The sequence below is a fragment of the Streptomyces sp. NPDC006309 genome (genome assembly GCF_040613095.1).
Classification (GTDB): Bacteria; Actinomycetota; Actinomycetes; order Streptomycetales; family Streptomycetaceae; genus Streptomyces.
Window position 1 is genome coordinate 1 of record NZ_JBEXRO010000019.1, and the last position, 115,343, is coordinate 115,343.

The following is a 115,343-nucleotide window of genomic DNA, read 5'->3' on the forward strand; positions in this document are numbered from 1 at the left end:
GTCCTGACCATACGTGGCCAGCAACGCCTGCGCCTCGATCGGATCACCCAGCGTCGTCCCCGTCCCGTGCGCCTCCACCACATCCACATCCGCGGTGGTGAGGCGGGCGTTCTCCAGTGCTTCGCGGATGACGCGTTCCTGGGAGGGACCGTTGGGGGCGGTGAGGCCGTTGGAGGCGCCGTCCTGGTTGACGGCCGTGCCGCGGACGACGGCGAGGACCTCGTGGCCGTTGCGGCGGGCGTCGGAGAGCCGTTCCACGACCAGGACGCCGACGCCCTCGCCCCACACCGTGCCGCCCGCCGCGTCGGCGAAGGCACGGGTGCGGGCGTCGGGGGCGAGCGCGCCCTGCCGGCTGAACTCGATGAACGTCTCCGGGGTGGCCATGACGGCGACGCCGCCGACCAGGGCCAGGCTGGACTCGCCCTGCCGCAGCGACTGGGCGGCCAGGTGCAGCGCCACCAGGGACGAGGAGCAGGCGGTGTCGACGGAGAGCGAGGGGCCCTCCAGGCCCAGGGTGTAGGCGACGCGGCCGGAGATGATGCTGCCGGAGCCGAAGCTGCCGAAGTAGTCGTGGTACTGCACGCCGGCGAACACGCCGGTGCGGCTGCCCTTGAGGCTGTGCGGGTCGATGCCGGCGCTCTCCAGCGCCTCCCAGGACGTCTCCAGCAGCAGCCGCTGCTGCGGGTCCATGACGAGGGCTTCCTTGGGGCTGATGCCGAAGAAACCGGCGTCGAAGTCGCCCGCGCCGTGCAGGAATCCGCCCTCGCCGACGTAGGAGGTGTCGGGCCGCTGCCGGGTGGGGTCGACGATGCGGTCCACGTCCCAGCCGCGGTCGGCGGGGAACGCGGTGATGGCGTCGGTGCCGTCGGCGACCAGCCGCCACAGGTCGTCCGGGGTGCGGATGTCGCCCGGGTAGCGGCAGGCCAGGCCGACGATCGCCAGCGACTCGTCCGCGCGGACCCGACCGGTGCGCCGGCCGCCGCGGGTCCCGGCCCGGGCGCCGGCGACCAGGGTGCCGAGGTGCGCGGCGAGTGCTTCGGGTGACGGGTGGTCGAAGACGAGGGTGGCGCTCAGCCGCCGGTCCAGCTCGGCGGAGAGCGAGTTGCGCAGCTCGATCGCGGCGAGCGAGTCGAAGCCGAGGTCCTTGAAGGCCCGGTCGGACTCCACGCTGTCCGGGTCGGGGTGCCCGAGGACGACGGCGACATGGGCGCGGACGGTGCGCAGCAGCGCCTCGGCGCGCTCCTCCTCGCCGAGGGCGGCCATGCGCTCGGCGAAGCCGGCGCCGGCTGCCTCGGCGGCGGCCTCCCGGCGCACCGGGCGGCCGGCCAGCGCGCGCAGCACGGGTGCGAGGCCGGTGCCCTGCGCGCGCAGCGCGGGCAGGTCGAGCCGCACCGGCGCCAGGGCGGGGCGGCCGGCGCGCAGCGAACGGTCGAACAGGGCGGTGCCCTCCTCGGCCGACAGGGCGGTCATGCCGCCGCGGGCCATCCGGGCGCGGTCGGTCTCGTCGAGCGAGCCGGTCATGCCGCCCGTCGGCGCCCACGGGCCCCAGGCCAGCGACAGGGCGGGGGCGCCCTGGGCGTGGCGGTGCGCGGCCAGGGCGTCCAGGAGGGCGTTGGCGGCGGCGTAGTTGCCCTGGCCGGGGGCACCGACGGTACCGGCGACGGAGGAGAACAGCACGAACGCCGAGAGGCCGTCGGTCAGTTCGTGGAGGTGGAGCGCGCCGAGGGCCTTCGGCGCGAGGACCGTGTCGATCCGTTCGGGGGTGAGCGAGGAGACCACGCCGTCGTCCAGGACGCCGGCGGCGTGCACGACCGCGGTGAGCGGGCGGCCGGCCGGGATGCCGGCCAGGACGGCGGCGAGGCTCTCCCGGTCGGCGACGTCGCAGGCGTGGGCGGTCGCGGTGGCGCCGAGGCCGGCGAGTTCGGCGATCAGGTCGTCGGCGGTGCCGGAGCGGCTGAGCAGCGCGAGGTGGCGCGCGCCGTACGCGGTGACCAGATGGCGGGCGAGGACCCGGCCGAGGCCGCCGGTGGCGCCGGTCAGCAGGACGGTCCCCTCGGGATCGAGCGTCAGCTCCGCGGGGTCGGCGGGGAGTTCGGCGCGCACCAGCCGGGCGGCGTGGGCGGTGCCCGCGCGCACCGCGACCTGGGGTTCGCCGCAGGCGAGGACGCCGGGCAGTACGGCGCCGGCGTCCGTACCAGGTTCGAGGTCGAGCAGCACGAACCGGTCCGGGTTCTCCGACTGCGCGGACCGCACCAGGCCCCATACGGCGGCGCCGGCCAGGTCGGGCACGTCCCCGCCGGCGACGCTGACCGCCCCGCGGGTGACGACGGCCAGCGGGCGGGGGTCGTCGTCCTGGAGGGCGGCGAGCGCGGTGCGCAGTGCCTCGCGTACGGCGTCCGGGGTGGTCCCGGGCGTACTGCGCAGCACCCGGTGGCCGGTGTCAGGGGCGTCGGTCTCCAGGGGCAGCGGCTGCCAGTCGAGGGTGAACAGGGCGTCGGCGGTGGTGTCGCGGGCGGCGCGCAGGTGGGTGAGCGGGCGGGAGGCGAGGGAGGTGACCGTGGCGACGGGGGCGCCGTCGGCGTCGGCCAGGTCGATGGAGAAGGCGTGGTTGCCGGCGGGCACCAGCCGGGCCCGCAGCACGGAGGCGCCGACGGCGTGCAGGGTGACGCCCGCGAACAGGAACGGCAGCCGGGCGGTGTCGTCGGCGGAGCCGTCGCCGAGCAGGGCGAGGGAGTGCAGGGCGGCGTCGAACGCGGCCGGGTGCAGGCCGAAGCGGGGCGCGTCGGCGGCGGGCCGCTCCGGCAGCCGTACCTCGGCGAACAGTTCCTCACCGCGCCGCCAGGCGGCCGTCAGGGCCTGGAACACGGGCCCGTAGGCGAGGCCGGCGGCGGCGTGCCGCTCGTACAGGCCGCCGGTGTCGAGGGGTTCGGCGTCCTCGGGGGGCCAGACGTCCAGGCGGGTGCCCGGCGTGCCGGTGCCGGCGGTGAGGAGGCCGGAGGCGTGCGAGGTCCACGGTTCGTCGGCGGTCAGGCTCTCGGCGCGGGCGTACACGTGCACGGTACGGGCGCCGGACGCGTCGGGCGCGCCGACGGCGACCTGGACCCGCACGCCGTCGTCCGGGGGCAGCACCAGCGGTGTCTCGAGGGCGAGTTCCTCCAGGTGTCCGCAGCCGACCTGGTCGCCGGCGCGGATCGCGAGCTCGACCATGGCGGTGCCGGGGACGACGATCCGGCCGCCGACGACGTGGTCGGCGAGCCAGGGGTGGGTGCGCACCGACAGCCGGCCGGTGAGGACGGCGCCGTCGGTGTCGGCGAGCACGGTGGCCGCGCCGAGCAGCGGGTGGTCGGCGGGGTCCAGTCCGGCGGAGCCGACGTCGCCCACGGTCGCGGCCGTCTCTGGCCAGAACCGTTCGCGCTGGAAGGCGGTGGTGGGCAGGTCGACGGTGCGGGCGCCGGTGAACAACGCGGTCCAGTCCACGGCGGCGCCGCCCGCGTACAGCTGGGCGAGCGCGGTGAGCAGGGTCTCGGTCTCGTCGCGCTCGCGGCGGGTGGCGGCGGCCAGCACGGCGCCGGTGTCCGTGCCGTCGGCGGTCAGGCACTCGCGGGCCATGGCGGTCAGTACCGCGTCCGGGCCGAGTTCGAGGTAGCGGGTGACGCCCTGGCCGGCGAGGGTGCGTATCCCGTCCTGGAAGCGCACCGCCTCGCGCACGTGCCGCACCCAGTAGTCGGGGGTGGCCATCTCCTGGCCGGCGAGGGCACCGGTGACGTTGGAGACCACCGGGACGGTGGCCCGGTGGAAGGTCAGGGACCGGACGACCGACTGGAACTCGGCCAGCATCGGTTCCATCAGCGGTGAGTGGAAGGCGTGCGACACCGTCAGCCGCCGGCTCTTGGCGAATCGGGCGGCCACCGCCTCGGCCTCGGCGGCGTCGCCGGAGATGACGACGGAGCCGGGGCCGTTGACGGCGGCGATGCCGACCCGCTCGGTGAGCAGCGGGCGTACCTCGTCCTCGGTGGCGCGCACGGCGATCATGGCGCCGCCCGCGGGCAGCGCCTGCATGAGCCGGCCGCGCGCGGCCACCAGCGTGGTCGCGTCCGTCAGGTCCAGCACGCCCGCCACATGCGCGGCGGCGATCTCGCCGATGGAGTGCCCGGCCAGGTAGTCGGGCGTGACGCCCCAGGACTCCACCAGCCGGTACAGCGCGACCTCGAAGGCGAACAGGGCGCTCTGGGTGCGGGCGGTGCGGTTGAGCGGCTCGGGGTCGTCGCCGAGGACGAGGCCGCGCAGCCCGGGGTCGCCGGTCAGCGCGCAGATCTCGTCGAAGGCGCGGGCGAAGACCGGGAAGTGCGCGTGCAGTTCCCGGCCCATGCCGGCGCGCTGCGCGCCCTGCCCGGTGAACAGGAAGGCGGTCTGCCCCTTTTGGACCCGGCCCGAGGCGGCGCCCCGGCCGCCCTCGGCGACGCCGGCCAGGGTCGTGCGCAGCGCGTCGCGGCCGGCGCCGAGGACCACGGCCCGGTAGGGGTGGGCGGTGCGGGTGGCGGCCAGGGAGTGCGCCACGTCCACCGGGTCCAGCTCGCCGACGGCGGCGACCAGACGGGCGGCCTGCTCGCGCAGGGCGCGCTCGGTCCGGCCGGAGACCACCCAGGGCACCAGCGGGGGCGCCGTACGCGGCTCGGACTCCGCCGGTTCCTCGGCGGGGGCCTCCTCCAGGACGGTGTGCGCGTTGGTGCCGCTGGCGCCGAAGGAGGAGACGGCGGCCCGCCGCGGACGGCCGGGGTCGCTCCAGGGCCGGTTCTCGGTCAGCAGCCGGACCCGGCCCTGCCCCCAGTCGACCTTGCCGGACGGCTCCTCGGCGTGCAGCGTGCGCGGCAGGACGCGGTGCCGCATCGCCATGACCGCCTTGATGATGCCGGCGACGCCGGCCGCGGCCTGGGTGTGCCCGATGTTGGACTTCACCGACCCGAGCCACAGCGGGGCGTCCGCGGGCCGGTCCTGGCCGTAGGTGGCGAGCAGCGCCTGGGCCTCGATCGGGTCGCCGAGCGTGGTGCCGGTGCCGTGCGCCTCCAGCAGGTCCACGTCGGCGGGGCCGAGTCGCGCGGAGGCCAGCGCGGCTCGGATGACGCGCTGCTGGGACGGCCCGTTGGGGGCGGTCAGGCCGTTGGAGGCGCCGTCCTGGTTGACGGCGGAGCCGCGGACGACGGCCAGCACCTCGTGGCCATTGCGGCGGGCGTCGCTGAGCCGTTCCAGCACCAGCATGCCGGCGCCCTCGCTCCAGCCGGTGCCGTCCGCGGCGTCCGCGAAGGACTTGCAGCGGCCGTCCGGGGCGAGGCCGCGCTGCCGGCTGAAGGCGATGAAGTTGCCCGGCGTGGACATCACGGTCGCGCCGCCCGCCAGCGCGAGACCGCACTCCTTGTTGCGCAGTGCCTGTACGGCCAGGTGGACCGCGACGAGCGCCGAGGAGCAGGCGGTGTCGATGGTGACGGCCGGTCCCTCCAGCCCGAGGGTGTAGGAGATGCGGCCGGAGATCACGGCGGCCAGCACGCCGGTGCCGAGCGCGGCCTCGCTGTCCTCGGGTGTTCTGGCCAGCAGGTCCTTGTAGTCCTGGCCGTTGGTGCCGGCGAACACCCCGATCCGGGCGCCGTGCGCCGAGTCGGGGGCGATCCGGGCCCGTTCCAGGGCCTCCCACGACACCTCGAGCAGCAGCCGCTGCTGGGGGTCCATCGCGACCGCCTCGCGGGGGCTGATGCCGAAGAAGTCCGGCTCGAACCCGGCCGCGTCGGTGAGGAAGCCACCGCGGGTGACGTAGCTCTTGCCGGTGGCGTCCGGGTCGGGGTCGTAGAGCGCGTCGATGTCCCAGCCCCGGTCGTCGGGGAAGTCACCGATGGCGTCGGTGCCGTCGTGGACGAGCCGCCAGAACTCCTCCGGGGTGGTCACGCCGCCGGGGAAGCGGCAGCCCATCCCGACGATGGCGATGGGTTCCCGGTCCTGGGTCTCCACCTCGCGCAGCCGCTGGCGGGTCTGGGCCAGGTCGGCGGAGACCCGCTTGAGGTAGGAGAGCAGCTTTTCGTCGTTGGTCATCGGGTGTCGCCACTCCTGTGCGAAGACGGGGACTGCGGTGGGGCCGGGGCGTCGTGGGAGGGACGCCTCACGCCTGGGTCGTGTCGTCGGACTCCCGCCGTTCGCCCGGAGGGCGGGCTCTGCGGCGTCAGGTGCGTGCTCTCGGCGTGCCGGGTCCTGACTCTCGTACTGGACGTACTCGGGTCGGGGCCCGGTGCGGCGAGAGGGCGTGCATGGCGTCGTGGAGCAGGCGGGAGTTCGACGACACGGCCTAGCGGAGCTCGTTGTCGATGAAGGCGAAGACGTCGTCGGCGGAGGCCTCCTCCAGCCGTCCGGCGACGGCGGCGGCGTCCTGGCCGAGCATCTTGTCGAGGTCGCCCAGCAGCGACCGGAGGCGGGTGGTGATCCCTCCCTGTTCGATGTCCTCGGCGGTGAGGTCGCCGAGCCGGGCCGCGACCCGGTCGAGTTCGGCGAGGACCGAGTCCACGGAGGTGTCGGCGCCCGCGAGTTCGCTGCCCAGGTGCTTGGCGAGGGCGGCGGGGGTGGCGTAGTCGAAGATGAGTGTGGCCGGCAGCGGCACCCCGGCGGCGCCGCTGATCCGGTTGCGCAGGTCGACGGAGGTGAGGGAGTCGAAGCCGAGGTCGCGGAAGGCGGTGGTCGGCTCGACCGCGTCGGCGCCGCCGTAGCCGAGGACCGCGGCGGCCTGACCGCACACCAGTTCCTGGAGGGCGCGGTCCCGTTCGCCGCCGGTGAGGCCGGCCAGCTTCTCGGCGAACCCGTCGGCCGCGCCCGCCTCGGCGGGGCCACCGGTGCCGGTCCGTGCCTCGGGCAGCGTGGACAGCAGGGGGCTGGGCCGGGTGGCGGTGAAGGCGGGCGCGAACACCGACCAGTCGACGTCGGCGACGGTGACCGTGGTGTCGCCGCCGTCCAGGGCTCGGCGCAGCGCGGTCAGCGCGCGGTCGGGGTCGAGGAGGGACATGCCCATCGCGCGGGCGGCCGAACGGACGGTGCCGTGGGCGGCCATGCCGTCGCCGCCCCACGGCCCCCAGGCCACCGAGGTGGCCGGCAGTCCGGCCGCGCGCCGGTGTTCGGCGAGGGCGTCGAGGTAGGCGTTGGCGGCGGCGTAGTTGGCCTGTCCCGCACCGCCGACGGTGGCGGTCAGGGAGGAGAACAGCACGAACGCCGACAGGTCCCGGTCCGCGGTCAGTTCGTGCAGGTGGCGGGCGGCGTCGGCCTTGGGTGCGAGGACACCGGCGAACCGTTCGGGGGTGAGGGCGTCCAGGACGCCGTCGTCGAGGACGCCGGCCAGGTGCAGCACGGCGGTGAGGGGGTGTTCGTCCGGTACGGAGTCCAGCAGCGCGGCCAGCGCCCGGCGGTCGGCGACGTCGCAGGCGGCGAGGGTCACCCGGGTGCCGGCGTCGGTGAGTTCGCGGACGAGGCCGGCGGCGCCCGGCGCGTCCGGGCCCCGCCGGGAGGTCAGCAGCAGGTGGTCGGCGCCCTCGGCGGCGAGCCAGCGGGCGACGGCCGTGCCGACGGCGCCGGTGGCCCCGGTGACCAGCACCGTGCCGGACGGCTTCCAGGGGGTGCCGGCGCGGGCCGGGGCGTGCTCCAGGCGCCGGCCGTAGGCGCCGGACTCGCGCAGCACGACCTGGTCCTCGCCGCTCGCGTCGCCGAGCAGGGCGGCCAGCCGGGCGAGGGTCTGCGGGCCGGGCGCGGCGGGCAGGTCGACCAGCCCGCCCCAGCGCTCGGGGTGCTCCAGGGCGGCGACCCGGCCGAGGCCCCACACCCGGGCCTGGGCGAACCCGGTGACGGCGGCGGCCGTGCCGTGGGCGACGGCGTCGCAGGTGACGCACCACAGCGGGGCCGTGATCCCGGCGTCCCCGAGGGCCTGGAGGAGGGTGGCGGTGGCGGCCGGTCCGGTGGCGGGCGCCAGCAGGGACAGGACACCGTCGAGGCCGTCCCGGCCGGCGAGCAGTCCGGCGAGTTCCACGCGGTCGGCCGGGTCCGGCACCGTGAGGATGTCCACGGCGAGGCCCCGGTCGGTGAGCCCGGTCAGGACGGCGGTCGTCCAGGGATCGCCGGTGGCGGGGACGACGGCCAGCCAGTGGCCGCCGCGCGCCGGGGTGGCGGCGGGCGCGAGCGGTTCCCAGGTGACGCGGTACCGCCGGCCGTCGGCGGCGGCGTTGGCCTGCCGCTGCTCGTGCCAGGCGGCCAGGGCCGGTACGACGGCTGCGACGGACGTCTCGTCGGTGACGCCGAGGGTGGCGGCGACGGCGGTCACGTCCTGGTCCCGGACCAGTTCCCAGAACGGGTCGGCGGCGTCGCCGCCCGCGCGTGCCGCCGCGGAGCGCTCGGCCTGGAGGATGGGGGCGTCCTCCCAGTGCCGGTCGCGGCGGAACGGGTAGGTGGGCAGGCCGACCTTGCGGCCGCCGGCGAACACGACCGGCCAGTCGGGGCCGGTGCCGGTCAGGTGCAGGCGGCAGACGGCGTCGAGGAGGGCGGCGTCCTCGACGCGGTCGCGGCGCTGGGTGCCGATGACGTCGGGCACCGTGTCCTGGGCCAGGTTGGTGAGCACCGCGTCCGGGCCGATCTCCAGCAGGCGGGTGGCGCCCTCGGCGGCCAGGGTGGTGACCGCGTCGTGGAAGCGGACGGCCTCGCGGACGTGGCGGACCCAGTAGTCGGGCGAGGTCAGGTCGCCGGCCGTGCGGCCGGTGACGTCGGAGACGACCGGCAGGGCGGGCTCGTGGAAGGTGAGGCCGGCCAGCACCTCGCGGAACGCGTCGAGCATGGGGTCCATGCGGTGGGAGTGGAAGGCGTGCGACACCTTCAGCCGGGTGGACTTCTCCACCCGCGCGGCGACGGCGAGCACGGCCTCCTCGTCGCCGGATATCACCACGGCTCGCGGGCCGTTGACGGCCGCGATGTCGACGCCGTCGGTGAGCAGCGGGATGACCTCGGCCTCGCCGGCGAGCAGGGACACCATCGCGCCGCCCGCGGGCAGGTCCTGCATGAGCCGGCCGCGGGCGGCGACCAGGGCGACGGCGTCCTTCAGGTCCAGGACGCCGGCGACGTGCGCGGCGACGACCTCGCCGATCGAGTGCCCGGCGAGCAGGTCAGGGGTGATCCCCCAGTGCTCCAGCAGCCGGTACAGGGCGGTCTCGAAGGTGAACAGGGCGGCCTGCGTGTACATGGTCTGGTCGAGGCGGGCGGCGGGGCCGGTGTCCTCGAACATGATCTCGCGCAGCGGCCGGTCCAGGTGGGTGTCGAACGCGGCGCAGATCTCGTCGAAGGCGGCGGCGAACACCGGGAACGAGGCGTGCAGGGTGCGGCCCATGCCCGGCCGCTGGGAGCCCTGCCCGGAGAACAGCACGCCGAGGCGGCCGGGCTCGGGGGGCACCACGGCGGGCCGGCTGCCGTCGGCGACCGTGCGCAGCCCGGCCAGCAGTTCGTCCCGGTCGCGGCCGGTGACGGCGGCCCGGTGGGTGAACACGGTGCGGGTGGTGGCCAGCGAGTACCCGACGTCGTACGGGTCGAGGTCGCCGGCCACCGCGAGCAGCCGCTCCGCTTGCCGCTGGACGGCGTCGGCGCCCTTGCCGGACAGCACCCAGGGGACGACGGGCAGCGCGGCCCGCTCCGGGGCGGGCTGCGCCGTCCCGGCGGGCGGTGCCTCCTCCAGGATGGTGTGGGCGTTGGTACCGGAGATGCCGAAGGAGGACACGCCGGCGCGGCGCGGGCGTCCGTCGGGGGTGTCCCAGGGGCGGGCCTCGGTGAGCAGCCGGACGTCGCCGGCGTTCCAGTCGACGGCGGTGGAGGGCTTCTCGGCGTGCAGGGTGCGGGGCAGGATGCCGTGGCGCATGGCCATGACCATCTTGATGACGGCGCCGACGCCGGCCGCGGCCTGCGGGTGGCCCATGTTGGACTTGATGGAGCCGAGCCACACCGGCCGGTTCTCCGGCCGGTCCTGCCCGTAGGCGGCGATGACGGCCTGGGCCTCGATGGGGTCACCGAGGGTGGTGCCGGTGCCGTGCGCCTCGACCGCGTCGATGTGGTGCGGGGCGAGCCGGGCGTCGGCGAGGGCCTGCCGGATGACCCGGATCTGGGCCGGGCCGCTCGGCGCGGTCAGGCCGTTGGAGGCGCCGTCCTGGTTGACGGCCGAGCCGCGGACGACGGCGAGCACCTCGTGCCCGTTGCGCAGGGCATCGGACAGCCGTTCCACCAGCAGCATGCCGGCGCCCTCGGCCCAGGCGGCGCCCGCCGCGTCGTCGGAGAAGGAGTGGCAGCGGCCGTCGGGGGACAGCGCGCGGCGCTCGCTGAACTCGATGAACATCTCGGGGCTGGCCATGACGGCGGCGCCGCCCGCCAGCGCCAGCGAGCACTCCCCCCTGCGCAGCGACTGGATCGCCGAGTGCAGCGCCACCAGGGAGGAGGAGCAGGCGGTGTCCATGGTGACCGCGGGGCCCTCCAGGCCGAGGGTGTAGGCGATGCGGCCGGAGACGATGCTGCCGGAGATGGTGCCGCCGATGTAGTCGTGGTGCATCAGCCCGACGAAGACGCCGGTCGGGGTGCCCTTCACCGTGGTGGGGTCGATACCGGCCCGTTCGAAGGCCTCCCAGGTGACCTCCAGCAGCAGCCGCTGCTGCGGGTCGGTGCCGGGCGCGTCCTTGGGGCTGATACCGAAGAAGGCGGGGTCGCACTCGGCGGCGTCGTGCAGGAACCCGCCGTGGCGGACGTAGGACTTGCCGGGGGCGCCGGGCTCGGGGTCGTAGATCGCCTCGACGTCCCAGCCGCGGTCGGTGGGGAACTCGGTGACGACGTCGGTGCCCTCGTCGATGATCCGCCACAGGTCCTCGGGGGTGCGCACCCCGCCCGGGTAGCGGCAGCCCATGCCGATGATGGCGACGGGCTCGCGGTCCTGCTCCTCCAGCTCGCGTACGCGGCGGCGGCTGCGCTCCAGCTCGGTCGTGGCCCGCTTGAGGTAGTCGCGGAGCTTGCCGGCCGTGGCCGAGTCTTCCATCACAGGGCTCCCAGTTCGTTGTCGATCCTGGCGAAGAGTTCGTCGTCGCTGGCTTCGCCGAGGTCCTGCGGCGCCACGGGCTCGGTGTGCCGTCCGTGGGTGTCCTGCCAGCTGCGCAGCAGCGCTTCCAGGCGTGCGGTGACGCGGGCGTGGCTGCCGCCTTCGTCGGACAGGGTGAGCAGTGCGGCTTCGAGGCGGTCCAGCTCGGCCAGCGCGGTCCGGGCCCGGTCGGCCGGTCCGGGCACGAGCGCGGTCCTGAGGTGGGTGGCGAGGGTGGTGGGGGTGGGCTGGTCGAAGACGAGGGTGGCGGGCAGGGTGAGGCCGGTGGCGCCGGCCAGGAGGTTGCGCAGTTCGACGGCGGCCAGCGAGTCGAAGCCCATCTCCTGGAAGGCGCGTTGCGGGTCGACCGACTCGGGCGAGGGGTGCCCGAGGACGGCGGCGACGTGAGTGCGGACCAGCTCCAGCAGGGCGCGGTCCCGTTCCGGATCGGCCAGCGGTGCCAGCCGGTCGCGCCAGGAGCCGGCAGGGGTGCTCGGGGCCGGTCCGGCACCCCGCCGGGCGGGCCGCACCAGGCCGCGCAGCAGCGCCGGTACGCCGTCCGGCCGGGCGCGCACCGCGGCGGCGTCCAGGCGTACGGGCACCAGGACGGCGTCCTCGCCACCGAGGCCGGCGTCGAAGGCGCGCAGTCCCTGCGCGGGGGTCAGGGGCGGCAGGCCGAGCCGGCGCAGCCGTTCCAGGTCGGCGGCGTCGATGCCGGCGCTCATGCCGCCGGCGCCGGACCACAGGCCGTAGGCGAGGGAGACGCCGGGCAGCCCGAGCGAGCGGCGATGGGCGGCGAGGCCGTCGAGGAAGGTGTTGGCGGCGGCGTAGTTGGCCTGGCCCCCGCCGACCAGCAGACCGGCGGTGGAGGACAGCAGGACGAACGCCGACAGGTCCTTGTCGCGGGTCAGTTCGTGCAGGTGCCAGGCGGCGTCCACCTTGGGCCGCAGCACCCGGTCGACCCGGTCCGCGCCGAGTGTGGCCAGCACGCCGTTGTCGACGACGCCGGCCGCGTGCACCACGGCCCGTACGTCGTGCGCGGCGAACAGCGCCGCCAGCTCGGCGCGGTCGGCGGCGTCGCACCGGGCGATGATCACCTCGGCGCCCGACTCGTTCAGCTCTTCGCCCAGTTCGGCGGCTCCGGGGGCGTCCACGCCGCGCCGGCCGGCCAGCAGCAGGCGCCGTACGCCGTGCTCGGTGACCAGGTGACGGGCGATCAGGGCGCCGAGGCCGCCGGTGCCGCCGGTGATCAGGACGGTGCCGTCCGGGTCCCAGGCGAGCGGGCCGCCGGGCTTGGCGCGGGCCAGCCGGGGCAGCCGTACCTCCCCGTCCCGCACCGCGACCTCCGGTTCGCCGGCGGCGAGCGCGGCGGCGAGGGCGGGTCCCGGGGCGGCGCTGCCGTCGCTGTCGACCAGCAGGAACCGGCCGGGGTTCTCGGCCTGGGCGGCGCGGACCAGCCCGTACAGGGCGGCGTGGCCGAGGTCGCCGGCGCGCAGCAGGACCGCGAGCCGGCGGTCGGCGTGTTCCTCGTCGGCCGGCCAGGCGCGCAGCGCGTCCAGCGTGGCGTGCACCCGCTCGCGCACCAGGGCGGGCAGGTCGGGTACGGCGTCCGGGGTGGCCGGTACGGCCAGCACCACCAGGCCGGGCAGCGGGCCGGCGGCGGTGAGGGCGGCCAGGCCGGGGTGGTGGGGCGCGTCGAGGCCGGTGTGCGCGACACCGGTGTCGTCGGTCCCGGTGTCGTCGGTCCCGGTGTCTGCCTGGCCGGTGCCTGCGAGGCCGCATACGGCCAGGGCGGGCGTGCGGGCGGTCGCCGGGACGGGTGCCGGGACGAGGTCGACCCGGTACAGCGGGTCGTCGCCGTCCCCGGCGAGCTGCTCGGCGGAGACGGGGCGGGCCACGAGGCTGCGGACGGTCGCGACGGGCGCGCCGGTGGCGTCGGCCAGGGTGAGGGCGACGGCCTCGGGGCCGGACGGCGACAGGTGCAGGCGCAGGGTGTCGGTGCCCGCCGCGTGCAGGGTGACACCGCCCCAGGCGAACGGCAGCACCGCCCGGCCGCCGGGCAGATCCAGCAGGTTGACGTGCAGGGCGGCGTCCAGCAGCGCCGGGTGCACGCCGTACGCGGCGGCGGTGGCGCGGGCGCTGTCGGGCAGGGCCGCCTCGGCGAACAGCTCGTCCCCGCGGCGCCACATGGCGCGCAGGCCCTGGAAGAGGGCGCCGTAGCCGTAACCGGTGCGGGCCAGTCGGGGGTAGAGGCCGTCCAGGTCGACGGGTTCGGCGTCCCGGGGCGGCCAGTCGGTCAGGCCCACCGGGCTCGCCCCGTCACCGGCCGGGTCGGTACCGTCACCGGCCGGGCTCGCCCCGTCGCCGGCCCTGGAGGTGAGGACGCCGGCGGCGTTGCGGGTCCACGGGGCGTCGGGGGTGTCGGCGCGGCGGGACCAGACGGCCAGCTCCCGGCGTCCGTCCCGTTCCCCGCCGACGGCGGCCTGGACGGCCAGCGCCCCCTGCTCGGGCAGGACCAGCGGGGCGTCCAGGGTGAGTTCGCCGACGGTGTCGCAGCCGGTGCGCTCCGCGGCCTGGAGTGCCATCTCCACGAAGGCGGTTCCGGGCAGCAGCACGGTCCCGTGCACGGCGTGGTCGGCGAGCCACGGGTGGGAGGCGAGGGAGAGCCGGCCGGTGAGGACCGCTCCCCCGGTGTCGGGCAGGTCGGTCGCGGCGGTCAGCAGCGGATGGCCGGTGGCGCTCTGTCCCAGGCCGTCGGCGTCTCCGCTGCCGCCGGCGCCGGCCTCCAGCCAGAGGCGTTCCCGCTGGAAGGCGTAGGTGGGCAGGTGGGTGTGCCGGGCGTGGTGCGGGGCGAAGAACGCCGCCCAGTCCACGGCGGTGCCGGCCGCGTGCAGCCGGGCCACGGCCGTGACCAGGTCGCGTTCCTCGTCGCCGGCGCGGCGCAGCCCGGCGACGGTCACGCTGTCCTCGGGCACGCAGTCCACGGCCAGCGCGGTCAGGGCCGCGTCCGGGCCGACTTCCAGGAACGCCCGGACGCCCAGCTCGTGCAGGGCGGTCATGGCGGGCGCGAAGCGGACGGGCCGGCGGACGTGGTCCACCCAGTGCCCGGGGGTGGCCAGCCGCGCGGGGTCGGCGAGCGCGCCGGTGAGCGTGGACACGATCGGGATGCGCGGCTCGGCGAAGGAGCACCGGGCGGCGGCCTCGGCGAAGTCGGCGAGCATCGGTTCCATCAGCGGCGAGTGGAAGGCGTGCGAGACCTTCAGCCGCTTGCCCTGGCCGAAGCGGGCGGCGAGGGCGGCGACGGCGTCCTCGGCACCGGAGATCACCACGGAGCGCGGGCCGTTGACGGCGGCGAGGCCGACCCGCTCGTCCAAGTGGGGGGCGACCTCGTCCTCCGTGGCGCGCAGCGCGGCCATGGCGCCGCCCGCGGGCAGGGCCGCCATCAGGGTGCCGCGCGCGAGGACGAGGTGGACGGCGTCCGGCAGGGACAGCACCCCGGCGACGTGGGCGGCGGCGATCTCACCGACGGAGTGTCCGGCCAGGTAGTCGGGGGTCACGCCCCAGGACTCCAGGAGCCGGTACAGGGCCACTTCGATGGCGAAGAGGGCGACCTGCGCGTAGTCGGTACGGGTGAGCAGATCGGCGTCGCCGTCGATGACGTCGGCGAGCGGCCGCTCCAGGCTCCGGTCGGCCAGGGCGCACACCGCGTCGAAGGCCTCCGCGTACACCGGGAAGGCGCGGTGCAGGTCCCGGCCCATGCCGATCCGCTGGGCTCCCTGACCGGTGAACAAAAAGGCGGTCCTGCCGCCGGCCGGGGTGAGCGGAGCAGCGGCGGCGAGCCCGGCGAGCAGGTCGCCGGTGTCCCGGCCGACCGCGACGGCGCGGTGCTCGAAGCGGGCGCGGGTGGTGGCGAGCGACAGCCCGAGGTCGGCCGGGCGGACGCCGGGGTGCGCGTCGAGGTGGTCGCGCAACCGCGCGATCTGCGCGGCGAGGGCCGGGCGGGTACGGCCGGAGACGACCCACGGCACGTAACCGCCTGCCCGGCCCGGCGAGTTCTGGCCGCCCCCGTCCCGTACGGGCGAGTTCTCCGCGCCCTCTTCCCCGCCGGCCGGCTTCTCGGGGTTCTCGGCGTTCCCGGGGGCCTCGGCCGGCTCCGGGTCGGCGGGCGCCTGTTCCAGGACGACATGCGCGTTGGTGCCGCTGATGCCGAAGGAGGAGACGGCGGCGCGGCGGGGCCGGCCGGTGACGGGCCACGGGCGGCGTTCCAGGGCCAGTTCGACGGCTCCCGCGCTCCAGTCCACCTGGTCGGTGGGCGTGTCGACGTGGAGGGTGGGCGGAACCTCACCGTGCCGCATGGCCAGCACCATCTTGATGACGCCCGCGACACCCGCGGCGGCCTGGGTGTGCCCGAGGTTGGACTTGACCGAGCCGAGCAGCAGTGGCTCGGCGCGGTCCTGGCCGTAGGTGGCGAGCAGGGCCTGCGCCTCGATCGGGTCGCCGAGCGAGGTGCCGGTGCCGTGTGCCTCGACCACGTCGACATCGGCGGGGGTGAGCCCGGCACCGGCCAGCGCCTGCCGGACGACCCGCTGCTGGGACGGGCCGTTGGGCGCGGTCAGCCGGCTGCTGGCGCCGTCGGAGTTGACGGCGCTGCCCCGGACGACGGCGAGCACCGGGTGGCCGTTGCGCCGGGCGTCGGCGAGCCGTTCCAGCAGCAGCATGCCGGCGCCCTCGCCCCAGCCGGTGCCGTCGGCCGCGGCGGCGAACGCCTTGCACCGGCCGTCCGGTGCGAGCCCGCGCTGCCGGCTGAAGTCGATGAACGTCTCCGGTGTGGACATCACGGTGACACCGCCGGCCAGGGCGAGCGAGCACTCGCCCGCCTGGAGCGCCCGCACGGCCCAGTGCAGGGCGACCAGGGAGGACGAGCAGGCGGTGTCGACGGTGACCACCGGGCCTTCGAGCCCGAAGGTGTAGGCGACGCGTCCGGAGGCGATGCTGGCGGCGCTCCCGTTGGCGAGGTAGCCGTCGAGGTCGTCGGGTACGGAGGTGAGGCGGGTGGCGTAGTCGTTGTACATCACGCCGGCGAACACGCCGGTGCGGCTGCCGCGCAGGGAGGCCGGCACGATGCCGGCCCGCTCGAAGGCCTCGTGCGAGGTCTCCAGCAGCAGCCGCTGCTGCGGGTCCATGGCGAGGGCCTCGCGGGGGCTGATGCCGAAGAAGTCGTAGTCGAAGTCGGCGGCGTCGTGCAGGAATCCGCCGGTACGGGCGTAGGTCCTGCCGGGCCGCGCCGGGTCCGGGTCGTACAGGGCGTCCACGTCCCAGCCGCGGTCGGCGGGGAAGTCCGTCACCGCGTCGGTCCCCGTCACGACGAGATCCCACAGGTCCTCGGGGGTGGTGACACCGCCCGGATAGCGGCAGCCGATGCCGACGACGGCGACCGGGCCGTGTGCGCGTCGCTCGTTCTCGCGCAGCCGCCGCCGCGCCTCCCGCAGGTCCGCGGTCGTCCGCCTGAGGTAGTCGAGCAGTTGCTCTTCGTTGTTCACCAGCGCGCCATCCGATCGAGATCGAAGTGAGGGCCTGGGCCGTGCGGATCGCCTCCGGACGGTTTCCGGTCCGCTTCCCCTCCGCTGTCGGAGGCTAGGCAGCCGGCAATGACCCAAGACACCCCTACGGCCCCCAGGGGCCCCCACGGCGGTTAAGGGGTCCCTCTCACAGGGCATCGCGCGCGACAATCTTCGTACGGCGTTCCGCGCGACGGTCACCGCATGGCATTCAGCGCGGCAGTCCTCGTACGGCGTCCCTGGCGGAGGCCAGGATCCCGGGGCGCCGGACCGTCCCCGCGGGCACAGGGGGGACGGTCCGCGCCGGCGCCGTCAGCGCGGGGCGGCGAGCGCGACGGCGGTGGTCGCGCGGACGAGCCCGGCGGTATGCCGGGCGGTGTGCGAACTGGACGGGGCCCGGGAGTTCGGGGCTCGGCGACATCCCCGAAGGCGGTGGCTGGCGCGACTTCCTGACCGCGGCCGGAATCGGAAGGGCCCGTATCGGCGGCAGGCCCTTCCCGTCGGCACCGGGTCAGACGCGGTCGGCCGCGATGAGGAGGTACTGGAACGAACCGTCCTTGTACGAGTTGATGAACGCGTCCTCGATTCCCGTCACCAGCGATGAGGTGGCCCGCAGTTCCCAGTAGGGCAGGGTGTCGGGGGTCAGGTCGATGACGGCCTGCGGCACGAGGCGGTTGTCGGCCATGGCGCGGAGGTACTCCCGGCGCGAGTGGATGTTGCACTCGAAGTGCGCGTTGATCTGCGAGACCCATTTCGACGGCTGGCCGTACCGCGGGTTCCAGCAGCCGGTGATGGTCACATAGCGACCGCCGGTCTCCAGGACGCGGGAGTGTTCGGCGAACAGGTCGTGAAGGTCGACGTACATGCTCGACTCGTTGTTCCACGATGCCGCCGCCGAACCGGTCCTGAACGGCGTGGCGAGCATGTTGCAGACGCGGGCGCGGACATGGTCCTGCATGCCGAGTTCGCGGGCCCTGCCGTTGGCGAAGTCGGCCTGCTTGGCCGACAGCGTGACTCCTTCGACGCTGCACCCGAATCGCTGGTGGGCCATCACCATCGAGCCGCCGCGGCCGCACCCGGCGTCCAGCAGGGTGTCCTGCGGCCTGATGTCGCCGAGGTGGCTCAGCAGGAACTCGGCCTGCGCCGACTCCAGTCGGTGGAGTTCGGCGATCAGCCTCTTCTCGCTCGCGGCGTCCCCGGCGCCGCCGAGTGCGGCGGAGTCGACTTCACCGATGCCGTAGTGGTGGTGGTACAGGCCGTCGACATCACCGAGGCGCAGGTTCACGGGCCTCGCCTCGCCGTCCCAGTAACGGGCGATGTCTCCCTGGTAGGGCGTCGCCGGGCCGGGGATGCGCAGGGGGGCGGAGGCGGGGGCGGATGCGGCGGTGCCGGTGAGTTCGGCGTTGGTCACGGATGAGTCCATTCTCTTACCAGAAGTCGGGCAGGCTGTAGCGATAGGTGTTGGACCGGTGCCAGTGGTGGTTGCCGTCGACCCAGGCGGCCACCCCGCGGAGAAAGCGCAGCACGCTCGGGACGGGGCAGTCGGCAGCCAGGCGGGCGGCCGCGGTCTCGAAGTCATGCATCAGTTCGTTGTGGATCTCGACCGACTTCAGGTAGGCGTCGCGGTCGGAGAGCCCCTCACGCTCGGAGAGCACGACGGGCAGGTTCAGGTGCCGGCCCGGCGCGTCGAGTTCCTTGGTGTACGAGTACAGGTCGTTCACGATGGTCGTCGCGTTGCCCGCCAGGGCGATGACCTGCTGCATGGCCGGCCGGGCGTGCAGGTCCGCCGGGAGTTCGTAGCCGCCGACGGTGTCCGTGATGGTGGGGCAGGGGCGGAAGTTGTTGAACTGGCGCATCGCCAGGTACTCCCACACCTGGGGGACGTGGTCCGTCTGGGCCCAGGCCGCTTCGGCGAGGTATCCCAGGTGCAGCCGGGACATGTCGTGCCGTAGCCGGTCCGCCTGGGAGGGGCTCGCCGCTCGGACGAAGTACTCCATGGCGGAGCGGTAGGCGCGCCGGGGCGCGTCCGCGTGGAGCGACGCCGCCCACTGCGGCTGGTACTCCGCCGTGGTGTGCAGGGCGTCGAGCGCGGTGTGGGCCAGCAGCAGCCGCTCGCCGAGGCCGACGGGCGATCCGCCGTGGTCCTCGCAGTAGTAGTCGTCCACCGCGTTCTCGGCCACCATGAGGCGGGTGGCGAGCATCAGGTGGTCGACGCCGGGTGCGTCCGGATGGCATCCGACCATGTAGCGGCCGACGGAGAAGCCGTCGAACTCCTCCTCCCAGTCCTCCGGATACAGGGTGACCTCGTCGACGGCCCAGGACTTGATCCTTCGGCTGACCTCTTCGACCCGCACCGGGTCCGGCTCGGCGATCGGATGGTGATAGAGGCCCGGGATCGCCTTCCCCTCCGCCGTGGGTGCCGACGGCGCCGGGGACTCCTCCCGCAGACAGATGCGCAGGCCCGCGGTGCCCAGACCGGTGGGACCTGCCAGGAGCCGTTGCACCGCGGTGACCGGCGCCGGCGTCATCGCCGACGGCGCGCCGAGGGCGGCCGGGGCCGGCTCGAAGGTCGCAGGGGGCGGGGGCGGGGAAGGCGCGCGGGGAGGGCAGCCGATGGCGGCTCTGACGTCGCGGGCGCGGGCCGCGGCGTCGGCGAGTACCTGAGCGCCGAAGCGGGATGCGGACTCCGGCAGGCTCGACTGCGGGGGAGGCAGCTCGGGCGCGGGCATTCATGGCTCCTTGATGGGGTGGTGCGGCTGTCCGGGGGCTTCCGGGCGTGCGCGACGGGCACGCGCAGTCGGGGGCGTCGCACTGTGCCGTGCGGACCGGGCGCTACCGGGGCCGGCGGGCGATCTGCACGTTCTCCAGCACGCCGACCGCGTCCGGCACGAGGATGGCAGCGGAGTAATAGGTACTGACGAGGTAGGAGGCGACGGCCTGCTCGTTGATGCCCATGAAGCGGACCGACAGACCTGGTTCGTACTCGTCCGGCAGGCCGGTGTGGTGCAGGCCGACGACGCCCTGGTTGTCCTCGCCGGTGCGCATGATGAGGATCGAGCTCGTGTTCTCCCGGGTGATGGGGATCTTGTTGCACGGGAGGATCGGGACTCCGCGCCAGGCCGGGACCCGCTGGCCGCCCAGGTCCACGTGGTCCGGATAGAGCCCGCGCGAGCTGAACTCACGGCCGATCGCCGCGATCGTGCGGGGATGGGCGAGGTAGAACCTGGAGCCGCGGCGGCGACAGAGCAGTGTGTCCATGTCGTCGGGGGTCGGCGGGCCGGAGTGCGGCTGGATCCGCTGCTTGAAGTCGGCGTTGTGGAGCAGGCCGAACTCCCGGTTGTTGATCAGCTCATGTTCTTGCCGCTCCCGCAAGGCCTCGATGGTGAGACGCAGTTGTTCCTCGGTCTGGTCCATCGGCCCGTTGTAGAGGTCGGAAACCCTCGTATGGATCCGCAGGACGGTCTGGGCGACCGAGAGTTCGTACTCGCGCGGATTCAGTTCGTAGTCGACGAAGGCGCCAGGCAGCTCCTGTTCACCGACGTGACCCGCCGACACCGCGATCTCTGCCTCGCCGCGATGGTTCTGCCGCTTGCGGGAACGGGAGGTGAACTCCTCGACGTGGTCCCGAAGACCGGGCGCCCCGGACAGTACGGCCGCGAAGTCGGCGCGCGACAGGGTGAGCAGTGTGCCCGAGGTCTCGGCGGTGGCGGTCTGTTCCCACCGGGCGTCCTCGTCCAGCAGGGCGTGCTCCCCGAACCGGTCGCCGTCGGCGAGTACGTCCAGGGTGAGTTCGTCGCCGTAACCGCCGACAACGGTCTGGCCGATGCGGCCGTGGGCGATCAGGTGGAGCCGGTCCGCCCGTGCGCCGCCCTCGACCAGCGTCTCGCCGCTCCGGAAGTCACGCTGGACGCACCGGGATGCGATCGCCGTCAGCACCTCGATGTCGTCGAAGCCGCGCAGGAGGGCCAGTTCGCCCAGCTCCCGGGGGATCACGCGAACGTCGGCTCCGTCCTGGACGAACTCCACCCTCCCGTCCCCGACCGTGTAGGTCAGGCGGCGGTTCACCCGGTAGACACCGCCGTCGGTCTCCACCCAGGGGAGCATGCGCAGCAGCCAGCGAGAGGTGATCTCCTGCATCTGCGGGACGGACTTGGCCGTGGTGGTGAGGTTGCGGGCGGCCGCTGTTCCCAAGCTGGACTGCCGGGGCAGCTCCAGCCGCGCTTGCGAGCTCGAGTCGACAGTCATCGGGCAGGCTCTCTTTGTTCGGGGGCGGTGACGCGCGGATGAGGCAGACACCGGGCGACAGGAAGAAAAAGACGCGTACAGAACGAGAAGCCGTCCAGCTCCGGCAGGAACACTAATGGCCCCTTTGCCCCCCGGAACAAGGAAATCCGCCGATATTAACTCGATACGCTGATCGCGGCCGAGTGATGTTTGCCCTGCCCTCGATGGGTTTCGGCCACGATCGGCGACACCTTCCGGCAGCCGGCGCCACGGTCCCGTCCATCCAGCCCGCGTGAGCGGTGAATCGGGCTCTACGGCCCGGACGACGACGCGTCCGGCATCGCTCAGCGGACCGATCAGACGTGCCGGATCGGGCCCCCGGCGTTTTGGGTGATGGTCACGCATGAACGGTGGTGCGGCGATCCGGGTTCGCTGTCCGCCCGAACCGGGCAGCGGAGGCGGTCCATATGGGCACCAGCGCTCTGGGACAAACTGCGTACAGGGCCATGAGCTGGGGCTTTGCATAATCGCTTCAGACATCACCGGGCACTTTCAGGCCCGCTGCGGGCCGGTTCGTACGAAAAGGCGATTGGTATAAATGTGCGGCAAGACCGGGCACGCCGTGCCCGGACCGGGTAGGGAAGGCCAGGTGCGTGCGGTGAACGCCGAAGAGCGTCAGAGCCGGATTCTCGCCCTCGCTCGTCACCAGGGGCGTGTCGAGGTCACCACCACGGCCGTCGACCTGGCCGTCGCGCCGGAGACCATCCGCCGCGACCTCAGGGTCCTGGAACGCAGGGGCCTGCTCCGCCGCAACTACGGCGGTGCCTACCCCGTCGAGGGCGCGGGCTTCGAGACGGGCCTCCCCGAACGAGAGACCCTGCACGTCAAGGACAAGCGCCGGATCGCCGCGGAGGCGGTAAAACTCCTCGGTGACGCGGAGACCGTGTTCGTGGACGAGGGCTACACCCCCCAGCTCCTCGCCGCGCTCCTCCCCGGTGACCGCCCCCTGACCGTGGTCACCGCGTCCCTGTCCACCGCAGCCGCGATCGTGGATTCTCCGCAGGTCACCGTCCTGCTCCTCGGCGGCCGAGTCCGGGCGCGGACCCTGGCCACGGTGGGCTCGTGGACCTGCGCCATGCTCGAGCGATTCGTGATCGACCTCGCCTTCCTGGGGTCGAACGGGATCTCCCGGGAGCTCGGCCTGACCACCCCCGATCCGGTGGTGGCCGACGTCAAGGCCAAGGCGCTGGCCGTGTCGCGCCGGCGTGTGTTCATGGGGCACCACAGCAAGTTCGGCGCGAGCAGCTTCTGCCGCTTCGCCGAGGTGGGTGACTTCGAGGCCGTCGTCACCGACACCGGACTGTCCAGCGCCGAGGCGCACCGCTACTCACTGATGGGACCCCGCGTCCACCGGGTCTGACCCGCTCAGCCCCCTTCCTACCGCCACGGACGGCTCCACCTGAGCCGCGCCGACGGCACCTCCCTGGCGGCGCAGCCGACAACCGTCTGCCCGATCCCACATTCTCCGTGCCCTTCGCCGTCCCCACCCGTCATTCCATGAAAGGGAAGATCATGGCTTCGAGACCGACTGTTCCGCGGAGTGCCGTGCCCCTGGGCGCGCTGGCCGTGTGCGGGACGCTGCTCACAGCGTGCGCGGGCGCCGGCGGCGCAGGGGGTGGCTCCGGCTCCCACTCCATCAACGTGCTGATGGTGAACAACCCGCAGATGGCCGACCTGCAGAAGCTCACGGCGGCCAACTTCACCAAGAGGACCGGCATCAAGGTCAACTTCACGGTGCTGCCGGAGAACGACGTCCGCGACAAGATCACCCAGGACTTCTCCAGCCAGGCCGGCCAGTACGACGTGGCCACGATCAGCAACTACGAGACGCCGATCTACGCCAAGAACGGCTGGCTCGCCCCGCTGACCTCGTACGCGAAGAAGGACACCGCCTTCGACCAGAGCGACGTCCTGCCGACCCTGCGGGAGTCGCTGACGGTGTCCGGCCAGGTCTACGCCGAACCGTTCTACGGCGAGTCGTCCTTCCTGATGTACCGCAAGGACGTCTTCAAGGAGAAGGGACTGACCATGCCGGCCCGCCCCACCTGGCGGCAGGTGGCCGCCCTGGCCGCCAAGGCCGACGGCGCCAGGCCCGGGATGAAGGGCATCTGCCTGCGCGGCCTCCCGGGATGGGGTGAGGTGATGGCTCCCCTGACCACGGTGGTCAACACCATGGGCGGCACCTGGTTCGACAAGGACTGGAAGGCCCGGGTCGACAGCCCCGCCTTCACCAGGGCGACCAAGTTCTATGTCGACCTCGTGCGAGCCCACGGCGAGACGGGCGCGCCGCAGTCCGGCTTCGCCGAGTGCCTCAACAACGTGGAGCAGGGCAAGGTCGCCATGTGGTACGACGCGACCTCCGCGGCCGGGTCGCTCGAAGCCGGCGGATCACCGGTGGCCGGGAAGATGGGCTACGCGCCCGCGCCGGTCGACCGGACCAGGAGTTCGGGCTGGCTCTACACCTGGGCCTGGGGCCTCCAGAAGGCGAGCAAGCACCAGGACGACGGGTGGAAGTTCATCTCCTGGGCGTCCAGCAAGGAGTACGAGGACCTGGTGGGCAAGAAGCTCGGCTGGTCCCGGGTCCCGGCGGGCAAGCGGAACTCCACCTACACCGACCCGCGGTACGTCGCCGCGGCGTCGGCCTTCGCCGAGGCCACCGCGAACGCGCTGAAGTCCGCCGACCCGGACAACCCCGGCGTGCAGCCCCGGCCCGCCCCCGGCATCCAGTTCGTCGGCATCCCCGAGTTCACCGACCTGGGCACGCAGGTCTCCCAGCAGATCAGCTCCGCCATCGCCGGCAGGACCGGTGTCGAGCAGGCGCTGAAGTCCAGCCAGACGCTCGCCGAGAAGGTCGCCGCCAAGTACGCGGACAAGTGATCCCTCCCCGATCCCCCGACGTTCCCGGCCTCCCGGTCCCGCCCCCGCGGGACCGGGGACGGAAGCACAGCGGAGACACACCGATGACCCTCACCCATTCGCTCACCAGGCGTACCCGAGCGCCGCGGATCGCGGAACAGGCGGCGCCCCCACGGCGGTCTCGCGGGGCATGGGCCCGGCGGGCCCCGCTGCTCCCGGCCCTGGTCTTCATGATCGTGGTCACCCAGCTGCCGTTCGTGGGCACCGTGGTGATCTCGTTCATGCGCTGGAACGCACTCGACCCCGACAACCGCGCCTTCGCGGGCCTGCACAACTACAAGGACGCGGTCACCGACCCGCAGCTGCGCTCCTCCCTGCTGACGACCGTCACGCTGACGGCCACCGTGGTCCTGGTCAGCCTGGTACTCGGCCTGGGGCTGGCCCTGCTCCTCGACCGTCGGTTCCGCGGCCGCGGCATCGTCCGCACCATGCTGATCACCCCGTTCCTCGTCGTGCCCGTGGCCTCCGCCCTGCTGTGGAAGCACGCGCTGTACAACGCCACCTACGGGCTGATCAACGGATCGCTGACCTGGCTGTGGGACCTGTTCGGCAGCGACAGCGCGCCGCAGCCCGACTGGCTGTCCTCGCTGCCGCTGATGTCCGTGGAGGCGTCGCTGATCTGGCAGTGGACGCCCTTCATGATGCTGATCCTGCTGGCCGGACTACAGAGCCGCCCCATGGACGCCGTCGAGGCGGCCCGCGTGGACGGTGCGACCACCTGGCAGGTCTTCCGCTACCTCACGTTCCCGCACCTGCGCCGCTATCTGGAGCTGGCCTCCCTGCTCGGCAGCATCTACGTGGTGCAGAACTTCGACGCCGTCTTCACGCTCACCGGCGGCGGCCTGGGCACCGCCAACCTGCCCTACACCGTCTACGAGACCTTCTACCAGGCGCACGACTACGGGCAGGCCTCCGCGGAAGGCGTCATCGTCGTCCTCTGCTCCCTCCTCGTGGGCAGCTTCGCGCTCAGGACGGTCTCGTCCCTGCTCCGAGAGGAGATCCGCTGATGGCCGCGACCCTCACCACCGGCCCCACGGGCAGCCCCGGCGGCGGGGCCCGACGCCGGCGCGGCGCACTGGGCCTGCTGGCGTGGCTCTCGGGAGTCGTGTTCTTCCTTCCGGTCGCCTGGATGGTGCTCACCTCGCTGCACGGCGAGTCCGACGCCGCGACCAACCCACCGAGCCTGGGGGCCCCGCTGACCCTCCGGGGCTACCGAGAGTTCTTCGGCGCGAGTACCGGTGTCTCCCCCTGGCCGCCGCTGATCAACTCCTTGTCCGCGAGCGTCCTGTCGACGCTCCTGGTGCTGGTGCTGTCCATCCCGGCCGCCTACGCGCTGTCCATCAAGCCGGTGCGTAAGTGGACGGACGCGATGTTCTTCTTCCTGTCCACCAAGATGCTGCCCGCGGTGGCCGGACTGCTGCCGGTGTATCTGATCGCCAAGGACAGCGGTCTGCTCGACAACGTCGCGCTGCTGGTCGTCCTCTACGCCTCGATGAATCTTCCGATCGCGGTATGGATGATGCGTTCGTTCCTCGCCGAGGTGCCCGTCGAGATCCTGGAGGCGGCCGCCATCGACGGTGCGGGACTGCCCACCGTCCTTGCCCGGATCGTCGCGCCGGTCGTCGCCCCCGGCATCGCCGCCACCTCGTTGATCTGCTTCATCTTCAGCTGGAACGAACTGCTGTTCGCACGTGTGCTCACCGGTGTCGTCGCCGGCACCGCACCCGTGTTCCTCACCGGCTTCGTCACCAGCCAGGGCCTTTTCCTGGCCAAGGTGTGCGCCGCCGCCGTCTGCGTCTCCCTGCCGGTCCTCATCGCCGGATTCGCCGCCCAGGACAAGCTTGTCCAGGGCCTGTCCCTCGGAGCAGTCAAGTGAAAGCCGCCGTCATCAGCTCGCCCGGCCAGGTCGGCGTCGAGACCGTCGACGATCCCGCCCCCGGCCCCGGGCAGGTGGTGATCGAGGTGTCGGCCTGCGGCCTGTGCGGCACCGATCTCCACATCCTGCAAGGCGAGTTCGCACCCGCCCTGCCCATCGTTCCCGGGCACGAGTTCGCCGGCGAGGTCGTCGCCCTGGGCTCCGGCGTACGCGGCCTGGCCGTCGGCGACCGGGTCGCCGTCGATCCCTCTCTGTACTGCCACGAGTGCCACTACTGCCGTATAGGGCGCGGCAACATGTGCGAGCAGTGGAACGCCATCGGTGTCACCGTCCCCGGCGGCGCGGCACAGTACACGGCCGCCCCCGCCGCCAACTGCGTGAAGCTCCCCGAGCACGTCCGCACCGAGGACGCCGCCCTCATCGAGCCGCTGTCCTGCGCGGTACGCGGCTACGACATCCTGCGCTCCACACTCGCCAGCAATGTGCTGATCTACGGCTCGGGCACTATGGGCCTGATGATGCTGGAACTCGCCAAGCGCACCGGGGCGGCCACCGTCGACATGGTCGACATCAACGACGACCGGCTCGCCACCGCCCGCACGCTCGGCTGCAGCAACGCGGTGACCACCGCCGACGCCCTCGAGCGCCCGCGCGGCTGGGACGTGGTCATCGACGCCACCGGCAACGCCCACGCCATCCAGGACGCCCTCGGCCGGGTCGGCAAGGGGGGCACGTACCTCCAGTTCGGCGTCGCCGACTACGCGACGCGGGCCACCATCGCCCCGTACCGGATCTACAACGAGGAGATCACCATCACCGGCTCGATGGCGGTCCTGCACAGCTACGAGCGCGCCGCCGAACTGTTCGCCGCGGGGGTGCTCGACCCGGAGATCTTCATCAGCGACCGGCTGCCGCTGGTGGACTACGCCGAAGCCCTGCGGCGGTTCCAGGCGGGGAAGGGCCGGAAGATCCAGGTACTGCCGTGACCAGGGGTACCGGACGCGGGCACGGCCGGGCCCGCACAGAGCCGGCGCCCGACGTCCCGGCCGGCGCAGGGGACTCGACGGCCCCCGCACTCCCGGCGATCGTCATCGGCGAGGCACTGGTGGACATCATCGCCGGCCCCGACGGTTCCCGCCGGAACCACCCCGGTGGCAGCCCCGCCAACGTGGCGCTGGGCCTCGGCAGACTCGGCCACCCGGTCCGGCTCGCCACCCGCGTCGGCCACGACCACTTCGGCAGCCTGGTCCGGAAGCATCTGGAGGGCAGCCGGGTCGAGCTGTCACCGGGATCCGTGGTCGACGCCGCCACCTCCACGGCGACCGCCGTACTCGATGCCGCGGGCGCCGCGAGCTACACCTTCGACATCACCTGGGCACTGTCGGCGGCCGTCGAGGAAGCGCTGCGCGACGGACCGCCGGCGCACGTCCACACCGGATCCATCGCTACCGCCCTGAATCGCGGAGCCGACCAGGTCTTCAGGGCGCTGCACGCCCTACGGGCCTCTGCCACCCTCTCCTACGACCCCAACCTGAGGCCCGCGCTGCTCCGCTCCGCGGAGCGGGAGCGTGAACGGGTGGAACAGCTCGTCGCCCTCAGCGACGTGGTGAAGGCGAGCGAAGAAGACCTGGCCTGGCTCCACCCGGGCGAGAGCCCCGACAGGACGGCGGCGCGCTGGGCACGAAGCGGCCCGGCGCTGGTCGTCCTCACCCTGGGCGCGAACGGCGCCCGGGCCTGGTGGCGGCACGGCTGCCAGGACATCGTGCCGGTGCCCGTCCGGGTGAGGGACACCGTGGGGGCGGGCGACGCGTTCATGGCAGGGCTGGCCGGCCGACTGCTGGACGCCGGGCTGCTGGGGGGCGGCCCGGGAGCCGAGGCAGCGACGGCCCGCACGGCACTGCGCGCGGCGACGGACACCGATCGCCTGCCCGCGGTCCTCGGCGAGGCGCTGGCGGTGGCCGCCCGGGTAGCCGCGCTCACCTGCGGGCGTGAAGGAGCAGACCCGCCCACAGCGGCAGAACTGCTGGTGTGAAGGGTGTAGACGTCGGCTGTCTCATTCCGGGGACACGCCATGTCGTCTCAGATTCTGTCCCCGGAAGCGACGCGAAGTCAGGGAAGTCGGCGACGTACGAGCGACGGCTGGCGGAAGACCGGGACGTCTGGTCGACGGCGTACCCGGGTGGGTATGCCGTCGACCAGGCGGCGTCGGTTCAGAGCCGCGCGTGCGGGTACTGTTCGGCGCGGTGCTGGAAGGCCAGGACCGCGGGGTTCTGGACGACGCCGCCGCGAATCTCGATCGCTCGGCTGATCGTGCGGTCACCGTCCCAGCCGGCCGGCCCTTCGAGGACCGGCCGCAGGAACGGCATCAGCGCCTCGCTGTTCTCCCAGGTGGCTGCATCCCACAGGTAGGAGGGGCTGTGGTCCACGGCGTAGTAGTGGACGTGGTCGCCGACGGTGAACATCGGGGCGTCGAAGGTGGTGGGCCGAGCCCAGGCGAAGCCCATGCCCTCGTCGCAGGAGACGTCGATGACGAGGGTGCCGGGCGCGAGCTTCGGCAGGTCCTCCTCTATGAGGAACATCAGCGGCGCCGCGGTGTCCTGGAGCACGCAGTTGACGATGATGTCGTGCCCGGCGAGGAACTCGGCCAGCGGCTCCGGACCGTCCTCGGTGAGCGCGATGCTGCGCCGCGGGTCGAGGGTGTCGTCGGCCACGTCGTGGTCGAAGTGCACGATCCGTGCCGAGTGGATCGGTGAGCTGACGGCGGCGATGCCGCGGGCGGTCAGCACGTCCACGTCGTGAACGCCCAGCGCGCTGAGCGCGGTCACCGCGCCGCGAGCGGTGGCGCCGAAGCCGATCACCACCGCACGCCGCCGGCGCCCGTAGTCACCGGTCGTTCCGGTCAGCTGCATGGCGTGCAGCACCGACGAGTAGCCGGCCAGCTCGTTGTTCTTGTGGAAAACGTGCAGGCTGAACGTGCCCTCCCGGGTCCAGTGGTTCATCGCCTCGAAGGCGATCACCGTGAGCCTGCGGTCGATGGCGGCCTGCGTGACCTTCTCGTCCTGCACGCAGTGCGGCCACCCCCACAGCACCTGCCCGTCCCGCAGCTCCGCCAGATCCTCGTGCAACGGTTTGGCCAGCAGGATGACGTCACACTCCGCGATCAACTCCTCGCGTGAGCGAAAACCGGCGACCCACGGTGCAAGCTGACGGTCCGGAACGCCGAAGTGCTCGCCGTAGCCGGTCTGCAGATAGATGCTGCGCCGGAGGTCGACATCGACGCGTTCGAAGTGCGCTGGGTGGATGGGCAGACGGTGCTCGTTCTCTTTGCGGGTCTGCGACATGATTCCGAGCTTGAGCTGCTGCAAAGTACCCCTCTGATCACTACATTTCTAACACACCCGCGGGGTGCCGAGCCTCGGTTGGCAGTACTGTCCGGGCCGGGCGCCCTGATGGGCACCCCACTCAGGCGCCTTCAGCTGACAAGCGGGGGAACACCGGTCCGGGCTGCCGTCCGCCTCACCCTCGCCGCCCGGCGGCCGGACGCTGTCACGGAAAGGGCGCGGTGCGGGCTTCGGCCGGCGAGGGCCCTGCATCTTCTGGAGGGCGGCTCTGCGGGGCGTGCCGTGACAGTACAGCCCACTGTTGACCACGTTCTCCCCGGAAGGACCTGAGAGGTTGCCGTGCCACGCCGACGCGCCACCGGGCGGCGGAGACAACACCTGCCGGCCGCACCCTTCCCTCCACGGTCGAGCCTTCCGCGAGACAGTCCGATGAGCCTTATTGCGGTCAACGGCCAGCCGGCACATGTCCTGTTCGTGCACTTCGGGATCGTGCCGCTCAACACACTGCCACTCGTCGTCTGTGCGATCCGGGCCCGCGCCGCGCGGCGGCTGGGCGTCGTGCTGCCGGTGCCGGCCCTCGTCACGCCGGCGACCGTCCCCGTCAGGACGAATGCGGGAGAGCGGCTCGAAGCGCACGTCGACAGCGGCGCACTGGTGCGCCGGCACGGCACGCTGAGCTCGGTGACGGCCTGCTGCCGTGGGCCATTGGCCTCTTCGTGCTGTCCGCGGCGGTCTGGTGGGTGGCCCGTCGCACGGTCACCGGCCAGGAGGGTGCCGCTCCCAAGCCGACTCGCTGGACCTCGGCGCCGGTCCGGATCGGTCCATGTCCCGTTGCTCGTGGCTGAGGTTCCGCACCGCCTGAGCCTCGGCTGACCGCTGTCACATTCCGGTGCCGCACGCCGGATTCCCGGCTGCCCGTCGTCCCGCCGATGGTTGACGGCTCGTTCAACTCCTTGGGAGGAAATCCCGATCCGACGCCTCCCTTGCCTTCACCTCTTGACGCGTCTGGTGCAGACCTTTAAGTTCACCGATCACCGAGCCTCCACGAATGCGCTCGTCGTTCACGTATGCGAACATCCCCCACCATCAGCCACTTCTGAAGGGCTGTGATCCCCTTGATGGTCAGACGTTCCCTCGCGCGCTCCACCGCGCTGCGCGTCACCCTCTCGACCGCAGCACTGACCCTCTCCGCCAGTGCGATCAGCGTGTCGCCCGCGGCGGCGGCCACCGGCACCATCACCGGTCTCGGGGGCAAGTGCCTCGACGTGGCCGGTGCGAGTTCCACCAACGGCGCGGCCGTACAGCTCTACGACTGCAACGGCACCGCCGCCCAGCAGTGGACTGTCGGCTCCGACGGGACCATCCGGGCCCTGGGCAAGTGCCTTGACGTCACCGGCAACTCCACCGCCAACGGCGCCAGGCTCCAACTGTGGGACTGCGGCGGTGGCGCGAACCAGAAGTGGACGGTCAGCCCGGCCCGCGACATCGTCAATCCGCAGGCCGACAAGTGTCTCGACGTCACGGGCAACACCTCTGCCAACGGCACCGCCATACAGATATGGAGCTGCACCGGCGCGGCCAACCAGAAGTGGACCGCACCCGCCGCCGACGGGGGCACGACTCCGCCGCCCTCCACCTCCGCGCCGATGGCCGTCGCCCCGTACATCTACAACGGCTGGGGCAGCCCGCCCAGCCCCACCACCGTCATGAACGCCACCGGCGTCAAGTGGTTCACCCTGGCCTTCGTCCTCAGCAACGGCTACTGCAACCCCCAGTGGGACGGCGGCCGCCCGTTGACCGGCGGCGTCGACCAGCAGACCGTCAACACCGTGCGGGCGAACGGCGGCGACGTCATCCCGTCCTTCGGCGGGTACAGCGGCAACAAGCTGGAGAGCTCCTGCTCCAGCGCCGGAGAGCTGGCAGCCGCGTACCAGAAGGTCGTCAACGCCTATGGGCTCAAGGCCATCGACATCGACCTGGAGGCCGACGCCTACAGCAACTCCACGGTCCAGCAGCGCACCGTGGACGCCCTCAAGACCGTCAAGGCCAACAACCCGGGCATCAAGGTGTACGTCACCATCGGCACCGGACAGAGCGGTCCCGACACGAGTCTGATCAACAGGGCCGCCGCGTCCGGACTGACCGTGGACAGCTGGACCATCATGCCGTTCGACTTCGGCGGCGCCGGCCAGAACATGGGCACGCTCACGCAGCGGGCCGCGGAGGGCCTGAAGACGGCGCTCAAGAACGCCTACAAGTACACCGACGACCAGGCGTACCGGGACATGGGCATCTCGTCCATGAACGGCATCACGGACGTCAACGAGACCGTCACCACGGCCGACTTCCAGACCATCCTGGCCTACGCACAGCAGCACCACCTGGCGCGGCTGACGTTCTGGTCGGTCAACCGTGACCGTCCCTGCTCCGGCACCTACCCGAACAACGACACCTGCTCGGGCGTGGCCCAGAACGCCTGGCAGTTCACCAGCATCTTCGCCAAGTACACCGGCTGACGGACGCCCTCCTCCCCCTTCCTCCCCCCATCTACCCAGGAGAAATCCGTGCTCAGACGGAAGCGACTGTCCGGCCGCCACCGGATACCGAAGGCTCTGACCGCGGTCGCGCTGGTGGCGACCACGGTGACCGGCATCGAGTTCGCCTCGGAGAGCTCGGCCGGCGCGCAGACCTCCGCGGCGGACGCCCTGCCCACCGGCTACACCACCGTGGTCAACAAGGGCAGCGGCAAGTGTGTCGACGCCCGCTCGGCCGCGAGTGCCGACGGCACCGCCGTCCAGCAGTACTCGTGCAACGGCAGCACCGCCCAGAACTGGCAGCTGGTGGCCACCAGCGGCGGCTACTACCGGGTGAACAGCAACCTCGACGCCACCAAGGCCTGGGACGTCACCGGCGTTTCCACCGCCGACAACGCGACCGCCCAGCTGTGGACGTACTCCGGCGGCAACAACCAGCAGTGGCAGCCCGTCGCCGAGGCGGACGGCGCCTATCACTTCGTCAACCGCAACAGCGGGAAGTGCCTGGACGTCCCCAGCGCGTCCACCGCGGACAGTGTGCAGCTGGTGCAGTACACCTGCAACGGCAGTGCCGCGCAGTCCTTCATCCTGGGTGGCGGAGGCACGACGAACCCGCCGGGCACCCCGGACTTCGGTCCCAACGTGACGGTGTTCGACCCGTCGATGCCGTCGTCCAGCATCCAGTCCAAGCTGAACTCGGTCTTCTCCCAGCAGGAGACCAACCAGTTCGGCTCGGCCCGCCAGGCCCTGCTGTTCAAGCCCGGCACCTACAGCGCCAACGCCAACGTCGGCTTCTACACCCAGGTCGCCGGTCTCGGGTTCTCGCCCGACGACGTGACCATCAACGGTTCCGTGCACGCGGAGGCCGACTGGTTCCAGGGCAACGCCACCCAGAACTTCTGGCGCGACGCCGAGAACCTGTCGGTCAACCCCACCAACGGCAGCGACCGCTGGGCCGTCTCCCAGGCCGCCCCGTACCGGCGCATGCACGTGCGCGGCAACCTCGCGCTCGACGACGGCGGCTGGTCCAGCGGCGGCTTCATCTCCGACACCAAGGTCGACGGGCAGATCCAGTCCGGCTCCCAGCAACAGTTCCTCACCCGGAACTCGCAGATGGGCAGCTGGTCCGGCTCCAACTGGAACATGGTCTTCGTCGGCGACCAGGGCGCGCCCGCCCAGTCCTTCCCGACGTACACCAACGTGGCCAGCTCACCGACCATCCGCGAGAAGCCGTTCCTGTACGTCAACAGCGCCGGCGCCTACCAGGTGTTCGTTCCCGGGCTGCAGAGCAACGCCGTGGGCACCACGTGGAGCGGGAAGACCCCGGCGGGCAAGTCCCTGCCGATCGACCAGTTCTACATCGTCAAGCCTGGCGCCACCGCGGCCGACATGAACACCGCTCTTGCGGCCGGCAAGAACCTGCTGGTGACCCCCGGCGTCTACCACCTCAACCAGACGATCAACATCACTCGCCCCGACACGGTCGTGCTGGGCATGGGCCTGGCCACCTTCGTGCCGGACGGCGGGATCACGGCCCTCTCCACCGCTGACGTGGACGGCATCGAGATCGCGGGCCTGCTGATCGACGCGGGCACCACCAACTCCCAGACGCTGATGCAGATCGGTCCGGCCGGTTCGTCCGCCGCGCATGCGGCCAACCCGATCCAGCTGTCCGACGTCTTCATCCGGATCGGCGGCGCCACCGTCGGCAAGGCGACCGATTCGCTGGTGATCAACAGCGCCGGCACGATCATCGACCACAGCTGGATCTGGAGAGCCGACCACGGCAACGGGGGCACGGTCGGCTGGAGCACCAACACCGCGGACACCGGCCTGGTGGTCAACGGCAACAACGTGACCGCGTACGGCCTGTTCGTCGAGCACTACCAGAAGACCCAGGTCATCTGGAACGGCAACGGCGGCAGAACGTACTTCTTCCAGAACGAGATGCCCTACGACGCGCCGAACCAGTCCTCCTGGATGAACGGCAGCGGAAAGGGCTACCCCGCCTACAAGGTCGCCTCCTCCGTCACCTCCCACGAGGCATGGGGGCTGGGCAGCTACTGCTACTTCAGCGCCAACTCGAGCGTGGTCGCCGATCGCGCCTTCGAGGTGCCAAGTGTGTCAGGGGTCAAGTTCCACGACATGGTGACCGTATCGCTCGGCGGTGTCGGCACCATCAGCCATGTCATCAACAACACCGGAGGACCGTCCAACTCCAGCACCAACGTCGCCTACCTCACCAACTACCCGTAAACCGCGCAGAAAGGATCGATGAGCCGATGCACACCATCAGATCCGGTCCGGCGCGCGCCGCCCTGCGGGCCCTCGCCCTGCTGGCCATGCTGCTTGGTCCGGCCTCACCGCCGGCCGCCCAGGCGAGCTCCTCGGCGACGCCGTTCAAGGTACTGGCCCTCTACAGCGGCACCTACGACGCCGCGCACATCGACTTCGTCAAGGAGGCGAACGACTGGTTCCCCAAGCAGGCCGCGGCGAACGGCTTCACCTACACGGCCAGCAACAACTGGGACCTGCTCAGCAACGGCGGCGTGAACTCCTACCAAGTCGTCCTGTTCCTCGACGACTTGCCGCAGACGTCGGCCCAACGGACGGGCTTCGAGACGTACATGCGCCATGGCGGCGCCTGGTTCGGCTTCCATGTCGCCGCCTTCACGACCAATGCGGCGGGCTGGCCCTGGTACCACAACACGTTCCTCGGCTCCGGTGACTTCGCGACGAACACCTGGGGTCCGACGACGTCGGTCCTGAAGGTGGAGGACCGTACGCACCCGTCCACCAAGAACCTGCCGGCCACGTTCACCTCGTCGGTCAGCGAGTGGTACAGCTGGTCCAACGACCTTCGGCAGAACCCCGACATCAAGATCCTCGCCTCGATCGACCCCAGCAGCTTCCCCCTCGGCACGGATCCCAACCAGTCCTGGTACAGCGGCTATTACCCGATTCTGTGGACCAACACGCGGTACAAGATGCTGTACGCGAACTTCGGCCACAACGCGATGAACTACTCGACCGACACGCGTACGTCGTCGACGTTCGCCAGCACGACACAGAACCGGTTCCTGCTGGACGGCCTGAAGTGGCTGGGCGGGGCCGATACGACCACGCCGCCGGCGGACTCGATCTCCGTGACGGCCTGGTACTCACTGACAAATGCCGGCAACGGCACCTGTGTGGACGCCCGTTCGGCCGCCACGGCGAACGGGACCGCCATCCAGCAGTACGCCTGCAACGGCACTCAGGCACAGCAGTTCCAGTTCCGCTCGACCGACAGCGGCTACCGGCAGGCAGCCGTCCGCCCCGATCCACAGCAGGCCATCGACGTGACCGGCGTCTCGACGGCCGACAACGCGCCTCTTCAGTTGTGGAGTTACTCCGGCGGACAGAACCAGCAATGGCTGCCGGTGAAGGAGAGCACCGGGCGCTATCACTTCACGGCCCGGCACAGCGGCAAGTGCCTGACCGCGGCGAGCGCCTCGACGAACAGCGTTCAGCTCACGCAGCGCACCTGTGACGGCTCCCCCGCACAGAGCTTCACGCTGACCGCACAGCCCTGACCGACCCAGCACGAGGATGCCCCCGCCGCACACGGCGAATCCCAGGAGTCGTTGCAACACAGGTGATCGACTGGCTGTGGCCAGGAGCTTGGCGAGGCGCCCGGCCGGGGTTTCCCAGCCGGGCGCTTTGCGCGGGGGGCTACAGATCTCGGCGGCGACGAAGCCCAGGTGCTCGCGCCTGTGCCGGGACGGATCGGTGCCCTTCGCGAAGTACTGCCGCAGCGAACCGTTCACGTTCCCGTTCGAGCCGCGCCGGCACCGACCGCCCCGCCCCGGCCGGTGCCGAGGCAGCCCCATGCCCTGGCGTGGGCGATCTGGGGGCGCAGGATGCCCGCGGTCCGCCCGCGCTGGACGACCAGCGGGTGACCGCCGGGGTCGAGGACGGTGGTACGGGCTGTGTTTCGGGGGTGGTGGTAGGGGGATGGTGCTGGCCGCCTCGGTGTCGCTGACGCGGGTTGCCGCGTACAGGCCGAGCAGATTCGGTGCGGCCGGGGCGAGGAAGGCGGCGCGGTAGCCGGTCATGCCGGGCGCGGTGCGGGGAGGCCCGTGGTTATCGGGGCTATGCCCCGCTCGTCCAGCAGGTACAGGTTGAGGGTGAACAGGGCGCCCAGGCGACCTGGACGGACACGGTCTGTTCGAGGGCCGGACCGGTCCTGTCGCGACTACGGTGTCGTCGCTGCCGATAACACTGTCGGAGCGGATTCGGCTGTGACGTCTGCACCCGTGAACAGCGCCGTCGCGGCGGCGACGGCGCTCAGGTGACCGCGCGCCTTTCGATGTCCCACTTGGGACTCCTGCGACTTGACGGGCCTGCGGGGCCGGCGACAGCTTCCAGTGCAACGGCCCCGCGGTCAATCCCAGCGCGCGGGTTGGTCGTCACCAGCCGACAGCGACCAGCAGCCACTGCGGGCTGCCGTGGGAGATGAAGGACGACTGACCCGCGACGTCGTCGTAGGGGAAGCCGTAGGCGAGGTGGTTGATGGCGTTGTCATGCCAGAACTTGGCGTAGTAGTTCGCCGGTGCCGCCTTGTAGTACTGGGTCGGGTCGGCCTGCTGGGAGGCCGGCAGCGTGGCCACGTGGCGGTTGAGGGCCGCGCACATGTCGGGGTTGCTGGCCAGGGATGCGGCGCAGCCGAAGATGTCGGACGTGGCGGCGTTGACGCCGACGGACTGGGCGTAGGAGGTGAAGTAGTCGGCGTTGGCGCCGCCCGCGCGGAAGCTCGGGTCGCTGCCGGGTGCGATGATCCGGTACGGCGCCTGTGTCTGGGCCAGTACCTTGAACTGGTCCGGAACCGCGTTGGTGAAGCGCTGGAACGTGGTTGCCCGGTCCTCGGCGAAGGTCTCCCGGTTCTCGCCGACCTCGGCGTCGTAGCCGTCCTTGGCGTGCAGCCGCATGGCGAGTTTGAGTCCGAAGGCGTCGACGCGTGTGGTGTTGCCGTTGAAGACGTTGTTGCCGACCGTGAACTCGATGAAGTCGTAGTAGGGGCTGTTGGGTGAGCCCAGGTAGAAATACATGCGGCCTGCGGAGTTCGCCGGCATGTCGAGGTAGGGCTGTTCGGCGATGGAGTGCGTCTGGCCGTTGAAGCTCCAGTAGACCTGGCTGTCGGGGTACTTGCCGTTGGTCCGGTTGAGGATCTTCACCTCTACGGCGTTCAGCGCGGGCGGGATGTCGCTGGTGCTGCCCCAGAAGCCGTCCGGCGGAGTGGTGCCGCCGCCGGGGCCGTAGACCTGGAACTCATAGAGCGAATAGCCGTATTGGGTGGCCCGCGCGGTCCCGTAGAGGCGCACGTATCGGCCGCTGCCGGTGACGGTCAGGTCCTGGGTGCCGCCGGTGGCGTTGGTGGTGGAGTAGACCGTCGTCCAGTTGGCCCCGTCGGTGGAGGTCTGTATCTGGTAGGCCTTGGCGTAGGCGGCCTCCCAGGTGAGGGTGACACGGGTGATCTGCTGGACGGAGCCGAGGTCCACCCGGAGCCATTGGGGATCGGCGAAGGCCGAGGACCAGCGAGTGCCGGGATTGCCGTCGACGGCTGCGGTTGCGGGGAAGGACGCGTTCTCGGTGGAGGACGCGTTGGCGGGCCGCCCTTGGGACAGCAACTGGTCGTCGGCCCGTGCGGGCGAGGGCGTCAGGGCGACGAAGCAGGCGGTGAGCAGGGCGATGACCAGGACCAGAGCCGTGCGGGAGCGCGCCACATGCGCTGCCGGTCTGCGCGTGAGCGGACTGAAGGAAGTCTGCATGGGGGGTCTCCGGATGCCGAGTGGGCGTACGTGGGGGCTGGAGGAACAGCAGGCGTGAGAGCGCTCTCGGGGTTTGTACTCCCGCCTCTGCCCGGCGTCAACAACTGAACGCAAAACCAGGGGGAGTCCACAGGAACGGCAACGGCACACCTGCGTCTGTGACGACAAAGTCGGGCACAGCACTGTGTGATCTCCTCGGGACCCGCTCAATTGGCCGACCCCAGGCACCCTTGACCGTTCACCACTTGACGTGCCTGGTGCAGACCTTCTAGGGCGTGTACCGAAAGTGCTTGGTGAGGATGACGGAGGGCCCATCTGTGATCAAGAATGATTGGATGGTCATGCTTGAGACTCCCCGTTTGATCCTGCGTCGCTGGCGCGAGGAAGACGTTGCGCCCATGGCTGCCGTCAATGCCGACCCCGAGGTCATGCGGTGGATTCGTGACGGCGGCGTCCTTGACGAACAGCAGACTCGCGGCCGGGTCCAGGCGTGGGAGAGCGAGTGGGAGTCACAGGGCTTCGGTCTGTTCGCCGTGGAGATCCGGTCCACTGGCGAGCTGGCCGGGTTCACCGGCCTTTCGGTGCCCAACTACTTGCCGGAGGTTCTGCCGGCGGTTGAGGTCGGCTGGCGGCTGGGACGTTCCCACTGGGGGCAGGGCATGGCCACCGAGGCCGCTGCGGCCGCTGTGCGGTTCGGGTTCGAAGAGCGAGGGCTGGAGCGGATCGTCAGCATCGCTCAAGTGGGCAACGACGCATCCGAACGGATCATGACCAAACTGGGTATGCATCCGGTCCGTGAGACCGTCAGTCCCGCTGGCGGTCGGCGAGTACGCGTATTCGAGTTGTCGTCGGACCATTACGTCACAACCACTCGTTGATGGCCGCTACGAGGACGGTCGCCTCGTAGCGGACCGCGAGTTTGTCGAAGCGGGTAGCCACAGCTCGGTGCCTTTTGAGTCGGTTGATTCCACACTCGACCGCATGCCGAGCCTTGTAGTCCTCGGCGTCGAATTTGGGCGGCCTGCCACCGAGAGCGCCCAGCCTCTTGCGGTTACGCGCCTGGTCGGCCTTTTCCGGGATGGTGCAACGGATGCCGCGTCGGCGCAGGTAGGCGCGGTTCCTGCGGGAGGCGTACGCCTTGTCAGCCCTCACGCGATCGGGACGGACACGAGGCCGGCCCGGCCCGATACGGGGCACGCGGACCTTCTCCAGCACTGGTTCGAACTGCGGCGAGTCCCCGCGCTGTCCAGCGGTGATCACGACGGACATGGGCTTTTGTCCCTGCTCAACAGCCAGGTGCAGCTTGGTGGTGAACCCGCCGCGCGAACGTCCCAGTCCGTGATCAGAGGGCTCGGTGAATAGACCGCCGGGTGGCTCTTTCTGCAGGTCACCCCGTTTACGAGCCCCGGCCGCGTGCTGATGAGCGCGGCACACTGTGGAGTCAACGCTCAGATCCCACGTGATCGAACCCTTTGCATCAACCAGGGACTGCAGCCGCGTGAGGACCCGGTGCCAGGTGCCATCCCGCTGCCATCGACGGAACAGATCGTAGATCCGGCCCCAAGGCCCGTACTCAACAGGGACGTCCCTCCATGGGACACCGGTACGGACCCGGAATCGTATGCCATCTATGAGCTGCCGCCGGGACCAGATGGGCGGCCGTCCCTCCTTCCTCCCCTTCGGTAACAAGGGCTCCAGCACCGCCCACTGTTCGTCCGTGAGATCTCCTCGCGCCATAAACCGCGATCATGCATCCCTCAAGATCCACTTTCGATACACGGCCTAGTGCCGGCCGGCGGCTTCATGAACGCGCCCGGACTTCATGTCAGTCGAGCTGGGGTGTCGTCCCCGTGCCCTTGTCGAAAGGCTCGATCGTCATTCATGGCCGTCCGCTCCCGCACACGCTTCACCGCTTTTACGGTGCAGCCTCGTCACAGCCGCGCTTGCACTCTCGGCCTGTCTTCCGACAGCCTCCACATCACTGGCCGCCCCCTCCAGAAGGCAGGCGACCGGTGTCGGGTCACGCACTACGGGCCCCAGCCACCGGGCGCCCTCACCGTCGACGGAGAATGCTTCGACAACAGCGCGGCCACCGCTGCGAGTTCTCCCAGCCGCCAGCCTCAGCTGTAGTTCGGCACCCGTATCCAGGTCACCGATGTCGCCAACGGCAGGTCGCTGGTCGTACGCATCAATGACCGGGGCACCTTCGTCCAGACGCTCCTGGAACCCAAGTGCCTCGACCTGACCGACGGAGCCTGCGCCCGGCTCGGCGGAAGCCTTGATCCTGACGCCGGTCACGTCGGCATGCGAGCGAACTTCGCATGTCAACCCGCCATGTTCATACGGCTCTTTCCCGGACGCATGGCCTTCGGCCGGCTCGCGGCCGGTGGCGTCGTCGCAGCCGTGCTCGCCGTACTCTCCACCTCCGCGCCGCCCACGCCGCCGACGGCCGGATCACCGGACTCGCCGGGGAGTGCGTCGACGTGGCCGGGGCCAGGCAGCGCGAACGGCACCACCGTCCGGCTCCACGACTGCAACGGCACCGCTGCCCAGCAGTGGTCCAACCCCGGTGACGGAACGCCCCGGCGAGCGGCGGCGGCAACACCCCGTCAGAACTCGTCGTCTCCGAGGCCGAGTTCAACCAGATGTTCCCGGACCGGAACAGCTTCTGCACCTACAGCGGCCTCGTCCATGCCTGCCTACCCGGCCTTCACCAACACCGGAAGCGACATCGTGAAGAAGCAGGAGGCCGCCGCCTTCCTCGCCGACGTCAGCCATGAGACCGGCGGACTGGTGTATCACCCCTGGCCGGTGCGAACGACGCCTCCGTCGCCCGGAAGACCGGTCTGTGGTACTGGAACACCCGGTCCGGCCCCGGCCCCATGACTCCGCACAACGCCATGGTGAACCAGGCCGGCTTCGGGCAGACCATCCGCTCCATCAACATTCTCTGGATTGTGATGGCTAAGAACCCCGCCCGGTGCTGAGCCGAGTCGACGCCTACCAGCTGTTCGCGTCGATTCTCGGCGTCAGCCCCGGCAGCAGCCTGTACGGCTGATCAGACCCCGGTCACTTCGTGTTCTGCACAGGCGCGGCGCCTTGGACGTCTTCCGGTGCGGTCTCCGTGAACGACATCTCCGGCGGCGGCACGCGGAACATCCGGGTCAGGTAGGCCAGGTACAGCACGCCGAGGCTCAGCCAGACCAGGCCCAGGGTGAGCGCCCTGCCGTCGAGGTTGTACAGCAGGTAAAGGTCCACGACCGCGCCGATCGCGGGGGCGACGAGGTACGACAGCGGGCGGGGGGACTCGCCGGCGCGGCGACGCCGTACGTAGGTGGCGAGTACGGAGACGTTGACGAAGGTGAAGGCGGTGAACGCGCCGAAGTTGATGAAGGACGTCGAGGCGGCCACGTCCAGGCGCAGGGCGATCAGGCCGACCGCGCCGGTCAGCGCGATGTTGAGCGCGGGGGTGCGGTAGCGCTCGTAGAGGCGGGCGAACACCTTGCGCGGCAGGGCGCCGTCGCGGCCCATCGCGTACAGCAGGCGTGAGGTGCTCGCCTGGGCGGCGATGCCGGAGGCGAACTGCGCGACGACGAGCCCGGCCAGGAACACCGAGGAGAACAGGTCACCGCCGATGGTCTTGGCGATCTCGAAGGCGGCGGAACTGGGGTCGCCGAAGGCGCTGCCCGGATGGGCCAGCTGGGTGGTGTAGGCGACCAGGACGAAGATGCCGCCGCCGATCAGCGCGGTGAGCAGGATCGCGCGCGGCATGGTGCGCTTCGGGTCGACCGTCTCCTCCGTGAGCGTGGTGACCGCGTCGAAACCGAGGAAGGAGTACGCGGCGATGGCGGCACCCGCCGAGACCCCGGCGGCGGTCGTCGCGCCGTTGGCGAAGGGTGTGGTGCTCACCAGCGCACCGGCGCCGCCCGTCTGGAAGACGTGGCGCACCGAGAGGACGACGAAGATGCCGATGACCAGCACCTGGAAGACCATCAGCAGGTCGTTGACGCGCTCGGCGGTCTTGATGCCCCGGATGTTCAGCGCGGTGGTGACGGCGATGAAGCCGATGACCCATGTCCAGTGCGGCACACTCGGGAACTGGGCCTGCAGGTACGCCCCGCCGATCAGCCAGATGACCATCGGCAGGAAGAAGTAGTCGAGCAGGGTCGCCCAGCCGACGAGGAAGCCGAGCCGCCCGTCGATCGCCTTGCGGACGTAGGTGTAGGCGGAGCCGGCCACGGGGTACGCGGCGGCCATCTTTCCGTAGCTGTGGGCCGTGAACAGCATCGCGACCAGAGCGAGCAGGTACGCCGTCGGGACCGCCCCACCGGTACTGGCGGCGACCACGCCGAAGGTGCCCAGCACGATCAGCGGGGTCATGTAGGCGAGACCGAACAGCACGACGGCTCTGAGGGTGAGGGTGCGCGCGAGTGCGGGCGCGCCGGTGGTGCCATTGGCCATGATGGGGCTCCGGGGACGTACGAGCGGGGGACGGTGAAGGGCGGGAAGCCGGAGGTCAGACGCCCGGACGCCAGGTGCGCGGGTCGATGCGGCCGCCGTACAGCGGAAGCTCGATGGGGGCGTCGGTGTCCGTGAACTGGTCCCACATGCGGTTCACGCCTGCGGTGCCGTACGTCCGGACGCGGGTCACGTCGTCCAGGTCGATCACGTCGGTGAGGATGGTGCTGCCGTCGCCGGGCGCCTCGGCCCGGATCCTGCCCTCGGGGTCGACGACCAGGCTGTGCCCGCTGCCCAGGGGGCCGGCGGTGTTCACGCTGACCACGTGCACCTGGTTGACGATGGCGTTGGCGCGGGCCAGGACGACCTCCTGCGCGCGATCGGCGGTCGTGGTCATCACGGGGTTGACGATGACCTCGGCGCCCTGCCACGCCAGGTGGCGGGCGACCTCCGGGAACCAGGCGTCGTAGCAGATCGCGAAACCGATCCGCCCTGCCTCCGGGACGTCGAAGACCACGAACCGGTCGCCCGGGTCGTAGGGCTCGCTCGGCCGCCAGGGGAACACCTTGCGGTACCAGGCCGCCAGGCGCCCCTGGGGGGAGAAGGCCAGGGCGGTGTTGAACAGTTCCCCGGCCGGCCCGCGCTCGCACACCGAGCCGGGCAGCAGCCAGAGACCCAGATCTCCGGCGAGCTCGGCGAGCTCCTTGACGCGGGGGCCGTCCAGGGGCTCGGCGACCTCTCGCAGCTGCTCCTGCGCCTCGGCGCCGAGAGCGTCGACGCCGCATAGGTGCAGCTCGGGGAAGACCGCCATCCGGGTGTGCGGGAAGCGGGCCATGATGCTCTCCGCCTCAGACGCGAAACCAGCGAGCGGCATATGTGCGGGCCTCGGGGGGAGCTGGGCGAGAGCCAGGGGCAGGGGGCGGGACATGAACGCGAAACTAGTTCAAGATGAGCACTTAAACAAGAGTGCTCAAGATGAGCATTTTTCAGCGGTGATCGACGAAGCTGGTTAGGGTGACACCATGCCCGGCAGCGACCACGCCCCGACCACCGGCCTCACGGCCCCCGAACTCAGCGGCGTGCGCAGGCTGTCCGCACTGGAAGCGGTCCGGGCCCGGATCGCTCTGGCCGTCGATCTTGGCCTGCTGGCCCCCGGCGAGCGACTGCCGGGCACCCCGCAGATCGCCCAGGCCCTCGACGTCGGCGAGATCACCGCCCGTCGCGCCCTGGTCTCCCTGTGTGCCGACGGTGTTCTGGAGCGCCGCCGCGGGCGCGGCGGGGGCACCCTGGTCGCCGCGCACCCCACTCCCGGCACCGTCCTCACCACGGACGTGTACCGCACGGCCGGCGACGCCGTGCGCCGGCTGATCGACCACCGGCTCGCCCTGGAATGCGGCATCGCCCACCTGGCGGCGGTCCGGGCCTCCGACGAGGACCTGTCCGAGCTGCGGCAACTCGTCGAGGAGATGGACCGCGCGCCCAGCTGGGCCGAGTTCCACGGCTGCGACGAACGCTTCCACCTCCGGCTCGCCGAGGCGACCGGCAGCTCCTCGATCACCGGCCCCTACGGCGCGGTCCTGCGCGAGCTCTACCGCTACTACCTGCCCTATCCCATGGACGCGCTGCGCGCTTCCAACCGCGAGCACCGCGAACTCCTCGACGCCCTGCGTCGCCAGGACACCGCCGCGGCCGGGGAAGTCGCCCGGCACCATGTGGAAACGCTGCACCAGACCATGTTCGTAGGCCTGCTCAGCACGTCCGCCGAAACCGGAACCGCCAGCACTGGCAACTGAACTCCATGGGTCGATCGACTGCCCAGGCAAGGTCCGCTTGTACAGACCCGCGTGGTGAAGTCCGCACCCCCAAGGGGCGCCCCCCCGCGGAGAAGCCGCTGCCATACCCGAAGAACGGGTCCCCCCCGGCGGCTCTGCCGGCATTCACCACCCACGGTCAGGGGTCCGGGCATTCTGTGCCGGAGCCCCAGGCGACCGACGAGGAATCGGCCGTGCCACGTCGGGCGGCACGGCAGCGTTCGCCAACCGGGACTGCGCGAGAGGCTCTTCACCGGCGCCCGCTGACGTTCTCGCGCATCGGCCGGGCTGCGGACACCCTGGCCGACCTCGTGGTGATCACCCCATGCCTCCTGATCGCCGACGGCACGGCCACCGGCCCCCGGAGAAGCACACGCGGAACACCGGACAGTACGGAACCGGAGCGGTCGGCGCGGCTCGCTCGGCCACCGGTCCGAGGCACGACAAGCAACATCCGCGACGTCCCTTGATCTCGACGCAGAAAACCAAGAGGATCATTGCAACTCGCCACCCCACAAAAGGAGTTGGAGTGCGCACCACATCCTCATCACCGGCCCCGCAAACGGAGACCACTTCCCGCCGAACGAAGCGCCCCGGCAAGAGGATCCGCGACCTCGCGCTCACCAGCGCCCTCGCCGCCACGGCCCTGGTCATCGCTCTCCCGACCGACGCGAACGCCAACGTTCTCACCCTCCTGCCGCAGCACGCCGACGGCTTGGAGCAGACGTTCTCCCCCGCCTACGACTACGACGGCGACGGCTGCTACACCACCGCCGCGATCGGCGCGGACGGCGCCATCAATCCCGGGCTGCCCCTGGGCGGAGACGTGAACGGCCACTGCCACGATCCCGCTCAGCTGGCGAACGCCAACACGTACTCGCGCGAGAAGTGCAACAACGGCTGGTGCGCCGTCATGTACGCCAGCTACTTCGAGAAGGACCAGGCCACGCTGGGGCCGGCGGCCATCGGCCACACCCACGACTGGGAACACGTCATCGTGTGGATCTCCAACAACCAGGTCCGGTACGTCTCTGTGTCGCAGCACTCCTCATACCTGGTGAGTCCGAGCTCCTCGGTACGCTTCGACGGAACCCACCCGAAGATCGTGTACCACAAGGACGGCGTGTCGACCCACGACTTCCGCTTCGCGAACACCGACGACGAGCCAGCGGAGAACGCCACCGGCGGCTGGTTCTACCCGCGCCTCGTCGGCTGGGAGGGCTACCCGGCCGGCTACCGCGACAAGCTCCTGAACGCCGATTTCGGTGAGGCCACAATCAAGATCAAGGACGGCTCCTTCAATGACAACCTCGCCTACTCCAAGCCCTCCGGAATCCCGTTCGACCCCTACGCCTGAGACATCGATGCACTGCTGAGGGGACATCGGGGCGATTGCATCGGGGCGAGAGCCTGTCAACCAACTCTGCACCCACAGACATTGCGGTTACTGACGGGCTGCCAGCCGGCCGGCCGGCTGTTGAGGCGTACTGTGCCGGTGAGGCAGGTGTCTGTAGACCTCCCGGACAACGAAGCGTTTCGGACAGCGGAGGATTTCCTTCTTCGTCACGCCTTGGGCGCTGCGACGGGCAACGTACTCCTGCGTCCGGCGATCGTGTCGCATGCGGACGATGACGATCGCGTGCAGAGCCCGGTTCGCCTGGCGGTCACCTCCACGGTTGAGGCGGTGCCGGTTCGTGCGGCCGGAGGACGCTGGGATGGGGTGCGGCCGCACACGGGTGGGCGCGAAGGACGGCTCGGACCTCGGCCGCTCGGGGTTCTCGCCAGCGGTGATCAGAAGCTGTCCGGCGGTCCCGTGACCGACACCGGGCAGGGCAAGCAGCTGCGGTGCCGGCCCTCGTCACCAGGGGCTTCAGCTCAGCGTCCGTGTCGGCGATCTACTGGCTGAGTGCCCGGTAACGGCGGGCGAGGCGCCGCAGAGCTGTCCTGACGACGCAGGCGGGGTCCGCCAGATCGCCGACGGGTCGGGAGCGGGCCAGGTGGTCGATCAGCTCCACCGTAGGCAATCCCCGGAACTGCTCGCGCACTTCGCTGGGGCGGTGATGATCGGTGTGCGGATCTGGTTGATGGTCTGGGTGCGGGCCTCGATGGCCGAGCTGCGGGGCACCGCAGGGCGGCGCGGATGGCTTCAGCGATGCCGTTGCGGGACTTCGGTGTCCCCGGGGCGCGGCCCGAGAGCACGGCTGTTGCTGCGGCACAGGCGTCGACGGGGTCGGACTTGCGTGGCAGTACTCCCGAATCAGGGCTCCACGTGGAGGCGAAGGCTCGTCTCGTACTGATACCGCGTTCCATTTACCCGGCTGCCGGAGTCGATGAACTCGCGGTACACCGTCTTTGCCGTCGAACGGTACTTCAACCGCCTCAAGCAGTGGCGCGGCATCGCCACCCGCTACGACAAGACCGAGTCCTACCAAGCAGCCGTCCCCCTCGCATCGCTCCTGATGTGGGCGTGAGGTGACGACAACCCCTAGCGAGCCCTTGGACGGGAGCACCCTCCCAGCGCTGCTCGAACCAGCTGCGGGTTGAGCTGTGGCGCCGTGGGGCCCCGACAGCCGGCAGGCGGGCCGCCGCGGGTCGGGTGAGTAGCCTCTGCCGCACGGAGCCCGCGATGACCACGCGCCGCACCGACGGGGCTGGGGTACACCCATCCGCGAAGTCATCCGCGTCCAGGACGTCATCGATCATTGCTGCGGCACGGCCCTCTCCGTACTGGGCGTGCGTCGCGCGGGCCACGCAGGTACTGAGGCGATGACAGACGCGCTCCGCCGCACGAACTCTGGCTGCGTCCGGTGGGAGCCATACCGCCTGCCCGTGACCGAACAGACCCGTCGGCTGCCGCTGTTCGCCGACGCTTAAGGGCTCGGTCGCGCCGACCGTGAGGCCCTGCCCGGCACCGCAAGTTGAGCGACTGGAGCACCTCGTGGGGACACAGCGGGCCGCGGCCGGTGTCGCCGCCTTCCCCCAGCACATCGCCGACGGCCACGACGCGCTCTACCGGGCGGACCAGGCGCACATCGCCCGCCACGAAGAAGCATTCGTGGCGGCGCTGCTGCGCTGAGCCGAGGAGCTCAGGCGATGCGTACCGCGCGGGCCAGGAAGTGGTGCTGCGCGTCCTCGTAGCAGGTCAGGTGCCAGCCAGCTGTGTGCAGGGCGGGCCGCAAGTTGGTCTCGTCCAGCGGGTCGTCCGGGTCGAGGGGGCGGCCATGACGGGCGGCCCGTTCGGCGCGGCCGGAAGGGTGGAAGAGGACCAGGACACCGCCGGGGGCCGTCACCCGGGCCCACTCGCGCAACGCGGTGGCGGGTTCGGGGAGGTGGTTGATCAGTCCGGCGCTGAAAATACCGTCTACCGTTCCGGACCGCAGGGGCAAGCGGCAGGTGTCGGCCAGCAGCAGCCCGGCGTGGCCGGCCCGCCCGTGCCGGGCGGCGGCATCGAGCATCGCCGGAGTGAAGTCCACGCCGAGCACCACCCCGTCGTCCCCGACCTCCGTCCGTAGCGCGGGCAGCACCCGCCCGGTGCCGCAGCCCAGATCGAGAACCGTCTGCCCGGGGCGCAGTCCCATCCGGACGACAGCCGCCTCGTAGACAGCGCCGTCGGCGGCGAAGCGCTCCTCCCAGGTGGCTGCCATGGGCGTGAAGAAGGCACGGTTCGCGGTCTGTGTCGCCCGGCCGGCCACCAGTGCGGCGAAGCGCTCGAACACGTCCTCGCGGTGCGAGGCCAGCGCGGCCAGTTCCGCGGGTGCGGACTCGCGCAGGTGCGGCGCGCTGGCCGCCTCCTCGGGAAAGGCAGCGGCGAAGGCGTCGACGGCGGCCTTGTCCACCTCAAGGTGGAACTGCAGCCCCAGGCCGCACCGCCGGTCCGGAACGCCTGCATGCGGTAGCGGTCGCCGGAGGCGAGCAGCGTCGCCCCGGCCGGGAGGTCCACGGTGTCGCCGTGCCAGTGCAACACCCTGAGCAGTTCGGGAACGCCGGCGAACAAGGGGTCGATGCGCGCGGCCCACTGCATCCGTACCTCGCCCCAGCCGATCTGCGGCCCCGCCTCCCCCGGACGAGCCCGGCCACCGGCCGCCACCGCCAGCAGCTGCGCCCCCAGACACACCCCGAGCACGGGTACCTCGGCGGCCAGTGCGGCACGCAGCAACGCCAGCTCCGACGCACGGCCGGGAAAGTCCTCGTACGCCGCCATCGGGCCGCCCATCACCACCAGGGCCACCGCTCCGGCGAGCGTGTCCGGCACGGGGTCCCCCGCCCAGGTCCGGCACACCCGCAGCGCCAGCCCGGCGGCTTCCAGGGCCGCGGCGATGGCGTACGGCCCCTCGTGCGGTACGTGCTCGACGACCAGGACGTCCGCCTGCTGCGTCGGACTCACCGGGCTCCTCTCATCGGCGTCAGGTCCATGAGGTGTAGCCGCCGTCCACGCGGATGGCGTTGATGCCGCTGATGTGCCGGGCGCCGCAGCGATCCTGGGGAAGGACGAGCTGCGGGCCGGCCCGGTCGAGCGGGGTGTCGTCGATGCTGACCGCGAGCAGGACGGGAGCGCGTCCGAAGTCCGGGTCGATCTCCGCCCAGGACAGCAGCGCGTGGTGCCCGTCCGCTCCCGTCACCGCGATCAGGAAGCGCAGGCGGTCCTTGCGGCGGGCGGGATCGAAGGCCGGTCCGGCGGCCGACAGGACGTCGTGCAGCAGCGGCCCTTCGAAGCCGTGGTGCTGTACGCCGCTGGCGGCGCACTCGAAGCTGACCCGCACCCGATGCTGGGGCCAGCCGAGCAGGTCGGGCACCGACAGCCGGGCCGGGCGTGCGAGATCGCCGGTGAGGGCGAGTTCCGCCATCGGACTGGCGGCCGTACCGGCAGTTGCGAGGGACTGACTCACGGGCTACCACCTCCCGGATGACCGTACCCGGACCGGCATTCCATACAAACGCACATTCCAACCTCTCGGATCAAACATCCGGCTCATGCGATGAGAAAGACGACCTCCACCTTGCATTTGCGGCAATATCATCGGCGCATGCACACCTACCGGATCGGGGATGCTGCCGCCCTACTCGGTGTCAGCGCCGACACCGTGAGGCGCTTGGTCGACGGCGGGAAACTCACCGCCGAGCGCGACGAGATGGGCCGCCGGATCATCGCCGGGCCGGTCCTTGCGGCCTACGCCCGGCAGGTGCACCGAACGGAGCGGGAGAAGACCGGCTCCTCGGCCCGCAACCGCCTCTCCGGCATCGTCACCGACGTAATCCTCGGTGACGTGTGTCCGCGCAGGTGGAGATCCAGGCCGGACCGTTCCGGGTGGTGGCGCTGGTCAGCCGCGAGTCGGCTGAGGAACTGAAGCTGGAGCCCGGTGTTCCGGCGGTTGCCGTGATCAAGTCGACCAACGTGGTCGTCGAGAGACCGTAGACAAGTCTTCGCGAGTGTTCGCGAGGAACAAAGGGAGTGGACCCGTGATGACCCGTACCGCGCGCCGTACCCGCCGGACCCTGCAGGTGGCCGGTGCGGCAACCGCCGCGCTGCTGGCCCTGAGCGCCTGCTCCTCCTCGGACGACTCCTCGTCGCGCGTCCCCGGGCCACCCCGGAGGGAGTGGACGCCCGTCTCGTCGTCGACCGCGGCGCCTTCCGGCTCGACGTGGCCCTGACGGCCGCACCCGGCGACGTGGTCGCACTGCTCGGCCCGAACGGCGTCGGCAAGACCACCGCCCTGCGCGCACTCGCCGGACTCGTCCCGCTCACGGACGGTCATCTACGCCTGGACGGCGCGCCGCTGGAACGTACGGCACCCGAGTCCCGCCCGGTCGGCGTCGTCTTCCAGGACTACTTGCTCTTCCCCCACCTCACCGCCCTGGACAACGTGGCCTTCCGTACGGAAAGCCCGGTCACGCTCCTCGGTGTCGGCCGGGTGCTCGCTCTGACGGCCCAGCAGCACCTCGGCACGGGCGCAGGACGAGCGGGCCAACAGGTCGGCGACGCTCTGCTCGGCCGGGGCGAGCTCGACGGCACCCGCACCCGGACCTGCCGCCCTAGCAGGGGCCAGTAGAAGGTAAGCGCCGCAAGGGGCCGGTCGGCCAGCTGACGGCTTTTGGGACTGCCGGCGTGCACCGCGAACTGCCAGCCGTCGCAATCCACGTTTTTCAGGATCAGCACCCGGGCGTCCGGCCCCCGTCCTCACCGACCGTCGACAAGGTCATGGCATGCGGCTCAGGCACCCCCGCCGCGATCACCTCCCGCAGCCAGCCCAGGAACAGCTCGGCCGGATCGGCGGGGGCGATGGCCGGGTCGAAGTCGGCCAGCGGGCCGGCGAAGACCTCCAGGCTCCGCAGCCGCTCCCGCACACCCGCGGGCTGCTCGGCACCCTGGCGCTCCAGGTAGACCCACGCACGGTTTCCCGACCGCAGGATGACTTCGACCCGGGCGTATTCGTCGACCTCGTAGGCGTCGGCCATGGCCAGTTCGGCGTCGCTGATCGTGAAGACCTGGCCCTCGACGGCGTCTTCCGGGTCCGTGGCGGCGACGACCAACCGGTGCCGGTCGGTGCCGCTGGCCTCTATCACGGCGGGATCGGTGATCTGGATGGTCGTCATGCGGTGGCCGGGCAGCGCGTCGGCAGTGCCGTGGAGCAGGCGGCCGAACTGGGTGAGTTGGACCTCGGGCAGTTGCAGGGTGCCGTAGGAGAAGAGGTGGTGGACGGTCTGAGCGGGCCCGGTCGGATCAGCCATACGGCGAAGTCTCCTGCACTCGGCCAGCAGGCGGCGGACCTTGCCCTTCTGATGCGTGGACGGGTCGCCGAACCCACTTCCCGCCGCCGACGTGGCACGCCTGGCTCAGAGCGGTGGCAGGCGCCGGGCCGGAGGCCGGCCCGCGCCGGGGGTCAGGACTTGAGGAACCCGGCCTCGGTCAGGACCTTCCGGCCCTCGGCGGACTGCACCAGCGCGATGAACGCCTTGGCCGCCTCGGCGTTCTCGGAGTCCTTCAGCAGGGCGATCGGGTAGTTGATGGCGTCGGCCGACTCGGGGAAGTCCACACCCTCCACCTTGTCACCCGCGGCCTTCACGTCGGTCTTGTAGACGACTGCCGCGTCGGCCTCCTTCAGTTCCGCCTTCGGCAGCGCGGCCTTGACGTCCTCCTCGTAGGAGACCGGGGTGAGCTTCAGCTTGCTCCCGACCAGGGCCTCCTGGGCGGCGCCACCGCAGGGCACCGTCTTGTCGCACAGCACGACCTTCAGGCCGGAGTCCGTGAGGTCCTCGAGGAAGTCGATCTCGTCCGGGTTACCGGGCAGGGTGGCGATCTCCAGCTGGTTGCGGACGAAGGTGGCCAGGGTAGTGGCGTTGTCCTTCCCGTCCGTCACGATCTTCATGGCCCTGGGGCTGGCGGAGGAGAACACGTCGGCCGGGGCACCGCCGGTGATGCTCGCGGCCAGCGAGTCGCTGCCGCCGAAGCCGAAGGTGACCTTCGTCCCCGGGTGGGCCTTCTCGAACTCCTCGCCCAGCGTCGTGAAACTCTCCTTCAGCGAGGCCGCGGCGAAGACGGTCACGTCACCGGACAGCTTCGGCGAGGCCGATCTCGACGCGGAGGAGTCCGCGGACGCCGACGGACGAGCAGGCCCTCAGGGCCAGCAGCGCGGCGGCGCTCGCACCGGTCACCTGAAGCATCCGGCGGGTCCGGCGCACGGAACGGGTCATCACGAGGTCTCCTCGGGGGTGGCGCGGCGTCCAGGTGGATCGCTGCGAGACGGTAGAGAGTGATCATCAAGGTCATGTCACGCTAACCAGCCATGCGGAGTTGCGCCCTGTGGACGGGGCCCGCGTCACCCCCGTGAGGATGCCGGTTCCCTCGTCTCACAGGGTGCCGGCGTGGGGTGTGCGCGGGGTGTAACCCCGGGTGCTCCTGGCGTGTGACTCACCGGTAATTCGATCTTCCTACGGTGCTGATCCTGGGATGCCCGCCGCCTGGCTGGGCCGTCCCGGCTCGGGACGGTACACACGCGGCGGGGGTGGAGTTTCGGTGGTATCTGGCTCGAAGGACGGCAGCATCCGCACGGTCTGCTCGTACTGCGGGGTCGGCTGCGGCATCGTGCTCGACATCACGCGGGACCCAGCCGACGGCCGCCGCCGCGCGGCGAAGGCGTCCGGGGACAAGGCGCACCCCACCAACTTCGGCCGCCTGTGCACCAAGGGGGCCACCAGCGCGGACATGATGGCCGCGCCCGGACGGATATCGAAGGCGCTGGTGCGGGCCGAGCGCGGCGCCGAGCCGGCCGAGACCGACGTGGACGAGGCGATCTCGGCGGTCGCCGCCCGCCTGCGGGCGATCCTGGACGAGCACGGCCCGGACGCGCTCTCCTTCTACGTCTCCGGGCAGATGTCCCTGGAGGCGCAGTACCTGGCGAACAAGCTGGCCAAGGGCTTCGTCCGCACCAACCGGATCGAGTCCAACTCCCGGCTGTGCATGGCCAGCGCCGGCACCGGATATAAGCTGTCGCTGGGTGCGGACGGCCCGCCCGGCTCCTACCAGGACTTCGATCACGCGGACACGTTCTTCGTCATCGGCGCCAACATGGCCGACTGCCACCCGATCCTCTTCCTGCGGATGATGGACCGGATCAAGTCGGCCGGAGCCAAGCTGATCGTCGTCGACCCGCGCCGCAACGCCACCGCTGACAAGGCCGACCTCTTCCTGCAGATCAAGCCCGGCACCGACCTCGCCCTGCTCAACGGCCTGCTGCATCTGCTGGTCGCGAACGGTCACACCGACGAGGAGTTCATCGCCCAGTTCACCGAGGGCTGGGAGACGATGCCCGCCTTCCTCGCGGACTACCCGCCCGAGAAGGTCGCGGAGATCACCGGCATCCCGGAGGCCGACATCCGCCAGGCCGCGCAGTGGATCGGCGAGGCCGGCGAGTGGATGAGCTGCTGGACCATGGGCCTGAACCAGTCCACCCACGGCACCTGGAACACCAACGCCCTGGTCAACCTGCACCTCGCCACCGGCGCCATCTGCCGTCCGGGATCCGGCCCGTTCTCGCTGACCGGCCAGCCCAACGCCATGGGCGGCCGGGAGATGGGGTACATGGGGCCGGGGCTGCCCGGTCAGCGCTCCGTCCTGGTCGACGCCGAGCGCGCCTTCATCGAGAACCTGTGGAGCATCCCCGAAGGCTCATTGCGCACCGAGGTCGGGCGCGGCACGGTGGAGATGTTCGAGCAGATGGCCGCCGGTGACATCAAGGCGTGCTGGATCATCTGCACCAACCCGGTCGCCTCGGTCGCCAACCGCAAGACCGTTATCGCCGGCCTTGAGGCCGCCGAACTCGTCATCGTTCAGGATGTGTTCGCCGAGACCGAGTCCAACGCCTACGCCGACGTCGTGCTCCCTGCGACGCTGTGGGCGGAGTCCGACGGCATCATGATCAACTCGGAGCGGAACCTCACCCTTGTACAGGGCGTCGTCGACCCTCCCGGACAGGCGCTGCCCGACTGGCAGCTGATCGCCCGGGTGGCCTGCGAGATGGGCTTCGCCGAGGCGTTCACGTACGACTCGGCCGAGGAGGTGTTCGAGGAACTCAAGCAGGCGTGGAACCCCAAGACCGGCTGGGACCTGCGCGGCGTGAGCTACGAGTGGCTGCGCATCACGCCCGTCCAGTGGCCGGCGCCGGCCGCCGAGGGCTCGGACCGCAACCCGATCCGCTACCTCAACGACGGCGTCAGCCAGGCCCTCCTGGAGCGTGAGGACGGCTCCCGCCCCCGTCTGGCCTTTCCGACCGCGAGCGGACGCGCGCAGTTCTTCGGCCGCCCGCACCTGCCGGCCGCGGAACTGCCCGACGACGACTACCCGTTCATCCTCAACACCGGCCGCCTTCAGCACCAGTGGCACACCATGACCAAGACGGGCAAGGTGGCCAAGCTCAACAAGCTCGACCCCGGCCCGTTCGTGGAGGTCCACCCCGAGGACGCGGACAGACTCGGCGTCGTCGACGGCGATCACCTGGAGGTCGCCTCCCGGCGCGGGCGTGCCGTGCTGCCCGCCGTGGTCACCGACCGGGTCCGGCCGGGCGACTGCTTCGCGCCCTTCCACTGGAACGACCTGTTCGGCGAGTACCTGAGCATCAACGCCGTGACCAACGACGCCATCGACCCGATCTCCTTTCAGCCCGAGTTCAAGGTCTGCGCCGTCACCCTCGCCAAGACGGCCCCACCCGTCCCGGCCACCCGCCCGAGCACTCAGCCGGAGACCACACCCGTGCCCCCCGCCCGCGTGCCCGTAGCGACCGCCGCAGCCGCCCCGGCGGATTCGCCCGTCCACGCGCTCGCCGCGCTGTTCGGCATCACCGACCTCGCCCCCGCGCCGTTGGCCGAGCCGGAGCGCCGCTACCTCTCCGGCTATCTCTCCAGCCTCGCCGCCACCCCACCCGACGGGCGCGTCCCCGTCCTGCCGCCGAGCGCGCCCTTCACCCCGGACAGCGCCCTGTGGGTCGACGGTGTCCTCGCCGGCATGTTCTCCCGCACCGCCGCACCCGCCGCCACGGCACCCGCCCTCGTCCCTGCGCAGACCGGTGCCCCGGCAGCCGATGCGGCCGTACCGACCCGCCGCCTGGTCATCCTGTGGGCCTCCCAGACCGGCAACGCCGAGGAGTTCGCCGCCACCGCCGCCGCCCGCCTCACCGACTCCGGCCGTACCGCCGAGCTGCTGCCGATGGCCGAAGCCTCCCCGGCCCAGCTCACCCCGGACACCGACGTACTCCTCCTCAGCAGCACCTTCGGCGACGGCGACGCCCCAGACAACGGCGCCGGCTTCTGGCAGACCCTCTCCGCTGCAGATGCCGGGCGCCTGGAGGGCATCCGTTACGCGGTTCTCGCCTTCGGCGACTCCAACTACGACGACTTCTGCGGCCACGGCCGCCGCCTCGACGAACGTTTCGACGCCCTCGGGGCCACCCGGCTCGTCCCCCGCACCGACTGCGAGCCCGATTTCGAGGGACCCGCCGAACAGTGGCTCGGGCAGGTCGTCAGCGCCCTGGCCACGGCCGAAGACCGGCAGCCCGTGCCCACAGGAGCGGTCGAGCCGGCCACACCGGCACCCACCGCGCCCGCACCGGCCGCCGCACCATCCCCGCCACCGCCTGCCGCCCCGGCCGACTACACCAAGGCATCCCCCTTCGCCACCCTCCTCGTCGGCAACAGGCTGCTGAGCCTGCCCGGTTCCGAGAAGGAGGTCCGCCAGTTCGCCTTCGACACCCGCGACGGCGAACTCGCCTACGAGGCCGGTGACGCCCTCGGCGTCTGGCCGGCCAACGGGGCCCCGCTCGTCGCCGAATGGCTCGCCCTCACCGGACTCGACCCCGACGAACCCGTCGACCTCGGCGACGGCACACCCCTCCCCTTCGAGGAAGCCCTGCGCACCCGCCTGGACATCGCCCGCATCACCACCGACCTGCTCAAGTTCGTGACGGACCGCACCGGCAACCATGACCTGAAGCGTCTGCTGCGCACGGACAACAAGGACGCGCTCGCGCAGTGGAGCTGGGGCCGCCAGGCCGCCGACGTCCTCGCTGAATTCCCTGTCCGTGCCTCGGCCGCGGAGTGGGCGGCAGTCCTCAAGCGTCTCCAGCCCCGCCTGTACTCCATCTCCTCCAGCCCGCTCGCCCACCCCGGCGAGGTCCGCCTCACCGTCTCCGTCGTCCGCTACACCAACGACCTCGGCCGCGACCGCAACGGCGTGTGCTCCACCTACCTCGCCGACCACGCCGACGACGGCCCCGTCCAGGTCTTCGTACAGCGCTCACCCCACTTCCGCCCGCCCACCGACCCCGCCACCCCCATGATCATGGTCGGGCCCGGAACCGGCGTGGCCCCCTTCATCGGCTTCCTCGAAGACCGCCAGGCCCGCGGCCACACCGGCCCCAGCTGGCTCTTCTTCGGCGAACAGCGCGAAGCCACCGACTTCTACTACCGCGAGGACCTGGAGGCGTACCAGGCGTCCGGCCACCTCGACCGCCTCGACCTCGCCTTCTCCCGCGACCAGCGCAACAAGATCTACGTCCAGGACCGCATGCGCGAACACGGCCCCCGCCTGTGGCAGTGGCTCCAGGACGGCGCCCACTTCTACGTATGCGGCGACGCCTCCCGCATGGCCACGGACGTCGACCAAGCCCTCAAGGACATCGCGGCCACCCACGGGAGCATGGACAACGACGAAGCCGCCGCCTATGTCAGGCGCCTGTCCGCGGACAAGCGCTACGTCCGCGACGTCTACTGACAACACCGTACGCAGTGGGCGCAACGAGTCGCGGCGACCTGGCCCGTTCTGATGCTCGCGGTCTGCAACCCGGGCGGCGGCCAACCCGCGTACCTGAGCGGCATCCGTACGCTGCCACCGGTCTGTGCGCTGTCCCAGCAGGCGTTCAATGCGCTGGCCGACCGATGGCCCGACGAAACACGTGTTCTGTTGGCCTGGTGCCAATGGGAGTTCGGGCTGTAAGAGGTCCTGACGAAGGCGTTCGACGTGCCGGTGGGTGCGCCTGGCCACGCGGTCGGCAGCACCCCCCGCACCGCGTCCCGCGCCGACGCAACCGGCACTGCGGTCGGCGCCGCAGGGAGTGCCGCCGCACGCAAGCCCGACCACACCCTGTGTGAGTGCGGCGTACGGCGGTGAGCCTGCCTCGGCGAAAGCCGTACCGAGTTACTGCGGAGAATCGCCCCGCTGCCCGGCCGTGATCACCACTGACAGGGGCTTCCGGCCCTGCTCAACGGCGAGGGTGGATCTTGCTCGTCAGTCCGCCCCGGGACCGCCCGAGTCCATGGTCGGCCGGTTCGGCGAAGACTCCGCCGGGTGGCTCCTTCTGGAGACCCCCTTTTCGACGCCCCGGCGGCGTGCTGATGCGCCCTGCACACAGTGGAGTCGACGTTCACGTCCCAGGTGATCAGCCCCTTCGCATCCGCCTCGGCCTGCAACTGGGTGAGGATCCGGGCCCACGTCCCATCCCGCTGCCAACGCCGGAACAGGTCATAGACCCGGTCCCACGGCTCATAACGCTCCGGCACATCGCGCCACGGTGCCCCGGTACGGGTCCGCCACCGTATGCCGTCTGTCAGCTGCCGCCGCGTCCACACCTGCGGACGACCCGGCTTGATGCCCCGCGGCAGCAGCGGCTCAAGACGGGCCCCATTGCCCGTTCGTCGGATTCCCACGTCCCACGAAAAGTGATCACCAACTAACAAGATCCACTTTCGCGACAGACCCTAATGGATTCACCCCGATACCGAAGCGGTGGGCGGTCGAACGGACCTATGGCTGGCTCATGCTGCACCGCCGACCGGCCCGCGACTACGAAACCCTGCCCACCCGCTCCGAAGCCGTGATCCACATAGCCATGACAGACCTCATGGCCCGCCGCCTCGCCAGCGAGAACACCATCTCCTGGCGCGACCCGACGCCCCGGACCAAACACCGAATTCCGGGATGAGACAAAGGGAGAAAATGAGCTCTGACCCCGCGTGTTCCTCCTTCCCGAGCGTCTCCCACCGGGCCGGTGACGTTGACAGGCGACTTCCGGTTGGCGGAGGCCGACTGCCAGCGGTTCAGGGGATTTTCGGACATGCGCGGCTGCATTCGGCGAGGCGGGAGGGATGTCCCGGGCCGGACGGCCCTCTACGATGGCTGACGACGGTGGCGCCGAAGGAGATGGGGCAACGGGAGTGCGACGGCTGGGGGATCTGGAAGCGGAGATCATGGACCGCCTGTGGAGCTGGGGCCGGCCGGCGACCGTGCGTGAACTCGTCGACGATCTCAACAAGCAACGTCCACTGGCCTACACGACGGTCTTGACCGTGGCCGACATCCTCCACGGCAAAGGTCTGCTCCAGCGGGAGAAACTGGGCCGAGCCTGGCAGTACACGCCGACACGCAGTCGTGAGTCCTACACGGCGGCTCTCATGCAGGACGCCCTGGGCGTGAGTTCCGACCGCTCCAGCGCCCTGGCCCATTTCGTCGAACGGATCACCCAGGACGAACAGGAGGCACTCCGCCGGGCTCTGCGATCGCTCACCAGCGACCAGCCAGAGTGATCGGTTCCATCGTTCTGGGCGGGTATGCGGCGATCGTCGGGGGCGTCGTTCCGCACTCGCTCGCCCGGGCTCGGTGGCCGTTGCGCGCCCCCAGGACCGCGCTTGTGCTCTGGCAGGCGCTGATGGTGTCCTTCATCGTCTCGGTGGCACTGGCCTGGTGTCACGCGAACACCGCCAGCCAGCATCTGCACGGGCTCCTCGGCACGGCCGAGAGGTGGATCAGTGGTCCGCACATCGCGGACCCGTCCACGGAAGACGAGTCCGCCCGAGGCGCGGAAGGCATCGAGCTGTTGGTGCCGATCGGTCTCACCACGCTGTGGCCGGCCTCCTGGTTCGTCACGGTCTCTCTCTCCGCCCGTCGCCGCAGACGCCGCCACGCCCGCCTGCTGGACCTGGCCGGTCGGCCGGTGCCCGAGCTGGGCGTCATGGTCCTCGACCACGACACTCCAGCCGCGTACTGTCTGCCGGGGCGTCCGGGCCGTGTCGTCGTGACCAGCGCAGCCCTGCGATCACTGACGCCGGCCCAGTTGCAGGCCGTCCTGGCACACGAGCGTGCCCATCTGACCGGCCGTCACCATCTGGTCTCGGCGACCGGCGAGGCGTTCGCGCGCGCCTTCCGCGTTCTGCCTCTGGCCCGTACCGCGCGGGAACACATGGCGGATCTCCTGGAGATGGTGTGCGACGACCATGCGTTGCGCAGCGCGTCCGCCAGGACCCTCGCGGAAGCGATGTGCGAGGTCGCGGCGGGCGGCTCGCCGCAGTCCACGTTCGCGGCCGGCGGCACGGCTGTACTGGCCCGCCTTCGACGGCTGCTGCGGCCGAGTGCCCCGCTCAGTCGTGCGGCACGCTGGGCCATCGTGCTGCTCGGTGCGGGCGCCGCCGCGCTCCCCTACTTCATCACCTGCGGGCCCGTGCTCGGCTGACCGGTCTTGAGGGACGGCTGTCCGGGGCGGGCTCAGTCGCTCAGTCGAGGAGTACGGGATCGCCCCAGCCGATCCGGCCAGGGGTGATCACCTGGGCGTGGACTCCCGCGCAGGGGTGAAGGCCCATCCCCGTCAGCGGTTCCCGCCGGTTGTGCTGCGCGGGGACGCGCAGGGCGTGCGGATCGCGGGGCAGTGGACCGTGCGCGAGGGTGGGCACCGCGCAGCGCGGGGTGGGGACCGTGATCCGCAGCCGCAGCTCCGGGCCGACCGTCAGTTCCCGGCCGATCCAGGCGTTCTCGACGAACCCGCGCTCGTCGGTGTGGATCACGATGTTCGGCCGGTAACGCTGGAGTTCCACCGTCCCCCGCGGGCTCAGTTCGCCGATCCGGTCGAGGGTGCCGGTGGTGAGCAGGTGGAGGGGGGAATGGTCGAAGAAGGTCCCGGGTGGCAGCGCGATGGCGTGGACGTCGACTTCGGCATCCGCGCCCGCGTGCAGGACCTGGTCGGGCTGGGCGCGGTCGAGAGAGGCGCCCGGTGGCGGCTCGGCGGTCAGGGTGACCGGACGCCCGACGATCTCCGACAGGCCGTCGTGGTCGACGCGTGTGTTGTCCGGTGCGACGACCCGAATGCCGTCGTCCGTCGTCACCGCCGAGAGCGTCAGCAACCGCCGCCACAGGCGAGGGTTCTTCGCGCTGGCCACCTTGCCGGTCTCCGAGTCGAGCAGCGCGAGCGTCCGGTCACCGTCCATGCCACGTTCGGTGACGTCGACAGCGGGCAGCTCCTCTCCGAGCATCGATTTCACCGGGTACCGCCACAACGCCCGCACCGTCCCGACATGTTTCGCCATGCCCTCCGCCTCTCTGAGTGCCGCTGGTCATCGGTGATGTCGGCCGGTCATCGACGGAAGAGCAGCTCGATGAGTTCGTGGGCCTGCTCGGGGTTGAGGCGCGGGTCGCACAGGGTCTCGTAACGGCGGCTCAGTGACGCCTCGTTGCGGACCTTCGCGCCGAGGCACTCGGTGACGTCGGTCGCCGCCGTTTCCAGGTGCAGGCCTCCCGCGTGCAGTCCACGCCGCTCGAGTACGCGCAGGAAGGCGGTGGCCTCCTCAGCGATGGCACGCAGATGCCGGGTCTTGGTCCCACCGGGTGTCACCACGGTGTTGCCGTGCATGGGGTCGGTCGCCCACACGACCGGATGGCCCGCCCTGCGCACGGCGTCGACGATGTCCGGCATGTCCGGGGTGACCCGGGCCCGGCCGAACCGCAGGATGAGCGTCAACCGGCCGGGGCTGCGCTCCGGGTCGAGCAGCTCGCACAGCCTGACGACGTCCTGGGGACGCGCGGTCGGTCCGATCTTGCAGGCGACCGGGTTCTGGACGGTGGCCAGCATCTCCACATGCGCGCAGTCGGGTTGCCGGGTCCGTTCACCGATCCAGGGGAAGTGGGTCGAGGCGAGGTACTCGGCGCCGCCCGGGGCGGTGCGGACCAGTGGGCCCTCGTAGTCGATGATCAGAGCCTCGTGACTCGTCCACGGCCCCAGCACGGCTCGGTGGGTGCCTGCTGCCGCGCGCTGCCGCCGGAGCCGGCGGAGCTGACCGGCCACCCGGGTGGCGGCCTCGTGCGCGAGCAGCATCCGGCGGGGGTCGTGCCGTCTCGCCTCGGGGCTGGGTTCCTCGGAGTTGACCATATGGCCGCGGAACGCCGGGAGTTCGACGTCGGTGTGGCGCTCGGTGGGCGCCGAACGCGGCTTGGCGAACTGCCCCCCGATGCGACCGATCCGGACGGTCTCCTGGCCGGTCCGGGCGGTGAGAAGGTCGCCCAGCGAGTCCAGGGCGGAGAGCTTGCCGGCGACGTGCTCGGCCGTCTGCTCGGCAAGGCTCTCGGCGCAGTCACCGATCTGGAGGAGCCGGGCCTCACCGGAGGCGACCGCCGCCAGGCCGGCGCGCAGCTCGGTCACCTCGGAGTGCAGTGCCAGCGGGACGGCCCGGAGCAGGGAGCGGCGGGTTGCCGCGTAGGCGCTGTGGCCCCGCCAGGCGGGCTGTTGTCGGGCGGGCAGCAGGTCCCAGACCAACGGTTCGTCGTCTCTCGGGTCCTCTGCCGGGCAGGAAGACATGAACGGTTCTCTTTCCGATGGGCTTTCCAGTGGTCGGGGGGCCTGCCGCTCGGGTCAGCCCGCGGTCTCCGGGCCGGCGAGCATGGTCGAGACCCGCTCGGTCAGCTGCCGCTTGTCCACCTTGCCGACCGTGGTGAGCGGCAGCGCGTCGAGGCGTTCGAGGCGGTCGGGCAGCTTGTAGGTGGCGAGGCCGCGGGAGACGAGGAAGTCCACGGCGTCGGCATGGCTCAGGCCGCGCCCCGGCGCGACGACGACGAACGCGCAGATCCGCTCACCGAAGGCGGGATCCGGGAAGGGCACCACGGCGGCGTCGTGCACGGCCGGATGGGCCAGGAGTTCGTTCTCGAGCTCCTCGGCCGCCACCTTTTCCCCGCCCTTGTTGATGACCTCCTTGGTCCGGCCCACGGCGACCACGTATCCGTTCGGAAGCAGCCGCACCAGGTCACCGGTGCGGTAGTGACCGTCCGCGGTGAACGCCGTGAAGTTGTGGTCTCCGGCGAGGTAGTAGCCCCGCAGGGTGTACGGGCCGCGGGTCAGCAGTTGTCCCGTGGCCCCCACCGGCACCTCACGTCCGTCCTCGTCCACCACCTTGAGTTCGTCGGCCGGGGACAGGGGCCGGCCCTGGGTGGTCGCGATCAACTCATCGGGGTCGTCGAGCCGCGTGTAGTTGAGCAGGCCTTCGCCCATTCCGAAGACCTGCTGCAACTGGCAGCCCAGACTCCCGCGCACCCGGCGGGCGGCCTCGGCCGGCAGCTTGGACCCGCCGACCTGGAGCAACCTCAGCGTGGAGATGTCGTCGTCCAGCCACTCCACGGCTTGCATCCAGAGCATCGCCAGTGGAGGGACGAGGGCCGTCATCGTGACGCCTTCCTCCTCGATCAGCGCGAAGGCGTGATCCGGGCTCGCGTCGCGGGCGAGCACCACCCTGCCGCCGGCGTGCAGCGTGCCGAGCGCCCCCGGGCAGCCGAGTGCGAAGTTGTGCGCGACCGGCAGTGCCGCCAGGTACACGGTCCGGCGGTCCAGCTCGCAGACCTCCGAGCTGGCCCGGAGGTTGTAGGCGTAGTCGGTGTGCGTCCTCGGGATGAGCTTCGGTTGCCCCGTGGTACCGCCGGACAGCAGGAAGAACGCCACGTCCTCGGGGCCCGACGGCTCGGGGGCCGTGGGCCGCCCGGCCGTGTCCCCGGCGGCGGTCTCATGGCCGTCGGGGGTGTCCAGAGCGGCCAGGGGGACGAACTCGGCCGCGTCACCGGCCACCATGACGTGCTTCAGACCCGGAACGCGCTGTGTGACCTGACGTGCCAGATTCCGGTAGTCGAAGCCGAGGTCCTGATCGACGATGACGTAGGCCGTCGCTTCGGTGAGTGCGGTCAGTGCGCCGATCTCGTGCTCCCGGTGGGCGGGGAGCGCCAGCACCGGCAGCGCGCCGAGCCGGCAGAGCGCGAAGAACACGGGAAGGAACTCGAGCACGTTGGGCAGCTGGACGACGACCTTGTCGCCCGGGGCGATGCCCAGCCGTCGTAGCCCGCCGGTCAAGCGGTGGGCCCAGCTGTCCAGTTCCCGGTACGTCAACCGGTGATCGCCGGCCGTGACCGCCACTCTGTCCCCGTAGGCATCCGCCCAGACGGTGAGCAGTCCGCCGATCGTGACATCGCGCCAGTAGCCTTCCTCCCGGTACTTCTGTGCCAGTTCCTCCGGCCACGGCACGAAACCCGCAAGCATGTGATTCGGCTCCATCTCGTCGGTGATCTGTCAGTAGGGGGCTGGGCGCTACGGGCCGTCCACCGGGTCGGCGCCGATCACATGCGGAGCCACGCTGGACAGCTTCTCGCGGGTCTCCTCGAGTTCCCTCGCCGGCTGCGAGTCGGCGACGATGCCGGCGCCGGCGCGCAGCCAGGCACGACCGTCCTGCTCGTAGAGTGCGCGCAGGACCAGCGCGGCGTCCATGGAGCCGTCGCTGGAGGCGGTGAGGACGGCGCCGGAGTACAGTCCGCGGGGACCGGGTTCCAGCCGGGCGATGCGCTCGTAGGCGGCCTCCTTGGGCACTCCGGATGCGGTGATCGCGGGGAAGAGGGCTTCCAGGGCGTCCCAAGCGGACTTCTCCGGAGCGAGCTGCCCGACCACGCGCGATCCGAGGTGCTGGACGCTGCCTCGCGGCTTGACGGTCATGTAGTCGCTGACGACCACCGAGCCGGGGTCGCACACCGTACGCAGTTCCTCGTACCCCAGCTTCACGGAGATGGCGTGCTCGTATATCTCCTTGGCGTCCTCGACCAGTTCCCCGCGGAGCCGGGCATCCTGCTCGTCGCCGAGCCCGTGGGCGCGGGTGCCGGCCAGGGGCTGGGTGGAAACCGCCCCACCGGCGTCCACCTCCACGACTGTCTCCGGGCTGAATCCCATGGCACGCCAGCCTCCGAGGTCGAGCAGGAAGGAGCGGGCGGGGGTGTTCTTCCGGCGGCCGTTCAGATAGGTCGCCGGAATGTCGACGGGCCCTGTTATGGGAACCGGCCGCGACAGGATCACCTTCTGCAGCTCCCCGCGCCGGATGTCGTCGACGGCCACAGCGACGGACTTCTGGTACATCTCGGCCCCGTAGCTGTCGATCGGGGCCGGCGACGGAGTGCCGCCCGACTCGCGCTGCGGGGTGTCGAGGACGCTGCGGATCAGATCGCTCGACGAACGCTCGGTCGCGCGGATCACGACCCGGTCGGCCCGTATCCGTACCTCGGTCCGCGGCAGGATCAGGTGGAGCAGCGGGGTGCCGGGCGGCACGTCGATCCGGCGGTGGGCCAGATAGCTGAGTTCGAAGGCCACCCATCCGTAGGAGTTCCAGTCGTTGATCGGAAGCCGGCCGAGGGCCGCCGCCACCTGGGTGAGAGGGCGGTTCCCCACCGGCTCGACGGTCTCCTCACCGCCCCAGCGGACCCGGAGTTCGGCCGAGTCGAGGGTGATCTCGCCGAGGGCCCCGCCGGCGTAACACCACTCCTCGTCGCGTTCGTAGACGACGTGGCGGTCGAACAGCCCGGCGCGAGCGAGTGCTGTGGAGGCGACCAGCGGGTCGAACTGGCCGTGGATCGTCGTGTTCTGGTACTGGTTCATCGCTGGTTCCGTTTCCGGCGCTCGTGTGAGCGCACATCACGCGGCCGGCGCGATACCGGCATCTGCGGATCGTTCGGTGGGTGAGGGACGGTGCGCGGGCGGCTCTGGCGGCGGGACGGGAGCAACCGGGCGGTGACCAGCCCGGCCACGTCGGTCATGTGCTCGCTGAGGAAGAAGTGACCGCCGGGGAACACCTCCAGCGTGCAGGCACCGGTGGTGTGGTGCTTCCAGTCACTCGCCTCGTCGATGGTCGTCCTGGGGTCCCGGTCGCCGGTCAGGACGGTGACCGGGCAGCTCAACTCCTGCCCGGCCCGGTGCCGGTACGTCTCGATCGCCTGGTAGTCCCGGCGGATGGCCGGCAGGAGCAGCCGCATGATCCCGAGGTCGTCGAGAAGCTCCGGGTCGGTGCCGCCCAGCTCCCGCAGCTCCTCCACCAGCACCTGGTCCTCGCGCTGGTGCATGTTCTCCACGCGGCGGCGGCAGGGTGCCCTGCGCCCGGAGGTGAAGAGCACGGCGGGCGGCGAACCGACCTCGTGCTCGAGGCGCCTGGCCGTCTCATAGGCCAGGACCGCCCCCATGCTGTGGCCGAACAGCGCCAGTGGCCTGCTGTCCAGGAGCGGGACCAGGGCCTCGGCGATCCCGTCGGTCAGCTCCTCGATGTCCCCGAGGCCGGGCTCCGCCCTGCGGTCCTGGCGTCCCGGGTACTGCACGGCGAGCGTCTCCACCGTCGGGGAGAGTGCCCGGGACAGCGGGAAGTAGAAGCCGGCCGCGCCACCCGCGTGCGGAAAGCAGACCAGGCGGGCCGGGGCGTCCTGCGCACGGTGGAAACGCTTGAGCCACCGGGACCTCGACGCGACGGCCGCGCTCATCGTGCGCCCCCGGCGGACACCGTGGCGGGGTCCGTCCACTCGTTGCCGGCGGCGGCCAGCCAGTTCAGCAGCTCCTGGTAGGCCCGCAGCATGTCGTCCAGCAGTCCGGGGGGAAACAGCTCGTCGACGGCGTCCCAGGCGAGCCGTACCGAATCGTCCGTCCGGTACACCTGGTGGTCGAGCCAGACCTGGGGCGTCTGGGAGAGCATCCAGGTCAGTTCGCCCAACTCCGCGCGGAATGCGGGGCTGACGAGATCGGAGCCCAGGTTGCAGGCGAAGACCACCGGGGCGCCGACCCGCTTCCCGCCGTGGGCTCGCCGGAGATCCCGCAGGACGTTCAGCGTGGAGTACTGGGCGTGCGAGGCACTCTGCTGGACCTGGTGCTGCAGTTCCCGTGCCCGCTGCGCGAACGGGACGGGCTGCCGGAGGTCGACGTGCAACAGCACCAGGTTGGTGAAGTCGGCCACCATGCCGGGGACCGCCTCGTCCAGTGGCTGCCGGTCGAAGAGGGGCACGTTGAGCAGGAAGTTCCGGTCGGCGCTCCAGGCCCCGAGGACCTCCGCATAGGCGGTCGCGAGCACCATGGCCGGGGTGAGGCCGTGCTCGCGGCCCCGTGCGGTGATCCGCCCCCACTCCTTCGTCCCGAGGACGAAGCCGCGCCGGGAGAATCGCGGCCGGGTGATGTCCTCGGGTCGCGTCGCCAGCGGCAACTGCGGGCCGCTGGTGGGGAGTGCGGGGATGCGACCGCGCCAGTAGTCCCGGGCGACCGCCGCCGGGCTTCCGGCCACGCCGGGTTGTCCGCTCCAGGCCCGGTGGTCCTCCAGGTACTGCGCGAAGCCGTACCCGTCCGCCGGGATCAGCCCGCCCGGCACCCGGTACGCCGTCGCGAGATCGGTGAGCAGCACTTCGATGCTGGCCACGTCCGCCACCAGAAGGTCGATGTTGACGTGGATCCGGGCCCGGCCGGCGGCCAGGAGCGACAGCTGCACGTCGAACACCTCGCCGACGGCGACATCGAGACGGCGGTGCGACAGTCCCGCCCGGACCGCGTCGAGCCCCTGCCCGGCCGCCGCGGCATCGGACGCGGTGAAGTCGTGCACGGTGAGACCGGCCCAGGGGCTGCGTTCGAGGATCTGCTGCCGTCCGTCCGGGAGGAAGCGCGCGCGCAGCATCTCGTGCCGGTCGACGACCTCCCGGACGGCCGCTTCGAGCCGACCCGGATCGATGCCGTTGCCGTCGAACTCCAGATAGGCATGGCATCCGACCCCGCCGAGGGCCAGCTCGTCACCACGACCGATCCAGTACGCCCGCTGGACCGGTGTGAGTGCGAAGGGGGCGCCGGCATCGACCCGGTGGCGTACGACTTCGGCGCCGGCGGTCTTCGCCGCGAGACCTGTGGTCAAAAGCTCGTGCCAGCTTTGAACGGTGGGATTCTCGGCCATCTTCTGGAAGGTGACGTCCGCCCCCGCGCGGCGCCAGCCGCCCACCAGCTTCATGATTCTGATGGAGTCCATGCCGTGCCGGATGAGGTTGTCCGCGTCGGATATCGACTCGGCGCCCACTCCGAGCAGGCCGGCCACCGTGCTCCGGACGTCCTCTCTCGACAGGTCTGCGGCGCGGATTCCGGGGCGAGTTCTGGTCATGGGCGATCCCGTGGTGTGACGGCGGATGGAATGGTCGGTGTCGGACTGTTGTGATCCGCGGTGCGGCAGTGCCCGTATCGGCCCCCGTGCCAGATCAGTGGTGCGCCCGGGGACCGGGACAGGCCCAGGACTTCTCCGACGACGATCGTGTGATCGCCTGCCGGGACCGCCGAGTACACCTGGCAGGTCAGCCACCCCAGGACCTGGCGCAGCACCGGGGAGCCGTCGACGAGGTCGTGACCGGCCGCCGCGAATTTCTCCTCGGCCGGCCGGTCCGTGGCGAACCTTCCGGCGGCCCCGGTCTGGCCGTCCCGGAGCAGGTTGACGGCGAACCGGCCGTTGCCGCGGACCGCCCGCAGTGTCCTGGATCCGTTGCCGAGGCACGTCAACAGCAGAAGGGGTTCCAGCGACAGGGAGCAGACGCTGCTCACCGTCATGCCGGCACGGCCGGAGGGACCGTCGGTGGTGACGACGCAGACGCCCGTGGGCATGCTGCCGAGCAGATCGCGGAAGGCACGACGGCGATCCACACCGGTCATGGCAGGTGGCGCCGGCCGCTCACGCCTGCCCGCCGAAGGTGGTCGACGATCCGTTCAGGCCCGTCAGGATGCGCTGGAGGTTCTCGACCAGAGCACGCTCGGCGATCGGATCGATGATCGCGGCCAGGCTGGCCATGCCCAGGTCGAATTCGGCATCGAAACGGATGACGACGTGGTCCGTGCCCTGTTCGACCCGCCAGGTCCCGTTGAAGGACTCGAAGTCGCCCGTGGTCTGGGCGAAGGTGATGGAGTGCGTGGCACGGTCGATGATCTCGTGCTCGGTCCAGCGGAGGATGCCGTTGCGGAAGTTGACGGCCCACTGCGAGTCGATGACGCCGTCCTCCTGGTGGGTGACCTGCACCTCCCGGACCGCGTCGGTGAACTCGGGGTAGCGCTCGAAGTCGGACAGCCGGGCGAAGACGGCGTCGGCGTCGGCGTCGCGGACGACTGCCTCGAGGGTGACCTGTCGCGTCACAGGGTTCCTTCCAACGTGGTGGCGGCGTCGTCGAAGGCGGTGAGCAGCCAGTCGACGTCGCTCCGGGTGAGTACGGCGGGTGGGGTGAAGCGGATGACCTTGTGGGCGTTGAGGCTGTGGTTGACCAGGACGCCGCGGTCGTGCAGTTCCATGACGAAGGCGCCCGCCGTGTGCTCGTCCTTGCACTCCACGCCGATGAGCAGCCCCGCGCCGCGGATCTGCGCGACCAGCCCGGGACACCGGTCGGCGACGATCCGGGCCAGGCCGTCCAGCAGGGTGCGGCCGAGGGCTGCGGCACGGTCGACCATGCCTTCGGCTCGGATGGTCTCGACGGCGGAGCGGGCGGCGGCCATCGCGATGGGCGACGCCGCGAACGTCGACGTGTGCAGGAACGGGTCACGGCTGAACGGCTCATAGGCGGCATCGGTGGCCACCATGGCCGCGACGGGCACCACCCCGCCGCTCAGGCCCTTGCCGACCAGCAGTACGTCGGGGCTGACGGCCTCGCGGTCGGCGCCCCACCAGGTTCCCAGCCGGCCGAGCCCGGTCTGGATCTCGTCGAGGACCAGGAAGGCTCCGCGTTCCCGGCAGAGCCGCTGGGCCGCGGTGAGGTAGCCGTCCGGCGGGACGACCACACCCCCTTCGCCCTGGACGGGTTCGAGGAAGAGGCAGGTGTCCGCGTCGACGGTGCCGTCCAGTGCGGACACGTCGCCGTACGGGACGTGTGTGACATCCGGCAGCAGCGGACGGAACGGCTCCTGGTAGAACTCCTTGGCGGTGAGGGAGAGTGCCCCCATCGTCTTTCCGTGGAATCCTCCCTCGGCCGAGACCAGCCGCCGCTTGCCGTGCACCCGGGCCAGTTTGAGGGCCGCCTCGGTGGCCTCGGCTCCGGAGTTCACGAAGTGGACCCGGTCGAGTCCCGCCGGGGTGACCGCGGCCAGGGCGGCCGCCGCCAGTGCCGCCGTGGGTTCCAGCAACAGGCGTGTCGACATGGGATGGCTGCGGGCCTGCGCCACCACGGCCTCGACCACGATCGGGTGGGTGTGCCCGACGAGGAACACGCCGTAGCCGCCGCAATCGAGGAAGCGCCGCCCGTCGGCGCCGAAGACGTGCGCCGCGTGGGAGGAGAGTTCCAGGGCCCCGCCGGTGAGGTCGGAGAGACTGGCCCGGCCCTTGCTCAGGTGGCGGCGGTAGAGGTCCGGTATGGCAAGGTCGGGACACTCGGTGGGCGCTGTCATGCGGCCACCTCGCTGAGCTTCGTCAGGCCCTTCACCCGGGCGTAGTGGCGCATGGAGGCGGTGAAGGCGTCCTCGAGGTCCTCCGCGGTGAGCGGCTGCACACCGGGGACGTGGTCGTAGGCGCTGGTGAAGGGCTCGGCGGTGTGGAACAGGGCGGTCATGGCCAGCATGTCGTCGAACCGGCGCCGCTGGGCCTTCGGCAGCGCGTCGATGAACACCGGCCGGATCAGCCGGTCGATCATGTCGTGTGAGACGAACCGCGGCATGTCCAGCTCCAGGCGGGAACTCCTGCCCAGCTTCATGGCCAGCTCGACCATCCGCGCGGCGGTCGGTGCGGCCTCGCCGCCGGTGACCCAGTACTCGCCTCCGGTCGTCCCGGCCCGGACAAGGCCGACGATGACGGCGGCCACCAGGTCCTGCGGCACGAAGTCGATCCGGGTGTCGGGCTCCAGCGGCAGCATCGGGAGCGCGTTGCCCAGAAGTGCGCCGGCGATGGCGTGCAGTCCCTGGAACTGCGCGATCCGCCCGGTGACGGAGTCACCGATCACCACGGAGGGCCGGATGATGTTCGCGGCCACGCCGGATTTCGCGATCGCCTGTTCGGCGAGACGCTTGCTGCCCAGATAGACCTCCGGCCGGGCACTGCCGTACCCGCCGCGCGTCAGGTCCTGACGGGTCACGAAGGCGGTGCTGACATGCTGTAGGGGTGCCTCCGCACGCCGGGCGAACGCCAGGACGCTCTCGGTACCGCGGACGTTCAGGTCGTTGGTCCGGCTCGGGTCGACACTGAACCCGGTGACCGCGGCGCAGTGCACGACGACATCGACGCGGTCGGCCAGGTCGTGGTACGCCGCGCGGTCCAGGCCCAGGTTCGGGAGGGTCAGGTCACCGCGTACGGTGGTCAGTCGGAGACCGCCGACGGGCTTCTTGTGGGTGAGGCAGACCAGGGAACAGCCGGTGAGCCGCTCCAGCAGCGCCTGTCCGATGACGCCGCTCGCCCCGGTGAGGAGGACGGTGGGTCCGGATGTCACGGTGTTGGACATGGTGACTCTTCTCAGCCGACGCGCAGCGGTAGGCCGGCGAAGTGGTCGCACAGCTGGTCGGACATGTGGGTGCGGGACGGCGGATGGAACATCAGGCCGGCGCAGGCGGCGGACAGGTATGCCGCGTCGCTCGATCCGATGTAGGACATCCCGCCGAGCAGCTCCACCGCACGGCGATTGATCCGGCTGATGGCATCCTGCACGGCGTAGCGGACGCACAGGACCCGGGCGAGCATCTCCTCGCCGTCCTCCCAGGCCGCCTTGGCCCGGGCCACGCCCTCCAGCATGGCCATGGCGGCCTCGGTCTCGATGACGAGTGCCGCGCGCTCGACGGCGTCCGCCCTGCCCGCCGACAGCACGCCCTCGACCAGGGCGCTCGCCGCGCCGAGGTAGGAAGCGGTGACGAGCAGCTCGAACCAGATGAACCCGCTGGTCTGGAGCTTGTCGGGCCGCTGGTCCTCGCTGCTGTCCGTCATGACGACCAGGCGCTTGGGGACCTCCACGTCCTTGAGGACGACCTCGTCGCTCTCCGCGCCGGCCAGGACGAAGTTGTTCCAGAACGGCCTGACCTCGAGGCCGGGACTGTCCACCGGGATCACCGCGACGGCCATCCGTTCGCGCCCGTCCTCGTCGGTGACCGCCACCGAGGCGGTGAGCAGGTCCATCGAGCGGGAGAGCGAGCAGGGCTTCTTGGAGCCGGTCACGATCAGGTTGCCGCCGCGCCGCACGGCGCGCAGCGTGGGGGACAGGATCGCGGCTCCGCTGCGGCCCTCGGCGAAACCGGAGGCGAGCAGCAGCCGGCCGGCGGCGATGCCCTCCAGCAGCATCCATTCGAACCCGTCGCCGAGGCTCGCCTCGGCCAGGCTGGCGACGGAGAAGTGGTGCATGGTCGTGGCGACCCCGAGCGAGGGCGACCGGGCGCCGATCGCCCGCTGCGCCCGCACCGCCTCGACCGGGGTGGCGCCGTAGCCGCCCTGCTCGGTGGGGATCAGCAGGTTCGGGCCACCCGCCGCCTTGAACAGGGCCAGCGCGGGGTTGCCCGGCTTCTCCAGGTCCGCGAGGGGTGTCCGGGCGAGATCGGCGTCGAGACCCGGCATGAATCGCTCGAGTGTCGCCCGTTCGGTTTCCAGAAATTGCATGGTGGTTTCCCCGTTGGTCGGTGCATCAGCTCGATCGAGCATCGAGCGATGGGAATGAAGTGAGCGGACCGGCTAGCGCTGGACGCGCGGGTCCGCCAGCCAGGTCGCGACGCGCGCGGCGATCGCTGCGGGCCGGTCACCGGCGACGATCGAGTAGTGGTCCTCCGGCCAGACCTCCACGTCGAGGCGGGGACAGATGTCGCGCCAGGCCGGAATTGGATCGGCGCGGTCGGCCGCCCCGGCCACGAAGAGGAGCGTGGGGACCTCGGACTTGTCCGCCCGGTAGCCGCTGAGGGTTTCGAGGTTGTGGGCGTGGACACGCATCAGCAGCTCGTACTGCCCCGCACCGGTTCCGGCGGGCAGCCAGCCGTACGCGACCGACAGGTCCCTCGCGGTCCGCGTCAGCAGGTCGGACGGAGCGTCGAGTACGGCGGCCCGGGCCTGTGCCGGCAGTCGGCCTCCGGCGAGGTCGCCGAGGAACTCCAGGTGCCTGGCCGCCTCGGTCGCGGTCGTTCTGACCTCGGTGAGATCACTGTCGATCATGAAGACGTGGACCTCGTGCCCGCGCTCGGCCAGTTGCCGGCCGACCTCGTACGCGAGGACCCCGCCCATCGACCAGCCGCCCAGGAGATACGGCCCCTCGGGCGTCGCCTGCTGCAGTTCCTCGCGGTAGGAGGCGGCCATCGTCACCACATCGTGGTCCAGCGCCGAGGTCGAGCCCTGGGCGAGCGCTCGGCTCTGGAAGGCGTGGACGGGACCGGGCCAGTGCCGGGCCAGTGCCGTGCAGCTGCTCACCGAGCCGCCCACCGGGTGGAAGAGGAAGAGTTCCCGTCCGGCCGCCGTGGACGCGGTGGCCCGACCGGAGCCGGCCGTGCCGCTGGACAGCGTGACCCGGCAGCTCGCGACCCGGTCGTTTCCGGTGACGTGCCCGGCCAGCGCCCGTACCGTCGGCGCCTCGAAGACCTGGCCGAACTTCAGCTCGACGCCGAGTTCGGCGCGGATGCGGTTGATCAGCCGAAGCGCGAGCAGTGAGTTGCCTCCCAGCGCGAAGAAGTCGCTGTCCGGGTCGACCGTGGGCAGTTCGAGCAGTTCGGCCCAGAGCCTGCACAGCCGGTCCACCAACTCACCGTGCGTACCCTGCTCTCCTGTCGTGGTCTGCGCGGCGGCCGGTGCCTGCGCGGCGAGGGTGGCGAGGGCCCCGGCGGCATCCACCTTGCCGTTGGGCGTCAGCGGCAGCCGCTCCAGCACATGGATCTGTCCGGGTATCAGGTAGTGCGGCAACCGCGACCGCAGATGGACGAGGATCGTCGCGCCGTCGAGGCTCTCGCCCTCCCGGGGGACGACGAGGGACACCAGGCGCCGCTGGCCGCCCGGGGTGTCCTCGCCGCTGACGACGCACTCCCCCACCGCGGGATGCTCCCGGATCGCCGCTTCGACCTCACCGGGCTCGACCCGGAAGCCCTGGATCTTGAGCTGGCGGTCCTCGCGGCCCAGGAACTCGATGGTGCCGTCCGGCCGGTAGCAGCCGAGGTCACCCGTCGCGTACAGCCGTTCACCGGTGCCGGGGTGCCGTACGAACCGCTCGTCGGTGCGCCGGGCATCCTGCCAGTAGCCACGGCTGAGCCCGAGGCCGCCGATGTGGATGCGGCCGACCGCCCACGGCGGGCGGAGTTCCAGCCGGTGGTCGAGCACGCGCATGCTCTGGTTGCGCAGCGGAACGCCGTAGGGGATGCTCCGCCAGCCGGGATCGACCTGGCCGATCTCGTAGATGTTCGACCAGATGGACGCCTCGGTCGCGCCGCCCATCGCGATGACCCGGGTGTCGTGCCAGTGCGACCGCAGGCGGTCCGGCAGCTCCACCGGGATCCAGTCGCCGCTCATCAGGAAGGCCCGGACGGGGGGTGCGCCGGCCTCCGGCCGCTGTTCGACGACCTCGGTCAGCATCTGGGCCAGCGCCGGTACCGAGTTCCACACGGTGGCGCCGTGGCGGACGGCGGCCTCCGCCCAGGCCAACGGGTCGGGACGGTTCGTGGCCTCCGGGAGTATCAGGGCGGCGCCCGCGGCGAGCGTGCCGAACACGTCCCAGACGGAGAGGTCGAAGCTCAGCGACGAGATACCGAAGACGCGGTCTTCGGGGGTGAGCCCCAGGCGGTCGTTGATGTCCTCGACGGTGTTCACCGCGGCCTGATGTTCGATCATCACGCCTTTGGGCTGCCCGGTGGAACCGGAGGTGTGGATGATGTAGGCGAGGTCGCCCGGCTCGCCCGTCCGTGCGCAGGTCTGCCGCGGGGTGGGTGCCAGCTCGTCCACGCGCAGGAGGGGACGTGCGCCCAGACCGCCGACGCGGGACGCGTTCGGGGACTGGACCAGCGCGATCCGCGCGGAACACCCGTCGAGCAGGTGGGAGATCCGCTCGGCCGGCAGGTCGGCGTCGACGGGACAGTAGGCCGCGCCGGCACGCAGTACGCCGAGGACGGCGACGATCTGTTCCCACCCTTTGGTCATGACCACGGGCACGATGTCGCCACGGCCCACCCCCTGGGCCCCCAGCGCGCAGGCCACCGCCCGGGAACGGGCCTCCAGCTCGCCGTAGGTCAGTGACCGGTGATCGGTCAGGACGGCGGTGGCGGCCGGTCGCGCCGCCGCCCGGCGCAGGAAGCCGTCCTCCAGACGTTCCGCCGGAGGGGCCGACACGGGCCGGTTCAGCTCCGCGACCAGGGCTCGGTGCCGGGCGGGCACCGGGTCCGGCCGTGCTGCCGCGCCCGAGGGCTCGGCCAGCTGGTCCAGCATCCGCCCGTACGCCTCGAACATGAGGTCGGGAAGGCCGGGCGGGAAGGCCTCGTCCACGACGTCCCACACACAGTCGACGCCGCCGTCCGCACCGTCGTGGAGCTGGTTGTCCACCAGGACCTGGGGTGTGCGCAGATCGCTGGTCACCTCGCGGCAGACCGGCCGGTTTCGTCCGTCCGGTGGCGGAGCGTGCTCGGCCGTCCCGCCCGCCTTCAGCATGCTGGTGAAGACGTACGGCAGCGCGGCGCGGGAGGTCCAGCCCCGGCGCGCGGCCAGCTCGCGGGTGATCCGCACACCGGCGACATCGGCGTGCTGGAGGTCCTTCCAGATCTGGCGCTGCAGCTGCCGGGCCCGCTCCCAGAAGTCCCCCGGCTGCCGCAGGTCCACTTCCAGCGGGAGCGTGGCGCCGAACTGCCCCACCACCCCCGCCATGTGCGGGCGGGTGGTCGCCCAGTTCTGGTGGAGCAGGTTCAGGCTGAAGTGGGGCACTGCCGCCCATGCGCCGAGCACCTCGGCGAACAGGTGGCACAACGCCGTCGTCGGCAGCACGCGGTGCTGACGGAAGGCGGCGGACAGCCGCTGCCACTGAAGGCGGGTGAGGTGGTGGGTTCGCCGGGTGAACCGCACCGTGTCGATGGCCGCGGGCTGTACGGCCAGCGGGAGCTGGGGCGCCTCCGGCAGGTGCGGAAGGCGGTCCTCCCAGTAACGCCACTGGCTCCGGTACTCCGCGGTGCTCTCGTTCGCGAGCAATTCCAGCCGGCAGTCGCGGTACGTCAGTTTCGGAACGGGAAGCGCGGCGGCGGGATCGTGGTAGTAGGCCCGCCACTCGTCCATGACTTGGCGGATGCCCCGGCCGTCGAGCAGCAGCAGGCTCATCGCGAGGTGGACCCTGACCCGACGGGCCCTCAGGCGGTGCACAGCGACCTCGAACAGGGGCCAGCCGGTTGGGTCCACGCCCTCACGGCACATGCGATCCCTGGTGCGGCGGATCGCGGCCTGTCTGCGGTCCTCGTCGAGGCCGCTCAGATCCGTCACGGCCAGCTGAAGCGGCGGGGTCTGCTCATCGCTGAGGACGCGTTGGGCACCGGCGGCGTCGATCACGGTCCGCAGGTGCGCGTGCCGGCGCAGCAGCTGGTTGAGCGCCTGCTCGGCGCGGGCCAGGTCGACGTCGACCATGTCGAGTTCCACGTAGTAGCTCGGCAGGAAGCCGCCGAGCTCGACCAGGTGGGAGGCACCCACCAGGTACGCCTCCTGCAGCGGGGTCAGGGGGAACGGCTCGTGCCGGGTCACCGACCCTCCTCCGCCTGCCCGGTCAGCGCCTTGGCGAGTTCCGCGATGGTGGGAGCCTGGAACAGCATGTCGACGGCCTCGTCGCCGGCCTGCCTGATGCCGAGTTCGGCCCTGAGTCTGCCGATGATGCGCACCGCGTGCAGCGAGTCGCCGCCCAGGTCGAAGAAGTCGTCGTCGACGCCGAAGTCGTCGCGTCCCAGCGCGTCGCTCCAGATCTCGAACAGCCGCTGCTCCAGGGCTGTGTGCGGCGAGGTCCTGTTCTCCGGTGCGAGTTCGCGCCAGGGGGACGGCAGGGCCGAGCGGTCGACCTTGCCGTTCGCGCTCAGCGGCAGACGGTCCAGGACCACGTAGTGGTGGGGAACCATGTAGTCGGGCAGCAGGTCGCCCAGCACCTTGTTCAGCGCCGCGGTGTCGAGGGATTCCCGGCCGGCCGGTGCCCCGGCGATCAGGACGTGCTGGATCAGGGCGTTCACCGCGGGTGCACCCTCGGGGACGGAGGCGCATCGGGTGAAGCCCGCGGCCGCCAGCTGCGCCTGCCACTCGGGCACCGACAGCAGCGTGGCCTCACGCTGGTCCTGATAGTTCCCGAAGCCTTCGAGGAAGGCGAAGCTGATCATGTTCAGCGGCGAGTTGACCGTGCCCTCGATGAGGACCAACAGCCCCCCGGGGGCGAGCAGACCCCGGATGTTCTCCAGGGTCCTGCCGAGGTCCTTGGCGTCGTGGAGGACGTTCGCCGCGACGATGACATCGGCGGAGCCGGGCGCCAGGCCCTGCGGGGCCGGTTCGTCGTCGATGTCGAACAGGCCGTAGGTGACGAAGGGGTAGGCGTCCGCGTACCGCTCCCTGGCCGACGCGAAGAAGGCGGTCGAGATGTCGGTGAAGTGGTACCGGACGCGGTCGGCCGGCAGCGTGGGCAGGATACGGTCGCAGGTCGAGCCGGTGCCGGCCCCGGCCTCCAGGATCCTGACCTTGCGTCCGGCGGGGCGCCGTTCCACGTAGGCACGGACCACCGACGCGGCTGTTCCGTTCTGCACCCGGGCGGCCGGGTTGCCGGCGTACAGCGCCTCGGTCACGCGCCAGTCCCCGTCGGGGAGCAGCAGCTGGAGCGGACGTACCTTTCCCTCGAGCAGCGCGAGCTGGTTGCCGGCGCATTCCGTGAAGTAGTCGAGGAGTACGCGGTCGGTTCCGGTCACGGTGAACGCGGCCAGTTCGGTCCTGATCCGGGCATCCAGCTGGTCCGCGTCGACGGCGCGCTCGGCTCGGTACTCCCCGGGCTGCCCGGTGGGGCTGAGCAGTCCTTCTCCGGCGAGGACGGACATCCACTGACTGATCAGCCCGCGGTACTGCGGACGCACCCCGCTGTGGGCGATGATCTCGTCCGCGGTGGCCGTGTCGCCCCGGGCCGTGAAGACGCCGAGCCGGGCGAAGCTGAGGGCCATGACCGAGGGGGCCAGCGCCTCGAGCCGGTGCCAGAGATCGCGGAAGGTGGCGATGGCGGGGGCGAGTTCTACGGTGGCCCGCCGCAGCTCGGATGCGCCGGCTTCGAGAATCCCGGACCAGGTGGAGGCGTCGTCCGCAGCGGGTGCCGCCTCCTCCTGGCCGTCGGGCAGGAGGTAGGCGATGAGCTGCTTGCGGTCCGTCGCGGGGTTGGTGTCGACCGTGATGATCGCTTCGCCGACCCCCGGCCGGCGGCGCAGCACCGCGGCGATCTCGTCGAGTTCGATCCGGAAGCCGTTGAGCTTGACCTGGGTGTCCTTCCGGCCCAGGAACTCGATGTCGCCTCCGGGCAGGTAACGGCCGAGGTCCCCGGTCCGGTAGAGGTACTCGCCCGTGGTGGGGTGGACGATGAACCGCTCGGCTGTTCGGACCGGGTCCGCCCAGTAGCCCTTCGCGACGCCGGTGCCGCCGATGCAGATCTCTCCGGTCGCCCATACCGGGCACGGGTCCAGCTGGTGGTCGAGCACGTGGAGGGTCTGGTTCGCCAGCGGCTTGCCGTACGGGATACGGCTCCACTCCTGCGGTATTTCGCCGATGGGGTAGGTGACCGACCAGATGGACGCCTCGGTGGCGCCACCGAGGCTGATCACCTGGGCGCGCGGGTGCACCGCGCGGACCGCGTCCGGCAGGGGGACGGGGATCCAGTCGCCGCTGAGCAGGACGAGACGCAGGGTCGATTCGGCGACTTCGGCGGTGGGGGCGTCCAGCCACATGCCCATCAGCGCGGGCACGGAGTTCCAGACGGTGACGCCGTGCTCGGTGACCAGCGTGGACCAGTGGTCGGGGTCGTGGGCCCGGTCCGGTGCGGGCATGATCACGGCGGCACCGGCGGCCAGGGTGCCGAAGACGTCGTACACCGAGAGGTCGAAGCTCAGGGAGGAGAGCGCGAGCACCCGGTCGTCAGCGCCGACCCGGAAGCGTGCGTTGATGTCCTGGACGGTGTTGGCCGCGCCGCGGTGATCGATGACCACGCCCTTGGGCCGACCGGTGGATCCCGAGGTGAAGATCACGTACGCCAGGTCCTCGGGAGTGGGCCCGGTGGGCAGCGGTGCGGCGCTCGCGGCGCGCACCTCAGGGTCGTCGAGGGTGACCAGCCGGATGCCGCTCGGCCAGGTTGTCCCGTCGCGCAGCCGGGGTGTGGTCACCACCACCCGGACGCCGCCCTGTTCCAGGACCTGGGCCCGCCGCGCGGCGGGCCACTGCGGATCGACGGGCAGGTAGGCGGCCCCGGACAGGGTGACTCCGAGGACGGTGGGCACCTGGGCGCATCCCCTGTCGGCGATGACGCCGACGAGGGTGCCGGGCGCCGCGCCGAGCGTGACCAGGCGGCGCGCGAGGCGCCGGGCGTCGGCGACCACTTCGCCGTAGGTGAGCCGGCCGTCGTCGGCGATGACCGCGACGGCCTCAGGGCGCTCGGCGGCCCTGGTCTCGACGAGGCGGCAGAGGGTGGTGGCGGGCAGGTCGGCGCCGGTGTCGTTGGCGCTCCGCCGTTCCTCGGTCTGCCAGTCCGGCAGCCTGGTGAGGCGCGCCGTGGTGTCCCAGGCGCCGTCCTCGCTCGCCAGGCGGTCGAGCGTCGCGACGCAGACCGCGACCAGGTCGTCCGGCAGGCCGTCGGGGTACTGCGCCTCCCGGACCTCCCAGGTGAGGGCGAGTTCGCCCGCTTCCTCGATGATGCCGTGATGGAGACGACATCGCTCCGGCTCCGGCGCCGCGGGCTCCCGTCCGGCCTCCGACGCCCGGGTGAGCTGCTGCTGGAGTCGCTTCGCGCGGGCCGCGAAGGAGACCTCGGGGAGGGTGTCGAAGACGAGCGGAAGGGTCGCGGCCCGGCCGGGCAGCACCAGATCGAGCGTGAAGCCGGGCTGCTCGGACCACAGTCGCAGGACGTCCGCGTAAGCCGTCATCAGCACGACGGCCGGAGCGAGTCCCCTCAGCTCGGCTTCCTGGTGGATGGCCGCCCAGGTTTCCTTGCCGACCCGGCTGTGGCGGGTGGCGAAGGCGGCGTCCGGCGGCTCCTGTCCGCCGCTGGGCGCCGAGGGCAGCTCCGGGGCCGTCGGCAGGTTCGGCAATTGCAGTCCGAATCCGCTGGACGGCAGTTCTTCGAGCAGCTCAAAAATCATTTCTAAATCCCCCGTGCTGGCACTTACAGAATCACTGAGATCCAGCTCCCGGCAGCACCCGGAATACCGGGGGCTGCACTTTCGGAACCCTATGAGCAGCTCAGACCGGCGTCAAGTCATTTGGCTCGGAACGCAGCCGGACGACCACCTTCGCAGGTCACCGCATGGGTTTTACCACCTCGACCTCTTCGCCCCTTCCCGTCGTCGTGCGGGATGTTTCCGGATTGTGCTCTGTTTCGTCACTCAGGCCGAACCGGTCATGCAACCGGCGCAGCGGGGCGGGCGCCCACCAGTTCGCCCGCCCCGCAAGTCGCATGAAGGCGGGTACGAGCAGACCGCGGACCAGCGTCGCGTCGACGACGACGGCCAGGGCGAGGCCGACCCCGAGCAGCTTGAGCAGGGTGAGGCCGGAGGAGGCGAAGGTGACGAACACCGTCCCGATCAGCACCGCGCCCGCGGTCATCACCCGTCCGGTCTTTTCCAGTCCGAGCGCGACTGAGCGGGTGTTGTCGCCGCTGCGTAGATATTCCTCGCGAATCCTGGACAGCAGGAACACCTCATAGTCCATGGATAGGCCGAAAGCGATGCAGAACATCAGAACGGGCATTGTCGCATCGATCATGCCGGTGGTGTCGAATTCGCCGACCAGCCATTTCAGATGGCCGTCCTGAAAGACGTAGACCATGGCTCCGAACGTGGCCGTCAGACTCAGGAGGTTCAGCACGATCGCCTTCACCGGAATCAGCACGCTGCCGGTGAAGAGGAAGAGCAGGATGAACGTCGTCACCGCGATGATGAACAGCGCCAGCGGCAGCCGTCCGCCGGTGGCATGTGTGGTGTCGACCAATTGCGCGGCCTGCCCGCCGACCCGAACCGGAGCCGGTGTCCCGCGTTCGGCCCGGAGGGCCCCCACGAGCGCGCGGCCTTCGGGAGAGTACGGCTCGACCGGCGACACGACCGACAGCCAGCTCCCCACCCGGGCCGTGAATCGGTTCGAGGCAGAGGTGGGCGGAGCGACCGGTCGGCCGCCGGCGTAGGAACCGGTGAGGGTGTCCACCCGGCGGACGTGCGGCAGTTCGGAGAGTCCGGCTGCGTACGAGGGGAGTGTCTTCGCGGCCTCGGCACCGCTCACCCCGCGCACGAGGACCGGAATCGGGTTGCTCTCCCCCGCGTCGAAGTTCTCCCTGAGGTACCGGGCCGCCTGGTGGGCCGGTGACGAGGCGGGCAGGACCCGGTCGTCGGCCAGGCTGAACGAGGCCGACAGGAACGGGCTTCCGAGCAGCAGCAGGAGGGTGACGATCACGGTCATGACCGGGACCGGGCGCCGCATCACCCCCAGCGCCAGCCGCTGCCAGAACCCGCTCGGAGTGCGGCGCCGGAACCGTCCGAAGACGTCGAAGCCGTTCACCCGGTGCCCGAGCACCGCGAGGAAGGCCGGGAGGGCGACCACGGAGGTGAGGGCCGCCACCAGCACCACGGCGATACCGCCATAGGCGATCGAGCGGAAGAAGTACAGCGGGAAGACGAGGAGCGCGGAGAGCGAGAGTGCCACGGTGACACCCGAGAACAGCACGGTCCTGCCCGCCGTCAGGACCGTGGCCCGCACCGCCGCGCCCACGTCCGCACCGGCGGCCAGTTCGTCGCGGAACCTGCTGATGACGAACAGGCTGTAGTCGATGGCCAGGCCGAGCCCCAGTGCCGTCGTCACGTTGAGCGCGAAGACCGACACGGGGGTGAGTTCGGTGAGCACTTGCAGCACGGCGGTGGTGGAGACCACGGAGACGCCCCCGACCACCAGCGGTACGACGGCGGCGGCGAGGCTGCCGAAGATGAGCACCAGCAGCACCAGCGTGATCGGGGCGACGATCAGCTCGGCGCGCAGGAGGTCGTCGGCCGACACCTGCTCGACCTCGACATAGGCCTGCGCGATGCCGGTGAACCGCAGGTTCAGCCGGTCGTCGCCGATCTTCGGGACGATCCGCTTGGCCGTGGCCTGGTAGGTGCCCTCGTTCCCGCCGAGCCGGACCAGGATCAGGCCACTGCCTCCGTCCTTGGAGCGCAGTGACGCCGGCCGGCCCGAGGTCCAGTAGGAGTCCGCCGAGACCACACCGTCGAAGCTGCGCACGCGGGCGACCAGCCTGTTCGCGGCGTCCGTGACCCCGGGGTCGTCCAGGGCTCTGCCGCCCCGCCCGGAGACGATCACCACCAGGTTGGGCGCGCCGGTGTGGAAGTCCCGGGCCAGGGCGTCGTCCACCTGCATCGATTCCGACGACGGGCTCTGGAAGCCTCCGTTGACGAGGTGCTGTTGCACGCCGGCGCCGCAGAATGCTGCCAGAGCGGCGACGAGGACGGTCAGAGCGAGAATCAACCCTCTTCTGGCCACCGCCAGTTGGGCAATGAGATCCACGAAGCTCCTTCAGGATGACGCCTCACCGCGCTCGCGGTGAGGCACTGCTCACGCCGGGCTGGGAGCTGCCCAGGCGACGGAGAGTCCTCAGGGGCCTTGTTACGGATGATGTGTCAGGACGTCAGGTGAACGCAGTGCAACCTGACCCCCGTCAAGTCGAACACATTGTCAAACTTAACTACTATGCCACTTAGAGTCAAGGCACCTTCACCGAGTGCGCCAGACCTGCATGGGGCCCCGGCCGGACTCTCCGCGGAGGACAGTAACTCAAACATCGGTGTTCAAGTTAGGGATGGTTGCGCTACCTTAACTCGTACACCTTGTATGAATTCGGAGACCCACTCATGGCCCACGCCACCCACAGCACCGCCGAGACGCATCCCGAACCGACGGTTCACCCGCGGCGCTGGATGCTGCTCACGCTGCTCTGCCTGTCGCAGTTCATGCTGATCCTGGACGTGACGGTGATCAACGTCGCTCTTCCCAGCATCGGTGCCGATCTCCACCTCACCCGCGAGTCCCTGACCTGGGCGGTCACCGCCTACACGCTCTGCTTCGGCGGTCTGATGCTGCTGGGCGGCCGTCTGGCCGACGCCTTCGGCGCCCGTCGCCTGCTGCTGACCGGCCTGGTGCTCTTCACCGTCGCCTCACTCGCGACCGGCCTGGCGGAGAACGCCACCGTCCTCATCGGAGGACGGCTCGCGCAGGGCATCGGCGCGGCCCTGCTCTCCCCGGCGGCGCTCGCCACGATCAGCCGCACTTTCCACGGCCCCGAGCGGAACAAGGCGCTGGGCATCTGGGCCATGCTCGGCGGCATCGGTTTCGCGGTCGGCGCGATGCTCGGCGGCGTGCTCACCGCCGGCCCCGGCTGGAGCTGGGTCTTCTTCATCAACATCCCGGTCGGCCTGGGCGTCCTCCTCCTGCTCCCCCGGCTTCTGCCCGCGTCCGCACGGCACAGCAGCAGCAACAACGGCAGCCGGATCGACCTGCCGGGCGCCGTCCTGGTCACCACGGCGACCGGATCCCTGATCTACGGCCTGATCAAGGCGGGCGACGCGGGCTGGGATTCGGCCGACACACTGGTGCCCCTGTTCGGCTCCGCCGTCCTCTACGCCCTCTTCGCCGTCGTCGAGCGGAAGATCTCCGCCCCGCTGATGGACCTGCGCATCCTCGCCAAGCGCCCGGTCGCCGCCGGCTCGTTCCTGATGCTGGTCGCCACCGGTCTGCTGCTCGGCTTCATCTTCCTCGGATCCCTCTACCTCCAGCAGGTGCGCGGCCTCTCCGCCCTGTCCACCGGAGCCCTGCTGCTGCCCGTCGCCGTCGCCACGGCGGTCGGCGCCCACCTCGCGGCGCACCTCATCGCCCACGCGGGCGCGCGCCCGGTCGCCGCCGGCGGGCTGCTCGTGTCGGGCGGTGGGGGCCTGGTGCTCGCCCTGGTCGACGGCACCCCCGGTACGGTCGCCGGCCTGGCCGTCGGCGCGATCGGGATCATCCCCGTCTTCGTCGCCGCGACCACCACCGCGCTCGGATTCATCTCCCACGAAGAGGCCGGCATCGCCTCCGGAGTGGTCAACACATTCCACGAGGTCGGCGGAGCCGTGGGCGCGGCCACCGTCTCGACCGTCGCCGCCACCGGAATCGCCGCGCATTCCGCCACCGGCTTCCACGCCGCCTACGCCACCCTGGCCGTCGTGGCAGCGGTGGCGGCCCTCATCGCACTGGCCGTGATCCCCCGAGGCAAGGCCGAACTCCCCGAGGGCGTCCACGTCCACTGAGAGGAACCGCTCACGGTCCTTAGACTCCGTCCCATGGACTCCGGACACCACCACGGCACCGCGTCAGCCCGACGGGGCGGCTCCGGCCACCCCCGTCGGGCAGACGCCGAGCGCAACATCGCCGCGATCCTCGCCGCCGCCACCACGTGCTTCGGCAAGAATCCCAACGCGAGCATGACCGAGATCGCCGCGGCGGCCGGAGTCGGCCGGGTCACTCTGTACGGCCACTTCGCCTCGCGCGAGGCACTCCTCAGTGAACTGATGGAGCGCGCCCTGGCCGAGGTCGCCGCGGTCCTCGACGCCACCGACCTCGACCAGGGCCCGGCCGACGAGACACTCCGGGCGCTCATCCGATCCTCCTGGCAACTGCTCGACCGCAATCTGCGCATGCTGCACGCCGCCCGGCGTGCGCTGCCCGCGGAAGCGGTCCACGATCACCACGTCGGCATCCTGTCGGCGATGGAACGGTTCATCGCCCGTGGGCGGCAGGAGGGAGCATTCCGGGACGACCTGCCCTCCCACTGGCTGGTCGGCACCATCTACGCCCTGGTGCAGGCCGCCGGGGACCAGGTCGAAGCGGGCCGGTTCACCTCCGAGGAGGCCCTCGGCGCCCTCGAGGCGACCCTCGCCTCAGCCCTGCGCCGCCCGCCTGCCTGAGAGCACGCCGGACCCGCGCGGCACGGCAGGCAGCGGGGACGGCGCACCTCGCCGCATCCGCTGAGCCGGGCGGTCTGTCGTGCATGCGGTCCCCGGCCTCGACGGCGAGGCCGGGGACCGCGTCCACGTCCGTGACCGGCCAACCCCTTACCCCGTTGGGGTATGTGGGCACTTGGCAGCTCGACCGCTTCGCGGCACGCGTGGAATCCCACCAGGAGGACCAGCAGCACCACGGCGTGTCCCCCGCCGACCGGACCGCCGCACCGCTGGACGATCTGCTGCCGGTCACCGAGCTGACCTCGGGCCGGCTCGCCACCGCCACCGGTCACTACGACGCCTCCTTCCTCGTTCCCGGCCGCGAACTGGACGGAAGGGCCGGCTCCTACGTCCTGACACTGCTGCGCACCGAACACGGTGACGCGCTGCCCGTCGTCCGAGGCTGGCTCCCCGGCCGCGCCGGGGCCGCGGAGATCCCCGCCCCGCCCGCCGGCAAGGTCACCGTGACGGGAGCCCTCCAGCCCCGGAGAACCGAGGCACGCAGGGAGCCCACGAGGACGGCGGGCTGCCCGGCGGTCAGATCGGCATCATCAACGGCGCACCGCTGGTGAACCTCGTGCCGTACCGGGTCCGCGACGCCTGGATCACCCTTCCCGACCCCTCCGGCGCGCTGCGGCCCGTCCCACCGACCGCCCCACCGGGCACCGGCCCGGACCTCAAGGTCACTATCAGCACAAACTCTCATCGCACCCGTGCCCTCCTGAGCTACAGAGAGCCCTGGGCTTGCCAGCAGGTGCCGCCAGGAGACAGGGTCCCTTCCCCATCGGCGTGGTGATTCCACTCATCACGCCGATGGGGAAGGGGTCCGATTGTTTTCCGAGGAAGCCAGGAGAGCGGTGCTCAAGGACCGCTACCGCAGCGGCTTCTCCGGCACGGCTCCGTCGTCGAGCGGTCCGGTGGCAGCTCGTGCCCGATCAGGCACTATTCGCCCTCTCGTGACCTGACGCGCCGTCCGGATGCCGTGCCGGACGGCGCGTGACCGTCTCCCTGTCCCAGCGGCAGAGCGACTACACGTCCGAGAGATCCACGATGACGAGGGACGGCAGCCTCTGCGGATCATCCGCGGGGTGGGGCCGGGTCGGTGGCGACCTGGCGCCGGGCCCAAAGAGTCCTGCTCTCCGCGCAGGGTGTGCCGGTAGCGAAGAACGCCGGGGTGTCGTTAACCAGCGACGACCGATGAGCCGATCGGCCCCAAGATGTCCGAGTTCAACGGAGCGTAGTCAGCACCAAGTCAGCACGGGAGGGGTGAGCACGGGTGATGACGTGGGCTTTTAGTCAGCACCAAACCAGCACGGGCGTCAGCACCGCACCGTCAAATCATCCCGAACTGCGCGTCCCCGACAGCACTCGTTTCGACCACCTTAGAGCCCTTGAACCGCCCTTGTGTAAGCCGGCATGGTGGCCGGACGCATAGCAGCGCCCCGAACTATGGTGCCCCACCACATGTGCCCCTGACCTGCATCTTCCTACCGTGTGCCGACACCCACCCGTCCCCACCGCACACGAGGAAGTGGCGCACATGGCCTCCGGAACCACCGCTCCCCCACCCCCCGCCAGCCTCCCCCGCATCGTCGCCGCCAGCCTCATCGGGACCACCATCGAGTGGTACGACTTCTTCCTCTACGGGTCCGCCGCCGCGCTGGTGTTCAACAAGGTGTTCTTCCCGGACTCCGATCCACTGGTGGGGACGCTGCTGTCGTTCCTGACGTACGCCGTGGGGTTCGCGGCGCGTCCGCTGGGGGCGCTCGTGTTCGGGCACTACGGGGACCGGCTGGGGCGGAAGAAACTGCTGGTGCTCAGTCTGGTGCTGATGGGCGGGGCGACGTTCGCCATCGGGCTGCTGCCGACCCACGCGACCGTCGGCAGCGCCGCACCGGTGCTGCTCACCGTACTGCGGCTGGTGCAGGGGTTCGCGCTCGGTGGTGAGTGGGGCGGCGCCGTGCTGCTGGTGTCGGAGCACGGGGACGCGCGGCGGCGCGGTTTCTGGGCGTCCTGGCCGCAGACCGGTGCGCCGGCGGGGCAGCTGCTGGCCACCGGTGTGCTGTCCCTGCTGACCGCCGTGCTGTCCGACGACGCCTTCGGCGCCTGGGGCTGGCGCATCCCGTTCCTGCTCTCCGGCGTGCTCGTCGGCGTCGGTCTGTGGATTCGGCTGTCTGTCGACGAGTCCCCCGTGTTCAAGCAGGCGTTGGAGCGGGCGGAGGCCCGGAAGGACGGTGAGGCGGAGCAGCTGCCGCTCGTCTCCGTGCTGCGGCACCACTGGCGGGACGTGCTCGTGGCGATGGGCGCGCGGATGGCGGAGAACATCAGCTACTACGTCATCACCGCGTTCATCCTCGTGTACGCCACCATCTCGGCCGGCGTGTCGAAGCAGACCGCGCTCAACGCCGTACTCGTGGGCTCGGTCGTGCACTTCGCCGTCATCCCGGCCTGGGGCGCGCTGTCGGACCGGGTCGGACGGCGGCCCGTCTACCTGTTCGGCGCGGCCGGTGTCGGCCTGTGGGCGTTCCCGTTCTTCGCGCTCGTGGACACCGGCTCGTTCGGGTACCTGGTGCTGGCCGTGACCGTCGGACTGGTGCTGCACGGCGCCATGTACGCACCCCAGGCCGCGTTCTTCGCCGAGATGTTCTCCACCCGGATGCGCTACTCGGGCGCGTCCATCGGCGCCCAGTTCGCCTCGGTCGCCGCCGGTGCGCCGGCCCCCCTCATCGCGACCGCGCTGCTCTCCGACTACGACAGCTCCACTCCCATCGCCCTGTACGTGATCGCCGCCGCCGTGCTGACCCTGGTCGCGGTGGCCCTCTCCCGGGAGACGCGGCACCGGGACCTCACCGAGGCCGAGGGGGAGGGCAAGGGTGAGGGCGGGGAGCCCTCCAGGGCCGCTTCGACCGCGCAGGCACCTACCGTCTGACGGGCACGGGCGTTCCGGGACGGCTCCGGCCGGCTTCCGCGAGGAGGCCGGTCATGGCCGTCCCGGTGCGGCCAGCCGATGCAGTCTCAGGGCCAGTTGGATCTCCAGGGCGCGGGCGGGGGTCTGCCAGTCCGCGCCGAGCAGGCGGCCCACGCGCTCCAGCCGCTGCGCCACCGTGTTCACGTGGACGTGCAGCGCGTCCTTGGTGCGGGCCGGACTCATCCCGCCGGCGAAGTACGCCTCCAGGGTCCGCAGCAGTTCCGTGCCGCGCCGTCTGTCGTACGAGACCACCGGGCCGATCGTGCGGTCGACGAACCCGGCGATGTCCCGCTCCCCCGCGAGCAGCAGGCCGAGGAAGCCGAAGTCCTCGGCCGCCGCGCCGTCCCCGGCCCGGCCCAGCAGGCGCAGCGCGTCCAGGCAGCGGCGGCCCTCGGCGTAGGCGGCGGCCACGGTCTCGGGGTGCGCGGTGAGGGCGGTGACGGGTGCGGAGGCGCCGACGGTGACGGGCTGGTGGACGGCCGTGCCCAGCTGGCGGGCGGCACGGCCGGCCACCTCGGTGGCGGTGTCGCCGGTGCCGAGCGGCAGCAGCAGGACGGTGCCGCCGTCGCGGGCTGCCGCAAGTCCGTGCCGGGTGGCGGCGAGGTGGGACGCGGCGGACCACAGCCGGCGGCGGGCCGCGGCCTCCTCGTCGGCGTCGGCCGCCGGGCCGTCGAGGCGGGCGGCGAGGACGACGTGGGTGGCGTCGAGGTCGGCGTGGAGGCGGCCGGCGCGTTCACGCAGCAGGCGGGGGTCCCGGTCACGGGCGTCCAGCAGATCGTCGAGCAGCTCGCCGCGCACCCGCTGTTCGGCCTCGGCGGCGGAGCGGCGGGCGAGCAGGAGCAGCGAGGTGACCATCGCCGCCCGTTCCAGGGTGCGTTGGTCGACCGGGTCCAGTCCGGGGTGGCCGCGCAGGACCAGCGCGCCGAGGAGTTCGCCGCCGGCGGCCACCGCGGCGATCCAGTCGCTGCCGTGCCGTACGGCGTGGCCCTCGGCACGGGATGCCTCCAGGGCCGCGGCCGGTGCCGTCTGTGCCTCGGTGAACTCCACGGTGCCGTCGAGGACCTGGGAGACGGCCGCGGCCACGTCGTGGACCCCTCCGCCGCGCAGGACGAGTTCGGCGAGCCGGTCGTGCACGTCGGAGGCGCGTTCGATGACGGCGCTGCGGTCCCGGATGATCTCGTTGGCGCGCTCCAGCCCGGCCAGGGCCGAGCGGGTCTCGGTCAGCAGGTGGGTGGTGTCGATGGCCGCTGCCGCGAGCGCGGCGAAGGAGCCGAGCAGGGCGATCTGCTCGCGTTCGAAGACGCGGGCCCGCCGGTCCGCCGCGAACAGGACGCCGATCACGTGCGGGCCGAGCATCAGGGGTACGCCGAGGATGGCGACCAGACCCTCGTCGCGCACGCCGCCGTCGATGGCGAGGGTGTGCTGGAAGCGGCCGTCGTGGAAGTAGTCGTCGGTGACGTACGGCCTCGCGGTCTGGGCGACGAGTCCGCCGAGCCCTTCCCCCATGCCGAGGCGCAGTTGCTGGAAACGGGCGGAGACGGAACCCTCCGTGACCCGCATGTAGGTGTCGCCGCGTGCCGGGTCGTTGAGGCTGAGGTAGGCGACATCCGTGCCGAGCAGGGAGCGGGCGCGCTGCACGATCGCCTGGAGGACGGCGTCCAGGTCGCGGAGGCCGGCGAGGTCGTGAGCGGTCTCGAACAGCGCGGACAGTTCGGCCTCGCGGCGCCGGCGCCCCTCCAGTTCCGCGCGCACGCGCAGGGCGAGCAGTCTGGCCTCTTCGAGCGCGGCGATCCGGCAGGCCGGCTCGCCCTCGGCTCGGGCGAGCAGCACCGGCTGCTCGTAGGCCTCCGCGGAGGCGTCGCGGGCCAGCAGGTCGAGGTACGGGGCCTCGGCGCTGCCGCTGGGTGCCGACTGGAGGTGATCGCGGGACATGGTCACAGGATTCCGTATCGGCCGCCCGGCGCGGCAGCCCTGTGGACAACTGCCGGAGCCGGTGCCGCCGGGCCGGTCAGTGGGCGGTCCACCCGCCGTCCAGGACGAGGGAGGTGCCGGTGACGAAGGACGCCTGGGGGCTGCACAGGTAGGCCACCGCCTCGGCGACCTCCTCGGGTTCGATGAGCCGCTGTACCGCGCTGTCCTTCAGCAGGACCTCGGACAGGACACGCTCCTCGGGGATGCCGTGCGCCTGGGCCTGGTCAGCGATCTGCTTCTCGACCAGCGGGGTACGCACATAGGCCGGGTTCACACAGTTGGAGGTCACTCCATGGGCGGCGCCTTCCAGCGCGGCCGTCTTGGACAGGCCTTCGAGACCATGTTTGGCGGCCACATAGGCGGACTTGAAGGCCGAGGCACGCAGGCCGTGGACGGAGGACACATTGACGATCCGGCCCCAGCCCTGCGCGTACATGTGCGGGAGGGCGCCGCGGATCAGACGGAACGGTGCCTCCAGCATCACGGTCAGCACCGTGTGGAACACCTCGGGCGGGAAATCCTCGATAGGGCGCACGAGTTGCAGACCGGCGTTGTTGACCAGGACGTCGGTTCCGGCAGCGGCGCGTTCGGCGGCGTCCAGGTCGGTGAGGTCCACGACCCGCGGTACGACGGTCCCCGTGAGGCCGCCGGCCCGCTGCCCGCCGGTCCGCTGCCCGGCGGCCCGTTCCGCCTGCGCGGCCAGCTCGGCAAGGCCGGCGGCGTCCCGGTCCACGGCGCGTACCTCGGCCCCGGCGGCGGCGAGCCGCAGCGCGCAGGCGCGGCCGATGCCACTGGCGGCACCGGTGACCAGGGCGGTTCGGCCGCGGAGGTCGAGGGCGAGGGGCTGCGGGCTGGGTCCGGGGCCGGGCAGGGGGGTGGGCGAGGTCATGTGACGACCCTAAGCGGAACCCGACGGTCACCACATGTGGCGACGCCCCATACTTCAATCGACAGTCGTAGCGTCGAACCATGTGGGTGCGTCGGACATGGCCTGCTTGATCCGGAAGAGCCCGAACTCGTGGAGCGGGGGCAGCGCGTCCACGGCGAACCAGCCGACGTCCAGCGACTCGTCGTCGTTGACGCGGGCCTCCCCGCCCACCGCCCGGCAGCGGATGGTGATGTCCATGTACTGGCAGATGTCGCCGTTGGGGTAGGTGACCGGGTCCAGGGCCTGTACCAGCACGACCCGTTCGGCGACGCAGTGCACCGCCGTCTCCTCGAAGACCTCGCGCACGGCACAGACGGCGGGCTGCTCGCCCGGCTCCGGGATGCCGCCGATCACCGACCACTTGCGCGTGTCGGTGCGCCGGCCGAGCAGTACGCGGTCCTCGTCGTCGAAGACGATCGCGCTGACCCCGGGCAGCCAGAGCAGCTGCCGGCCGGCAGAGGCCCGGAGCGTGCGGATGAAATCAGGAGTTGCCATGATCCGACCCTAGCGGGACGGATCATGGCGGGCCGGTCCGCTGTCCTGTCCGGTGGCCGCTCGGCGAGTGCCCCGCGGCCGTACGCCGATCGGTACGGTTACGCGGCGCCGGCGCGCCGGGCGCGCAGACCGGACCCGACCGCCCAGCCGATCCCGCCCGCCGCGACCAGTACCAGCGCCATCTCCGGGAGGATGCCCAGCTTCGTCGCGGGGGTCGTCGAAGTGCGCAGCGGTACCTTCTGGACGAGGTAGGCGGGCACGAACATGCCGGTCCTCTGGGTGATCCGTCCGTCCGGCATGATGATCGCGCTCACCCCGCTGGTCACCGGCACCGTCACCGTGCGGCTGTGCTCGACGGCACGGATCCGGGACATGGCGAGTTGCTGGTAGGTCATCTCGCTGCGGTCGAAGGTGGCGTTGTTGCTCGGCACGGAGATCATCTGCGCGCCGTGCGTCACCGTGTCCCGTACGGCCCAGTCGAAGGCGGCCTCGTAGCAGGTGGCCAGGCCGACCTTGACGCCGTCGAAGTCGAACACGCCCGGCTTGCGGCCCGGGCTGATGTCCTGGCGGACCATGCTGGTCCAGTTCGGGTTGATCGCGCCGATGAGGGAGCGCAGCGGAAGGTACTCGCCGAAGGGCTGGATCTGCCGCTTGTCGTAGGTGTGCGTGGGGCCCTTGACCGGGTCCCACAGGATCTGCTCGTTGAGCAGCTTGCCGTCCCGCTCCACCACGCCGCCCACGGAGATGGGCACCCCGATGTCCTTGGCCGCCTGCTCGATGACGAGGGCGGCGTCGGGATACTCGAAGGGGTCGATGTCGGAGGAGTTCTCCGGCCACAGGACGAAGTCGGGCTTGGCGGCCCGGCCGGCCCTGACGTCGGCGGCGAGCTTGTGCGTCTCTCGCGCGTGGTAGTCGAGCACGGCCCGCCGCTGGGCGTTGAACTCCAGCCCGGAGCGCGGCACGTTGCCCTGGATGACCGCCACGGTGGCCGTGCCGTTCTCCGCGCCGTCGCTCACCAGCGCGCGAGCGGCGACAGCGCCGGCCACCGGTACGGCGACGCTCAGCAGCGCGGCGGTCGCGGCGGCGCGCCGCAGGACCCGCGTCCGGCGCTGCTCGGCGATCAGCCGCCCCGCCTCGTACAGGCCGAATCCGCACAGCACGACCCCGAAGCCGAGCACCGGACTGCCGCCCACCGCGGCGAGCGGCAGGAAGACGCCGTCCGCCTGACCGAACGCGATCTTGCCCCAGGGGAAACCGCGGAAGGGTACGCGCGCGCGTACCGCTTCGCCGGCGATCCACATGGCGGCGGCCCACACCGGCCAGACCGGCAGCCTGGAGACGGCGGCCACTCCCACGGCGACCAGCGCGACGAAGACCGCCTCCACGGCGGCCAGAGCCAGCCAGGGCACCGGGCCGACCTCCACACCGGTCCACACGAGCAGCGGCAGCAGGAAGCCCAGCCCGAAGAGGTAGCCGAGCCCGAGGGCGGCCTTCCAGCTCCGGCCGCGCAGCACCCAGCCGAGGCCGGCGAAGGCGGGGAGGGCCAGCCACCACAGGGTGCGCGGCGGGAAGCTGACGTAGAGCAGCACCCCGCAGAGCGCGGAGGCGGCGGCCGGGACCAGGCGCAGCAGCCGACTGCCGCGCGCGCCGGGGGCGGGCTGCGGCTGGAGCTGGTCCGGCTGGTCCACGGAAGTTGCGGTGACGGTCACCCGGGTGAGTGTACGGCGGTGGACGTCACGGCCGACAGCACGGTTCGGCGCCGGCGCACCGGCGGTTGTCGCTGGTGGGCGCGGTTCCCGCGCACCGGCGGGTCGCTGGGCGGCGCCCTTCCCCCGTGCACCGATGATCCGGGCCGGCCGTCCCTGCGACGGTGCCACCGGCCGGGGGCCGGTGGCCCCCACCCGGGGGGTGGGAAGGGCGCCGGGGTCGTCCGCGAATCGCCTTCAGTCGCCTGCGGTGGTGGCGTCCCTGGTGCCGGGCACAGTGTGGGCGGTCGCCGCGGATGCGTGCCCGACGACCTCGTCCGGGCGCTGGAGGTCCGGTTGACGCCGTACCGGGTACGGCTGTGGTGGGACGGGCTGCGTCCGGCGGGCCGGTACGGCGTCCTGGGCGCCGGTCCGGGCCGGCTCGACGCGTCGGCCCCGGCGACGCCGCCGCTGCCGACGCCGTTCTGAACGGCCCGCGAGCGAACCGCCCGGGCCGCCCCGCCCACCGCCGCTTCCTCCGCGTGCCGACCGTGCGCCCCTGTGAGTCCGGTCGCCGACCGTTCGCCCGTGCGAGTCCGGATGCCGACCGTTCCCCCGTGCGAGTCCGGGTGGCGACCGTTTCGCCCATGGGCCGGCCCGGTGGACCCGCCAGGGACGGGTCAGCGAGCCGGTCCCGGTGTGATCGTCCGCAGCCGGTCCCTGATGACCCGTACCGCCGATTCCGCGTTGTCCACGGTGATCGTGAACGTGTGGCCGTCCCACAGGCGCAGCACGATGCCCTCGCCGCGGCGCACGACCACCGCGGTGCCCATCTCGGGGCGCCAGCGGTAGCCCCAGCCGCCCCACTGGCGGGGGGTGACGAGGGCGGCGAAGTCGGCGCCGGCCACGGCGGAGAGCGGGATACGGCGGCGAGGCAGCCCCATGTGGCCGCAGCGCACTTCCAGACACTCCCTGTCGAGCCTGAGGTCGACGTGCACGAAGGCGAGCGTGCCGAAGATGACCAGCAGGCCGGCGGCGATGCAGCCCACGACGGACATCGCGAGCGCCGCGACGCCGGAGTTCCAGGCCGAGTCGACGGCCAGCTCGATGCCGAGCGCCAGGCAGGCGGCGCCGGCCAGCGCCAGCACCCACTGGACCCGGTTGGTGGCGCGCCCGGTCCAGACGTCGGGCTGGGGGCCCTCGTCGGCGTGGGGGTGGTCCCTCATGTTCACGAGGTTACTCAGGTTTCGCTGCGGTGGTACCCGCTCGCGGAGGGTGACCGCTCGGCGCGTCCCGCACCGGGCTCGGTGTGATGCGCACCGGCCCCGGCACGACCGCACAGGCCCCGGCACGTGCCGAAGACTGCTGCACGCGGCCCGAAGACTGCTGCACGCGGCCCGAAGGCTGCTTCACGCGCCACGCACCGCGCACCGCTCTCCGGCACCACACCCGCACCCCGCTGTCGCCGCGGGGCCTGTCACCTGTGGTCGGCGACCGAACCGACGGGCGGCAGCAGCTGCCCCTCGGCGTAGTGCAGCGCGGCCGCGGGCAGCCGGCCGCTGTCCCGGCCGCTCAGCAGGACGGTGAGGGTGCCGTCGGCGGGCGCCTCGGGCGCGGGCTGCTCGCCGAGTCGGCGCAGGGCCTGGGCGGCCACGGCGCCGGCGGAGCCGTGCAGGACGAGCGGGGCGGCGGCGGGCTGCTGGACGGAGGCGCGGATACGTTCCCCCACCAGTTCGTAATGGGTGCAGCCCAGGACGACGGTCGTTACATCGTCGGGTGTCAGCCGGGCCGCCGCGGCGACGGCTGCGTCGATGGCCGTCTCGTCCGCGTGTTCGACGGCCTCGGCGAGACCCCAGCAGGGCACCTCGGTCACCCGGACGCCGCCGGCGAACGCCTCGATGAGTCCGCGCTGGTAGGCGCTGCCCGTGGTGGCGGGGGTCGCCCAGATCGCGACGGGGCCGCCGCCGGCCGCGGCCGGCTTGATGGCCGGGACCGTGCCGATGACCGGTATGCCCGGCTCCAGACGGGCGCGCAGCGTGGGCAGGGCGTGCACGGTGGCGGTGTTGCAGCCGATGATGAGCGCGTCGGGCCGGTGGGCCGCGGCGGCCTCGGCGACGGCCAGTGCACGCCGGGTGAGGTCCTCGGGGGTGCGCGGTCCCCACGGCATGCCGTCGGGGTCCAGGGAGAGCACGAGATCCGCGTCGGGCCGCAGGCGCCGTACCGCGGCGGTGGCCGCCAGCAGGCCGATTCCGGAGTCCATGAGCGCGATCTTCACCCGGCCACGATAGACGATGCGCCCTTGTGGGCCTCTCCGGTGGGGCAGACTGCGGCCGTGAGCGCCTTTCTGTGGATCACCGTCGGGTCGTTGGCCGCCTGGTGCTGGCTGCTGCTGGGCCAGGGCTTCTTCTGGCGTACGGACGTCCGGCTGCCGCGGCGCCGGGAACCGGACGCGTGGCCGCCGGTCTGTGTGGTCGTACCGGCCCGCGACGAGGCCGAGGTGCTGCCCGCCGCCCTGCCGTCGCTGCTGGCGCAGGACTATCCGGGGCGGGCCGAGGTCTTCCTGGTGGACGACGGGAGCACGGACGGCACCGGGGACCTGGCCCGGGAGCTGTCCCGGCGGCACGGCGGGCTGCCGCTGACCGTCGGGTCGCCCGGTGAGCCGCCGGCGGGCTGGACGGGCAAGCTGTGGGCGGTGCGGTACGGCATCGGGCTGGCACGCGCGCGTGAGCCCGCGTATCTGCTGCTGACGGACGCGGACATCGCGCACGCCCCCGACAGCCTGCGTGAGCTGGTCGCGGCGGCCCGGACCGGCGGCTTCGACGTGGTGTCGCAGATGGCGCGGCTGCGGGTGGAGAGTACGTGGGAGCGGCTCGTGGTGCCGGCTTTCGTGTACTTCTTCGCCCAGCTGTACCCCTTCCGGTGGATCGGCCGGGAGGGGTCGCGTACGGCCGCGGCGGCGGGCGGCTGTGTCCTGCTGCGGGCGGGCATGGCGGAGGAGGCGCGTGTCCCGGACGCGATCCGGCAGGCCGTCATCGACGACGTCGCGCTCGCGCGCGCGGTGAAGCGCGCCGGGGGCCGTGTGTGGCTGGGGCTGGCCGACCGGGTGGACAGCGTGCGCCCGTATCCGCGGCTGCGCGACCTGTGGCGGATGGTCGCGCGCAGTGCCTACGCCCAGCTGCGGCACCATCCGCTGCTGCTTCTCGGTACGGTCGCCGGGCTGGCGCTTGTCTACCTGGTGCCGCCCACCGCGGTCGTCGCCGGCGTGGCGGGCGGCAGTACGGCGACGGCGGCCACGGGCGGGCTGGCGTGGGCGGTGATGGCGGGCACGTACGTGCCGATGCTGCGCTACTACCGGCAGCCGCTGTGGCTCGCTCCGCTGCTGCCGTTCACCGCGTTGCTGTACCTGCTGATGACGGTCGACTCCGCGGTGCGGCACTACCGCGGGCGCGGAGCCGCCTGGAAGGGCCGCACCTACGCCCGCCCGGACGCCGTGCCCGACGAGGGCTGAGCCGCCTCACTTGCGGCCCGGCGTCCAGTTCATGCCCCATCCGTAGGCCTGGTCCATGGTCCGCTGCGGGCTCACACCGCGCTCCGGCACGAGGTACCGCGCCTCGCGCTGGACGACGAGGTCACCACCGGTGTTGGTGATGAGGGCGAGCGCGCACACCGGGGACGGGACGGTGCACTCGTCCAGCGAGAAGTCGATGGGGGCGCCGTACTGCGGCTGGAGGGTGACGGTGGCGTGCAGGTCGGCGAAGGACCTGGCGCCTTCGTAGATGGTGACGAAGACGAGGACGCGCCGGAAGTCCCGCGTGTGGTCGAGGTTGATGGAGAGGTTCTCGCCGCTCGCCATGGCTCCGGTGCGGTCGTCGCCGTCCAGGTGGATGTACGGCGGCCGGTGGAGCGAGCCGAAGGCGTTGCCGAGGGCCTGGACGACTCCCTTGCGGCCGTCGGCGAGTTCGTACAGGGCACCCAGGTCGAGGTCGACGTTCGGACCGCCGCCCCATCGGCCGATACGGCCCGGGAACTGCTTGCGCACCTGCCAGTTGAGGTTCACGCGCATGGTTCCGGTGCTGCCGCCCTGCTTGGCGAGCGAGACGGAGGGAGCCGCCTTGGTGAGGGTGACCTTGGACAGGCGGACCGGCTGGGCGGCGGGCCCGGGGGGAACGGCGGGCGCGGGCGGCGGCGGCACGGCCGCAGGTGCCGGGGCCGGTGCCGGTGCCGGGGCGGGCGGCGGGGACGCGGGGGCCGGCTTCGGAGCCGGGGCCGTCGTCGGCGCCGCCTGCTGCGGCTCGTCCACGGTGATGCCGAAGTCCGTTGCCAGGCCCCCGAGTCCGCTGCTGTACCCCTGGCCCACGGCGCGGAACTTCCAGCCATCCTGGCGGCGGTAGAACTCGCCGAGCACGAAGGCCGTCTCCACGGTCGCGCCGGGGCTGTCGAAGCGGGCGACGACCTGGCCGGAGGCCGCGTCGGTGACCTCGATGTAGAGGCCGGGGACCTGCCCGAACGTCCCGCCGTCCGCGGAGGCGGCGAGGACGACGCGCTCGACGGCGGCCTCCACGCGCGCGAGGTCGGCGACAAGAGCGTCGGTGACGCGTCCGCCGGCCGTCCGCTTGCCCTCGTGGCGGACCGCCCCGGAGGGGTGCGCGGGCTGGTTGTAGAAGACGAAGTCCTCGTCGGAGCGGACCTTCCCGGCGGTGAGCAGCAGCGCCGAGGCATCCGCGTCCGGTGTCCCTGGCTCGGTGCGCCAGCCCAGTTCGACGCGCAGGGCCGCGGTCGGCACAGCTACGTTGGCGCCTTTCGGCATTGACATGTCCGCCCCCATAGGGTCTTCGCTCATGGTTTTCGCCCCGGCGGTCCGGGTCGTCCCTACCCGCACAACTTATTCCCGCGTACGGCGAACGCCCACGAACGGCACAGGAAGATCGCCGGTCAACCGCCGGTAACCCGGCAAGAACGCGGCCTTTACACGATCCAAACGTGGATCGGTGTCCCTTTTTGCCGAGTTCGCTCGGATTGGGGGTCCCACGCCGCTGCCGACACGGAAAACAACCCTCTTATCGGTCTCCCCAACCAGCACATCGTGGGCTTAACTTATGTGCCATGACCTCCCCCCGCTCCACTTATGGCGGCGGCTACTACTCCGCCTCCTTCCCGGACACCCCGATCTACGACTCGCTCGTGGCCGAGCGGGGCACCCCTCAGATCGCCCCGATCCGGGTCCCCGCCGCCTACGACACGGGCAACAGCCTGCCCGCCCTGCCGTCGGCGCTGCCCGCCCTCCCGGCGGCCCCGTCCCCGCAGTTCCCCTCCTACGGCTACCCGCAGACACAGCAGCCCGCACCGGTCCAGTACGCGCCCACGGCGTACATCCCGCAGCAGGCGAGCGCCCCGCGCGGCTATCCCGGCCCGCAGGCTCCGCAGCAGCAGCAGCGGCCGATGGCGGCGGGCAACGGCTACGAGGCCATGCGTCCGGCCGCGCCGCGCCCCGCACCGGCTCCCTACCAGGACCCGTACAACAACCAGCAGCAACAGCAGCAGTATCGCGGTTACTGACCGGCGCGCCCGGCTGTCGGTGTCGTTTGGCACGATGACGGCATGGGAAACGTCGAAGTGCAGTCGCTCCACATCCATCCGGTCAAGGCGTTCCGGGCGCTGGCGCCCGGGGAGGCCGTCGTGGAGCCGTGGGGTCTGGCCGGGGACCGGCGCTGGTCACTGATCGACGACGGGGGAAAGGTCGTCACGCAGCGCGAGCATCCGCGCCTCGCGCTGGCCGCCGCCGAGCCTCTGGCCGGCGGCGGCGTCCGTCTGTCCGCGCCCGGCCGGGAACCGCTGACGGTCGAGGTGCCGGACCCGGCCGTGACCGTGCCGGTGAACGTCTTCGGCACGAAGGTCGAGGTCGTCCCGGCCGCCGCCGACGCGCACGCCTGGTGCAGCGCCTATCTCCAGGCCGACGTCCGCCTGGTCCACCTGGACGATCCGGCCACCCGCCGCCCGATCGTCCCCGCGTACGCACTGCCCGGCGAGATGGTGAACCTCGCCGACGGCTTCCCCCTGCTGGTCACCACGACGGCCTCGCTGGACGCCCTGAACTCGCTCATAGCGCAGGGCGGACACGCCGACGAGGGGCCGCTGCCCATGACCCGCTTCCGGCCCAACATCGTCGTCACCGGCACCGAGGCCTGGGCCGAGGACGACTGGACGCGCGTCTCGATCGGTGAGGTCGGCTTCCGCGTCCCGAAGGCCTGCGCGCGCTGTGTGGTGACGACCAACGACCAGGACTCCGCCGTCCGCGGCCGGGAGCCGCTGCACACCCTGGCCCGGCACCGCAGGATCGGCGGGCAGCTGCTGTTCGGGGTGCACCTCGTGCCCCTCTCGCCCGGCACGATCAGGATCGGCGACCCGGTGCGCGTGCTGTCGTAGCCCGCGGGCCACCGCCACGCGGACGTCACCGGCAAACGGGCGGCCGCGGTCCGGAGGCCGGGAACCCGGGGCCGGTCGCCGGTCGTTGAGGGGGCGTGAGAAATCCTTGAGAGGCCGCGGACGTGAGGTACGGCGGCGGACGTGAGGCGGCGCGCTCCCGGCCGGGAGCGCGGGTGGGCGCGGGAACCGGGGTCATGACGGACCGGAAGGGGGTGGGCCATGCGGGCACTGAGCGGACTGTGGCGCTGGCGGCGCAATCCGCTGCGCCGGGCGACGGATATGGCCGAGGCGTGGGTGGCCCTCGTGGCACTGCTGCTGATCGCCGTGGCCGCCCCCCTGACCGGCTGTCTGGTCGGCGCCGCCGCCCAGGACTCGCTCCAGCGGTCCGTACGGCAGCAGCAGCACGGCCGTCACCTCGTCACCGCCACGGTGGTACGGGACCTGGGCGGGGCCCCGCCGGAGGCCGACCCCGACACCACCACCGGGCGCGACGTCCACAGCCGCGTCCTGGCGTACTGGCGCGCGCCGGACGGCAGCAGGCGGCGGGGCCAGGTCCTGGTGGACCTCGAGTCACCCGGCCGCGGGGACCGCTTCAGGATCTGGTCCGACCCGCACGGCCGAATAACGACCCGCCCGCTGGACCGCGCCACGGCGACGGCACACGCCGCGCTCGCCGGGTTCGGCGCGGCCCTGGTGACCGCGGCCCTCGTCGAGACCGGCCGGCGCCTGACCGTCTGGCGCATGATCCGCCGGCGGTACGCCCGCTGGGACCGGGCCTGGGAGCGGGCGGGTCCGGACTGGGGCAAGGCGGGCACGGGCAGCTGACGGCCTTGCGGCTCTGGTCAACCCGGCCCGCACGCACACGCTACGGTGGACCGGCCGAAGCAGTTTCGGCGACGACCCGCGGGTGCGTGAACCCCCGGGGCGCGCAGGTTCCCGGGAGCGCGAACACACTCCGGCCCGAGGGCGGGGTCACGGCCCGGGCGCCCACGGCAGCGCCCCGGCGGGCGGCGAGCATCAGTACGACGAGGTGGGGGCACGGCAACGCCATGGCACAGGGCACGGTCCAGGTGACGCACACCGGTACTTCGCGGTGGCGGCGCCGCACGGGTGAGTACGCGTCGCTCGCCGCCGCCCTGGACGCCGCCGCCGACGGCGACGTCCTCACCATCGCTCCCGGCACGTACCGGGAGAACCTCGTCGTCGAACGGGCGGTGACACTCCGTGGGCCCGAGGGGTCCTCCGGCTCGGTGCGGATCGCCCCCGCGGACGGGGTGCCGCTCACGGTGCGGGCCTCGGCCGTGGTGCAGGACCTGCACGTGGAGGGCCAGGACGCGGCCGCGCCCGCGGTACTGGTCGAGGAGGGCACGCCCGAGCTGATGGACGTGCGCATCGTCACCCGGTCCGCCGCCGGCATCGAGGTGCGCGGCGGTGCCCGCCCGACCGTGCGCCGCTGCACCGTCGACAACCCGGCCGGCATCGGCATCACCGTCCTCGACGGCGGCAGCGGCGTGTTCGAGGAGTGCGAGGTCGTCGCGGCCGGGCAGGCGGGCGTGGCGGTCCGCGGCGGCGCGCATCCGCGGCTGGAGCGCTGCCGGGTGCACCACGCCTCCGGGACCGGGCTGACCGTGACCGGCGAGAACTCCGCGCTGGAGGCGGTGGGTTGCGAGATCTACGAGGTGCGCGGTTCCGGGGTGCAGGTCACCGAGCGGGCCACCGCGCACCTGACCGACTGCGATGTGCACCGCACCACCGCCGACGGCATCACCCTGGACACGGACGCGGTGCTCACGCTGGCCGACTGCCGCATCCACGACATCCCGGAGAACGCGGTCGACCTGCGCTCCCGCTCGGTGCTCACCCTGACCCGGACGACGGTCCGTCAGTTCGGTCGCAACGGCCTGTCGGTGTGGGATCCGGGAACCCGGGTGGACGCCAACCAGTGCGAGATCTTCGACAGCACCGGTGACTATCCGGCGGTGTGGGTGAGCGACGGCGCCACCGCGGTGCTCGACTCCTGCCGGGTGCACGACGTGCCGGACGCGCTGTTCGTGCTGGACCGCGGTTCCCGCGTGGATGTCGTGGACAGCGACCTGTCCCAGGTACGCAACACGGCCGTCTCGGTGAGCGACGGGGCGACCGCGCAGCTGGACGACTGCCGGATCCGGGACGCCGCCACCGGTGCCTGGTTCCGCGACCACGGCAGCGGCGGCACGCTCGGCAACTGCACCCTGGACGGCACCCAGACGGGCGTGATCGTCACCAAGGGCGCGGACCCGACCATCGAGCGCTGCACGGTCGACTCCCCCTCGGAGGCCGGTTTCTACGTGTCCGCGGGCGGCCGGGGCAGCTTCCTGAACTGCCGGGTCAGCGGCAGCGGCGGGTACGGCTTCCATGTGCTCGACGGCTGCCGTACGACACTGCGCAGATGCCGCACGGAGCGATGCGCGCGCGGTGGGTACGAGTTCGCCGACGGCGGCCCGGACGCGGGATCCGGGACGGGACCGGTGGTGGAGGACTGCACCAGCGACGAGAGCGGCGGTCCCCGGCCGCCCGCGCCCCGTGAGGCGGCCGTGCAGACGGTGCCGCAGGGCGCCGGTCTGCTGGGCGCGATCCCCGGGCAGCAGACGGCGGAGCGGGAACCGCCCATCGCCGTCGCGGAAGCGCAGGCGCCGCGGCGCTCGTCGAAGGACGTGCTCGGGGAGCTCGACGCGCTGGTGGGCCTGGAGAGCGTCAAACGCGAGGTGCGTGCGCTGATCGACATGATCGAGGTGGGCCGGCGCCGGCAGCGGGCCGGGCTGAAGGCGGCCTCCGTCAAGCGGCACCTGGTCTTCACCGGTTCCCCCGGCACCGGCAAGACGACCGTCGCCCGACTGTACGGCGAGATCCTCGCCTCCCTCGGTGTGCTGGAGAAGGGCCATCTGGTCGAGGTGTCCCGGGTCGACCTGGTCGGGGAGCACATCGGTTCCACGGCGATCCGCACCCAGGAGGCGTTCCAGCGGGCGCGCGGCGGTGTGCTGTTCATCGACGAGGCGTACGCGCTGTCCCCCCAGGACGCCGGCCGGGATTTCGGCAAGGAGGCCATCGACACGCTGGTGAAGCTGATGGAGGACCAGCGGGACGCGGTGGTGGTGATCGTCGCGGGTTACACCGCGGAGATGGAGCGCTTCCTCTCGGTCAACCCGGGCGTCGCCTCCCGCTTCTCCCGCACCATCACGTTCGGCGACTACGGCGCCGAGGAGTTGCTGCGGATCGTGGAGCAGCAGGCCGACGAGCACGAGTACCGGCTGGCCCCGGGCGCGTCCGAGGCCCTGCTGAAGTACTTCACCGCGCTTCCGAAAGGGCCCGCGTTCGGCAACGGCCGTACGGCCCGGCAGACGTTCGAGGCGATGGTGGAGCGGCACGCGAGCCGCGTCGCCCAGGTCGCCGACCCGACCACCGACGATCTGACCCTGCTGTTCGGGGAGGACCTGCCGGACCTGCCCTGAGCGGCCCGGCCGTGTCTCCCTTCCGGGGATGCGTGTGTGGCGCCGACGGGGGCTAGCCGTGGCCTCGTCCGCCCGGTGCGGGGTCCGGGCGCTGTCCCGGCAGCTCCGGGCGCAGGCGGCTGAGGAGTTGGGCCCGTTCGCGGGTGAAGGCGGGGTCCGCCTGGTAGTCGGAGTGGCCCAGGATCGGGGCGGGGAGAGGGTGCTCGTCGGTGCGGCCGTAGGCGAGGGGGTCCCGTAAGGCCTTGTCGACCTCGGGGGTGGTGCCGTCGGAGACACGGACGGGGCCGCCGATGGGGTCGGTGGGGCGGTGGAGGTTGCGCCAGCAGGCGATGTCGTGGTGCAGGGACGCGAGCGCCGGCGGGCCGAAGTGGGCCGGGAACCAGCGGCCGTACAGGCGTTCCAGCGGGGAGCCGTAGGTGAGCAGGGCGACCCGCCCGCGTACCGACGGCGGCAGTTGCCAGGCCGCCGCGGCGGCGAGGACGCTGCCCTGGGAGTGGCCGGACAGGACGAGCCGGCCGCCGGTGTGCCGCGTCCAGGTCGCCATCCGCCAGGTCAGGTCCGGCACCGCGCGTTCGGCGTAGCAGGGGGGTGCGAAGGGGTGGGCGGCCCGCGGCCAGAAGGTGCCCACGTCCCAGAGGATGCCGATGGTGCGCCGGGCGGAGGCGTCCTTGTAGGCGCGCCGGCCCCAGGTCACGAAGAGCAGGAAGCCGAACCCCACCAGCCAGGAGCCCAGCGCCTGTGAGGTCTCGGCCACGGCCTGGACCAGGTGCTGGGTGCGGCGGGCGGCGCCGTCGGGCGTCTTCCCCGTGGCCAGGGCGCCGGCCAGGGCCGCGCTGCCCAGCAGCAGGGTGGCTGCGGTGACCACGGCGAGGACGAGGGGCGCCCGGTCGGTGAGCGTGGCCATGGCCCGGGCGTGTGCGACGGCGCGGGTGCGGGAGGGGTCCTCGGGTTCACCGGGGTGCTCGTGGCGGACCCGGTCGCGTTCGGCGCGGGCGAGCCGGGCGGTGTCCAGGGCGAGCCGGGCGGCGAGGAGCAGCAGGACGGCCAGGATCGGCGGGATGGCGGACGCCTGCCAGGTGAGCAGGACGGGCGGCCCGGCGAGCAGGGCACGGGTGCCGTCCAGCCAGTCGGCGACGCGCTGGGCGACCCCGCCGGAGATCACGCCGCCCAGCGCGCAGGCGAGCAGGGCGACGGCGGGGCCGCCGAGGCCGCGCATCCCGGCGCGCGGGTCGGGGCAGCGGCGGTACAGGTCCCGGGCCACGGCGCCGAGGGCGACGACGAGCAGGCCCTGGGCCGCCGTGAGGGCGCCGAAGGCCGGGTCCCCGGGCAGCCGTCCGGTGGACTGCCAGCCGGGCCGGGACCAGCCGGCGTAGAGCAGGGTGAGCAGCAGCAGACCGAGCGCGCCGAGCGGCAGGCGGCGCACGAGGTGCCGGTCGAGGCGCTGGTCGAGGCGGTTCTCGCTGCGGCCCCGGCGGCAGACCACGCCCACGGCCACGCCCGCGCAGACGAGCAGGGCCGTGATGAGCAGCCGGCCGAGGACGTCCAGGGCGGCGGGGCCGCCGGGGCGGTGGTCGAAGCGGACCGCGGGGGTGGCTACGGCGGCGGCCACCGTCAGCAGGCCGGCCGCGGTGTGAGCGGCCCGCAGCCGGGCCACCAGGCGGCGCCCGAACCAGAAGCCGGGCCGGGCCAGCGCGCTGCCGCCGGTGTCCGTCCGAGCGTCGGGGGACAGCGGGCGGTGGGACTCGTAGGCGCTCCAGGTGCGGTGCGAGAGGTACCAGAGCAGGCCGGTGAGCGCGGCCGGCAGCGTCGAGGCGAGGGCGAGCCGGCGGCCGGGCGCGCTCCACCAGCCACCGGCCCCGGCCGGTGCCCCGTCGGCCGCGGGGGCCAGGAAGCCCAGCCAGGAGTGGCGGCGGACGCAGTCGGGGACGCCCGCGCACTGCCAGGCCACCAGGTCCAGGGCGACCTCGCAGGCGGCGCCGACCAGGAGCGCCGTCAGGGTGAGGGCGGCCAGGCGCACGAGGAGGCCGTAGAGCCGGACGGTGCGCTGCCGGCCGGGTGCGGCGGGGCGCATCCAGTGGGCGAGGTTGACGACCATGAACGGCAGCAGCAACAGCCACAGGGCGCGGCTGCCGTCGCCGGAGGTCAGGTTGCACCAGACGTACGCTTCCCGGACCGGCCCGTTCGGGGAACCGCGCCCGGCGGCCCGCGCGCCCTGACCGGCGGGTTCCGTCCCCTGACCAGCGGCTTCCGTGTCCTGGCCGTTGGCTTCCGCGTCCTCGGCGCGCCGGAAGACGGCGGCCGTGTCGTCGCCGGTGACCCGGACCGTGCGCGGGTCGCCGAGCATCTTCTCGGGCGTGGCGCCGCCGACCCCGTGCACCAGCAGTTCCAGGTCCTGGCCCGGCTCGGCGGGCCGGTCCGCGTGCCGCCCCTCGGGGCGTTCCTGCGTACGTTCCACTGTTCTCGCACTTCCCCCGTGACACCCTGATGTCTGTGCCGTGCGCCGTCCAGGGTCTCCGGTGCGGCGGCCCCGTGTCCCACTCCTCACGGAATCTCCCCGATCCGGGTGACGACGGGCGGACGGCGCGCCCCCAGGGGGCGGATGCGGGGCCGGCAGGTGGTGGCGCGAGCGGTGCCGACCCGTGAAAGGATGGGACGCCCGCGTACTGCCGGACCGAGGGGATTTCCAGGTCGGGGCCGCTGTGCCGGGCGTGTCGGACGGGTGGCGGTGAAAGGAGCGGAGCGTACGTGAGCGAGAATCAGAACCTCCTCGCGGAGCAGCGCCGCGCCCTGATCCTGGACGAGGTCCGCCGCCGGGGCGGTGTGCGGGTCAACGAACTGACCCGCCAGCTGGGTGTGTCGGACATGACCGTGCGCCGCGACCTGGACACGCTCGCCCGGCAGGGGATGCTGGAGAAGGTGCACGGCGGTGCGGTGCCGGTCCTCGAGGCGAGCACTCACGAGCCGGGGTTCGAGGCGAAGTCGGGGCTGGAGCTGTCCGCCAAGGAGGACATCGCACGCGCCGCCGCCCGGCTGGTCGCGCCGGGTGCGGCGATCGCCCTGTCGGGCGGTACGACGACGTACGCGCTCGCCCAGCATCTGCTGGAGGTGCCCGACCTGACCGTGGTGACGAACTCGCTGCGGGTCGCGGACGTCTTCCACGCGGCTCAGCGGACCTCGGGGCAGCGGCAGGGGGCGGCGACGGTGGTGTTGACCGGCGGGGTGCGCACGCCGTCGGACTCGCTGGTGGGGCCGGTGGCCGACCAGGCGATCGCCACGCTCCACTTCGATGTGCTGTTCCTCGGCGTGCACGGCATATCGGCGGAGGCCGGCCTGTCCACGCCGAACCTCGCGGAGGCCGAGACCAACCGGCGGCTGGTGCACTCCGCGCGCCGGGTCGTGGTGGTCGCCGACCACACCAAGTGGGGCACGGTGGGCCTGAGTTCCTTCGCCACGCTGGAGCAGGTGGACACGCTGGTGACCGATGCGGGGCTGGCCGCGCAGGCGCGTGCGGAGATCGCCGAGCACCTGCGTGTGGTGGTGGCGGGCGAGCCCGGTCAGGACGACGCGGACTTCTGAGGAGCCGCCGGGGGCCCGGGGCGTGCCGTCCGGGACGCGGTGGCCTCCCCGGGCAGGTGCCCGGCGGGCCGGTGATCAGACGGTGCCGCGGGAGTGGTGCAGTTCGGCGACGACCGCTGCCATCAGTTCCGCGTCGAGCGCGGAGGTGTCGGCCAGGCGCGAGCCGGCGGACAGCGAGTTGAGCAGGGCCTTGGTGACGCGCAGTGCCGCCGGGGGGCGGCGGACGACGGGCCCGGCCCACGCGTGGACGGCCGCGTCGAGTTCCTGAGCGGACACGACCTTCTGGAGGACAGACAGGGACAGGGCTTCCGCCGCGGTGAAGGCCCGCCCGGTGAGGACGAGTTCGCGGACGCGTGCGGCGCCGACCTCGCTGATGAGGCGGGGCAGGAGGCCGCCCCACGCGGTGGGCAGCCCCAGGGCGAGTTCGGGCAGCCGGAAGGTCGCGTCCTCGGAGCCGACCCGCAGGTCACAGGCGAGCGCGAGGGCGAGGCCCGCTCCGACGGCCTTGCCCTGGACGCGGGCGATGGTGACGGCCGGGTTCCCGGTCAGGGCGTCGCAGACGCGCCGTGCCTTGGTCCCCGACAGACGGATGCCGCTGCCCGTGGGGTCGTGGGCGAGGTGCCGGTTGAACTCGCCGCGGTCCCCGCCCAGACAGAAGTCGTCGCCGCTGCCGGCGAGCACGAGCACCCGGACCGCCGGGTCCTGGTCCTGGAGGACGGCCAGGAGGTCGTCCAGCAGGGCGTCGGTGACGGTGTTGCCCTCCGCGGGGGTGTGCAGCTCGACGGTGAGGACGGCGCCCTCCCGGCGGGTCCGCAGGGTCTGCCGTACGGGGCCGGCCGGGGGAGCAGTGAAGGAAAGGGCGGTCATGTCGTCACTCTCAGGGAGGTCACGCGCCGGAAGACCATCCGGTTCGCGTAGGTCGGGCCTGCGGCCGGCCGCAGAGTGGGGAATCGTTCCAGCAGCTGGGTGAGCAGGACCCGGGCCTCCAGGCGGGCGAGGCCCGAGCCGAGGCAGTAGTGGGCTCCGCCGCCGAAGGCGAGGTGGCCGCCCCTGCGGCGGATGTCGAACACGTGCGGGTTCTCGTTGCGGCGCGGGTCGTGGTTGGCGGCGCCGAAGAGGACGTGGACGGTGGTGTCCCTGGCGACGGGGACTCCGGCGAGGACGGTGTCGGCGGCGGCGACGCGCGAGTTGAGGTGGATGGGCGGGTCGTAGCGCAACGACTCCTCGATCGCGTCGTCGACGTGTTCGGGGTGCCGGCGCAGCCGGTCGGCCCGTGCGGGGTCCTGGGTGAGGAACCACACCGCGTTGCTCAGCAGGGTCGCGGTGGTCTCCAGGGAGGCGATGGTGATGAACATCGTCAGGTCGTACAGCGTCTGGTCGGCGGTGGCGCGGTCGGCGGGGTACTGGGCGTCCCAGTAGCGTATCCAGCTGGTCAGGAGGTCGTCGCCGGGGTGGGCGCGCCGGTGGGCGAGGAGGGCGGTGAAGTAGGCCCGCATCTCCCGGGTGGCCTGCGCCGAGACCGCCAGTTCGCTCTTGGTGGGGAGGAGTTCCTGGGCGTGGACCTGCCGGTGGGTGAAGTCCAGGATGCGCGGGTGGTCCGCGGCCGGGATGCCGAGCCACTGTCCGACGGTGTGGATCGGGAGCCGGTCGCTCACCGTGGTGACGAAGTCGGCCTCGCCGTGGGCGCGCAGTTGTGCGTCGAGGCGGTCCAGGAGCCGGGTGACGTGGGCGGTGATCCGGGGCCGCAGGGCCTCCAGGGTGCCGCGGTCGAAGAGGTTGCCCAGGGCGCGCCGCTGGGCGGTGTGCTCGGGGGCGTTGAGCCGGGACAGCGTCCGCGTCATCTCCCGCGTCGACGGGTCCTGCCAGCGTGCCGTGTCCGCGTGGCGTTCCTGCCAGGCGAAGTCCGGTGCGAGCCAGTTCCTGCCGCGCAGGACCTGGCTACAGGCGTCGAAGCCGGTGACGAAGTACCCGCCCCAGGGAGCGGGCACCACATCACCCAGTGCGCGCAGCTCCTCCCAGACGGGCAGGGGATCGGCCTGTCCCTCGGCCGAACGCAGGCGCCGGAGGAGGGGGATGACGGCTCGGCGGTCCGTGGTGGTACCGCGTATGACGCCGACGGCGGTCACGCGAAGCTCCTTTGGTGGCTGGGCGCTACCGTTACCGCCGGAACCTACCCTTCCCCTCACCCCTGTCATGCGCCTCTGTGTGTTGCTCCCGTCACATGCCGCACATCAGACCCGGAAGGTGTCCAGGAAACTGCTCCAGAAGCCCTTCTTCCTGGGCGCCTCCGGGCGGACGGCGGTGGCCGTGACCGGGGGGACCGGCTGTTCGGCCGCGGCGGGGACGGTACGGCCCTGGAGGGCGGTGGCCGTCCGGGTGGCCGGGGTCGGGCTGAAGGCCACGGGCAGCGCGACCAGGGCCCGGTGGAACGGCCCCGGCCGCCACTGGAGGTCTTTCTCGTGGACGGCCAGGGTCAGGTCGGGCAGGGCGTTGAGGATCTTCTCGATCGCGGTGACGGCGATGACCTGCGCCGGGTCCTTGGCGGGGCACGCGTGCGGGCCGGCTCCCCACGCCAGGTGGGCGCCCTTGCTGTGCGAGCGGCGGGCGTCGGCCAGCGCTGGGTCGCTGTTGGCGGCGGCGAAGCTGATGACGACCGGTGTGTTGGCCTCGGCCACCACTCCCCCGAGGTCCACGTCCTGCACCGGGTAGTGGGTGGCGTAGTTGGCGATCGGCGTCTGGTTCCACAGCACGTGGTCGATCGCCTCCTCGATCAGCATGCCGGAGCCGCCCCCGCCCGCGCCGGGTGCCAGCAGCAGGAGCAGGGCGTTGCCGATCAGGTTGCGCTCGGGTTCGACGCCGGCGCCCATCAGCATGACCAGCTGGTCCTTGAGTTCCTCGTCGGTCAGGCCGGCGGGGTGCTGGATCAGCCAGGAGGTGACGTCGTCGCCGGCCCTGCGGCGCTTGAGGGCGATCAGCTCCATGAGGCAGGCGGTGAGTTCCTCGTTGGCGCGCAGGGCGTCCCGGCCGTCGAAGATCGCCGACATGGCGCTGGTGAGGGTGTCACCGATGTCCGGCGGGCAGCCGAAGAGCTGGTTGAACAGCAGCAGCGGCAGCAGTTTGGCGTAGTCGTTGAGGAGGTCGGCCCGGCCGCGCTCGCTGAACCGGTCGATGAGGTAGTCGGCGATGGGCTCGACGTCGCGGCGGACGCGGGTCATGTTGAGCCGGGCGAGGCTGTCGGTGACGGCCTTGCGCAGCCGCAGGTGCACGGCGCCGTCGGTGAAGAGGCAGTTGGGCCGGTACGCCATCATCGGCAGCACCGGGTGGTCCAGTCCGATGCGGCCTTCGTTCAGCGCCTTCCAGCGGCGGGCGTCCCGGGCGAAGAGCGTGGAGTTCTGCAGTACGCGCAGGGCCGTCTCGTGCCCGACGACCAGGGTGGCGTCGACGCCGGGTGCGAGTTCGACGGGCCCGGCCGGGCCGTGGGCGCGCACCCGGTCGTAGACCTGCTGGGGGTCGGCGGCGAACGCGGCGTCGTGCAGGGGGCATCTTGCGCCGGTGGGGGCGCTGACTGACTGACGGTCCATGAGGTTCCTTCTGCTGGCCCGCGGCCGATGGTCCGGGCGATGGGGCGTGTCAGGCGGCTCGGGTGAGCAGGTGACGCACGAGCGCGATGAGCGCGTGGGCGGAGGACTGCCGGTCGCGGGCGTCGCAGTAGACGACGGGCGTGTCCGGGAGCAGGTCGAGGGCCTCGCGCACCTCCGCCTCCGCGTACGCCGTGTCGGCACCGAAGCTGTTGACCGCGATGGCGTACTCGAGTCCGTACCGCTCGACGAGGTCGATGACGGGGAAGGTCTCCTCCAGCCGGGCGGGGTCGACCAGCAGCAGCGCGCCCAGCGCGCCACGGGCCATGTCCTCCCACAGCTGCATGAAACGCTGCTGTCCGGGCGTGCCGAACAGGTACAGCACGAGGTCGTCGCTGAGTGTCAGCCGGCCGAAGTCCAGGGCCACGGTGGTGGTGGACTTGCCGGTCACGCCCCTGAGGTCGTCCACGTGGAGCGACGCCTGCGTCATCTTCTCCTCGGTGCGCAGCGGGGTGATCTCCGACAGCGAGCCGATGAACGTCGTCTTGCCCACGGCGAAATGCCCGACTACCAGGATCTTGGCCGCGTTGGTCACCGCGCTGGAGACGTAGATGGATCCAGGGGCCGTCTCAGCCGATGAGGGATTGGAGTCCATTCAGAACCTTCTCGAGGGTCGCTCTGTCAACGTTCTGAGCCCGGGGCGGCTCGGCGCGGCGCAGGAGGTGGCCCTGCTCGAATAAGTCGGTCAGCAGCAGCCGGGCCACTCCCACCGGCAGTTCCAGGTGGCCGGCCACCTCGGCGACCGACAGGTAGCCGCCCGCGCACAGGTGCCAGATCGCCGTCACCTCGGGACCGGCCCCCGGCGGAGGCGTCCGCTCGGGGGCCAGGGTGACCAGGGTGTGCAGTGCCAGGTCGTCCGAATCCGGCAGGGTCCGGCCGCCGGTGATGACGTACGAGCGGACGAAGTCGCTGGTGACGGAGGCTTCCTCGGCGGGCTTCGTCATGAGCCGACACCGTTGTCGCCACGCGGCGCCACACTCATCGCCTTGCTCAGGGCGGCCACCGTCTTCTGCATGCGGAAGGAAACGGCTTCCATGTCGACGTCCGGTGCGGCCGAGACGGCGAGGTAGGAGCCCTGGCCCGCGGCGATGAGGAAGATCCAGCCGCCGTCGTACTCGAGCAGCGTCTGCTTCCAGATGCCGTGTCCCGCTCCGACGAAGCCCGCGACGGCACGGCTCAGCGACTGCATGGAACTCATCGCGGCGGCGTTCGTCTCCGCGTCGTCCCGTCCGATGTCGTCCGAGCGGTGCAGCAGCAGGCCGTCGCCCGAGACGAGGATCGCGTGGCGGGCTCCGCGCACCTCGAGCACGTCGTTCAGCACCCAGGACAGGTCGGTCTTCACTGGTCGTCAGATCCTTCCGTGGTGTTCGTGGTGCGCCCGAGGTGTGTGCCGCGTGCGAACGCCCCGAGCCGCGACGCCGTCACCTCGCCGGCCGGCTCGGACGCCGCCTCCTGGCCCGTGGTGTCGAGGGCGGGAACCATCGTGACGGGGCCCGAGCGCCGGCGGCGTTTGGGCAGGCCGCCCGTGGTCGTGCCCACCACGTGCGAGGGGCCCACGACCGGGACGGGTGCCAGTCGCTGGGGGGCCGCCTGCGGGGCCGCGCCGTCCTGGGTGCCGGCGGCCGGGGAAGGGGCGTCGGCCGCGAGGAGGCTTTCGGGGACACGAATCACTGCACGCACTCCGCCGTAGGGGGACACGGAACCGACGGAGACGGCGAAGCCGTAGCGGGCGGCGAGCATGCCGCACACGGCGAAGCCGAACCGCGGCGGATCGCCGAGACCGGTGATGTCGACGGGGCCGTCGACGCTGAGCAGTGCCGCAGCCCGGTCCTTGGTCTCCTGGTCCATGCCGAGTCCGGCGTCGTCCACGATGAAGCACACACCGGTGGGCACGGTCTGGATGTTGACCTCGACCGGGGTTCCGGGTGCGCTGTAGGTCGTCGCGTTGTCCAGCAGTTCGGCCAGGACGACGGCCACCGGCTCGACCGCCTTGCCGACGAGGGAGACGTTGACCTGGGAGTGGACGCCGACCCGGTCGAAGTCCTTGATCCTGCCCTGGGCGCTGCGGGCGACGTCGTAGACGGTGGCGGCGCCCTCCCGCCTGCCGAGCCAGCCGCCGCACAGCACCGAGATGCCCTTGGCGCGGCGGCCGAACTGGCTGCCGGTGTGGTCGACCGACATCAGGTCGGCGAGGACCTCGGTGGTGTTGCCGTACTTCTTCAGCAGGGTGTCCAGGAGGAGCTGCTGTTCCTCGGCGAGCGACTGGAGCGTTCCCATCGCGGACTTCAGCACCGCCTTGGTCGCCGCCTCGGCGTCCGCCCGTACGTCGGCGAGGTCGCGCTGGTGCTGTGCGGTCAGCGCCGCGACGTGGTTGTGGAGCTGACCGACGTCGCCGCGCGCCTGCCCCAGTCCTGCCTCCAGGTCCTTCCTCGTTCTTCGGAGCGCCATGTTGGTTCTCCGGGCCCGCATCACTGCGGCGACCGCAGCGACGAGCACCACAAGCAAGATCCACAGCAGTGGATCCCGGGTCAATGACGTCATGAGACTCTCTTCACGTCGCAGCGCGCCGAGAACGTGAGCAGCGCGATGGTGCCTTCGAGACTGTCCCCCGGACGCATTCATGACACGTCGTCAGCCCACCGAAAAGTGGGATGATCTTATCAGTCGCACGGAGGCAACCCGCTTGCCTGGAGCCCCAATTGAGTTGACTTCAAAACGACACACCGCGGACACCCGCCCGTCGGGCGCGGTTCCCCCGGGCCCGGGGGCCGGCTCAGGCCGGCCAGGCCCCCGTCGCCAGGAACGAGTCGATCGCCGACGCGTACGGCGTGATGTCCAGCCCCTGGCCGGTCACCCACGCGTCCGAGTAGTACTTGTCGAGGTAACGGTCCCCCGGGTCGCACAGCAGCGTCACCACACTGCCCCGGCGGCCCTCCGCCACCATCTCGGCGACGATCTTCAGGGCGCTCCACAGCCCGGTGCCGGTCGAACCGCCCGCCTTGCGGTTGATGGCCCGGTCCAGGGCCCGCACGGCGGCGACACTGGCCGCGTCCGGGACCTTCATCATCCGGTCGACGGCGCCGGGCACGAAGCTCGGCTCCATGCGCGGCCGGCCGATGCCCTCGATGCGCGAACCGCGGTCACAGATGACATCCGGGTCGCCGGTCGTCCAGCCGTCGAAGAAGCAGGAGTTCTCCGGGTCGGCGACGCAGATCCGGGTGTCGTACTGCATGTAGTGCACATAGCGCGCGAGCGTCGCGGAGGTGCCGCCGGTGCCGGCCGTCGCGACGATCCAGGCCGGCTCCGGGAACCGCTCCAGTCGCAGCTGACGGAAGATCGATTCGGCGATGTTGTTGTTGCCGCGCCAGTCCGTGGCCCGCTCGGCGTAGGTGAACTGGTCCATGTAGTGGCCGCCGGTCTCCACCGCGAGCCGGGCCGACTCCTCGTACATCTTCCGGGAGTCGTCCACGAAGTGGCACCGTCCGCCGTGGAACTCGATCAGCCGGATCTTCTCGGCGCTCGTCGTGCGCGGCATGACCGCGATGAACGGCACCCCGATCAGCTTCGCGAAATACGCCTCCGATACCGCCGTCGAGCCACTGGAGGCCTCGATCACCGGGCGGTCCGGGCGGACCCAGCCGTTGCAGAGGCCGTAGAGGAACAGGGACCGGGCGAGCCGGTGCTTGAGGCTGCCGGTCGGGTGGGTCGACTCGTCCTTCAGATAGAGGTCGATGCCCCACCGCTCGGGCAGCGGGAAGCGCAGCAGGTGCGTGTCCGCCGAGCGGTTGGCGTCGGCCTGCACCTTGCGGACGGCTTCTTTCAGCCAGCCTCGGTAGGCGGCGTCACTGCGGTCGACGTCGAGGGTGGCGCCGGTCCTGGTCTGATGGGTGGTGCTCACGACGGGGGCTCCTTACGCTGGTCGCCGACGGCGCCTCGCACGGCCGGCACCTTCGAGCATAGGCACCTTTCACACCGCTTCCCACCTGCATAAACGCATCTTTGAGCCACCCAAAGCCACGCTGGGGCACGGGTGTGCGAGGGTGCTGGGGGCGCATGGGCGCACACGCTCCCGGAGTCTGTCGCACACACCCCGCGCGTACTGGTGCTCCGCGCCGCATCCAGGCAGACTGCACGCGACGGGACGACCGTCCCGAACGGGGGCGCACACGGACCACGGAGACACCGCGAGGGGGCGGCAGGACATGGCGGAACCGGAGTTCACGGCCACGGGCGTACGGATCGGCAAGCGGCTGCGTTCGCTCACCCGGGCCGGACAGGTCCGGATCAGCGACGGCAGGCTGGAGCTGCTCACCAGCTACGGCAGCGAGATCGACAGCGCGCCGGTACAGGCGGTGCGCGCGTCCAAGCCGTGGTTCGCGCCGGACGGCCGGGCGCTGGCCGACGTCAACGGCACGCGGTATCTGCTGACACTCGGCGAGCAGGACCCGGCGCCGGGCCGGCCCGGGCCGCCCGCGGCGCGGCGGTTCATCGAGGCGGTACGCCGGGCGGCGGGAGACCGCGGCTGAGCAGCGCACCGTCGCGGCGAGTTGCGTGAGCGCATCCGCTGCGTCACGCTGATGTCACGTCACTCTGGGTTTACCGGCGATAACGCTGCGAACCAGCCCGCCGGCCACGACAGCAGGCGGACGTTTGGACGCAAGCACCCTGCTGGATCCGTTGTTCTCCGTGTTCATCCGGTTCTTTCGGACCTCACATCGGGGAGTCGCAGCCGTGATCACTCACCCAAGCAGGCACTGCACAGTGGAACTCCAGGCCCTGCCGTCGCGGATCGGTCAGGTCCGCAGAATCGTATCTGCGCAGTTGCGCTACTGGCACATGGACCCGTTGATAGACCGGGCCGCGCTCGGTGTGACGGAGTTGCTGAGCAACGTCCACCGGCACGCCCGGCCCGACAAGTCGTGCACCGTCGAGCTGGAACTGCTCGCGGACCGGCTCACCGTCTCGGTACGCGACCACGATCCACGGCTTCCGGTACCGGCCGAGGCGCCCGCCGCCGTGCTGTCGGCCGATGCGCGTCCGGGCGGTGCCCCGGCGGCCGATGCGCTTCCGGGCGGTGCCACGGACGCGAGGTCCGTCATCGCGCCGGCCGGCATCGCCGACCCGGCGGACGTCACGCCACTGCCCACCTGCGGGCGGGGCCTGGCGATGGTGGCCGCGGTGAGCGAGAGTTGGGGCGCCCGGCCGGACGGCGAGAACGGCAAGATCGTCTGGTTCACGCTGCCGGCACCTCCGGTGACGCACAGCCGTCCGGCCGGGCCGCCACGGGGTGCGGTACGGGCGGCGCCGGCGCCGGCGGTTGTGGCTGCTGCCGGGGCTTCGATTCCGGCCTCGGCTCCGGCTCCGGCCTCGGTTCCGGCCCGGACGGCCGTGCCTTCGGGAACTCCGGCGCCGGCCCGGACGCCGGTCGGTGCGGGGACTCCGGTGGGAGCAGGAGCTCCCGTGGGAGCCGGGGCTCCGGTCGCGAGTACCGGGACTCCGGCCGGTGCCGGGACCCGGGTCGCGGGGGCCGGGGTCGGTACGGGGACTCCGGTGGGCGCCGGGGCTCCCGTGGGAGCCGGGGCTCCGGTCGCGAGTACCGGGACTCCGGCCGGTGCCGGGACCCGGGTCGCGGGGGCCGGGGACGCAGGGGGTCCCGTCGGTGGCGTGAGTCCGGTCGGGAGTACGGCACCCGTCGCCCCGGCTCCCCCGCCCGCCGTGGAGCCCGCCGGCGCGACCGGGACACGGACCCCCGCACGGACGGCCGTGCCCGGCTGACCGGACGGCGGCCGTTCCCGTAGCCACGGCCGAGGACGGCTGTGGACCGCGACGACTCGTGCCCCGGCACGAGGTCACGCCGTGGACCTCGACGACTCGTGCCCCGGCACGAGGTCACGCCGTGGACCTCGACGACTCGTGCCCCGGCACGAGGTCACGCCGCACCGCTCCCGGCGGTGCGGCCGAGCCGCGTGAAGGTGCCTGTCCGGCCCGGACGGGCGGCGCCGGCGGGCGCCTGCGCGCCACGGGGCCTGGCTTCTGTAACTACTAGTATGTACAGTGAGCGCATGAGCACCCCGGAACGACTGATCGAGTCCACTCGCGAGTTGCTGTGGGAGCGCGGATACGTGGGCACCAGCCCCAAGGCGATCCTGGAGCGCGCGGAGGCCGGCCAGGGCAGCATGTACCACCACTTCAAGGGCAAGCCCGACCTCGCCCTGGCGGCGATCCGGCGCACCGCCGAGGAGTTGCGGGCCACCGCCGGGGCCGTGCTCGACGGCCCGGGCACGCCGTACGAACGCATCGAGGCGTATCTGCTGCGCGAGCGCGACGTGCTGCGCGGCTGCCCGATCGGCCGGCTGACCATGGACCCGGACGTGATCGCCAGCGACGAGCTGCGCGCGCCGGTCGACGAGACGATCGCCGCGATCCGCGAGCGGATCGCCGGGATCGTCGAAGAGGGCAAGCGGCAGGGGCAGTTCCCGCCCGAACTGGACGGCGCGGAGATCGGCGCGGCCGTCGTCGCCACCGTGCAGGGCGGCTATGTGCTCGCCCGCGCGTCCGGCTCCCGAGCCGCCTTCGACGCCGGTGTCCGCGGCCTGCTCTCCCTGCTCGCACCCCGAACTCCCCGACAGGAGAACTGAGTCACGTGCACATCACCAGACGGCGGCCCGACACCTGGCGGGGCCCCGAGGAGCACTTCACCGGCACGGTCTGGCTGGACGAGATCGCCGCGCCCGCGGCCCCGTCCCGGCTGCGCATGCTC

Annotated in this window: 74 protein-coding genes and 14 pseudogenes (1 of these 88 running past the window's edge); 38 read left to right on the forward strand and 50 right to left on the reverse strand. The window is 71.7% G+C overall.

Features of this window, described 5'->3' with window-relative positions; translation table 11 throughout:
* From ABZ117_RS23190 to ABZ117_RS23215, 6 genes are all read right to left on the reverse strand, one after another.
* Positions 1-6,078 (reverse strand): type I polyketide synthase (locus tag ABZ117_RS23190; protein WP_356823603.1); only part of this gene is annotated, 6,078 nt, incomplete at its 3' end.
* Between the two features lie 250 nt (positions 6,079-6,328).
* A complete protein-coding gene (locus tag ABZ117_RS23195) occupies positions 6,329-11,071 on the reverse strand; it encodes a type I polyketide synthase (protein ID WP_356823604.1) in 4,743 nt (1,580 codons plus the stop codon).
* Entirely contained in the window at positions 11,071-16,650 is a 5,580-nt protein-coding gene (locus ABZ117_RS23200) for an SDR family NAD(P)-dependent oxidoreductase (RefSeq protein WP_356823606.1), read from the reverse strand. The genes ABZ117_RS23195 and ABZ117_RS23200 overlap by 1 nt, the downstream gene beginning before the upstream one ends.
* Before the next feature lie 529 nt (positions 16,651-17,179).
* Positions 17,180-18,079, reverse strand: a complete 900-nt coding sequence (locus ABZ117_RS23205) for a geranyl diphosphate 2-C-methyltransferase (RefSeq protein ID WP_356823791.1) — start codon at positions 18,077-18,079, stop codon at positions 17,180-17,182.
* Positions 18,080-18,095: 16 nt separating this feature from the next.
* Positions 18,096-19,397: a family 2 encapsulin nanocompartment cargo protein terpene cyclase gene (locus ABZ117_RS23210; RefSeq protein WP_356823608.1), complete on the reverse strand. Its 1,302-nt coding sequence runs from the start codon at positions 19,395-19,397 to the stop codon at positions 18,096-18,098.
* A gap of 103 nt (positions 19,398-19,500) precedes the next feature.
* Positions 19,501-20,913 carry a family 2B encapsulin nanocompartment shell protein gene (locus tag ABZ117_RS23215; protein ID WP_356823609.1) on the reverse strand — a complete coding sequence of 471 codons (1,413 nt, stop codon included), beginning with the start codon at positions 20,911-20,913 and terminating at the stop codon, positions 19,501-19,503.
* A 637-nt stretch (positions 20,914-21,550) separates the two neighbouring features.
* Between ABZ117_RS23215 and ABZ117_RS23220 the strand changes: the two genes are divergently transcribed.
* The 6 genes from ABZ117_RS23220 (at position 21,551) to ABZ117_RS23245 (ending at position 27,776) form a co-directional block, all read left to right on the forward strand.
* Positions 21,551-22,312 (forward strand): DeoR/GlpR family DNA-binding transcription regulator, encoded by a 762-nt coding sequence (locus ABZ117_RS23220; protein ID WP_356823611.1) that lies wholly within the window; start codon positions 21,551-21,553, stop codon positions 22,310-22,312.
* Positions 22,313-22,464: 152 nt separating this feature from the next.
* On the forward strand, positions 22,465-23,829 hold the full coding sequence (locus ABZ117_RS23225) for a sugar ABC transporter substrate-binding protein (RefSeq protein ID WP_356823613.1): 1,365 nt from the start codon (positions 22,465-22,467) through the stop codon (positions 23,827-23,829).
* A gap of 83 nt (positions 23,830-23,912) precedes the next feature.
* Positions 23,913-24,875, forward strand: coding sequence for a sugar ABC transporter permease (locus ABZ117_RS23230; protein ID WP_356823615.1), 963 nt, complete (start codon positions 23,913-23,915; stop codon positions 24,873-24,875).
* On the forward strand, positions 24,875-25,744 hold the full coding sequence (locus ABZ117_RS23235) for a carbohydrate ABC transporter permease (RefSeq protein ID WP_356823616.1): 870 nt from the start codon (positions 24,875-24,877) through the stop codon (positions 25,742-25,744). Before ABZ117_RS23230 ends, ABZ117_RS23235 begins: the two co-directional genes overlap by 1 nt.
* Complete coding sequence (locus tag ABZ117_RS23240) at positions 25,741-26,730, forward strand: zinc-dependent alcohol dehydrogenase family protein (RefSeq protein WP_356823618.1); 990 nt, start codon at positions 25,741-25,743, stop codon at positions 26,728-26,730. Before ABZ117_RS23235 ends, ABZ117_RS23240 begins: the two co-directional genes overlap by 4 nt.
* On the forward strand, positions 26,727-27,776 hold the full coding sequence (locus ABZ117_RS23245) for a carbohydrate kinase (RefSeq protein ID WP_356823620.1): 1,050 nt from the start codon (positions 26,727-26,729) through the stop codon (positions 27,774-27,776). The genes ABZ117_RS23240 and ABZ117_RS23245 overlap by 4 nt, the downstream gene beginning before the upstream one ends.
* Positions 27,777-27,954: 178 nt before the next feature.
* On the opposite strand, the gene ABZ117_RS23250 is transcribed toward ABZ117_RS23245, so the two are convergent.
* On the reverse strand, positions 27,955-29,109 hold the full coding sequence (locus tag ABZ117_RS23250) for a N(5)-(carboxyethyl)ornithine synthase (protein ID WP_356823622.1): 1,155 nt from the start codon (positions 29,107-29,109) through the stop codon (positions 27,955-27,957).
* A 1,094-nt stretch (positions 29,110-30,203) separates the two neighbouring features.
* Here ABZ117_RS23250 and ABZ117_RS23255 point away from each other — a divergent pair.
* From ABZ117_RS23255 to ABZ117_RS23265, 3 genes are read left to right on the forward strand one after another with little or no spacing between them, the layout of a single operon-like run.
* On the forward strand, positions 30,204-31,601 hold the full coding sequence (locus ABZ117_RS23255; protein ID WP_356823624.1) for a lectin: 1,398 nt from the start codon (positions 30,204-30,206) through the stop codon (positions 31,599-31,601).
* Positions 31,602-31,649: 48 nt separating this feature from the next.
* On the forward strand, positions 31,650-33,875 hold the full coding sequence (locus ABZ117_RS23260) for an RICIN domain-containing protein (protein WP_356823626.1): 2,226 nt from the start codon (positions 31,650-31,652) through the stop codon (positions 33,873-33,875).
* A 26-nt stretch (positions 33,876-33,901) separates the two neighbouring features.
* Positions 33,902-35,194: a ThuA domain-containing protein gene (locus ABZ117_RS23265; RefSeq protein WP_356823628.1), complete on the forward strand. Its 1,293-nt coding sequence runs from the start codon at positions 33,902-33,904 to the stop codon at positions 35,192-35,194.
* A 75-nt stretch (positions 35,195-35,269) separates the two neighbouring features.
* On the opposite strand, the pseudogene ABZ117_RS23270 reads toward ABZ117_RS23265, so the two are convergent.
* Both ABZ117_RS23270 and ABZ117_RS23275 read right to left on the reverse strand, forming a co-directional pair.
* A pseudogene (locus ABZ117_RS23270) lies at positions 35,270-35,449 on the reverse strand (IS30 family transposase); the annotation flags it as partial.
* Between the two features lie 621 nt (positions 35,450-36,070).
* Positions 36,071-37,429 (reverse strand): beta-1,3-glucanase family protein, encoded by a 1,359-nt coding sequence (locus ABZ117_RS23275; protein WP_356823629.1) that lies wholly within the window; start codon positions 37,427-37,429, stop codon positions 36,071-36,073.
* Between the two features lie 341 nt (positions 37,430-37,770).
* Between ABZ117_RS23275 and ABZ117_RS23280 the strand changes: the two genes are divergently transcribed.
* Entirely contained in the window at positions 37,771-38,307 is a 537-nt protein-coding gene (locus ABZ117_RS23280) for a GNAT family N-acetyltransferase (protein ID WP_356823792.1), read from the forward strand.
* On the opposite strand, the gene ABZ117_RS23285 is transcribed toward ABZ117_RS23280, so the two are convergent.
* Positions 38,291-39,166: an IS5 family transposase gene (locus tag ABZ117_RS23285; protein ID WP_356823631.1), complete on the reverse strand. Its 876-nt coding sequence runs from the start codon at positions 39,164-39,166 to the stop codon at positions 38,291-38,293. The two genes, ABZ117_RS23280 and ABZ117_RS23285, sit on opposite strands and share 17 nt — an antisense overlap.
* Positions 39,167-39,790: 624 nt before the next feature.
* On the opposite strand from ABZ117_RS23285, the pseudogene ABZ117_RS23290 reads away from it, so the two are divergent.
* Positions 39,791-40,487, forward strand: a pseudogene (locus ABZ117_RS23290) (glycoside hydrolase family 19 protein).
* Positions 40,488-40,498: 11 nt separating this feature from the next.
* Here ABZ117_RS23290 and ABZ117_RS23295 read toward each other — a convergent pair.
* Both ABZ117_RS23295 and ABZ117_RS23300 read right to left on the reverse strand, forming a co-directional pair.
* Entirely contained in the window at positions 40,499-41,890 is a 1,392-nt protein-coding gene (locus ABZ117_RS23295; RefSeq protein ID WP_356823633.1) for an APC family permease, read from the reverse strand.
* A gap of 55 nt (positions 41,891-41,945) precedes the next feature.
* Positions 41,946-42,815: a carbon-nitrogen hydrolase family protein gene (locus ABZ117_RS23300; RefSeq protein ID WP_356823634.1), complete on the reverse strand. Its 870-nt coding sequence runs from the start codon at positions 42,813-42,815 to the stop codon at positions 41,946-41,948.
* A 94-nt stretch (positions 42,816-42,909) separates the two neighbouring features.
* On the opposite strand from ABZ117_RS23300, the gene ABZ117_RS23305 reads away from it, so the two are divergent.
* Both ABZ117_RS23305 and ABZ117_RS23310 read left to right on the forward strand, forming a co-directional pair.
* Positions 42,910-43,680, forward strand: coding sequence for an FCD domain-containing protein (locus ABZ117_RS23305; protein WP_356823636.1), 771 nt, complete (start codon positions 42,910-42,912; stop codon positions 43,678-43,680).
* Between the two features lie 622 nt (positions 43,681-44,302).
* Positions 44,303-45,055 carry an NPP1 family protein gene (locus ABZ117_RS23310; RefSeq protein WP_356823793.1) on the forward strand — a complete coding sequence of 251 codons (753 nt, stop codon included), beginning with the start codon at positions 44,303-44,305 and terminating at the stop codon, positions 45,053-45,055.
* An 87-nt stretch (positions 45,056-45,142) separates the two neighbouring features.
* Here the strand turns inward: ABZ117_RS23310 and ABZ117_RS23315 are convergent, their stop codons facing one another.
* Positions 45,143-45,538 carry a transposase gene (locus ABZ117_RS23315; protein ID WP_356823794.1) on the reverse strand — a complete coding sequence of 132 codons (396 nt, stop codon included), beginning with the start codon at positions 45,536-45,538 and terminating at the stop codon, positions 45,143-45,145.
* 517 nt (positions 45,539-46,055) lie between these two features.
* Here ABZ117_RS23315 and ABZ117_RS23320 point away from each other — a divergent pair.
* Positions 46,056-46,169, forward strand: a pseudogene (locus tag ABZ117_RS23320) (IS5/IS1182 family transposase); the annotation flags it as partial.
* 467 nt (positions 46,170-46,636) lie between these two features.
* Positions 46,637-46,774 carry a hypothetical protein gene (locus ABZ117_RS23325; RefSeq protein WP_356823638.1) on the forward strand — a complete coding sequence of 46 codons (138 nt, stop codon included), beginning with the start codon at positions 46,637-46,639 and terminating at the stop codon, positions 46,772-46,774.
* A gap of 10 nt (positions 46,775-46,784) precedes the next feature.
* Here the strand turns inward: ABZ117_RS23325 and ABZ117_RS23330 are convergent, their stop codons facing one another.
* The 3 genes and pseudogenes from ABZ117_RS23330 to ABZ117_RS23340 form a co-directional block, all read right to left on the reverse strand.
* Entirely contained in the window at positions 46,785-47,534 is a 750-nt protein-coding gene (locus ABZ117_RS23330; RefSeq protein WP_356823640.1) for a methyltransferase domain-containing protein, read from the reverse strand.
* A gap of 125 nt (positions 47,535-47,659) precedes the next feature.
* A pseudogene (locus ABZ117_RS23335) lies at positions 47,660-48,082 on the reverse strand (gamma-glutamyl-gamma-aminobutyrate hydrolase family protein); the annotation flags it as partial.
* 19 nt (positions 48,083-48,101) lie between these two features.
* Positions 48,102-48,584, reverse strand: coding sequence for a molybdopterin-dependent oxidoreductase (locus ABZ117_RS23340; protein ID WP_356823641.1), 483 nt, complete (start codon positions 48,582-48,584; stop codon positions 48,102-48,104).
* Between the two features lie 138 nt (positions 48,585-48,722).
* On the opposite strand from ABZ117_RS23340, the pseudogene ABZ117_RS23345 reads away from it, so the two are divergent.
* The 3 pseudogenes from ABZ117_RS23345 to ABZ117_RS23355 all read left to right on the forward strand — a co-directional run.
* A pseudogene (locus ABZ117_RS23345) lies at positions 48,723-49,111 on the forward strand (TOBE domain-containing protein).
* Positions 49,112-49,158: 47 nt separating this feature from the next.
* A pseudogene (locus ABZ117_RS23350) lies at positions 49,159-49,266 on the forward strand (molybdate-binding protein); the annotation flags it as partial.
* Positions 49,239-49,568, forward strand: a pseudogene (locus tag ABZ117_RS23355) (ATP-binding cassette domain-containing protein); the annotation flags it as partial. The pseudogenes ABZ117_RS23350 and ABZ117_RS23355, both read left to right, overlap by 28 nt.
* Positions 49,569-49,589: 21 nt before the next feature.
* Here the strand turns inward: ABZ117_RS23355 and ABZ117_RS23360 are convergent.
* From ABZ117_RS23360 to modA, 3 pseudogenes are all read right to left on the reverse strand, one after another.
* Positions 49,590-50,028: pseudogene (locus tag ABZ117_RS23360) on the reverse strand (pyridoxamine 5'-phosphate oxidase family protein); the annotation flags it as partial.
* A 45-nt stretch (positions 50,029-50,073) separates the two neighbouring features.
* Positions 50,074-50,424: pseudogene (locus ABZ117_RS23365) on the reverse strand (gamma-glutamylcyclotransferase family protein); the annotation flags it as partial.
* Between the two features lie 152 nt (positions 50,425-50,576).
* A pseudogene (gene modA / locus ABZ117_RS23370) lies at positions 50,577-51,387 on the reverse strand (molybdate ABC transporter substrate-binding protein).
* A gap of 322 nt (positions 51,388-51,709) precedes the next feature.
* Between modA and ABZ117_RS23375 the strand changes: the two are divergent.
* Entirely contained in the window at positions 51,710-55,957 is a 4,248-nt protein-coding gene (locus ABZ117_RS23375) for a bifunctional nitrate reductase/sulfite reductase flavoprotein subunit alpha (RefSeq protein ID WP_356823642.1), read from the forward strand.
* Between the two features lie 499 nt (positions 55,958-56,456).
* Here ABZ117_RS23375 and ABZ117_RS23380 read toward each other — a convergent pair.
* Positions 56,457-56,896 (reverse strand): annotated as a pseudogene (locus ABZ117_RS23380) (IS5 family transposase); the annotation flags it as partial.
* A 49-nt stretch (positions 56,897-56,945) separates the two neighbouring features.
* Between ABZ117_RS23380 and ABZ117_RS23385 the strand changes: the two are divergent.
* From ABZ117_RS23385 to ABZ117_RS23395, 3 genes and pseudogenes are all read left to right on the forward strand, one after another.
* A pseudogene (locus tag ABZ117_RS23385) lies at positions 56,946-57,164 on the forward strand (transposase); the annotation flags it as partial.
* 232 nt (positions 57,165-57,396) lie between these two features.
* Positions 57,397-57,765, forward strand: coding sequence for a BlaI/MecI/CopY family transcriptional regulator (locus ABZ117_RS23390; RefSeq protein WP_356823795.1), 369 nt, complete (start codon positions 57,397-57,399; stop codon positions 57,763-57,765).
* A gap of 104 nt (positions 57,766-57,869) precedes the next feature.
* Positions 57,870-58,688: a M56 family metallopeptidase gene (locus ABZ117_RS23395; RefSeq protein ID WP_356823644.1), complete on the forward strand. Its 819-nt coding sequence runs from the start codon at positions 57,870-57,872 to the stop codon at positions 58,686-58,688.
* A gap of 40 nt (positions 58,689-58,728) precedes the next feature.
* Here the strand turns inward: ABZ117_RS23395 and ABZ117_RS23400 are convergent, their stop codons facing one another.
* The 14 genes from ABZ117_RS23400 to ABZ117_RS23465 form a co-directional block, all read right to left on the reverse strand.
* Positions 58,729-59,535, reverse strand: a complete 807-nt coding sequence (locus ABZ117_RS23400) for an MOSC N-terminal beta barrel domain-containing protein (RefSeq protein ID WP_356823646.1) — start codon at positions 59,533-59,535, stop codon at positions 58,729-58,731.
* Positions 59,536-59,582: 47 nt separating this feature from the next.
* A complete protein-coding gene (locus ABZ117_RS23405; RefSeq protein WP_356823647.1) occupies positions 59,583-60,800 on the reverse strand; it encodes a 3-deoxy-7-phosphoheptulonate synthase in 1,218 nt (405 codons plus the stop codon).
* A 54-nt stretch (positions 60,801-60,854) separates the two neighbouring features.
* Positions 60,855-62,519, reverse strand: a complete 1,665-nt coding sequence (locus ABZ117_RS23410; protein ID WP_356823649.1) for an AMP-binding protein — start codon at positions 62,517-62,519, stop codon at positions 60,855-60,857.
* A gap of 48 nt (positions 62,520-62,567) precedes the next feature.
* Complete coding sequence (locus ABZ117_RS23415) at positions 62,568-63,896, reverse strand: salicylate synthase (protein ID WP_356823650.1); 1,329 nt, start codon at positions 63,894-63,896, stop codon at positions 62,568-62,570.
* The gene (locus ABZ117_RS23420) at positions 63,893-64,765 is read right to left on the reverse strand and encodes an alpha/beta fold hydrolase (RefSeq protein ID WP_356823652.1); all 873 of its coding nucleotides are present in this window, start codon (positions 64,763-64,765) and stop codon (positions 63,893-63,895) included. Before ABZ117_RS23420 ends, ABZ117_RS23415 begins: the two co-directional genes overlap by 4 nt.
* Positions 64,762-66,408 (reverse strand): condensation domain-containing protein, encoded by a 1,647-nt coding sequence (locus tag ABZ117_RS23425; protein WP_356823654.1) that lies wholly within the window; start codon positions 66,406-66,408, stop codon positions 64,762-64,764. The genes ABZ117_RS23420 and ABZ117_RS23425 overlap by 4 nt, the downstream gene beginning before the upstream one ends.
* Positions 66,405-66,938: a flavin reductase family protein gene (locus tag ABZ117_RS23430; RefSeq protein ID WP_356823656.1), complete on the reverse strand. Its 534-nt coding sequence runs from the start codon at positions 66,936-66,938 to the stop codon at positions 66,405-66,407. Before ABZ117_RS23430 ends, ABZ117_RS23425 begins: the two co-directional genes overlap by 4 nt.
* Before the next feature lie 28 nt (positions 66,939-66,966).
* Entirely contained in the window at positions 66,967-67,422 is a 456-nt protein-coding gene (locus tag ABZ117_RS23435) for an SRPBCC family protein (protein ID WP_356823657.1), read from the reverse strand.
* On the reverse strand, positions 67,419-68,660 hold the full coding sequence (locus ABZ117_RS23440; RefSeq protein WP_356823659.1) for an aminotransferase class III-fold pyridoxal phosphate-dependent enzyme: 1,242 nt from the start codon (positions 68,658-68,660) through the stop codon (positions 67,419-67,421). Before ABZ117_RS23440 ends, ABZ117_RS23435 begins: the two co-directional genes overlap by 4 nt.
* Entirely contained in the window at positions 68,657-69,703 is a 1,047-nt protein-coding gene (locus ABZ117_RS23445) for an SDR family oxidoreductase (protein WP_356823661.1), read from the reverse strand. Before ABZ117_RS23445 ends, ABZ117_RS23440 begins: the two co-directional genes overlap by 4 nt.
* Before the next feature lie 11 nt (positions 69,704-69,714).
* A complete protein-coding gene (locus ABZ117_RS23450) occupies positions 69,715-70,842 on the reverse strand; it encodes an acyl-CoA dehydrogenase family protein (RefSeq protein WP_356823662.1) in 1,128 nt (375 codons plus the stop codon).
* Between the two features lie 72 nt (positions 70,843-70,914).
* Positions 70,915-74,922, reverse strand: a complete 4,008-nt coding sequence (locus tag ABZ117_RS23455; RefSeq protein ID WP_356823664.1) for an amino acid adenylation domain-containing protein — start codon at positions 74,920-74,922, stop codon at positions 70,915-70,917.
* Entirely contained in the window at positions 74,919-78,536 is a 3,618-nt protein-coding gene (locus ABZ117_RS23460) for an amino acid adenylation domain-containing protein (protein ID WP_356823666.1), read from the reverse strand. The genes ABZ117_RS23455 and ABZ117_RS23460 overlap by 4 nt, the downstream gene beginning before the upstream one ends.
* Before the next feature lie 157 nt (positions 78,537-78,693).
* Positions 78,694-80,943 carry an MMPL family transporter gene (locus tag ABZ117_RS23465; RefSeq protein ID WP_356823668.1) on the reverse strand — a complete coding sequence of 750 codons (2,250 nt, stop codon included), beginning with the start codon at positions 80,941-80,943 and terminating at the stop codon, positions 78,694-78,696.
* Positions 80,944-81,287: 344 nt separating this feature from the next.
* Here ABZ117_RS23465 and ABZ117_RS23470 point away from each other — a divergent pair, with 344 nt between their 5' ends.
* The 5 genes and pseudogenes from ABZ117_RS23470 (at position 81,288) to ABZ117_RS23490 (ending at position 86,340) form a co-directional block, all read left to right on the forward strand.
* The gene (locus ABZ117_RS23470; RefSeq protein ID WP_356823670.1) at positions 81,288-82,718 is read left to right on the forward strand and encodes an MFS transporter; all 1,431 of its coding nucleotides are present in this window, start codon (positions 81,288-81,290) and stop codon (positions 82,716-82,718) included.
* Positions 82,719-82,751: 33 nt separating this feature from the next.
* Entirely contained in the window at positions 82,752-83,375 is a 624-nt protein-coding gene (locus tag ABZ117_RS23475) for a TetR/AcrR family transcriptional regulator (RefSeq protein ID WP_356823672.1), read from the forward strand.
* A gap of 164 nt (positions 83,376-83,539) precedes the next feature.
* Positions 83,540-83,983: an SURF1 family protein gene (locus ABZ117_RS23480; protein WP_356823674.1), complete on the forward strand. Its 444-nt coding sequence runs from the start codon at positions 83,540-83,542 to the stop codon at positions 83,981-83,983.
* A gap of 405 nt (positions 83,984-84,388) precedes the next feature.
* Positions 84,389-84,609 (forward strand): annotated as a pseudogene (locus ABZ117_RS23485) (hypothetical protein); the annotation flags it as partial.
* Positions 84,610-84,951: 342 nt separating this feature from the next.
* Complete coding sequence (locus tag ABZ117_RS23490) at positions 84,952-86,340, forward strand: MFS transporter (protein ID WP_356823676.1); 1,389 nt, start codon at positions 84,952-84,954, stop codon at positions 86,338-86,340.
* A 51-nt stretch (positions 86,341-86,391) separates the two neighbouring features.
* Here ABZ117_RS23490 and ABZ117_RS23495 read toward each other — a convergent pair whose 3' ends face one another.
* The 4 genes from ABZ117_RS23495 to lnt all read right to left on the reverse strand — a co-directional run bounded on the left by ABZ117_RS23495 (position 86,392) and on the right by lnt (position 91,482).
* Positions 86,392-88,311 carry a GAF domain-containing protein gene (locus tag ABZ117_RS23495; protein WP_356823678.1) on the reverse strand — a complete coding sequence of 640 codons (1,920 nt, stop codon included), beginning with the start codon at positions 88,309-88,311 and terminating at the stop codon, positions 86,392-86,394.
* Between the two features lie 76 nt (positions 88,312-88,387).
* Entirely contained in the window at positions 88,388-89,239 is an 852-nt protein-coding gene (locus tag ABZ117_RS23500) for a 3-hydroxybutyrate dehydrogenase (protein ID WP_356823680.1), read from the reverse strand.
* Between the two features lie 54 nt (positions 89,240-89,293).
* Entirely contained in the window at positions 89,294-89,773 is a 480-nt protein-coding gene (locus ABZ117_RS23505) for an NUDIX domain-containing protein (protein WP_356823682.1), read from the reverse strand.
* Positions 89,774-89,871: 98 nt separating this feature from the next.
* Positions 89,872-91,482 (reverse strand): apolipoprotein N-acyltransferase, encoded by a 1,611-nt coding sequence (gene lnt / locus ABZ117_RS23510; protein WP_356823684.1) that lies wholly within the window; start codon positions 91,480-91,482, stop codon positions 89,872-89,874.
* Positions 91,483-91,779: 297 nt separating this feature from the next.
* Here lnt and ABZ117_RS23515 point away from each other — a divergent pair, with 297 nt between their 5' ends.
* Entirely contained in the window at positions 91,780-91,947 is a 168-nt protein-coding gene (locus ABZ117_RS23515; protein ID WP_356823685.1) for a hypothetical protein, read from the forward strand.
* Between the two features lie 191 nt (positions 91,948-92,138).
* Here the strand turns inward: ABZ117_RS23515 and ABZ117_RS23520 are convergent, their stop codons facing one another.
* Positions 92,139-92,684, reverse strand: a complete 546-nt coding sequence (locus tag ABZ117_RS23520; protein WP_356823687.1) for a hypothetical protein — start codon at positions 92,682-92,684, stop codon at positions 92,139-92,141.
* 251 nt (positions 92,685-92,935) lie between these two features.
* The gene (locus tag ABZ117_RS23525) at positions 92,936-93,733 is read right to left on the reverse strand and encodes an aspartate/glutamate racemase family protein (RefSeq protein ID WP_356823689.1); all 798 of its coding nucleotides are present in this window, start codon (positions 93,731-93,733) and stop codon (positions 92,936-92,938) included.
* A 39-nt stretch (positions 93,734-93,772) separates the two neighbouring features.
* Between ABZ117_RS23525 and ABZ117_RS23530 the strand changes: the two genes are divergently transcribed.
* On the forward strand, positions 93,773-94,966 hold the full coding sequence (locus ABZ117_RS23530) for a glycosyltransferase (protein ID WP_356823691.1): 1,194 nt from the start codon (positions 93,773-93,775) through the stop codon (positions 94,964-94,966).
* A gap of 6 nt (positions 94,967-94,972) precedes the next feature.
* Here ABZ117_RS23530 and ABZ117_RS23535 read toward each other — a convergent pair whose 3' ends face one another.
* The gene (locus tag ABZ117_RS23535) at positions 94,973-96,283 is read right to left on the reverse strand and encodes a TerD family protein (protein WP_356823796.1); all 1,311 of its coding nucleotides are present in this window, start codon (positions 96,281-96,283) and stop codon (positions 94,973-94,975) included.
* A 278-nt stretch (positions 96,284-96,561) separates the two neighbouring features.
* On the opposite strand from ABZ117_RS23535, the gene ABZ117_RS23540 reads away from it, so the two are divergent.
* The 4 genes from ABZ117_RS23540 to ABZ117_RS23555 all read left to right on the forward strand — a co-directional run bounded on the left by ABZ117_RS23540 (position 96,562) and on the right by ABZ117_RS23555 (position 101,369).
* A complete protein-coding gene (locus tag ABZ117_RS23540) occupies positions 96,562-97,014 on the forward strand; it encodes a DUF6643 family protein (RefSeq protein ID WP_356823693.1) in 453 nt (150 codons plus the stop codon).
* A 42-nt stretch (positions 97,015-97,056) separates the two neighbouring features.
* On the forward strand, positions 97,057-97,881 hold the full coding sequence (locus tag ABZ117_RS23545; RefSeq protein WP_356823695.1) for an MOSC N-terminal beta barrel domain-containing protein: 825 nt from the start codon (positions 97,057-97,059) through the stop codon (positions 97,879-97,881).
* Between the two features lie 219 nt (positions 97,882-98,100).
* On the forward strand, positions 98,101-98,706 hold the full coding sequence (locus tag ABZ117_RS23550) for a hypothetical protein (RefSeq protein ID WP_356823697.1): 606 nt from the start codon (positions 98,101-98,103) through the stop codon (positions 98,704-98,706).
* A gap of 224 nt (positions 98,707-98,930) precedes the next feature.
* Positions 98,931-101,369 carry a right-handed parallel beta-helix repeat-containing protein gene (locus ABZ117_RS23555; protein WP_356823699.1) on the forward strand — a complete coding sequence of 813 codons (2,439 nt, stop codon included), beginning with the start codon at positions 98,931-98,933 and terminating at the stop codon, positions 101,367-101,369.
* Positions 101,370-101,421: 52 nt separating this feature from the next.
* Here the strand turns inward: ABZ117_RS23555 and ABZ117_RS23560 are convergent, their stop codons facing one another.
* Positions 101,422-103,758, reverse strand: a complete 2,337-nt coding sequence (locus tag ABZ117_RS23560; RefSeq protein WP_356823797.1) for a hypothetical protein — start codon at positions 103,756-103,758, stop codon at positions 101,422-101,424.
* Between the two features lie 356 nt (positions 103,759-104,114).
* On the opposite strand from ABZ117_RS23560, the gene ABZ117_RS23565 reads away from it, so the two are divergent.
* Complete coding sequence (locus ABZ117_RS23565; protein ID WP_356823701.1) at positions 104,115-104,945, forward strand: DeoR/GlpR family DNA-binding transcription regulator; 831 nt, start codon at positions 104,115-104,117, stop codon at positions 104,943-104,945.
* A 75-nt stretch (positions 104,946-105,020) separates the two neighbouring features.
* Here the strand turns inward: ABZ117_RS23565 and ABZ117_RS23570 are convergent, their stop codons facing one another.
* From ABZ117_RS23570 to ABZ117_RS23605, 8 genes are all read right to left on the reverse strand, one after another.
* Positions 105,021-105,812, reverse strand: a complete 792-nt coding sequence (locus tag ABZ117_RS23570; RefSeq protein WP_356823703.1) for an enoyl-CoA hydratase/isomerase family protein — start codon at positions 105,810-105,812, stop codon at positions 105,021-105,023.
* Positions 105,809-107,071, reverse strand: a complete 1,263-nt coding sequence (locus ABZ117_RS23575) for a cytochrome P450 (protein WP_356823705.1) — start codon at positions 107,069-107,071, stop codon at positions 105,809-105,811. The genes ABZ117_RS23570 and ABZ117_RS23575 overlap by 4 nt, the downstream gene beginning before the upstream one ends.
* A 105-nt stretch (positions 107,072-107,176) precedes the next feature.
* Complete coding sequence (locus ABZ117_RS23580) at positions 107,177-108,526, reverse strand: cytochrome P450 (protein ID WP_356823707.1); 1,350 nt, start codon at positions 108,524-108,526, stop codon at positions 107,177-107,179.
* A gap of 49 nt (positions 108,527-108,575) precedes the next feature.
* Complete coding sequence (locus ABZ117_RS23585; RefSeq protein ID WP_356823709.1) at positions 108,576-109,178, reverse strand: ATP/GTP-binding protein; 603 nt, start codon at positions 109,176-109,178, stop codon at positions 108,576-108,578.
* Positions 109,153-109,527 (reverse strand): DUF742 domain-containing protein, encoded by a 375-nt coding sequence (locus ABZ117_RS23590; RefSeq protein ID WP_356823711.1) that lies wholly within the window; start codon positions 109,525-109,527, stop codon positions 109,153-109,155. Before ABZ117_RS23590 ends, ABZ117_RS23585 begins: the two co-directional genes overlap by 26 nt.
* Positions 109,524-109,925 (reverse strand): roadblock/LC7 domain-containing protein, encoded by a 402-nt coding sequence (locus ABZ117_RS23595; RefSeq protein WP_356823713.1) that lies wholly within the window; start codon positions 109,923-109,925, stop codon positions 109,524-109,526. Before ABZ117_RS23595 ends, ABZ117_RS23590 begins: the two co-directional genes overlap by 4 nt.
* A complete protein-coding gene (locus ABZ117_RS23600; protein ID WP_356823715.1) occupies positions 109,922-111,124 on the reverse strand; it encodes an ATP-binding protein in 1,203 nt (400 codons plus the stop codon). Before ABZ117_RS23600 ends, ABZ117_RS23595 begins: the two co-directional genes overlap by 4 nt.
* Before the next feature lie 232 nt (positions 111,125-111,356).
* Positions 111,357-112,481, reverse strand: coding sequence for a PLP-dependent cysteine synthase family protein (locus ABZ117_RS23605; RefSeq protein WP_356823717.1), 1,125 nt, complete (start codon positions 112,479-112,481; stop codon positions 111,357-111,359).
* Between the two features lie 304 nt (positions 112,482-112,785).
* Here ABZ117_RS23605 and ABZ117_RS23610 point away from each other — a divergent pair, with 304 nt between their 5' ends.
* From ABZ117_RS23610 to ABZ117_RS23625, 4 genes and pseudogenes are all read left to right on the forward strand, one after another.
* A complete protein-coding gene (locus ABZ117_RS23610) occupies positions 112,786-113,109 on the forward strand; it encodes a hypothetical protein (protein WP_356823719.1) in 324 nt (107 codons plus the stop codon).
* Positions 113,110-113,314: 205 nt separating this feature from the next.
* A pseudogene (locus ABZ117_RS23615) lies at positions 113,315-113,827 on the forward strand (ATP-binding protein); the annotation flags it as partial.
* A gap of 818 nt (positions 113,828-114,645) precedes the next feature.
* Positions 114,646-115,221 (forward strand): TetR/AcrR family transcriptional regulator, encoded by a 576-nt coding sequence (locus ABZ117_RS23620; protein ID WP_356823721.1) that lies wholly within the window; start codon positions 114,646-114,648, stop codon positions 115,219-115,221.
* 5 nt (positions 115,222-115,226) lie between these two features.
* On the forward strand, positions 115,227-115,343 hold the 5' end (the start) of the coding sequence (locus ABZ117_RS23625) for a cupin domain-containing protein (RefSeq protein WP_356823723.1). The gene runs 279 nt beyond the window's last position; the window shows 117 of its 396 coding nt (coding positions 1-117); the start codon lies at positions 115,227-115,229; the stop codon falls past the right edge of the window.

Coding starts and splice junctions, on each gene's coding strand:
- ABZ117_RS23195 (WP_356823604.1), bottom strand. CDS start 11,071: ATGGAAGACTCGGCCACGGCCGGCAAGCTCCGCGACTACCTCAAGCGG.
- ABZ117_RS23210 (WP_356823608.1), bottom strand. CDS start 19,397: ATGCCCGCGCCCGAGCTGCCTCCCCCGCAGTCGAGCCTGCCGGAGTCC.
- ABZ117_RS23215 (WP_356823609.1), bottom strand. CDS start 20,913: ATGACTGTCGACTCGAGCTCGCAAGCGCGGCTGGAGCTGCCCCGGCAG.
- ABZ117_RS23225 (WP_356823613.1), top strand. CDS start 22,465: ATGGCTTCGAGACCGACTGTTCCGCGGAGTGCCGTGCCCCTGGGCGCG.
- ABZ117_RS23230 (WP_356823615.1), top strand. CDS start 23,913: ATGACCCTCACCCATTCGCTCACCAGGCGTACCCGAGCGCCGCGGATC.
- ABZ117_RS23235 (WP_356823616.1), top strand. CDS start 24,875: ATGGCCGCGACCCTCACCACCGGCCCCACGGGCAGCCCCGGCGGCGGG.
- ABZ117_RS23255 (WP_356823624.1), top strand. CDS start 30,204: ATGGTCAGACGTTCCCTCGCGCGCTCCACCGCGCTGCGCGTCACCCTC.
- ABZ117_RS23265 (WP_356823628.1), top strand. CDS start 33,902: ATGCACACCATCAGATCCGGTCCGGCGCGCGCCGCCCTGCGGGCCCTC.
- ABZ117_RS23275 (WP_356823629.1), bottom strand. CDS start 37,429: ATGCAGACTTCCTTCAGTCCGCTCACGCGCAGACCGGCAGCGCATGTG.
- ABZ117_RS23280 (WP_356823792.1), top strand. CDS start 37,771: ATGCTTGAGACTCCCCGTTTGATCCTGCGTCGCTGGCGCGAGGAAGAC.
- ABZ117_RS23285 (WP_356823631.1), bottom strand. CDS start 39,166: ATGGCGCGAGGAGATCTCACGGACGAACAGTGGGCGGTGCTGGAGCCC.
- ABZ117_RS23295 (WP_356823633.1), bottom strand. CDS start 41,890: ATGGCCAATGGCACCACCGGCGCGCCCGCACTCGCGCGCACCCTCACC.
- ABZ117_RS23300 (WP_356823634.1), bottom strand. CDS start 42,815: ATGTCCCGCCCCCTGCCCCTGGCTCTCGCCCAGCTCCCCCCGAGGCCC.
- ABZ117_RS23305 (WP_356823636.1), top strand. CDS start 42,910: ATGCCCGGCAGCGACCACGCCCCGACCACCGGCCTCACGGCCCCCGAA.
- ABZ117_RS23400 (WP_356823646.1), bottom strand. CDS start 59,535: ATGGCGAAACATGTCGGGACGGTGCGGGCGTTGTGGCGGTACCCGGTG.
- ABZ117_RS23405 (WP_356823647.1), bottom strand. CDS start 60,800: ATGTCTTCCTGCCCGGCAGAGGACCCGAGAGACGACGAACCGTTGGTC.
- ABZ117_RS23410 (WP_356823649.1), bottom strand. CDS start 62,519: ATGCTTGCGGGTTTCGTGCCGTGGCCGGAGGAACTGGCACAGAAGTAC.
- ABZ117_RS23415 (WP_356823650.1), bottom strand. CDS start 63,896: ATGAACCAGTACCAGAACACGACGATCCACGGCCAGTTCGACCCGCTG.
- ABZ117_RS23420 (WP_356823652.1), bottom strand. CDS start 64,765: ATGAGCGCGGCCGTCGCGTCGAGGTCCCGGTGGCTCAAGCGTTTCCAC.
- ABZ117_RS23425 (WP_356823654.1), bottom strand. CDS start 66,408: ATGACCAGAACTCGCCCCGGAATCCGCGCCGCAGACCTGTCGAGAGAG.
- ABZ117_RS23440 (WP_356823659.1), bottom strand. CDS start 68,660: ATGACAGCGCCCACCGAGTGTCCCGACCTTGCCATACCGGACCTCTAC.
- ABZ117_RS23445 (WP_356823661.1), bottom strand. CDS start 69,703: ATGTCCAACACCGTGACATCCGGACCCACCGTCCTCCTCACCGGGGCG.
- ABZ117_RS23450 (WP_356823662.1), bottom strand. CDS start 70,842: ATGCAATTTCTGGAAACCGAACGGGCGACACTCGAGCGATTCATGCCG.
- ABZ117_RS23460 (WP_356823666.1), bottom strand. CDS start 78,536: ATGATTTTTGAGCTGCTCGAAGAACTGCCGTCCAGCGGATTCGGACTG.
- ABZ117_RS23470 (WP_356823670.1), top strand. CDS start 81,288: ATGGCCCACGCCACCCACAGCACCGCCGAGACGCATCCCGAACCGACG.
- ABZ117_RS23475 (WP_356823672.1), top strand. CDS start 82,752: ATGGACTCCGGACACCACCACGGCACCGCGTCAGCCCGACGGGGCGGC.
- ABZ117_RS23490 (WP_356823676.1), top strand. CDS start 84,952: ATGGCCTCCGGAACCACCGCTCCCCCACCCCCCGCCAGCCTCCCCCGC.
- ABZ117_RS23495 (WP_356823678.1), bottom strand. CDS start 88,311: ATGTCCCGCGATCACCTCCAGTCGGCACCCAGCGGCAGCGCCGAGGCC.
- ABZ117_RS23500 (WP_356823680.1), bottom strand. CDS start 89,239: ATGACCTCGCCCACCCCCCTGCCCGGCCCCGGACCCAGCCCGCAGCCC.
- ABZ117_RS23505 (WP_356823682.1), bottom strand. CDS start 89,773: ATGGCAACTCCTGATTTCATCCGCACGCTCCGGGCCTCTGCCGGCCGG.
- ABZ117_RS23520 (WP_356823687.1), bottom strand. CDS start 92,684: ATGAGGGACCACCCCCACGCCGACGAGGGCCCCCAGCCCGACGTCTGG.
- ABZ117_RS23535 (WP_356823796.1), bottom strand. CDS start 96,283: ATGGGGGCGGACATGTCAATGCCGAAAGGCGCCAACGTAGCTGTGCCG.
- ABZ117_RS23540 (WP_356823693.1), top strand. CDS start 96,562: ATGACCTCCCCCCGCTCCACTTATGGCGGCGGCTACTACTCCGCCTCC.
- ABZ117_RS23545 (WP_356823695.1), top strand. CDS start 97,057: ATGGGAAACGTCGAAGTGCAGTCGCTCCACATCCATCCGGTCAAGGCG.
- ABZ117_RS23550 (WP_356823697.1), top strand. CDS start 98,101: ATGCGGGCACTGAGCGGACTGTGGCGCTGGCGGCGCAATCCGCTGCGC.
- ABZ117_RS23555 (WP_356823699.1), top strand. CDS start 98,931: ATGGCACAGGGCACGGTCCAGGTGACGCACACCGGTACTTCGCGGTGG.
- ABZ117_RS23570 (WP_356823703.1), bottom strand. CDS start 105,812: ATGACCGCCCTTTCCTTCACTGCTCCCCCGGCCGGCCCCGTACGGCAG.
- ABZ117_RS23580 (WP_356823707.1), bottom strand. CDS start 108,526: ATGGACCGTCAGTCAGTCAGCGCCCCCACCGGCGCAAGATGCCCCCTG.
- ABZ117_RS23585 (WP_356823709.1), bottom strand. CDS start 109,178: ATGGACTCCAATCCCTCATCGGCTGAGACGGCCCCTGGATCCATCTAC.
- ABZ117_RS23590 (WP_356823711.1), bottom strand. CDS start 109,527: ATGACGAAGCCCGCCGAGGAAGCCTCCGTCACCAGCGACTTCGTCCGC.
- ABZ117_RS23600 (WP_356823715.1), bottom strand. CDS start 111,124: ATGACGTCATTGACCCGGGATCCACTGCTGTGGATCTTGCTTGTGGTG.
- ABZ117_RS23610 (WP_356823719.1), top strand. CDS start 112,786: ATGGCGGAACCGGAGTTCACGGCCACGGGCGTACGGATCGGCAAGCGG.
- ABZ117_RS23620 (WP_356823721.1), top strand. CDS start 114,646: ATGAGCACCCCGGAACGACTGATCGAGTCCACTCGCGAGTTGCTGTGG.